The organism is Hylemonella sp. GW821-FHT12C09, assembly GCF_058807395.1.
The window spans coordinates 339005-429820 of sequence record NZ_JBXAQQ010000003.1; the positions used below are offsets into that span (position 1 = coordinate 339005).

A 90816-nucleotide genomic window follows, 5' to 3' on the forward strand; every position below is an offset into this window, starting at 1 on the left:
CAGCCCAAGCAGGAGTACAAGCGCGAGGCTTTCGAGTTGTTTGGCCAGTTGCTGGATTCCGTCAAGAATGAAGTGACGCGTGTGCTCATGACGGTGCGCGTGCAGTCCAGCGAGCAGATCGAGCAGGCGGCCGAGGCGATGGAGAGCAAGGCTGAACACATCGCCAACGTGACCTATACCGCGCCGTCTGAAACCGGCGAAGTGGTGACCACTGTCGACGCTGCAACCCAGGTGGCTGCCGTGGCGCGTGTGGGCCGCAACGAACCCTGTCCCTGCGGCAGCGGCAAGAAGTACAAGCATTGCCACGGCAAGCTGAGCTGACGCCTTCCTCGTATCACGCATCGTTCACGAGTCGCACCATGCCCGTCAACCTGTCTGCTCCCAATCCGGCTGAACTCTTTCCCATCGCAGGGGTGCGCATCGGCGTTACTGAAGCCGGTATACGCAAGGCCAATCGAAAAGACCTCACGGTTGTCATGCTCGATGAGGGCGCTTCGGTGGCCGGCGTCTTTACGCAAAACCGTTTCTGTGCCGCACCGGTGCAAGTCTGTCGCGAGCACCTTGCCGCGGGACGCGGTATCCGCGCGATGGTGATCAACACGGGGAATGCCAACGCGGGCACCGGGCTGGAAGGTCTGGCACGTGCGCGAAGCACCTGTGCGGCGCTGGCCAAACAGCTGAAGATTGCGCCCGAGCAGGTGTTGCCGTTCTCGACGGGCGTGATCATGGAGCCCTTGCCCCACGAGCGTATCGAGGCCGGCTTGCCGGCGGCACTGGCCGATGCGCGCCAGGACAACTGGATGCGCGCGGCCGAGGGGATCATGACCACTGACACCGTGCCCAAGGCCTTTGGTGCACAAGTCACTATCGCCGGCACCAAGGTCAGTATCACCGGCATCAGCAAGGGCGCCGGCATGATCCGCCCGAATATGGCCACCATGCTGGGGTATATGGCAACCGACGCCTGTGTCAGCCCCGCCGTGATGCAGCAGCTGGCGCGCGAGTTGGCCGATGGATCGTTCAACCGTGTCACGGTCGACGGTGACACGTCCACCAACGACTCCTTCGTTGTCATTGCCAGCAACAAGGCGGCCCATCCGGTGATCGAATCGCTGGACAGCCCGGAGGGCCGGCAGCTCAAGGCGGCCATGCTCGAGGTGGCACGCAAGCTGGCCCAGGCGATCGTGCGCGATGGCGAAGGCGCCACCAAATTCATGACCATCCGCGTGCAGGGTGGCAAGAATGCAGAGGAGTGTCGCCTGGTGGCCTATGCCATCGCCCACTCCCCCCTGGTGAAGACGGCCTTCTACGCCAGCGACCCGAACCTGGGCCGCATCCTGGCGGCAGTGGGTTATGCCGGCATCAACGACCTGGACCAGAGCCGCATTGATCTTTTCCTGGATGAGGTGCACGTGGCCGTGCAGGGTGGACGCAACCCGTCCTATCGCGAGGAGGACGGCCAGCGTGTGATGAAACAAAGCGAGATCACGGTGCGTGTGGTGCTGGGGCGTGGCCAAGCCGAGGATACGGTCTGGACCTGTGACTTCAGCCACGAGTACGTGAGCATCAACGCCGACTACCGTTCCTGATCTTCATGCAGTCCCAACTTGAACGCCTGCTGCTCCGTGCCGAGCATCTGATGGCACGCATCGAATCCATCCTGCCCCAGCCCCTGAGCCAGCCGGACTGGGAGGCATCGATTGCCTTTCGCTACCGCAAGCGCAGCTCGGGCCATGGCGTCATCGAGCCGGTGCGCCACGTGGGTGCGATGAAGCTGGAACATCTCAAGGAAATCGATCAGCAGAAAGAGAAGATCCAGCGCAACACAGAGCAGTTCGTGAGTGGCCTGCCGGCCAACAACGTGCTGTTGACCGGGGCGCGCGGAACGGGCAAGTCCTCGCTGATCCGGGCCTGCCTGCACACCTATGCCGGGCAGGGTTTGCGTCTGATCGAAGTCGATAAGTCCGACATGGTGGATTTGCCCGATATCGTGGAGGCCGTGTCGCAGCGTCCCGAAAAGTTCATCGTCTTCTGCGACGACTTGAGTTTCGAAGACGGCGAGCCAGGTTACAAGGCATTGAAGTCCATCCTCGATGGCTCGGTATCGGCCACGACGCCCAATGTGCTGATCTACGTGACCAGCAACCGCCGGCACCTGCTGCCCGAGTACATGAAGGACAACCTCAGTTACAGCCACACCGAGGACGGCGAGATCCATCCCGGTGAGGTGGTCGAGGAGAAGATCTCCTTGTCCGAGCGGTTCGGCCTGTGGGTCAGTTTCTACCCCTTCAGCCAGGACGAGTACCTGAACATCGTGACGCAATGGCTGTCGTCCTTCGGTGTCTCTCAATCCGCCATCGCAGCCGCGCAGCCCGAAGCGCTGGTCTGGGCACTGGAGCGTGGCTCCCGCAGTGGCCGCGTGGCCTATCAGTTCGCCAAGGACTACGCCGGCAAACACGGCAGCCAGGCATGAAGCCCACCCTGGTCGCCGATGGCCACCGTCCACGCGAGGGGGGGGGCGACCGGCCGGTGACCGAGGTCGCAGTGGGTGTGCTGGTCCAGCCGGATGGGAGTTTCCTGCTCACCTCCCGTCCGGATGGCAAGGTCTATGCCGGCTACTGGGAGTTCCCGGGCGGCAAGCTGGAGGCGGGTGAAAGCGTGGTCCAGGCCCTGACGCGCGAGTTGCATGAAGAGCTGGGGATTGAAGCACTGGCGATCCAGCCCTGGAAGAGCGAGCTGGTCGACTATCCGCATGCGCTGGTGCGCTTGAATTTCTGCAAGGTGACGTCCTGGCATGGCGAGCTGCAGATGCGCGAAGGACAGTCCTTTGCGTGGCAGCAGCTGCCGGTCCAGATGACCCCGGTGCTGCCTGGTGCCGTTCCGGTGCTGGAGTGGTTGGCCGAGGAGCGCGCTTACTCCGGCGCGACCCGCGCCTCGGTCTGAACTTCGGCGCGCAGGCTATTGCAGCTTGGGGTCGCCGAATTCCTGGTCATCCGGTGGTGCGTCGGCTGGCATGCGGAAGTCTTCACTGGCCCAGGCGCCGAAATCCCTCTTCTTGCAGCGTTCGCTGCAAAAGGGCCGGTAAGGGTTGCTGGGGGCGTAGACGCTGTCGCCGCCACAGGTCGGGCAGGTCACCCGTCTTGCCAGGTCTGCTGATATGTCAGTGGGACGTTGCATGGCGCGATGGTGTTACAGGAATCGAAGCCTCAGGAGCACAAGGTCAGGTCGAACGACGCGTCCTGGTTGCTGGCATGCAGACGGTCGTCGGCCTCAAGGCGCATCAGACGGATCGAGACGATCAGGCGGTTGCCACTGATTTCCGGAATCAGCCCCAAGGCCGGATCGATGGTCAGGCGCAGCAACTGGAATGTGCGTCCCTGGGGCAGGGGCTGCTGGTACTGCCCCCCCGGTGCCATGACTTTTTGTGGAACCCCAGAGTCCCGCAGCAGCGTCAGCAGCAGGCCGATGGCGTCGGCGATGGGGGTCAGGGTGGCGATCCAGCGTTGCAGGTCGGTACGGCGCTGGTCGCCTGTTTGGTGTTGCCAGGCGAAGTAAGCCGGCAGATCAAAAGCGCAGGTGCCACCCGGAATGCCGATGCGGCTGCGGATGCTCATGAGCCAGTCGTTCTCGGTCAGGTGGTGACCGGCCTTGCCCGAAAGATTGTTGAGCTGGCTGTAGCATTGCTCGACCTGTTGCAGGACTTCGTCGAGCACGGACTGGGCAATGCTCGGATTGCCACGGTAGCCGTTGAGGATCTGTTTCTGGCGGTCCAGGTCGCGCAGCACGTCGGCCTTGAGGTCGGCACGGGCGCCCACGTCCATGACTTCGAAGAGGCTGGCCAGGGCGTAGTGGTGGTCCAGTGCCTCGTCGCGCGCGACCAGCTCGAGCAGTCGGCGGAACAGGTTCTCCAGACGTAGATAGGTCCTGATGCGCTCGTTGAAGGGATATTCGTAGGTGATCACGCTGGTACTTCCGGACGGCGAATCATAGCCCGAAGCGACGTGCCAGGAGCCCGACCAGACGTGCCAGTTCAGGCAGGTCCAGGCCTTCGTTGCAGATCACGTGGTCGGCCGCCTGCAGGCGCAGGCGACGGCTCACCTGCTGTGCGAGGATGCGCTCGACCTCGTCGCGGCTGAGCCCGCTGCGCCGCATCACACGTTCGATCTGGGTCTCGGGTCGGCAGTCCAGCACGAGCACCTGGTCGAGCCGGGCACGCCAGTGGGCGGATTCGACCAGCAGGGGGATGTCGAAGACGATGCAGCAGTAGCCAGACGTGATGGCCGCCTCGGCCTGGCGCCGGGTTTCCAGGCCGACCAGCGGGTGCACGATCTGTTCCAGCCGTCGGCGTGCCGTGGGGTCGCTGAAGGCCAGGGCGCGCATGCTGTCCCGATCAAGGGCGCCTTCGGTGGTGATGAAGGTCGGACCGAAGGCCTGCCGGATGGCATCGATGGCAGGGCCACCTGCTGCCGTGGTCTGGCGTGAAATCGCATCGGCATCGATGATGGCGGCCCCGCGCTCGGCCAGCATGCCGGACACCGTGCTCTTGCCGCTGCCTATGCCGCCGGTGAGGCCGAGACGTGTCACGCCCCGCATCGTTCACAACCCGACAAAACGCAGGATGCTTTGCGGCCCGAAGATCATGGCGGTCAGCCCGGCGGCGGCCAGAAAGGGGCCGAAAGGCACATAGCCGCCTTCACGCAAACCCGTGCTGAATTTGAGGGCAATGCCAATGATGGCGCCGATCACCGAAGCCATCAGGATGATGGGCACCAGCGCGGTCCAGCCGAACCAGGCCCCCAGGGCGGCATAGAGCTTGAAATCGCCAAACCCCATGCCTTCCTTGCCGGTGACCAGCTTGAAACTCCAGTAGACCAGCCACAAGGCCAGATAGCCGGCGACGCCACCCCAGAGGGCGTCTGCCAGGGGCACGTTGTTCCACTTCAGTGCCGCCGCGATGAGGCCGGCCCAGAGCAGGGGCTGGGTGATGCTGTCGGGTAACAGCGTGGTGTCCCAGTCGATCAAGGCCAGGGCGACGATGGCCGCCGAGAAGCCACACCAGACCAGACCCATCGGGGTGGCACCCCAGTTCCAGACACAGTAGAAAAACAGGGCGCCGGTGGTCAATTCGACCAAGGGATAGCGCAGGCTGATCGGTGTGCCGCAGGCCGAGCATTTGCCACGCAGAAACAGATAGCTCAGCACGGGGATGTTTTCGTACCAGCGGATCTGGTGGCCGCACTTCTGGCAACGTGAACGCGGCAGCACCAGGTTGAAGGTTTCTGCCGGAGGCAAGTCCTTGCCGGCGAGTTCGGCGCACTCCTCAGCCCACTGCCGTTCCATGATTTTTGGCAGGCGGTAGATCACCACATTGAGGAAACTACCGATCATCAGCCCCAGCACGCCGGCCAGGCCGGCATCGAACACCTGCGAGACCAGCATCAGACCACCTGGCCCAGCTTGAAGATGGGGAGGTACATCGCGACCACGATGCCACCGACGATGGTGCCCAGGAACACGATGATGATGGGCTCCATCAGGCTGGAGAGGCCGGCGACCATGTCATCCACCTCGGCCTCATAGAAATCGGCCGCCTTGCCCAGCATGTGGTCGATCGAGCCGGACTCCTCGCCGATGGCACACATCTGCAGGACCATGCTCGGGAACAGGTGCGCATTGGCCATGGCCGCGGTCAGGCTGGTGCCGGTGGAGACTTCGTGCTGGATCTTGAGGGTGGCTTCTTCATACAGCCAGTTACCCGCGGCACCGCCCACGGAGTCCAGGGCTTCCACCAGCGGCACACCAGCGGCGAACATGGTGGAGAGCGTTCGGGTCCAGCGCGCGATGCACGATTTGTCGATCAAGGCACCGAAGACGGGGATCTTCAGCATCAGTCGATCCATGGCCTGCTGCATCTTGCGGTTGCGCTGCCAGGCCTGGAAAAAGAAGTAGAGGCCGCCGCCGATGCCGCCGAAAATCAGCCACCACCAGGCGACGAAGAATTCACTCATGGCGATGACCATCAGCGTCGGGGCTGGCAGGTCGGCGCCGAACGAAGAGAAGACCTGCTTGAAGGCCGGGACGACGAAGATCATGATCACGGCGACCACGACGAAGGCCACCACGACCACCGAGATCGGGTACATGAGGGCCGACTTGATCTTGGACTTGATGGCCTGGGTCTTTTCCATGTAGACCGCCAGGCGGTCCAGCAGCTGGTCCAGGATACCGGCCTGCTCGCCTGCTTCGACCAGGTTGCAATAGAGGTTGTCGAAGTAGATCGGGTACTTGCGGAAAGCGGTGCTCAACGAGGTGCCGGTCTCGACGTCGTTGCGGATGTCATTGAGCAGCCGTGTCACGCTCGGGTTGGCGTTGCCGCGACCCACGATGTCAAAGGCCTGCAGCAGGGGCACGCCGGCCTTCATCATGGTGGCCAGCTGGCGCGTGAACAAGGTCAGGTCCTTGGCAGTGATCTTCTTGCCGGATCTCATCCGGCGTTTCTTGACCTTGCCGGGCATGATGCCCTGGCGGCGCAGCGAGGCGAGCACCTGGTTTTCGCCGGCGGCGCGCATCTCCCCGCGCACCATCTTGCCGTTGCGATCCTTGCCTTCCCACTCGAAGACCACTTCCTTGGCGTTCTTGGATTGTGCTGTTGCCATGCTGTCCCCTGAAGCTCCCGCTGGTTATTCGTTGGTGACGGCCAGGACTTCTTCGAGCGAAGTCAGGCCCTGCTTGACCTTGTGCAGGCCGGACAGGCGCAGCGAGCGCACCCCCTCGGCCTGCGCCTGCTTGGCGATTTCCAGGGCGGAACCATCTCGCAGGATGATGCGCTGCAGCTCCTCGGTGATCGGCATGACCTGGTAGATGCCCACACGTCCCTTGTAGCCGTTGTTGCAGGCGGAACAGCCGACCGGGCGGTAGTTGATCCAGGAGCCGTCCAGCTCGTCCGGCTGGAAGCCGGCATCGAGCATCGTCTTCTTGGGGATTTCGGCCGGTGCCTTGCAGTTCGGGCACAGGCGGCGCGCCAGACGCTGCGCCGTGATCAGGATCACGCTGGAGGCAATGTTGAACGGGGCGATGCCCATGTTGCGCATGCGCGTGAGGGTGGTGGGCGCGTCATTGGTGTGCAGCGTGGACATCACCAGATGACCGGTCTGCGCCGCCTTGATGGCGATGTCGGCGGTCTCCAGGTCGCGGATTTCGCCGACCATGATGATGTCGGGATCCTGGCGCAGGAAAGACTTGAGCGCGGCAGCGAAGGTCAGGCCGGCCTTGTCGTTGACATTGACCTGGTTGACGCCCGGCAGGTTGATTTCGGACGGGTCTTCGGCCGTGGCAATGTTGACGCCGGGCTTGTTCAGCAAATTCAGGCAGGTGTACAGCGACACGGTCTTGCCCGAGCCGGTGGGGCCGGTGACCAGGATCATCCCGTAGGGACGGCTGATGGCCTTGAGCAGCCGCTCTTTTTCTTCCGGTTCGTAGCCCAACGCATCGATGCCCAGCTTGGCGCTGTTCGGGTCCAGGATACGGATCACGATCTTTTCACCGAACAGCGTGGGCAGCGTGCTGACCCGGAAATCGATGACGCGTTCGGGGCCAACCTTGAGCTTCATCTTGCCGTCTTGCGGCACCCGTTTCTCGGAGATGTCCATCTTCGAGATGACCTTGATGCGCGAGGCCAGCTTATCCTTGATGGCCACGGGCGGCGAGGCGATCTCGCGCAGTTCGCCGTCGATGCGAAAACGCACCCGGTAGTTGTGCTCGTAGGGCTCGAAATGCAGGTCCGATGCGCGCATGCCGATGGCATCGATCAGCATCTTGTGCAGGAACTTGACGACCGGCGCGTCGTCCACCTCGGACGTGGCGGACTCTGCGTTGTCGCTGACGGCCTCGGTCGTGAACTCGTCGAACTCGATATCACCGCCGACGATATTGTCGATGGCTTCCGAGGCCGAGGTGGCGTGGACTTCCACCAGCTTGAGCAGCTTGTCGTATTCCGCAATGACCCAGTCCACGCCCATCTGGCTGGCGAACTTGATCTTTTCTGCGGCGGCCTGATCGGAAGGGTCAGCCGTGGCGACCACCAGCCGGTTGGTGCGCTTGCCCAGGACCACCACGCGGTAGTCATGACAGATCTTGGGGTCCAGCAGCTCCTTGGGCAGGCGTTGCGAGTCGACGGCGTCCAGGTCGATCAGCGGGGCGGCGAATGCCGCCGACATGGTGTGGGCCAGATCCGCAGCAGAAACGGCTCCCGAGCCCGTGAGTTCGGCGATGAAACTGGTGCGGTTGCTGGACGCCTTGCGGAACAGTTCCTCGGCCGACTTCTGCTCCAGCTTGCCAGCCAGAATCAGGGCGCGCCCCAGTCCGGGCAGGGCAACGGGAGCATTTTCGCGGTGGATGGCGGTATCTACGGCGGCCATGGACTGTGGTTTTTTCGAAATTCCGGGGGTGAGGGAACCCACGGATCATCGCCGATTGCCCGGCTGATGTAAACGAAAGCACGGCGCCATTTTGCAAGCAGACGTAGCGGCGCAACATGGAAAAGATGCAGGGGGTAAGCCCTGACCGGCTTACCCGGGGGGATACCCGAGCCCGTAGGGGCTGGAGCAAGGTAAGTGATTGGTCGGAATGAGAGGATTCGACTTGTGCCCTCGAAAACCTCAAACCTGCCGGAACCCGCATGGATAAAGGGCTTTGCTCGATTTGACTAGCTTGCGGGGCTCCTCAATATGGGAAGCCCTGAGGCCCAAATTATGGGAAAGACAGGGGGCGGTGTCAATCGCTTTGACAGCCGAGTTGCTCTCGACAGCGAGAGTGTCAAGAGCGTGCGGCAAGGTGTAGGGGTATCGCCTGAGATGTGGTGACATGGCCTGATGATCCGGTCCCGTGCCGTGCCCTTGGCACTGCGTATCAACCTCAACCGGATCAAGCATGACCCTGACCTTTTCTCGGACCATCATCGAAGTCACTCGAACCCACGCATACGCCCGCCTAGGAGGCCGTGAGGGGCTCATTAAGCTCGGCTCAGGGCTACCCCTTGGGTTCATCTCAAAAGAGCGCCAAACGGGCTCCCTTGAGGTCTGGGGGTTGGGCCTCTACGCGGTCTTTAGCAAGGCTTGAGAGAGTGGCGCGGGGGGCCATCCCCGGTCTCCCCGCCAATGACCTCATTCCTTGGCTGGCGTCTCTTGCCCTGACAATTGGAGGGTCAGCGTTGCCTTCAAGCGGTCGGTGAAGTTGTAGATGTCATCTACGCTCTCAAGCGCCTCTTGCACTTCTTCCCGCTTGTCATTGAAAAGACCTAGCCGAAGCTTCTTCGGGTTGTTGAACCTGAGACGGCAAAGCGGCTTCCGGTTGTTGTCATCCAGCAAAATCGCGCAGTAGCTCTGAGCGTCCCGGATGAATATGCGGCGGGGGTTCACCATGCCCCGGAGGATGGCTCGGATTGTGTGAAACGCTTCAAGTTCTTCCAGTGAAGTGCTGACTTGCTCGTCAGCCGATGTATCGGCGGGGGTTTCGATGGGGACGGGTGCCGCTACCGGAGCGGGCTCGGGCGTCATGGCACCCTTCAGCCGGGCATTGATTCTTTCTCCGATCAATTGCTCGAACGCCCTTTTAGTGATGGGTGTGAACTGTTCTTTAAGTGCCGGGGTGAAGCGGCGACTCCCGATCAGATCGGCGGCAACCAGTCGAACGAAGTCCTCAGGCGGAGTGACCATCCATTCCGCAAGCCGGTTCTGGATCGCACGGGTGTACTTCAACTCGTTCGCGGTAGTGAGAATTGTCTCCAGATCGAACGCCGCCTTAGCGAACTTCTTCAACTCATCTACATCCCTGTCTTTGAAGTCAAGGATGTTGAACTCGAAGAACGGCTTTTCGTCCATCTTGTTTGGCTGTTCGAGGTCAGTAAAGAACTTGTAGACAAGTCCATTTGTCAAGACACCGAAGCGTGCGGCAGTCACATGGAAGTATCGAAACAGTTGCCCCGCATGATTGATGTTCAGCTCGGCCCCCGCCTTCTTGCACTCAAACAAGATGATGGGCTTGCCATCTTTCAGAATGGCGTAATCGACTTTTTCCCCCTTCTTCATACCGACATCCGCGACAAGCTCCGGCGTGACTTCCAGGGGGTCGAAGACGTTGTAGCCGAGAATTTGGATGAGGGGCATGATCATTGAGTTCTTCGTTGCCTCCTCGGTCTGGATCATGTCCTTGGTGGCCGTGATGCGCGATGCCAAGACGCGAAGCTGATCAATGAAATCCATGGTGTTCTCCCTGAGGGTTGTTTGATAGGTTTTCGGTAACAAGTGTAAACCGCACACCCGATAAAACAGTACGGGTATGGGCCAAACAAACAACTCAGCCAAGGAGGTTTTGTTGCAAAAATGTCTGAGCCCCCTCGATCCAGATTCACGGCGAGTTTCCCCCCTGCCCCGGTGCCTCCCCCACCCCCTCAGGAATCCTCCGGTGCATCCTCACGACACCCCGGCCACTCCGCCACAAGGCCGCATGAGGGGCACAGGCAGTAGACGCTAGGGGAAATGATGACCTGGGCCTGATGCCTGTCCTGTTCGGGGGCATCCCTGTAGGTGTCCCAATCAATCTCCACCAGCCCCACCACACAACAGCGGGGACAGTGGGCAGCGGCCAAGGCGGCGGCAGGGCTGAAGACCTCAACGAGCATCAGGTGTCTAGTCCGGCAAGTAGTTGCTGATGACCTGCAAGATGCCACCAAAAAGAATGAGCCCCAGCCCGAAGTGGGAGAGCTTCTTTTCACGGAGCAGACGTGCGCAGAGTTCGGGGGTACTAGTTGGAACGACAAGGACAATGTTGCCCTTCTTGAGTTCAGTGGGGTCGGCCATATTCAAGTCGCCAAGGTACTTCCACACCACGAACGAACCAAGCGACGCCAGGATCAGGCCAACCGTGTTTACTGATGTCTTCATTTCATCCCCCTACGCTTTTGGTACGACCACTCGGCTGATGCCAGCGGACGCCTCCCGGACATCCTACCTGAGCCAGAGCGGGCTCAGAAGTTGTACCTTTTGACCCCAGCCCAACACCCCCACAAATCTAGGGTCATAAGTTATTGACTTTCTTTTTGATCCAGGCTCATAATTAACCATCAACATTTGAGCCAAGGAGACATCCCGTGACCGACAAGCGCATCGCCTACTACCGCGTGTCCACCATCGACCAGTCCATCGAGGCCCAGAGGTCGGCCATGGGTGGGGGCTTCGCCATGGAGTTTGAGGACGAGGGCGTGAGTGGTGCCATCCCTGCGGCCAAGCGCCCCGGGTTCTCTGCGATGCTGCGAGGGCTCACCAAGGGGGCCACGGTGTACGTCTACGCGGTGGACCGGCTGGGGAGGGATGCAATCGACGTACAGGCCACCGTGCGGGACTTGCTGGCCCGTGGGGTCTCGGTTCACGTCCATGGCCTTGGGTTGATCGCTAAGGGTGTCGGGGAGTTGATCCTGGCGGTCCTGGCTCAGGTGGCCGACATGGAGCGCCAGAAGATCACCGAGAGGACGGCGGCAGGGCGGCAGGCGGCGCGGGAGTCACTGGCCCGTACCGGGCTCACCCACAAGGGTAAGGCCAGCCTGGGCAGACCCGTCAAGGCGTCGGCCAAGGATGTGGCGGCATGGCGGCTCTCCACCGGGTCCAGCCTCTCCGAGACGGCGGACCATTGGGAACTGTCCCTGGCGACGGTCAAAAGGTATTGCAGGGAAGCCGTGGAAGCCCTCCCGGCATGACTTCGATCCCTGTCTGCGACCACCTGTAAACGCGGCTTTCGATAAAACCTGCTCAATAGGGGAACACCCAACCCTGTGGATTTTTGTTGGCACATAGCGGCCAATTAGGGCCCACATTAGGGAGAGCCGCAACCCGGCGATAAAACCCCCTCAATAGGAAGGGCCCCCGGCCCCCCACCACCCCAACGGCCCCCGTTTGGTGTCCCTCAAGACGCCAGCGGGGGTTTCTCTTTTCCCAAGGTGAAACCCATGAACACCCCATCTCCCGCGTTGAACACCCTCCCGGGCGCTTCTCGCGTGTTCACCCTGAATTACCAGGGCTATCCCATCCGATCCATGAGGTGTCCGCAAGGCGTCGCTTGGTTTGTCCTGGCAGACGTGATCCGCCCCCTTCAGCTTCGCCACACCAGCACGATCCGTAAACGCATCAAAGACCCCAGCATGGTCTCCCTGATGCACGTTTGGGTTCCCAACAGGGTCAACCCAAAAGACAGCGGGTTTCGTGATGTGCAGGCGTTGAACGTCCCCGGCCTGGGTGCCATGCTTGGTGTCAGCCGAGTTGATGCCTCCCGTGCTCTGCTGGCGTGGCTGGTCATTGAGGTCGAGAGAATCCCCCGATCCTTCGTTCTTCCCGCCACAGCCCAGAAAGAAGGCCAAGCGGCCCCCGTCGCCAGCCCGTCGCTGCGTGCCCACAGCATCGATGTGAACCTCCCGGCAGGACGCCGGACACCCTTGGCCTCAACACGGTGAGCGCCATCGTCCAGCACTTGTTGACGCCCACACCTGCTCGTATCGATTGGGCCCCCGGGGAGTTGGAGGTCTTCATCCAGGCCCTTCCCCCGCCGTCTTTCCCTGTACCCAGACCACCGCTGTACGGCTGTATCGGGAAGAGGCTTCAAGAGCACATGCGGGCGACCTTGCCGGAAGATGATCTGCGCGAGTTTGCCCGCGAGGTTCTCGGAGCGCAGCGCATGAGCGCGACTTACCTTGACGCCTTGCGGCTCACCCTCGGCAATCAGGCCCACGCAGAGAGGTATCGCGTCCCACTTGAACTGAACATCAAAACGCCTCATGCCCCCAGCGTCACAGAACGCACCATGCGGACCATCATTGACCAGATGACGGGCGCAGGCATCACCCGGGGCGTACGCGTTGAACTTGGGGAAGGGAAGGCGCAAGTGGTTCAAGGATTCTTCCCATGCACCCCCCGGCCAGACCTCGAAGCCCTGCTACGGATGAATGAGGCCCCGCAGCCTGGAGGCCCTGAAACAGCCGCCCACATCCCTGCGTGCATCACGGAGGCGGATGTGCCGTTCTGATCGCTCCTTAACGTCACAGTATTAGAGAGGGCCAAAAGGTGCGCCTTGAGGATGGGCTAGTCCTGCTGTGTTTCGCCGGGTTCATCTTCAACAGGGGGAGCTATCAAGTACCACCCTTTGAACGTTGAGCCTGAAGGTGCCCTACTGAGTCCCCCTAAGTCCATCTTCGGGAAGGCCAGTAGGTGCCCTTCAGGTGCTTCCCATCACAGGGCATAGCCCTTGGTGTCTTCCTCATACTGATACCTCAGGATGTGAACCCCTCTGGGTGTCGATATCTGTATTTACGGCTCACGCAGGTGCACCGCAGGACTCCTTTAGGTAGAACCTCCGGGCCCCCTCAGCAACTACTAAAGGCTTCCCCGTGACCAACGCCCTGACCCTGAACGCCCCCACCACCGAGCCCCTGATGACCTCCAGGGAGATAGCGGATTTGACGGGGAAGCTCCACACCAATGTGATACGCGACATCCGCGCCATGTTGGAACAACTGGAAATCACTGAACTCAGTTTTGAGTCGAGCTACCGGGACAGCACCGGGCGCACCCTCCCGATGTTTTCCCTCCCCAAAGACCTGACGATGACCCTGGTTCTGGGCTACTCGGTCCCCCTGCGTCACAAGGTCGTGCGCCGCTGGCAGGAACTGGAGGCCAAAGCCAGCGCCTCCGCGTTCCAAGTCCCGACTACCAAAAGTGGTCTCCTCCGCGTGATCGACCACGCAGGCCAGCCCTGGTTCATCGCTAAGGACGTGTGCGATGTCCTGACGCTTCGCACCGACAACGCCCTGCGTGGGTTGGCGGACGACGAGAAGGCAAACACTGCACTAAAGGGTTTCGCCAGGGGCGCACCGCTGACAAGGCCCGGACCCCTTTACAGCCCTCGGGGCTTGGTCATGAGAACCCTCGCCTGTAGCGGTGGAGGTGCCCACCCTGAAGGCGGGAAGACCACAGGCAGGCTCACGGACGGGTGCCGGATGGCGGCAGTGACGTGTAGCAGGTCGGGCGGCTCCGGGTGGCTGTAGGTCTTGTCCGCATCTCCACCGGGTTGCATGTGCCCGGTGTAGGCGTTGATGTCGAACGGGTAGACCTTCGCCCGCTTGAGCATTGTCTCTATGGTGTGCCGGAAGGAGTGGAAGGTGTTTTCGCTGCCCCAGCCTATGCCCGTCTTGAGCCTTGAGAACCACGTAGAGAACGGTCCCCCGGCATTGTTCAAGGCCGACACAGGGGCCATCGGGAACAGCCGCTCATGCCCAGCACTGCGCATCGCCTCGGCGTACTCCGGGAGCCCCAAGCGGATCAACTCGGGGTGCATCGGGATGGCCCGCTTGGACGGGGTGTTCTTGACCCGCTGCCAATCCTGCTCAACCATGATCGAGATGCACCACAAGCCATCTTCCTTGCGGATGTCGCTGGTCAGCAGCTGCGCAAGTTCGGTGACTCGGGCACCGGTGTGGGCACCGAGGACGGGAATCCAGTAGGCCGCATCCCGCCCCGCCGCTTTCATCGGGGGCAGATCGTAAGACTGGAACAGCGGCAGGGAGAACAGGTCTTTCATCGGCTCAGGTTTGATCGGCTTGCGCACCGTGACCCGTTCGTTTGAACCCTCAATGCGGATGCTGGCCCAGGGGTTGGACATGATCCGCTGTTGCTCGGCCATCTCAAAGCGGATGAGGCGCGACACATAACCCAGACGATCAGCCGCCGTGCGGGGGGACTGCCCCTGTGCCAGCAACCAGTCACGGAACTGGAGCCCGTGCTGTCGGGTCAACTGCTGTAGGGGTGGGTTTCCACATACCTCCTCAAACTGCCCGACCACCCGCGTGGCTGTCTCAATGGTCTTCAAGCTCGGGCGTTTGCCCTTGTTGCTCCAGAGGGTCAGGACATCCCGAAGCATCAGCAACTCGGCAGGCTTCTCTGATGGGCTCATAGTGGTCCCTGCGGCATGACTGAGGGAGCGGGGTAGGGCAGGGGCTGGGGGCGTCTCTACGGCCTCACCTTGGTCCCTCTGCCTGCGCCCTGCGGTGGCCTTGGCAATGGTTGTTGCCCATTGGTACAGGGCACGACGTTGCTCCCGCTCATTATTGGGAAGGGTCAGTCCGTGGGCGTTCAGCCAGTCCTCGGCCCGGTCCTTGAGGCCCGCTAGGTTGCGTCCCGCCACGGCTTCACGCACAGCGTCATCAAGCGGCAGGCCGGTCCCGAAGTCCGAGCTATCAAGTTCCGCCCACGCCCAGCCGTCTATGCGCATCTCCTCATCGTTGTGCAAGAGGTCACGGGCAGCAATAGCGGCCACTGCCGAGACTTCCTCAAGGGTCGCTGTGCGGGATTGCCGGATGTGCTCCGGGGCGGGGGCTGGGGGGCTGGGCGCACGGCCAAGGCGGTGGCGCTCCTTCAGGAACTGTTCTTGCCAGTGGGCACCCAGCTGCGCCGCTCTGATCCCTGCTTGAGCCCTGTTCAGGTCTCCAAGGGCCTCACTGTGTTCCTTCTTCCCGAAGGTCTCCCGTAGGTCATCAGGAATGCGAATACGGAAATAGAAGCGTCCGTTTTTGGGCGCGAGGTACGGGGTCCGCCGTGGCATCTTTGACACATCCTGGGTCTCCCGCACGGGCGCTTGAGAGGCGTCTATGTGGGAGGATTGTGGGAAAGTCAAAGGGAGAAAGCCGTTTATCTGCGCGGCTCAGAGGGCGTTGCCTCTGAAAATGTGTGGTCGGAATGAGAGGATTCGAACCTCCGACCCCTTCGTCCCGAACGAAGTGCGCTACCAGGCTGCGCTACATTCCGATGTCCCGAGCTGCCGGGAGGGCGTCAAGACTGACGCGCCAGCAACTGAGACGCCAATTGTATCAAACTGGCGGCATGGGGTCCGGCGGGCAGACGCTGTGCTGCCGCAACGGCGCGCTCTGCCTCGCGGGCCGCGGCCTGACGCGACACGTCCAGCGCCCCGGTGCGCCGCACGATGGCGATCACCTGGTCCAGCTCATCCACGGAGCCGTGTTCGATGGCGTTGCGGATCAGCTTGCGTTCGGGGTCCGTGCCGCGCTGCATGGCGGCGATCAACGGCAAGGTTGCCTTGCCTTCGCGCAGATCGTCCCCCAGGCTCTTGCCCATCACCGTGGCATCGCCGGCATAGTCCAGCACATCGTCGATGACCTGGAAGGCCGTACCCAGGGCCTGGCCGTATTCGGCGCAGGCCTCTTCCAGCGGGGGCTCTGCACCCGCCAGGATGGCGCCGCAGCGGGCGCTGGCCTCGAACAGCTTGGCCGTCTTGGAGCGGATGACCTGCAGGTAGCCGGCTTCGTCCAGGTCGGCGTTGTGCATGTTCATGAGCTGTTGCACCTCGCCTTCGGCGATGACGTTGGTGGCGTCGGCCAGCACCTGCATGATGCGCATGCTTTGTGCGTCCACCATCATCTGGAAGGCGCGCGAATAGAGGAAGTCACCCACCAGCACGCTGGCCGGGTTGCCGAAGGTCTCGTTGGCCGTGGCGTTGCCGCGGCGCAGGGTGGAATCGTCCACCACGTCGTCGTGCAGCAGGGTGGCTGTGTGGATGAACTCGACCACGGCCGCCAGGTTGTGGCGCTGCTCACCACGGTAGCCCAGGGCGCCACAGGCCAGCAGCAGCAGGGCCGGGCGCAGGCGCTTGCCGCCGGCGCTGATGATGTAGCGAGCCACCTGGCCGACCAGCGGGACCCCGGAGTCCAGCTTCTCGGCAATGACACGGTCCACCTCCCGCATGTCGTCGGTTATCAGGGCAAGCGGGGAGGCGGGGTGGGGGGCGTTCACGGGGGGGTAAATCGGTGCGGGATGGCCCGATTATAGGAAGGTGGCCCCCCGCCCCAGGCGGCTCCCGGGAGGGGCATGTCAGTGAGTGCAAACCGTGCTACAATATTCGGCTCTGCGGAAATCCGTCTGCGGAGGCTCAATTCAAGAGGTCATTCATGTACGCGGTCATAAAAACCGGTGGCAAACAGTATCGTGTTGCTGCTGGCGAAAAAATTAAAGTAGAACAGATTGCTGCGGACGTAGGCCAGGAGATCGTCATCGACCAGGTTCTGGCAGTCGGCAACGGCGCTGAACTCAAGGTCGGTACACCCCTGGTGTCCGGCGCGACTGTCAAAGCCACGGTCGTGGCTCACGGCAAGCACGACAAGGTTCGCATCTTCAAGATGCGCCGTCGCAAGCACTATCAGAAACGTCAAGGGCACCGCCAGCAGTTCACCGAACTGCAAATCGGCGCCATCTCCGCATAAGGAGCACGAGTCATGGCACAGAAAAAAGGCGGCGGCTCTACGCGAAACGGGCGCGATTCGCAGCCCAAGATGCTCGGCGTGAAGGCCTTCGGTGGCCAGCAGGTCAGCGCCGGTTCCATCATCGTGCGCCAGCGTGGCACCAAGTTCCATCCCGGCACCAATGTCGGCATCGGCAAGGACCACACCCTGTTTGCACTGGTCGACGGCCAGGTGTCGTTCGCCGTCAAGGGCGAACTCAACAAGCACACGGTGAACATCACCGCTGCTTGAGGCCCTACCGGCTCCCGCACGAAACCCTGCGCCTCAAGCGCGGGGTTTTTGTTTTCAGCCCGCTGTGTTTAACTTCGCTGTTCGAAGCTAGCCTGCAACGCAAGCCGCCAGCGGCTTGTCATCCGGGGAAATCGCTCTTATGAAGTTCGTTGACGAAGCCTTTATCGACATCGCCGCCGGCGATGGGGGGAACGGCTGCGTCTCGTTCCGGCATGAGAAATACAAGGAGTTTGGCGGCCCCAACGGCGGCGACGGTGGCCGTGGCGGCCACGTCTTTGCCGTGGCCGACCCCAACCTCAACACCCTGGTCGATTTTCGATTCACCCGCCGCTTCGACGCCAAGCGCGGCCAGCACGGCATGGGTTCGGACATGTTCGGCGCCGCCGGCGAGGACATCACGCTCAAGATGCCCGTGGGCACCATCATCACCGACGCCGAGACCGGTGAGGTGCTGTATGAATTGCTGACACCGGGCGAGGTCATCACCATTGCCAAGGGCGGCGACGGCGGCTTCGGCAATATGCGCTTCAAGAGTGCCATCAACCGGGCCCCGCGCCAGAAGACGCCGGGCTGGCCGGGTGAGAAGAAGAACCTCAAGCTCGAGCTCAAGGTGCTGGCCGACGTCGGCCTGCTGGGCCTGCCCAATGCCGGCAAGTCCACCCTGATCACGGCCATCTCCAACGCCCGTCCGCGCATTGCCGACTACCCCTTCACGACCCTGCACCCGAATCTGGGCGTGGTGCGCGTCGGCCCCGAGCAGAGTTTCGTGGTGGCCGACCTGCCGGGCCTGATCGAGGGCGCTTCCGAAGGGGCGGGCCTGGGCCACCTCTTCCTGCGCCATCTGCAGCGCACCCGCCTGCTGCTGCATGTGGTGGACCTCGCTCCCTTCGACGACAACGCCGACCCCGTGGCCCAGGCCAAGGGCATCGTGGCCGAGCTCAAGAAGTACGACGCAGGGCTGTACGAGAAGCCGCGCTGGCTGGTGCTCAACAAGCTGGACATGATCCCGCTGGACGAGCGCGAGGCCCGCGTCAACGATTTCATCAAGCGCATGAAATACAAAGGCCCGGTCTTCCAGATCTCGGCGCTCACGCATGAAGGCTGCGACCACCTGGTCAAGGCGGTCTACAAGCAGGTCAAGATCCAGCAGGTGGCCGAGCAGCCCCCTGTGGCCGAGGTCGACCCGCGCTTCAAGGACCTGCCGGACGAAGCGTGATCGTCCGCGCCTGTCACGGCGCGGGCTGCGCGGCCCCGTGAGAGGGGGAGTCCGTCGTGGGGCGAACTAGAATCTCCTGATTGCCTCTATCGCTGCTGGCGCCCGTCGCGCAGCGGCTGCCATCACCTCAACATGAATCAGAAATCCGCGACAGCTGTCATGCGCGCCGCCCGGCGCATCGTGGTCAAGGTCGGCTCCAGCCTCGTCACCAACGAAGGGCGCGGGCTGGACGAAGCCGCCATTGAGGAGTGGAGCCGCCAGATTTCCGTCCTCATCCGTGAGGGGCGCGAGGTCATCATGGTGTCCAGCGGCGCCATCGCCGAAGGCATGAAACGTCTGGGCTGGACCATCCGTCCCAAGGAAATCCACGAATTGCAGGCCGCTGCCGCCGTGGGCCAGATGGGCCTGGCCCAGATGTACGAGACACGCCTGCGCGCGCACGGCCTGGGCAGCGCCCAGGTGCTGCTCACGCACGCCGACCTAGCCGACCGCGAGCGCTACCTCAATGCCCGCTCTACGCTGCTGACCCTGATCCAGCTGGGCGTGGTGCCGGTCATCAACGAAAACGACACCGTGGTCACGGACGAAATCAAGTTCGGCGACAACGACACCCTGGGCGCCCTGGTGGCCAACCTGGTCGAGGCCGATGCCCTCATCATCCTGACCGACCAGAAGGGCCTGTACACGGCCGACCCGCGCAAGGACCCGTCCGCGCAGTTTGTGCATGAGGCCCAGGCCGGCGACCCGGCCCTGGAGGCCATGGCGGGTGGGGCTGGCTCCAGCCTGGGCAAGGGCGGCATGATCACCAAGATCCTGGCGGCCAAACGTGCCGCCGGCTCCGGGGCATCGACCGTGATCGCCTGGGGGCGCGAGCCCGATGCGCTGGTGCGCCTGGTACAGGGCGAGTCCATCGGTACCCTGCTGGTGGCGCAGACCGCCAAGACCCAGGCACGCAAGCAGTGGATGGCCGACCATCTGCAACTGCGCGGTGCCGTCGTGGTGGACGCCGGCGCGGCGCGCAAGCTGGTGGAAGAGGGCAAGAGCCTGCTGCCCATCGGCATGACGGCCGTGGACGGCGAGTTTTCCCGCGGCGAGGTGATTGCCGTGCGTGACGAGCAGGGTGTCGAGATTGCGCGTGGCCTGGCCAACTACGCCAGTTCCGAGGCGCGCCTGCTGTGCCGCAAGCCCTCCGGCGAGTTCGAAAAGCTGCTGGGCTACACGGCCGAGCCCGAGATGGTGCACCGGGACAACCTGGTCCTGATGCGCTAAGGGCACACCGCCAGGGGCGCCTTACTGCCCCTGCGGTTCCGTGCGATCCTTGCTGGCTTGATCCGATTGCGGGTCGGGGTCAAAGCTGGCGCCAGGGGGCAGTTCCATGCCATGGCCGTCGGCCATCGAAACGTGGTGCAGATGATCGCCCTCGCGCGGGCGATGGCCCTGGCGCAGGAAACGGTTGCGCTGGTCGTTGCGGGGCAGGAAGCGCGCCAGTTCGGTCAATGCCATCTCGTAGACCCCGCGTTTGAACTCCACCACCATGTCCAGCGGCACCCAGTACTCGTTCCAGCGCCAGGCGTCGAACTCGGGGTGGTCGGTGGCACGCAGGTTCAGGTGCCAGTCCTGGCCCATCAGCTGCAGCAGGAACCAGATCTGCTTCTGGCCTTTGTAATGGCCGCGCGCTTCCCTTCGGATGTAGCGATCCGGCACCTCATAGCGCAACCAGTCGCGGGTCCGGGCCACGATGCGCACGTGCTCGGGCTGAAGCCCGACTTCTTCATGCAGCTCGCGGAACATGGCCTGTTCCGGGGTTTCGCCCCGGTCTATGCCACCCTGCGGAAACTGCCACGAGTGGGTGCGTATGCGTTTGCCCCAGAAAACCTGATTCTTCTGGTTGAGCAGGATGATGCCGACATTGGGCCGAAAGCCGTCCCGGTCAAGCATAATCAAACCCCAAATTTTGAACTGTTTCCATTATGCACGGCACTTGCCGCGCATCAAGGGGACCAGCCTGCATCTGTCAGAAAAAGCACGCCATGAAAGCCTCCCAATTTCTCATCTCCACCCTCAAGGAAGCACCGGCCGACGCCGAGGTGGTGAGCCACAAGCTCATGATGCGCGCCGGCATGATCAAGAAGCTGGGCGCCGGCATCTACAACTACATGCCCATGGGCCTGCGTGTGATCCGCAAGGTGGAGGCGATCGTGCGCGAGGAGATGAATCGCGCCGGCGCCGTGGAACTCACCATGCCCGTGGTGCAGCCCGCCGAGCTGTGGCAGGAGACGGGACGCTTTGCCAAGATGGGCCCCGAGCTGCTGCGCATCAAGGACCGGCACGACCGCGACTTCGTCATCCAGCCCACCAGCGAAGAGGTGGTGACCGACATCGCGCGCCAGGAGATCAAGAGCTACAAGCAGCTGCCCAAGAACCTGTACCAGATCCAGACCAAGTTCCGCGACGAGCGCCGGCCGCGTTTCGGCCTGATGCGCGGGCGCGAGTTCATCATGAAGGACGCCTACAGCTTCGACCGCGACCAGGTCGCGGCCAAGGCCAGCTACCAGGTCATGGCCCAGGCCTACCGCAAGATCTTCGACCGCTTCGGCCTCACCTACCGCGCCGTGGCGGCCGACAGCGGCGCCATCGGTGGTGACCTGAGCGAGGAGTTCCAGGTGATTGCCGCCACCGGCGAAGACGCCATCGTCTACTGCCCGGGCAGCGAGTACGCGGCCAATATCGAGAAGGCCGAGGCCCTGGCGCCGCAACAGCCGCGTCCGGCCGCCAGCCAGGCCATGCAGAAGGTGGCCACGCCGGGCAAGAGTACCTGCCCCGAAGTGGCCGAGCTGCTGGGCTTGCCGCTGGCGCGCACCGTCAAGTCCATCGTGCTGGCCACCGACGAGATCACCGACAAGGAAGAAATCGGCAAGACCACCGTCTGGCTGCTGCTGCTGCGCGGTGACCACGACATGAACGAAGTCAAGGTCGGCAAGCTGCCGGGCATGGAAGGCGGTTTCCGCTTTGCCACCGAGGCCGAGATTAAAGAGTGTTTCGGTAGCCGCCCTGGGTACTTGGGACCTGTGCCAACCGAAGGTGTCAAAAGGGAGATTCCTCAGGTGAAGGGGATCATCGCTCAGGCACAGCAAAGCCCTACATGGATGGTGACAGTTATTGCGGACCGCGAAGTGGCCGTGATGGCCGACTGGGTCTGCGGTGCCAACGAGGCTGGCTATCACTTCACCGGCGTCAACTGGGGCCGCAACCTGCCCGAACCCGACCTCGTGGCCGACATCCGCAACGTGGTGGCCGGTGACCTCTCGCCCGACGGCAAGGGCGTGCTGGCCATCGAACGCGGCATCGAGGTGGGCCATGTGTTCTACCTCGGCACCAAGTACAGCCGTGCCATGAACGCCACCTTCCTCGACGAGAACGGCAAGCCGCAGTTCATGGAGATGGGTTGCTACGGCATCGGCATCACGCGCCTGCCGGCCGCGGCCATCGAGCAGAACCACGACGAGAAGGGCATCATCTGGCCCGACAGCATCGCCCCCTTCACGGTGGTGATCTGCCCCATCAACCCGGACCGCAGCCCCGAGGTGAAAGCCGCTTCCGAGCAACTCTATGCCGAGTGCTTGGCCGCCGGTATCGACGTGCTCCTGGACGATCGCGGCGAACGCCCCGGCGCCATGTTCGCCGACTGGGAACTGATCGGCGTGCCCCACCGCGTCACCATCGGCGACCGCACGCTCAAGGAGGGCAAGGTCGAGTACCAGCACCGCCGCGACGCGGCTGCTACGCAGGTGCCGCTGGCGGACATGGCTGCTGTGCTGAAGTCCAGGCTCGGCGCCTGACGATGACGGGTCCGGCCATGCAGCGGCGCACGGGGCTGCAGGCGCTGCTGGCTATCACCGCGGGCCTGGTCCTGCCCTTGCCGGCGCGCGCTGGCGGCCAGATCGAAGAGCCGCTGGCCGATTCAGTGCGCACGGCCCTGGGCGCGGCCATCGCCAACAGGGCGCCGCCAGTGCCTGAGTTCAGCGACACCGAGGCGCGCCTGGCCTACCTGCGCTGGCTCGGCGCCATGAGCGAGCGCCTGCGCAAGAAGAAGGCGGAGTGGCCCGCGCGCCGTGATTTCCTGCAGACCGTCTGGTATGAAAGCAAGCGCGCCGGCCTGGACACGGCCCTGGTGCTCGGGCTCATCCAGGTCGAAAGCAACTTCCGCAAGTTCGCCGTCTCCAGCGTGGGCGCACGGGGTTACATGCAGGTCATGCCCTTCTGGTCACGCCTGATCGGCGACGGTGACGCGGGCAAGCTGTTCCACATGCAGACCAACCTGCGTTTCGGCTGCGTGATCCTGCGCCATTACCTGGACCGCGAGCGCGGCGATCTTTTCATGGCCCTGGGGCGTTACAACGGCTCGCGCGGCAAGTCCCCTTACCCGAACGCGGTGCTCGCCGCGCAGCGGGCCTGGCAGTACCGCGACGAGCCTACGGCCCCGGCGGCGCGCTGAGCGGCGCGCCCGCGGCCCCGTTGCGCGTGACCATCACCTGGTCGATGCGGTAGCTGTCCACGTCCAGCACCTCGAAGCTGTAGCCTTCCCACAGCACGCGGTCGGTGCGGCGTGGTACACGCCGCAGCATCACCATCAGGAAGCCGGCCAGGGTTTCGTAGTCGGCCGCGTGCGGCAGCGTTCCCAGGCCTAGTACCCGCTGCACGTCGGTCATGGGCGTGATGCCGTCGATCAGCCAGGAGCCTTCCTCGCGCTGCACGATCAGGTCTTCATCGGCCGGTGCCACCAGGTCGCCCATGACCGTGCTCATCACGTCGTTGAGTGTCACCACCCCGACCACCAGGCTGTACTCGTTGACGATGAGGGCGAAGTCCTCGTGCGCCTGGCGGAAGTGCGCCAGCACCTCGGTCAGCGTCAGCCGGTCGGGCACCACCACCGCCTTGTGCAGCAGGGCCGGGTCATCCAGACGGATGGGCTGGTTCTTCAGGATGCGCTGGAACAGGTCCTTGGCGTCCACGTAGCCGATCACCTGGTCGATGCCACCATCGCACACCGGGTAGGTGGAAAACGGTTCGGCGGTGATGCGGGCCCGCACGATGGCGTCGCTGTCCTTCCTGTCGAACCAAGCAATGCGGTCGCGCACCGTCATGGCGCTGCTGACCGTGCGCGTGTCCAGTTCGAAGACGTTGGCAATCACCCGCTGCTCGTCGCGCGCCAGTACACCGGCGAGCGCGCCGGCCTCCGTCAGCGCCAGGATGTCGTCGGATGTCACCCGGTCGTCGCGCTGGCTGGACAGCCCCAGCAGGCGGAACAGGGCGTCGGTGGTTCGGCTGTAGGCCCAGACCACGGGCTTGAAGGTGCGCATGCACAGACGCATGGGTCCGTTGAGCACCAGGGCCAGCCGTTCGGGTTCAGCCATGGCCAGGCGCTTGGGAAACAGGTCGGAGAAGACGATGAACAGCGAAGTCACCAGCGCAAAAGACAGCACGAAACCCGTGGTCTCGGCCGCCGCGGGCGGCAGCCAGGCCTGCAGCAGGCGGCCCAGCAGCGGGCTGAAAGCCCCTTCGCCCACAATGCCGCCCAGGATGGCCACCGCGTTCTGGCCGATCTGCACCACGGTGAAGTAATGCCCCGGCTGCTCCTGGATGTGCAGTACCCGCTCGGCGCGCACATTCCCCTCGTTGGCCAACTGGCGCAGGCGCAGGCGGCGCGATGCGGCCAGCGACATCTCGGCCATCGAGAAGAAGGCGCTGACGGCGATCAGCAGGGCAATGACGATGAGGCTTTGTGTGAGGCTCATGGTGGCGTGGATCGCGTCCCGGTGCAGGGCTGGAGGGTGAGTGTAGCGGTCGGCCCTCTTTGCGGGCCTGGTCCGGGCATGAAAAAACCACCGGCAGCGCAAGGCTGGCGGTGGTCAGGCCGGGCGGGGCTCAGGCCTGGGTGCCCAGCACCTTCTGCAGTTCGCCGCTTTCGTACATCTCCATCATGATGTCGGAGCCGCCGATGAACTCGCCCTTCACGTAGAGCTGGGGAATGGTGGGCCAGTTGCTGTATTCCTTGATGCCCTGGCGGATGCCGTCGTCTTCCAGCACGTTGACCGTCTTCACGGTCTTGGGGTCCACGCCACAGGCCTTGAGGATCTGGATGGCGCGGCCGGAAAAACCGCACTGGGGGAAGCTGGCGTTGCCTTTCATGAAAAGGAGCACGTCGCTCTGTTTGACGAGATCGTCGATGCGTTGCTGGGCGTCGCTCATATTTCGGTATCCTTGAAGTCGAATATCCCAATTATTTCATTTTTGGCCCCCGGCCGCAGAACCCCTACGCATCATGAAGATCACCAAAGACACCGCCGTCACCATCCGCTACCGCATCAGCGACGCCTCGGGCAAACTGCTGGAAGACGGCAAGGAGCCCAATTCCTACCTGCACGGCGGCTATGGCAACACCTTTCCCAAGGTGGAAGAGGCGCTGGAGGGCCGTGAAGCCGGTTACCAGGCCAGCCTGGAGCTGCAGCCGGCCGACGCCTTTGGCGAGCGCAACGAAGCCCTGGTGCAGGTCATTCCCAAGACCCAGTTCCCGCCCGGGGTCAAGGTTGGCGGCCAGCTCGAAGGCCGGGGCGAGGACGGGCACACCCATGTCTTCACGGTGGTCAAGATCAAGGGCCCCGAAGTGCACCTGGACGGCAACCACCCCCTGGCCGGCAAGGCCCTGCGCCTGAACGTCACGGTGGTGGAGGTGCGCGCCGCGAGCGCGGAAGAGATCGCCCATGGCCACGTGCATGGAGCACACGGCCACCACCACTAAAACTTGCCAATAAATCTACTGCGCGACCCGATCGCCGCGTTGGGCGGTGCTCGGAATCCTCACGTACCTTGAGTACGTTCCGGTTCCTGCGCTCCGTCCGTCTTGCGCTCGACCCGCTCGCTACGATTTCTTGGCAAGTTTCAAAGGCGCTCGTTTTGCCTCAGTAGCCGGTCTTGCGGCCCTGGATGACGGGCAGGGCGTCCTGGCTGATCAGGGCCCAGATCACGCGCACGATGGATTCCGAGGCGATCACGGTGTGCGCGTTCCTGGTCGCCACCAGCTTGTCGCGCAGCTCGCGGCGCACCTGGGGCAGGCCGGTCAGATCGAAGATCACGTCGACCCCGCTGCCCAGCGCCACGACCTCGTCCAGTGTCTTGAGTGCCACGCCGGCCTTGGCTGCCAGCTGGCGGCCCGGCGTGTCGGCCGCTTCGGCAGCGCAGACCAGCTCGATGCCCTGGCTGCGCTTTTGCAGCATCTGGCTCAGGAAGGCAGAGCCGATGCGGCCCAGTCCGATGATGGCGATGCGTTGCTGTTCCACGAGAAGTCCTTTCGCGTTGCGGCGACGGCTGGTGCCAGCGCCTGCGGGCCATGCTAGCCCAGGCGCCCACCCTGTCCCATAATGGTTATCACCAAGGACAACCGGGGAGCAGGCGCATGACGCAGGTGTATGTTGCAGACGATCCGCAGCTCGGCCGCGTGGAATACCGCGATCGCAAACGCGCCTGGTGGCTGCTGTCGGTGGTTTATCCCCTGCTGCCCTTCACCGGCATGGCGCTGCACGCCTACACCGGCGCGCAGATCGCCCTTGGGCTGCCCCTGCTCATCAGCTACGGCCTCATGCCGCTGCTGGACTATTTCCTGGGCGAGGACGAAAACAACCCGCCTGAGGCCGTGGTGCCCCAGCTGGAGCAGGACCGTTATTACCGATGGCTGACCTGGGCCACCGTGCCCCTGCACTTCGTGGCCCTGATCGGCTGCGCGGGGTGGGTGGGCACGCACGATCTTTCATGGTGGGCCGTGCTGATGCTGGCCTACATCGCCGGCACCGACTCGGGCCTGGGCATCAACACCGGCCACGAGCTGGGCCACAAGTACACGCGCACCGAGCAGTGGCTGGCGCGCCTGGTGCTGGCCGTGCCGGCCTACGGCCACTTCACCGTCGAACACGGCCGCGGCCACCACCGCTGGGTCTCCACGCCCGAGGACCACGCCAGCGCGCGCATGGGCGAGAACATCTACCGCTTCGCCCTGCGCGAACTGCCCGGCGGTATCCGCCGTGCCTGGTTGCTGGAAAAGGAACGCCTGCAGAAGGAGGGCCGCAGCGCCTGGAGCCTGCACAACACCATGCTGCAGTCCTATGCCATCACGGCCGTGCTGCAGCTCGGGCTCATTGCTGCCTGGGGCTGGATCATGTTGCCCTTCCTCGCCGTGCACAACGTGGTGGCCTGGTGGCAGCTGACCTCGGCCAACTATGTGGAGCATTACGGCCTGCTGCGCGGTCGCCTGCCCAGCGGGGCCTACGAAACCCCGCAACCGCACCATTCCTGGAACGCCAACCACCTGGTCACCAACCTGGCGCTGTTCCACCTGCAGCGCCATTCCGACCACCACGCCTATCCCTCACGGCGATACCAGTCCCTGCGTGATTTTCCGGATCTGCCGCAGTTGCCCAGCGGCTACTTCGGCATGTTCCCGCTGGCCTACATTCCGCCGCTGTGGTTCCGGGTGATGGACCCTCGCCTGCTGGCGCTGCCGCATGTGCGTGGGGATCTGGCCAAGGTGAACATCGATCCGGCGCGGCGTGAGGCCATCGTGGCGCGGTACAGCCGGTCACCGGATTAGGGCCTGTCTACACTCATGCCACTGCGGGCGTGGCGTTTCACGGCAGGCCGTGACATCGGCCTTGCACACCGTGTCTGTCACCGAATTTTCACACGCAGTGCTTAGAGTCTGCCTTGAGTTGCGGGGCACCTGGCGGACCCCGCGTTGGCACATCCATGAATCCGGACGTCTGTCGCCCGGGCGGTTCCCCCAGGGGGATATCGGCAGGTCCACTTATCCAGTCATATCCCGGCGATGGGGCAAGAGTGATACACAAAACGAAGCGCGAGTACATCCGGGTCCCCGGTTACCTGCTATTGCTGTCCTTGTGGCTCTCGCTGGCTGCCTGCACGCCACGCCAGCTCATCGTGCAGGGTATGGCCGACGAACTGGCAACCCAGGGCCAGGCGCAGGAGGAAGACCTGCAACTTGCACGCGACGCCGGCGCCTTCTATCTCAAGCTTTCTGAATCGATCCTGCGCGAGACGCCCGATCATCTGCGCCTGGCCGAGGCCGTGGCGGGTGGTTTCACCCAGTACAGCTACGCTTTTGTGGCCTTCGAGGCGGATCGCCTGGAAGCGCGGGACGTGAAGGCAGCGCAGAAGCTGCGCGAGCGCGCGGCCCGGCTGTATCTGCGGGCGCACCGCCATGCCATGGCCGCGCTGGAGCTGCAGTTGCCGGGTTTTGCGCAGGCCCTGGCTAGCGCCGATGCCGCGCGCTGGCCCCGGCTGCGCGCCGAACACGTGGGTCTGGCCTATTGGGCGGCAGCCTCCTGGGGTAGCTACATCGCCTTGTCCAAGGATGACCCCGACATCGTGGCCGACCTGCCGCTGGCCGTGCGCCTGGCCACGCTGGCCTGGCGGCTCAGCCCGGACCACGCCGACGGCGCCCTGGCCAGCCTGATGGGCAGTTTCGAAGCCGCGCGGCCGGGTGGTTCCATGCAGCTGGCCTTGACCTATTTCGACCAGGCGATTGCCGTCAGCGGCGGCCGCAACGCCGGCGCCTTGCTGGCCAAGGCCGAGGGCTGGGCCCTGCCGGCCCACGATCGCCCCGCCTTCGAGGCGCTGCTGCGCCAGGCCCTGGCGGCCAGCGCAGCGCGGCGCGATCTTCCCAATGGCGTGATACGTGAGCGTGCCCTGTGGCTGCTGGAAGCAACGGACGACCTTTTCTGACGACGGAATCCCTGATGAACATCCATATTTTCTGCACACGCAGGCTTGCAGGCGCGGTCCTGCTGGGTCTGGCCCTACTGGCCGCCCCCGCCGCCGGCGCGGCCGAGAAGTCCCTTCGCATCGGCACCCTGGTGCCCAAGAACTCGCTCTACCACCGTGAGCTGATGGCGGTGGGCGAAGCCTGGCGCGCGGCCCAGGGCGGTAGCGGCAAGTACCTGGTCTATCCCGATGGCAGCCAGGGCGGTGAGGCCGAGATGGCGCGGCGCATGCGCATCGGCCAGCTGCAGGGCGCGCTGCTCTCGGTGGTGGGCCTGCGGGAGATCGAGCCCACCATCAGCGCGCTGCAAAGTCTGCCGCTGCTCTTCCGCAGCTGGGAAGAGCTGGACTACGTGCGCGAGAAGATGCGACCGGCCATGGAGAAGAAATTCCTCGACAAGGGTTTTGTCGTGCTGGCCTGGGGCGACGCCGGCTGGGTGCGCTTCTTCTCCAGGGAGGCCGCGCTGCGCCCCGACGACTACCGCCGCATGAAGTTCTTCGCCTGGGGCGGCGAGGCGGAGCAGCAGGCCATCATGAAAAGCCTGGGCTACACGCCGGTGCCGCTGGAGACGGCCGACATCCTGCCGGCCATGCAGACGGGCATGATCAGCGTGGTGCCCTCCACGCCGTATTTCGCGCTGGCCAGCCAGATCTACAACAGCGCACCCAACATGCTGGACATCAACTGGGCGCCTATCGTCGGTGCCTTCGTGATCACCCGCAAAGCCTGGGACGACATGTCGCCCGAAGCTCAGGCGGCGCTGCGTGCGGCGAGCGACAAAGCCGGTGTGCAGATACGGGCCAAGGCGCGGCAGGAAGTCGATGAAGCGGTCGACGCCATGAAGAAACGCGGGCTGGTTGTCAACCGGCCCAGCCCGGAGCAGATGCGCGAGTGGCATGAACTGGCCGAGAAACTCTACCCGCGCATCCGCGGCACCATGGTCCCGGCCGAGACCTTCGACGAAGTCTTCGCCCATCTCAAGGCCTACCGCGCCGGTCGGGGCAAATGAGCGCGGCGGCAACACCCGCCGGTCGCCTGCACCCGCTCTGGCGTTTCGATGAATTGATCTCATCCGCGGCGCTGCTGCTGATGATGCTGATCCCCCTGGTCGAGATCGCCATGCGCCCGCTGATGGGGCGTGGGGTCGAGAACGCGCCGGTGCTGGTCCAGCATCTGGGCCTGTTGCTGGCCATGTTCGGCGCCGTGGCGGCCGAACGCCATGGCCATCTCACCACGCTGGGCAGCGGCCTGGCGCAACTCGGCGGCGAGCGTTTCCAGGCGAGCGTGCATGTTTTTGCCCAGGCCAGCGCCGCCCTGGTCTGTGGTCTGCTGGCGCTCGCCAGCTGGCGCCTGGTGGCCAGCGAGATGGAGGCCGCGCAGACCCTGGCCTACGGGCTCCCCACCTGGTGGGTGCAGGCCGCCATGCCGCTGGGGTTCCTGCTGCTCGGCATGAAACTCGGCGCGCGTTGTGCCACTACCGGCTGGTTCAAGCTCTGCGGGGCCGTGGTGATGCCGCTGGCCGGCCTGCTGCTGGGTGGCCTGTTTGAAGACCGCGCCCTGCCGGCCTGGCCGGCTGTGTTCTGGCTGCTGGCCGTGCTGCTGGCCGGTGCGCCCGTTTTTGCGGTGCTGGGCGGCCTGGCGCTGACCCTGTTCTGGCAGGACGGTCTGCCCCTGGCCTCGCTGGCGCTGTCCCACTACCAGATCACCGTCAACCCCTCACTGCCCGCTCTGCCGCTCTACACCCTGGCGGGCCTGGTGTTTGCGCGCACCGGCGCGGCGCGGCGCTTGGGGACGCTGTTCATTGCGCTCTTCGGCGGGGGCGTCACCGGCACGGTTTTGGCCGCAGCTGTGCTGTGCTCGCTGTTCACCGCCTTCACCGGGGGCAGTGGTGTGACCATCCTGGCGCTGGGTGGGTTATTGCTGCCCCTGCTGCGCAACGCCGGTTTCCCTGAGCAGCGTGGTATCAGCCTGGTCACCAGTGCCAGCGCGCTGGGGGTGCTGTTGGCGCCTTCGGTGCCGCTGATCATGTACGCCATCATTGCCCGGGTGCCGATCGGCACCATGTTCCTCGCAGGGGTGGTGCCGGCCCTTGTCATGGTGGTCTTTCTGCTGGTCTTCGGCGGGTATCTGCGGGCCGGCCGCCAGGCCACGGGGTCTGCAGCGGCCGCCGCCGTACGCCCGGACGCAGCCCAGGCCCTGGCCGCGGCCTGGGCTGCGAAGTGGGAGATCCTGGCGCCTGTGGTGGCCCTGGGCTCGCTGCTCAGCGGCCTGGCCACCCCGACCGAAAGCGCGGCCCTGACCGCCGCCTATGCCGTCCTGACCCAGGCCCTGGCGCACCGCGAGCTGGGCCCGCGTGTGCTGGGGCAGAGCTTGAGCGACTGCGCCCAGATCATCGGCGGTGTGATGCTGATCCTGGGCATGGCGCTGGGCCTGACCAACTTCCTGATCGACGCGGGCATCCCGGACGCGGCCATCGAGTGGGTGCAGGGCATCATTCCCAACAAGTTCGTCTTTCTGCTGGCGCTCAACGTCTTCCTCTTCGCTGCGGGTGCGCTGATGGAGATCTACGCCGCCATCGTGGTGCTGGTGCCCTTGCTGCTGCCGGTGGCCCTGAGCTATGGCATCGATCCCGTGCACTTCGGCATCATCTTCCTGGCCAATATCGAGATGGGCTTCCTCTGTCCGCCCGCCGGGCTGAACATCTACTTCGCCTCCGCCATGTTCGGCAAGTCGGTGCGTTATGTGGCGGTCTCGGTGCTGCCGGCCGTGCTGGCCATCTTCCTGGGCTCGCTGGCCATTTCTTGGCTGCCCATGCTTGCGACTGGTCTGCCACAGCTGGTCATGGGTCGGTAACGCGGCGAGTCTATCTGGGTGCTGCCAGAAACGTTGCCGCCGACAGGCTGCAAGTGTGAGGAATCGCCCCCGGCAAGGTATAGAGCCGGGGTGTTTGCGTGAAAGCGAACAAGCGATAGAGCTGGTATCTGGCGGCGTTCTTCTCAGACACCGCGACCTCGTTGCGTGTGACGAAGAACGGTGTGTCGACGCCATATTTCGTTGTTTTCACTTCGATCAAACGCTCTTCGCCTGTGGTCTCGAACGAGAGGATGTCATAGCCTTCGTGGTCGCCACGCACTTTCGCCGTGTGCTCGATCTTCGCTGCCAGTGGCTCTTTGCCGGCGTGAATCAAACGCGCACGCTCGAAATTGAGCGTGAATAGCTCGCCTGCATTTCCCAGGGAACGATTCCGCGCTTCGCGTTCGATGTAGTTGGTGGTCAAACGGATTGCTGGAGGCGATGGCTCTGAGACCTTGGGTGTTTCCGCGCGTGGCCTGGGGCGCTCGGTCAAGGCTGCGAGAATATCCTCAACTTCGGGCACAACCATGGGGCGGTCTGCATCCGTGGCCGCAAGCGAGAACAAGTCGGTCGATTTCTCAAGTCGTTCGGTCAGTACTTCGGCGAGAAGCGCCTGGTAATTGGAGCGACGCTTGTATCCGCTGATATAGGGGAAGCCCGCATCCAGCAAAGCCGCGCTGATATTTGCGTGCTTGAACTCGATAGAAGCATCTGAGCGACTCTTCAGCTTGGACCTCAGCGCTTTTCGATGCGCCGACTTGTTGTAAGGAGTACCGGCAAGTTCCGAGGCCAGCATCGAAAGGTAATCTTCGACGATGGCCTCAACTTCTGACCGACTCCATTCCGTACTGCTCATGGGAACGGATTACAGCACAGCGACTACGCCGCGCTCAGGCCTTCAGCAGCCCGCGCCTCTCGATGAACTTCACCACCTCGTCCACGCCTGCTAGCGTCTTGAGGTTGGTCATCACATAGGGTTTGAGGCCCTGCGCGTTGGTGCGCATGCGCTCGGTGTCGGCCTTCATCACATCGAGGTTGGCGCCCACATGAGGCGCGAGGTCGGTCTTGTTGATCACGAAGAGGTCGCTCTTGGTGATGCCGGGGCCGCCCTTGCGCGGGATCTTTTCGCCGGCGGCCACGTCGATCACGTAGATCGTGAGGTCGCTGAGTTCGGGGCTGAAGGTGGCGGCCAGGTTGTCGCCGCCGCTCTCGATGAAGACGACGTCGGCATTGGGGAAGTCCACCAGCATGCGGTCGATGGCTTCCAGGTTGATCGAGGCGTCCTCCCGGATGGCGGTGTGCGGGCAGCCGCCTGTTTCCACGCCCATGATGCGTTCGGCCGGCAGCGCGCCGCTCACGGTCAGCAGGCGCTGGTCTTCCTTGGTGTAGATGTCGTTGGTGATGGCGACCAGGTCGTATTGGTCGCGCATGGCCTTGCAGAGCATCTCCAGCAGCGTGGTCTTGCCCGAGCCGACCGGGCCGCCGATGCCCACGCGCAGGGGGGGCAGGGGTTTGCTGCGGTTCTTGATGTGGTGCAGGGAGGGTGCGTTCATGGTGTTCAGGAGCGGAAGAGGCGTGAGTATTGGGTCTCGTGCCGGCTGGAGAGGATGGCCAGCATGGGGCTGAAGGCCTGGCGGTCTTCGTCGTGTTGGGCCAGTGCGTGCTCGACGGCGGTGGGGATTTCGGTGGCCAGGCGCGCGAGGATGCGCTGGCCCGAGCTCTGGCCCAGGGGCACGGCTTTCAGCGCGGCCTGCATCAGGTTCTCGGCCCAGCCGAAGGCGTAACTGAGCAGCACGTCGCGTTCACCGGCGCCGCTGCCGGCTGCGGTGAGCGCGAACAGCACGGGGTAACTCGGCTCCAGCGCGGCGGCGAAGTCCAGGGTGCCAGGGCTGGCCAGCGGCAGGTTGCGCAGCCATTCACGCAGGGAGCGGCCCATCTGCTCGGTCTGCAATCTCAATTCGGCGGTCTCGCGGGTCTGCAGCAGCCAGGCGTTGAGCGCGCGCACACGCGCGTGGTCGTCCTTGCGCCAGGCGACCAGGGCCTGGGCGATCACGGGCAGGTCGGCGCGCGCCAGCGTCAGGTGCAGCTGCTGCACCAGCCATTCGGCGGCCGTGGTCTCGTCGCGCACGTGGCCGGCGTCGACCGCGGCTTCCAGCCCTTCCGAATAGGAGAAGCCGCCCACGGGCAGGGCCGGCGAGGCCAGCCAGATCAGCTGCAGCAGGCTGGAGGGCGCGAGGGGCTCAGTGAGCGTGTTTGTGCGCATGTCCATGGGCATCTCCATGGTCGTGGCCGCGGCTGGGCCCGTGTTCATGGCCAGGGTCTTGCGGGTGTGCATGACCGTGTGCGTGCTCGTGCGCAGGGTCATGACCATGCTCATGCGCGTGGCCATGATCGTGCCCGTGCCCGCCCGCGCTGTAGGCGCCGCCCTCGGGTTCGAAGGCCTCCTGCGCCTCGACCACGGTCAGGTGCATGGCGCGCAGCATGTCGGCCAGCACGTGGTCGGGTTCGATCTTCAGGTGGTCGGGCTTGAGTTCGATGGGCACGTGGCGGTTGCCCAGGTGGTAGGCCGCACGCGTGAGGTCGAAGGGCGAACCGTGCTCGGCGCAGGCCGTGATGCGCAGCACCGCCTGCGGCGCGGCGATCACGCGGACCAGCGAGCCGTCTTCGGCCACCAGCACGTCGCCGCCGCGCACCAGGGTGCCGCGCGGCAGGAAGACGCCGAGTTCACGGCCCAGGCTGTCGGTGGCGGCGAAGCGGCTTTTCTGGCGCACATCCCAGTCGAGTTCGACGGACGAGGCGCGGTTGAGCAGCACAGGGGCCAAGCCCTGGCCCTGGGGGAGCAGTTTGGAGACGGTAATCACGTGTGGCTTGCAGGATGGGTGGGATATCGTTAATATAACAATTGTTATAACGCATGGGAAGCGCCATGACCGCACTCAAACTGACCCAGATCGGCAACTCCGTGGGTGTCATCCTGCCCAAGGAGGTGCTGGCGCGCCTGAAGGTGGAAAAGGGCGACACGCTGTTTGTCACCGATGCGGCCAACGGGGTGACGCTCACGGCCTACAGCCCGGAATTCGAGACACAGATGGAAGCCGCGCGGCGCATCATGAAAAAACGCCGTGAGGTGCTGCGCGAGCTGGCCAAATGACGCGCAGCACTGGGCCGGCCTGGGTCTGGCTAGACCCAGTTGCTCTGGATGCGGTGCACGCAGAGCAACTGGCCGAACATGGCGGCATGTCCGGTGTCCGGGACCAGAATGGTCTGGCCTCGGCGCTGGCCAGGCCGCAGCAACTGGCGGCCTATGGTCAGCCTGACGTGGCCGATCTGGCGGCAGCCTATGGTTACGGGCTCGCACGTAACCACCCCTTCATCGACGGCAACAAACGCACGGCTTTTGTGGCGGTGGAACTGTTCCTGATGCTCAACGGGCATGAGCTGGAGGCCAGCGACGCCGATAGCGTGCTGACCATGTTGTCCGTGGCTCCCGGCGAAATGGCGGAGAGTGCCTTCGCGGACTGGATACGCTCGCACATCTGAAGCCTCTTTTTCCGCGCTACGGCTTCAGAACAGGAAGTAGCGCTGCGCCATGGGCAGGCTGGTGGCCGGCCCGCAGGTCAGCAGCTGGCCGTCGGCGCGCACCTGGTAGGTCTGGGCGTCCACTTCCATGGCCGGCACGTAGTGGTTGTGGATCATGTGGCGCTTGCTCACACCACGGATGTTCTTCACCGCCGCCAGCTGCTTGCCCAGGCCGTAGCGCTTGCCCACGTCGGCGGCCAGGGCCGCCTGCGAGACGAAGGTCAGCGAGGTCTGGCGTAGCGCGCCACCATAGGCGCCGAACATGGGCCGGTAGTGCACCGGCTGGGGCGTGGGGATGCTGGCATTGGGGTCGCCCATGGCGGCAAAGGCGATGAAACCCCCCTTGAGGATGAGCGCGGGCTTGACGCCGAAGAAGGCCGGTTTCCAGATCACCAGGTCGGCCCACTTGCCCGGGGCGATGCTGCCCACCTCGTGGCTGATGCCGTGGGCGATGGCCGGGTTGATGGTGTATTTGGCGATGTAGCGCTTGACGCGGAAGTTGTCGTTGCGCACGCCGTCCTCTTCCAGGCGGCCGCGCTGCGCCTTCATCTTGTGCGCGGTCTGCCAGGTGCGGATGATGACCTCGCCCACGCGGCCCATGGCCTGGCTGTCGCTGCTCATCATGCTGATGGCGCCCAGGTCGTGCAGGATGTCCTCGGCCGCGATGGTCTCCTTGCGGATGCGGCTTTCGGCGAAGGCCAGGTCTTCGGCAATGGCCGGGTCCAGGTGGTGGCAGACCATGAGCATGTCCACGTGCTCGTCCAGCGTGTTCACGGTGTAGGGCATGGTGGGGTTGGTCGAGCTGGGCAGGAAGTTGGCCTGGCCCACCACCTTGAGGATGTCGGGTGCGTGGCCGCCGCCCGCGCCTTCGGTGTGGAAGGCACAGATGCCGCGGCCGTTCACGGCCGCAATCGTGTTCTCGACGAAACCCGATTCATTGAGCGTGTCGGAGTGGATGGCCACCTGCGTGTCGGTGGCCTCGGCCACGTTGAGGCAGTTGTCGATGGCCGAGGGCGTGGTGCCCCAGTCCTCGTGCAGCTTCAGGCCGATCACGCCGGCGTCGATCTGTTCGTGCAGCGCGGCCGGCAGGCTGGCATTGCCTTTGCCCAGGAAACCCAGGTTCATGGGGAAGGCGTCGGCCGCCTGCAGCATGCGCTCGATGTTCCAGGGGCCGGGCGTGCAGGTGGTGGCCAGGGTGCCCGTGGCCGGACCTGTGCCGCCGCCCAGCATGGTGGTCACTCCGCTGCACAGCGCCTCTTCGATCTGCTGCGGCGCGATGAAGTGGATGTGGCTGTCGATGCCCCCGGCCGTGACGATATTGCCTTCGCAGCTGATGATCTCGGTGCCCGGGCCGATGATGACGTCCACGCCGGGCTGGGTGTCGGGGTTGCCGGCCTTGCCGATCACGGCAATGCGCCCGTCTTTCAGGCCGATGTCGGCCTTGACGATGCCCCAGTGGTCGATGATGAGCGCATTGGTCAGCACCGTGTCCATCGCTCCCTCGGCGCGGGTGCGTTGGCTTTGCGCCATGCCGTCGCGGATGGTCTTGCCGCCGCCGAACTTCACTTCCTCGCCGTAGCCGCCGGCTCGCAGGGTGTAGTCCTGCTCGACTTCGATGATGAGGTCGGTGTCGGCCAGGCGCACGCGATCGCCCGCCGTGGGGCCGAACATCTCGGCGTAGGCGCGTTTGGTGATCATGTTCATAACTGGACTCCCGCCGGGCCGCCCCAAGGGAGGCTACGGCCCCCTCGGGGGGCAGTGAATACACGAAGTGATGAACGTGGGGGCTTCATAGCTTCCCCTGGACAAGGCCGCGAAAGCCGTAGACCTTGCGGTCGCCCGCGTAGTCCACCAGCTCCACCGTGCGCTGCTGGCCGGGCTCGAAGCGCACGGCCGTGCCGCTGGCGATGTTCAGGCGCATGCCGCGTGCGGCCGTGCGGTCGAAATCCAGCGCGCCGTTGGTCTCGGCAAAGTGGTAGTGCGAGCCGACCTGGATGGGCCGGTCGGCGGTGTTTTTCACCACCAGGGTCAGCGTGCGCCGGTCCGGGTTGAGCGTGTGCGCGCCGTCGTCGATCAGCAGTTCACCGGGGATCATCATGACGAGGTCCTCAGGCCATGCGCAGCAGCAGGGCCGAACCCAGCAGGGCCACGCCACCGCCGGCCGCAGCGCCGAGCCAGCGCAGGCGTGTGAAAACGGTGTTGCCGAGCACGATGCCCAGGCCGTGCAGCGCGGCCGTGGCCATCACCATGCCGGCCAGTGCCAGCCATCGACCCGTACCCACCCAGTCGGCGGCCAGGTCGCTGCCATGTGCGGCGCCGTGGAAAAAGGCGAAGAGCCCGGCCAGCAGGACCGCCACCGCCACCGGCAGTCCGCGGCGTGTGGCCACCAGCAGGCCCAGCACCAGCAGCGAACTGGCAATCATGGGTTCGACCGCGGGGATGGCCAGGCCGGCAAATCCGAGCAGAGCGCCCACGGCCAGCATCAGCACAAAAGCGGCCGGGGCCAGCCACAGGGGGCGCACGGCCAGGGCACTCCACACGCCCAGCGCCAGCATGGCGGCCAGATGGTCGAGCCCGGTGAAGGGGTGCAACAGGCCGCTGGCCAGCGCGTCGTGGGCATGGGCGTCGCCCCCACCGGTGTGGGCCAGGGCCAGGCCGGGCAGCAGCAGGGCGGCGCAAGAGGCCAGCCGGAGCAGGAAGGGTGTCATGTGTGGGCTCTCCTTGATGCGGTTTGTGATGCGATGAGCGTCTCAGCGGCGCAGGTGCCAGATCACCATGCCGGCCAGCACAGCGAAGACGAGCAGGCCGAAGATGTCGCGCAAGTGCAGCGTCGGCAGGGCCGCGTTTTCACCAGCCAGCGTCGCGCTGGTCATGAGCAGGGCAGAAAGGCAGATGATGAGCTTGCGCATGACAGTGCGGCTTTCAGACGATGGGTTGGTGCACGGTGACGAGCTTGGTGCCGTCGGGAAAGGTGGCCTCGACCTGGATGTCGGGAATCATCTCGGCGATGCCTTCCATCACGTCGCCGCGCTTGAGCAGGGTGCGGCCTTCGCTCATGAGCTGGGCCACGGTCTTGCCGTCGCGCGCGCCTTCCATCACCGCGGCGCTGATGTAGGCCATGGCTTCAGGGTAGTTGAGCTTGAGCCCGCGCGCCATACGCCGTTCGGCCAACAGGGCGGCGGTGAAGATCAGCAGCTTGTCTTTTTCGCGGGGAGTTAGTTCCATAACGCTTCGCTTCAAATCAGACCGCGCGGCCGTTCAGGCCGGCCGAACGCGGGGAGTCAGTTCCATATCGCTTCGCTCAAATGTCAGCCCGCGCGGCCGCAAAGGCCGGTCGAACACGGGGTGTCAGTTCCATGGTCGTGCTGTCTTGTGTTTTTTACTGAGCATCACCATGCAATAGCCGTGCCGCTTCCTTGTTCCCGCCGTCTGCCCTGATCCGTGCATGCGGCCAGAGGGATGCCTGCTTGTGGTGCAACGCGAACCTAAACAGCACCAAGTCAGGGCGATTGAAGCGATCTAGGCGCATGTAAAGCGTGCATGCAAGGCAGCCAGCTGGCGCGGCAGTTGCGCCGCCGCTTCGGCGACGCGGAAATTGCCCGAACCGAAGATCCGGCGCGCATAGTCGGCTGCGCCCGCGTCCACCGCCAGGCCGCAGACCGGTACGCCCCGGCGCGCGGCCTCCTGAACGGCGGCCCGGGCGTCGTCGATCAGGTAACGCCGGTCGTGCACGTCCACGTCCGAGGGCTCACCGTCGGTGAGCACGAGCAGCGCACGCTGCGCCGCCGGCTCGGCGGCCAGCAGGGCGGTGGCGTGGCGCAGGGCCGCGCCCAGGCGGGTGGACCACGCGGCTTGCACGGCGCGCAGCCTCGCCTCGGCCTGCGCGTCCAGCGGCTGGCCGAAATCCAGCAGGCGGTGGTAACGCACCTGGGCACGGGTGTCGGAACAAAAGGCATGCAGGGCGATGCGCTGGCCGCTGTCCTGCGCATCGCGCGCCAGCAGCAGGGCCGCTTCCTGCTCTACCTCCAGCAGACTGGCGGCCTGTTCATGGACGCGCGTGCCAGTGGACTGGGAGCAGTCCAGCAGCACCAAGAGGCTCAGCGGCTGGATCTGCGGGCCCGGGCGCTGGAAGATGCGGCCCATGGGCGTACCTTGCACGCGGCGTTCGACAGCCGCCTCGATGGCGGCATCCAGGTCCAGGGTCTCGCCCTCCCACTGGCGGCGCAGGCGCCGGCCGTGCTGGACGCGGTGCCGTTGCGGCGCGGGCAGCGGTCCTTGCCTGCGTGCGGTGCTTGCCTGGGCCTTGAGCAGGGGGCGCAGCTCGTACAGGGTGCACCAGTCGGGCCGCAGCACCGCGCTGCGCGCGTCCCATTCGGGATAGTGAAAGACGGCGAGCACCGACTCGGCGGCTGGTGCCGCTGCGCCGCTTGCGGGCTGCTGTTCCTGCAGCGGCGCCTGCAGGGGCTGGGCCTGCCCGGCGCTGGCGACACCATGGTCCCAGAGGTAGCTGTTGTCGTCGCGGTAGGGCGCGGGCACAGCGTACAGGCGCGGGTCGAAGCGCACGCGCATCTGGCCCAGGTCGTTGGCCAGCACCGAGGCCAGGCGGCGAAAGGCGGTGTCGTCCTCCAGCCCGTGTTCGCGGCGCGCAGCGGCAAAGAGCGTGCGTGCCTTGTCCACCCAGTGGTTGCCGTCGGCGTAGTGCTCGTCGTGCAGTGCGAGTGCCAGGCGTGAGAACAGGGCGTTCACGCTCAGGCCCTCGGCTTCCAGCACCTGGCGCAGCGGCGCGTCGAACCAGGTTCGCACGCCGGGCAGCGTGTCTGCCAGCAGCAGCTCCACGCGTGCGTCCTCCACGGCGCCAACCACGGCCAAGCCCAGGGGCTTGAGCGTGGCCGAGGGCTGGGCCGGGCGCGAGTACAGCAGGTGGGCGGCGGCATGGGCTACGGCGGCGCGCTGATCTGTCCAGACGCCTGCAGGCAGCAGCAAGTGGGAGGGCGCCAGGATGGCGCGCGCCGACGGGGCATCGGGCGGTGTTGCAGGCAAAGTCTGCAGCTGCAGTGCACGGCCGCTGAACGCCTGTAGCAGGAGGGCGAGCGCCGGCAGCGGCGCTTCAGGCGAAGCTGGCATCGACCAGGTCGCGCAGGGCCGCGGTCATGTCGGGGTCGTCGGTCAGCGCGCGCATCATCGTCATCTCGCAGCTGTCGCGCGGGTCCACGCCGTCGCGGATCAGCGTGCCGGCGTAGATGAGCATGCGGGTGGACGCGCCTTCGTCCAGGCCGCGTTCGCGCAGCGCGCGGGTGCGCCGGGCAATGCCCACCAGGCGCGCGGCCAGCTCGGGCGCGATGCCGGCCTCGTGCGCGACGATCTCGGTCTCGGTGTCTTCCGGCGGGTAATCGAACGCCAGCGCCGCGAAACGCTGGCGCGTGGAGGGTTTCATGTCCTTGGCGCGGCTCTGGTAACCGGGGTTGTAGGACACCACGAGCTGGAAGTCCGGGTGGGCATGCACGAGCTCGCCCTTGCGGTCCAGCGGCAGCATGCGCCGCGCATCCGTCAGCGGGTGGATCACCACCGTGGTGTCCTGGCGCGCCTCCACCACCTCGTCCAGGTAACAGATGCCGCCATGGCGCACGGCCAGCGTCAGCGGGCCGTCGTGCCAGGTGGTGCCGCGCTCGTCCAGCAGCCAGCGCCCCACGAGATCGGAGGCGCTCATGTCCTCGTTGCAGGCCAGCGTGACGAGCGGGCGCCCGAGCTTCCAGGCCATGTACTCGACGAAGCGCGTCTTGCCGCAGCCTGTCGGCCCCTTGAGCATCAGGGGCAGGCGGTGCGCGTAGGCATGCTCGTAGAGCGCCACCTCGCGCGCCGCCGGCCGGTAATACGGCGGCGTGCGCACGCGGTAGTCGGCCAGCGGATCGGCGGCGTCCAGGTCGCGCTGCACGGTGGGCGGCCTCAGCGGTGCGTGGCCGGCGCGTGGGGGATGCCTTCGATCGGACACTCCGGCGTGCCCACGGTGGAGCGCGTGAAGGCTTCCACCTTTTTGCGCGTGCCCTCGGGGTCACGGATCCACTCGCCGTAGAACTCGTAGGGGCAGGCGGCCACGCCGGTATCGCCTTCTCCCGAGTTGATCTTGCCGGTGTAGCCGCGGTGCACCAGCTTGAACAGGTGGTTCTCGCTCTGCCCGTTCTTGCGGAAGTCGCGGATCAGGCTCTTGGACAGCGCCGCGTACTGCACACCGTATTCCTCCTCGCCACATTCGCCCAGGGTGCGGCCGTCGAAGCCGACGATGGCCGAATGGCCGAAATAGCTGTAGACACCGTCCCAGCCCGCTGCGTTGGCCACGGCGACATAGGTGTTGTTGGCCCAGGCCATGGCCTTCGCCATCATTACTTGCTGGTCCTTGGCCGGGTACATATACCCCTGGCAACGCACGATGAGCTCGGCGCCCTTCATGGCGCAGTCACGCCAGATCTCGGGGTAGTTGCCGTCGTCGCAGATGATGAGGCTGACCTTCAGGCCTTTGGGGCCATCACTCACATAGGTGCAGTTGCCCGGGTACCAGCCTTCGATCGGCACCCAGGGCATGATCTTGCGGTACTTCTGCACGATCTCACCCCGGTCGTTCATCAGGATCAGCGTGTTGTAGGGCGCCTTGTTCGGGTGCTCCTCATGTCGCTCGCCGGTGAGCGAGAACACGCCCCACACCTTGGCCTTGCGGCAGGCCTCGGCAAAGATGGCCGTCTCGTCGCCGGGAACGGTGGCGGCGGTCTCGTACATCTCCTTGGCGTCGTACATGATGCCGTGGGTGCTGTACTCAGGAAAGATCACCAGGTCCATGCCGGGCAGGCCCTGTTTCATGCCCGTCACCATGTCGGCGATCTTGCGGGCGTTGGCCAGCACTTCGGCTTTGGTGTGAAGGCGGGGCATCTTGTAGTTGACGACGGCTACGCCGACGGTGTCGTTGCTGCTGGATATATCGCCGTGGATCATTTGCTTACTCCTGATGACTTGGTGTGTTGCTTGAATAGTTGGTTGTGGAAGTTTTTCCTTCCACCCCCTATCCCCCCCCGCCCCCTTCCCACCCTCGCCAGGGCGGGAAGGGGGAGCCGATTTGGTGGTTGGCGGATGGATGCGCTTCTACGGGGGTGAGGGCGCCACCGTATGTAGGGCGCCAACATTTCAGGCCAGCGGTCGTAGAGACCGCGAAGGAATGTGCGCTCGCCCGGCTGGCAGCTGCGCGCCAGCGACCGAGCCATTGACTACGACCGTAGCTCCGGAATCTCAGTGAGAAAGTGCAGGTCGCGACGTTGGCGTCGTAGAAGCGTAGTCGGCGCGAAGAAACAAAATCCGGCTCCCCCTTCCCGCCCTGGCGAGGGTGCTGAGCAACGGCGTAGCCGTTGCGCACCCATAGGTGGGGAACAGCCCCGCACGCGCGACCGCGCGTGCTCAGGGGCGGGGGGGGATAGGGGGTGGTTACAAAAGCATCCATACAAATGACGCCAGCAGTAAGAGAGTCAGTGACTAATCATCCAAGGCCGCTTGCCAGCAAACGACTTGCTCCCATCCGCCGCCGTCACGGTAGACCCACGCTTGCCACTGGTAGAACAGCACCCACACCCCGCCGGATGCTTGAGCCGCCCATACGACCCATCCCGCGACGACCGCGGTGCATGAGAGGCACGTTCGTTGGTCTCGTAAGCCTTGCGCGTCTCGCCGCTCAGGCAGGCCAGGCGTGGCCCGGCCACGAACACACGGGTGCTGACGCTGCCGCAATCCGGACAGGCACAGGGTTCGTTGCGCTGCGCCAGGCTGCGCAGGGCCTCGAAGCCCCCGCAGTCCGGGCAGTCGTAGTCGTAGGTGGGCATGCGGGGCTCCTGCTTACTTCACGTCTTGCGAGATCGGCATCTGGATGCTGCCGTCGATCATCTTCACCGGGCCGGCGGCCGTGGGGTTGATGTCGAAGTCGAAGATCTCGGTCGGCAGCCACAGGGTTGCGCAGGCGTTGGGCACGTCCACCACGCCGCTGATGTGGCCCTGCACCGGGGCCGTGCCCAGGATGGAGTAAGCCTGCGCGCCGCTGTAGCCGAACTTCTTGAGGTACTCGATGGCGTTCAGGCAGGCCTGGCGGTAGGCCACGTTGACGTCCAGGTAGTGCTGTTTGCCGGCCTCGTCCACGGAGATGCCCTCGAAGATCAGGTAGTCCTTGTAGTTGGGCGTGATCGGGCTGGGCTTGAAGATCGGGTTCCTGATGCCGTACTTGGCCATGCCGCCCTTGATCAGGTTCACGCGCATGTGCACCCAGCCGGCCATTTCGATGGCGCCGCAGAAGGTGATCTCGCCGTCACCCTGGCTGAAGTGCAGGTCGCCCACGCTCAGACCGGCACCGTCCACGTAGACCGGGAAAAACACCTTGGAGCCGCGTGACAGGTCCTTGATGTCGCAGTTGCCGCCGTGCTCACGCGGGGGCACGGTGCGCGCGCCTTCGGCGGCCACCTTCTTGGCGGCTTCGCCCGAGAGCTTGCCCAGGTGGGCGGTGGCGGCGAAGGGCGGGTTGGCCAGGCCGGGCACGCGGGTGGGGTCGGTGTCGATCAGCTCCTGCTCGCGCGCATTCCAGGCGTCGAGCATCTTCTTGTCGGGCAGGCAGCCGATCAGGCCGGGGTGGATCAGGCCCGCGTATTCGACACCCGGCACGTGGCGGCTCTTGGTGAACATGCCGTTGAAGTCCCAGATCGACTTCTGCGCCAGCGGGAAGTGGTCGGTCAGGAAACCGCCACCGTTCTTCTTGCTGAAGAAGCCGTTGAAGCCCCAGGGGCTCTCGTCCTTGGCGCCGATGTCCAGCAGGTCCACCACGAGCAGGTCGCCGGGTTCGGCGCCCTTGACGCCCACCGGGCCGGTCAGGAAGTGGACGATGGACAGGTCGATGTCACGCACGTCGTCGGCGCTGTCGTTGTTCTTGATGAACCCGCCGGTCCAGTCGTAGGTTTCGAGGATGAAGTCCTCGCCGGGGTTGACCCAGGCCGCCATGGGAATGTCCGGGTGCCAGCGGTTGTGCACCTGGGGGTTGCTGTAGGCGGATTGCTTGAGGTCGACTTTGATGAGGGCTTCAGCCATGGTGCTTCTCCTAAAGGTCAGGGTGAAAAAAATGGGTGGGGAGGGGTCAAACGGAAAGGTAGGACTTGATGCGCTTCACGTCGGTCTGGTCGCGCGCGGTCTCGTGTACCAGGCGGCCGCCTTCGATGACGAACAGGCGGTCGGCCACGTCCATGGCAAACGACAACACCTGCTCGGAGACGATGATGGTGATCTCGCGCAGCTTGCGGATTTCGTTGAGCGCCTTGGCGATGTCCTTGATGATCGAAGGCTGGATGCCTTCGGTCGGCTCGTCCAGCAGCAGCACCTTGGGGTCGGTCACCAGCGCGCGGGCAATCGCCAGCTGCTGTTGCTGTCCGCCCGAGAGGTTGCCGCCCTTGCGCCGGCGCATGTCCCACAGCACGGGGAAGAGCGCGTAGATCTCTTCCGGGATCTGCTTCGTTCTGGAGTTTTCCAGGCCGGTCTGGATGTTCTCCTCGACGGTCAGCGTCGGGAAGATCATGCGGCCCTGCGGCACGTAGGCGATGCCCTTGGCCACGCGGCGGTAGCTTTGGTCCTTCGAGACGTCCTGCCCGTCGACCAGGATCTGCCCGGACTTGAGCGGCAGCACGCCCATGAGGCTTTTGAACAGCGTGGTCTTGCCCATGCCGTTGCGGCCCATGATGGCAACCGTCTCGTTCTTGTTGCTGTCGAAAGAGATGCCGTGCAGGGCCTCGCTCTGGCCGTAGGCCGTGTACATGTCAGTGACTTTGAGCATTTCTGTGACTCCTTAGTGGTCAGTGATCCGTGATACCAAGCACCGCCAGCTCCGCTTGAAGCGATGGGGTGCAAAACCCAGGCGCACCACGGAACCGGCTTTGCCGGGCCGTCGGTGCGGTCCCCCTCCCGCCGAAGGCGAGAGAGGGGGAAGGCGCGCAGCGACTCAGGGGGTGTGGCATGTCAATGCCCCAGATAGACGTCAATCACCTTGGGGTCGGCCTGCACCGTGGCCATCGAGCCCTCGGCCAGGATCTTTCCCTGGTGCATCACGGTGACCTTGTGCGCGATCTGCTTGACGAACTCCATGTCGTGCTCGATCACGATCACCGAGCGGTTCTTGCAGATGCGCTTGAGCAGGTCCGCGGTGAGCTCGCGCTCGCGTGCGCTCATGCCGGCGATGGGTTCGTCCAGCATCAGCAGTTCCGGGTCCTGCATCAGCAGCATGCCGATTTCCAGCCACTGCTTCTGCCCGTGCGAGAGCAGGCCGGCCTCTTTCTCCAGCGTGTCGGCCAGGCCGATCTCCTCGGCCACCACCTGCACGCGGGCCTTCACCTCGTCGGTGCACTTGAAGCCCAGCGCGCCGAAGACCGAGCGGCCCGTGGGGTAGGAGACTTCCAGGTTCTGGAAGACGCTGAGGTTCTCGTAGATGGACGGCGTCTGGAACTTGCGGCCGATGCCGCGGCGCACACGGATGTGCTCGTCCAGCTGCGTCAGCTCCTCGTTCTTGAACTTGATGCTGCCGGCGCTGGCCTTGGTCTTGCCGCAGATCAGGTCCAGCAAGGTGGTCTTGCCCGCGCCGTTGGGGCCGATGATCACGCGCAGCTCGTTCTTGTCGATGTACAGCGTCAGGCTGTCGATGGCCTTGAAACCGTCGAAGGAGACCGTGAGGTCTTCCACGGCCAGGGCGAAGTCGGTATTGCTCATGGTGTGCTCCGGTGGGGTAGGTCAGGCGCTCTGGCCGCTGACAGAGCCCGTCAGGGGAGGCTTGCGGCCCGGGTTGCCGGTCTGCGTGACCGGGGCATCGGAAGCCGCGTCGGCTTCCACCGCCTTGCGGATGGCCAGGCGCTCGGCCTGCTTGCGCTGCCACCAGGGCTTGACCTTGGTTTCCCAGACGCCGGCCAGGCCGTCGGGGAAGGCCATGGTCACGCCGATGAAGAGCGCGGCCATCAGGAAGAGCCAGAGGTCGGGCAGGCTTTCGGAGAAGTAGGTCTTGCCGAAGTTCACCAGCAGGGTGCCGTAGACCGCGCCCACCAGGCTCATGCGTCCGCCCACCGCGGCGTAGATCACCATCTCGATCGAGGGCACGATGCCCACGAAGGACGGCGACATGAAACCCACCTGCAGCGTGAACAGCGCGCCGCCGATGCCCGACAGTGCCGCCGCCAGGCAGAACACGAAGACCTTGAACATGGCCACGTCGTAGCCCGAGAAGCGCACGCGGTCTTCCTTGTCGCGCATGGCCAGCAGCAGGGTGCCCAGCTTGCTCTTCTGCACCCACAGGCACAGGGCGATGCTGCCCAGCAGCAGGAAGGTGCAGAGGTAGTAGAGGAGGTACTTGGCGCTGTCGGTGCGGGTGTCCCAGCCCAGCACGGTCTTGAGGTCGGTCATGCCGTTGACGCCGCCGGTGTAACCCTGCTGGCCGATGATGAGCACCGTGAGGATCAGCGCCACCGCCTGCGTGATGATGGCGAAGTACACGCCGCCCACGCGCCGCTTGAACATGGCGTAGCCGATGATGAAGGCCAGCAGCATGGGCACCGCCACTACCGCGAACAGCGCGAAGGACAGGTGCTCGAAGGGCTGCCACCAGAGGGGCAGGGCCGTGAGCTGGTTCCAGTCCATGAAGTCAGGGATGCCGGGGGTGGACTGGATCTTGGTGGTGATCGGGTCCGAGGCTTCGAGCTTGAGGAACATGGCCATGGCGTAGCCGCCCAGGCCGAAGAACACGCCCTGGCCCAGGCTGAGCACGCCGCCGTAACCCCAGAGCATGACCAGGCCCAGCGCCACGAAACCGTAGGTCAGGTACTTGCCCACCAGGTTGAGGCGGAAGATGTCGAAGATCAGCGGAAAGGCGACCAGCAGCACGACGGCGAGTGTTAGCACGCTGCCCAGCTTCTTGCTGCCTATCCATGCGGTGAATTTGTTCATGGTTGGACTCCGGAGTAATGAAGCGGGTTCAGCGGCGCACCTTGCTGGCGAACAGGCCTTGCGGGCGGATCATCAGGATCACGACGATGAGCGAGAGCGTCAGCACCTTGGCCATGGAGCCGGTGATGAAGAATTCGCTGATGGACTGCGTCTGCGCGATGCCGAAGGCCGAGGCCACCGTGCCCAGCAGGCTGGCCGCGCCGCCGAAGGTCACGACCAGGAAGGAATCGACGATGTAGAGCGAGCCGCTGGTCGGGCCCGTGGAGCCGATGGTGGTGAAGGCCGCGCCCGCCACACCGGCGATGCCGCAGCCGATGGCGAAGGTCAGCCGATCGGTCTTGCTGGTGTTGATGCCGATGGCATTGGCCATGGTGCGGTTGCTCACCGTGGCGCGCACCCGCAGGCCCCAGCGACTTTTGTACAGGGCCAGCAGCACGCCGCAGGTCACGAAGGTGGTCAGGCCCAGCACGAAGAGGCCGTTGATCGGGATGTCCAGGCCTTCATGCGGCGACCAGGAACCCATGAGCCAGTCGGGCAGCGTGGGGCTGACCTCCTTGGGACCGATGGCGGTGCGGAAGACCTGCTGGATCGCCAGGCTCAGGCCCCAGGTGGCCAGCAGCGTGTCCAGCGGACGCTTGTAGAGAAAACGGATCAGTCCCCATTCCACCAGCCAGCCGGCGACGAAGGCCAGGCAGAAGGCCACCGCGATGGCGACCAGGAAGTAATAGGGCATGAGGTTGGGGGCGAACTTCTCCACCAGCGTGGAGAAGAGAAAGACCGTGTAGGCCCCGATGGTCATGAACTCGCCATGCGCCATGTTGATCACGCCCATCTGGCCGAAGATGATGGCCAGGCCCAGGCCCATGAGCAGAAGGACCGAGAACAGGCTCAGTCCGGCGAAGCCCTGCATGAGGGCGATATCGCGTATTTCAGAAAATTCCATGGCGTCACCTACCTGTCTATCTGTCTGTGTGCATATCGCGGGTGGCGGCCCCGGACACCCGGGCAGCCGCCACCGAGGGCCTGTTCACACTAATTTCTCAAGTGCGAACGAGGTGAAAACGGCGCCAATCTAGGCGCGCGACGACGCCCAGGCTGGCCGCCTGGGCTAGGAGTGCAACAACGAGTGGCGTCGTTTTCACCTCGTTCCCTTCGGGTTACGGCCAAAAAGGCCATGCGGGGTGTTGCGCGGACTTGCCGGGGGGCTACCCCGGCGGCGTCCTCGCGCCTACCGCATGACCTTTTTGTTCCGTAACGCATCTTGAGAAATTAGTGTGAACAGGCCCTGCTCCCCGAGCGATCTAAGGGATTACTGGTAACCCTTCGGGAAGGGATCGGGTTCGATCAGCTTGGGCGACTCGGCCACCACCTTGAAGGTGCCATCCTTGTTGCCGATGGCGATGCGCGACTTGCTCCACAAGTGGTGGTTCTCGTGCAGCTTCACGTAGCCTTCGGGCGCGGTCTTGAGTTCGATGCCGGGCGAGGCGGCCACGACCTTGTCCACGTCGAAGCTGCCGGCCTTCTCGACGGCGGCCTTCCACAGCCAGGGGCCCAGGTAACCGGCCTGCGTCACGTCGCCGATCACGGCGTCCTTGCCGTACTTGGCCTTGAAGGCCGCGACGAACTTCTTGTTGTTCTCGTTGTCCAGCGACTGGAAATACTTCATCGAGCTGTAGAAACCCGTGAAGTTCTCGCCGCCCACGCCGGTCATCTCGTCCTCGGTCACCGACAGGGTCAGCAGGAACTGCTTGTCACCGGTGATGCCGGCAGCCTTGAGCTGCTTGTAGAAGGCCACGTTGGAGCCGCCCACCACGGCCGCGAAGATGCAGTCCGGCTTGGCGACCTTGATCTTGTTGATCAGGGAGTTGAAGTTGGTGTTGCCCAGCGGGTAGTACTCTTCACCCACCACCTTGCCCAGCTTGCCCACGGACTCGATGTGCTTGCGCGCGATCTTCATCGAGGTGCGCGGCCAGATGTAGTCCGAACCGACCAGGAAGAAGGTCTTGGCCTTCTTCTCCTTCGAGCCCCAGTCCAGGCCGTAGATGATCTGCTGCGTGGCTTCCTGGCCCGTGTAGATCACGTTCTTGCTCTGCTCCAGGCCTTCGTAGAAGGTGGGGTAGTAGAGCAGGCCGTTTTCCTTCTCGAACACCGGCAGCACGGCCTTGCGCGAGGCGCTGGTCCAGCAGCCGAAGACGGCGGCCACGTGGTCGTTGACCAGCAGCTTCTTGGACTTCTCGGCGAAGGTCGGCCAGTCGGAGGCGCCGTCTTCCTTGATCACCTTGATCTTGCGGCCCAGGATGCCGCCCATGGCATTGATCTGGTCAATCGCCAGCTGCTCGGCCTGGATCGAGCCGGTCTCGGAGATGGCCATGGTGCCGGAAGAGGAGTGCAGCTGGCCCACGATCACTTCGGTGTCGGTCACGGCCAGCTTGGTCGTGTTGACCTTGGCGGTCGGGAACTGCTGGGCCAGGGCCAGGCCGGGCACACCGGCCACGGACAGGGCGCCCATGGCCTGCAGAACCTGGCGGCGCTGCAGACCGGTGGCTAGCGGGTGGGAGGGGGCGGACGGTTTCTTCATGAGGCACTCCAGTTAGAGGAAGAGGGAACCAGGAAACACCTGCGGGAGGTGCGGGCAACACCTTGTCACCACGGCCTTGAGATTAGGGAGGGGCGTGCGTATGGCCCATACGTCAATCAACGTAGTGAAGCCGGCGAAGCGAGTGAGTACGGTTCTTGCGTGTGCACCTGCATGGGATCCGGACTCACCAGAAAGAGGCGCCGGGACCCGCACGCACCGATATGACGAACGCACCGCAAAAGATCTTCCGCATCCGCCGCGACTACAACTCCTGGGTGGCCAACGAGACCCTGGAGGACTACGCGCTGCGCTACACGCCCCACAGCGCGCGCAAGTGGAGCGAATGGCGCGTGGCCAACACTGCCTTCGGCGGCATGTCCTTCCTGGCGCTGGAGGCCATTGGCGGGGCCATCGCGCTCAACTACGGTTTCGACAACGCCTTGTGGGCCATCCTGGTCATGGGGCTCATCACCTTCCTGACCGGCCTGCCCATCGCCGTCTACGCCGCGCGCTACGGCCTGGACATGGACCTGCTCACGCGCGGCGCGGGTTTCGGCTACCTGGGCTCCACCGTCACCTCGCTGATCTACGCGAGCTTCACCTTCATCTTCTTTGCGCTGGAGGCGGCCATCATGGCGCTGGGCCTGCAGCTGGTGCTGGACTGGCCGCTGGTGTGGTGCTACGTGCTGTCCTCGCTGGTCATCATCCCGCTGGTGCTCTACGGCATCACCTTCATCTCGCGCCTGCAGACCTGGACGCAACCCGTCTGGGCGCTGCTGCTGCTGTGGCCCTTCTTCTGGTTCGCCGTGGCCCAGCCCGAGCTGTACCGTGAGTTCACCGGCCTCTCGGGCCTCACCTCGGGCAGCAGCGGTTTCGAGCCGCTGATGTTCGGTGCGGCGGCGGCGGTGGCCTTCTCGCTGGTGGTGCAGATCGGCGAGCAGGTGGACTACCTGCGCTTCATGCCCGCGCGCACCGCCGCCAACCGCTGGCGCTGGTGGGCCTGCGTGCTCAGCGCCGGGCCGGGCTGGATCGTGCTGGGCATGCTCAAGATGCTGGGCGGTGCCTTCCTGGCCTTCGTCGCGCTGCAGTACGGCGCGCTGCCCGGTCACGCGGCCGAGCCCACGCAGATGTACCTGGTGGGCTTCAACCTCTCGCTGGGCAACCCGGCGCTGGCGCTGTGGCTCACCGTGCTCTTCGTGGTGATCTCGCAGGTCAAGATCAACGTCACCAACGCCTACGCCGGCTCGCTGGCCTGGAGCAACTTCTTTGCGCGGCTCACGCGCAGCCACCCCGGGCGCGTGGTCTGGCTGGTCTTCAACGTCATCATCGCCATGCTGCTCATGACCCTGGGCGTCTTCGGCGCGCTGGAGAAGGTGCTGGGCCTGTACGGCAACGTGGCCATCGCCTGGGTCGGTGCGCTGGTGGCCGACCTGGTCATCAGCAAGCCGCTGGGCCTGAGCCCGAAGGGCGTGGAGTTCCGCCGCGCCTATCTGTACGACCTCAACCCCGTGGGCCTGGGCGCCATGCTGCTGGCCGTGGTGCTGGCCGGCGTGGCCTACACCGGCGCGCTGGGCGACTACGCGGCCGCCTTCTCGCCCTTCATCGCGCTTTTCACCGCCATGCTGGCCGCACCGCTGCTGGCCTGGGCCACCCGGGGGCGCTATTACCTGGCGCGCCACGACCCCTCGCCCTGGAAACCCGGCGAGGTGGTGCGCTGCAGCGTCTGCGAAAACCAGTTCGAGAGCGCCGACATGGCCAGCTGCCCGGCCTATGGCGCGCCCATCTGCTCGCTGTGCTGCTCGCTCGAATCGCGCTGCCACGACCGCTGCAAGACCCAGTCGCGCGCGGCCGACCAGGTGCGCGACGCCCTGGCCGCCTTCCTGCCCGCCGGGCTGAACAACCGCTTCAACTTCCGCGTGGCGCAGTACTTCACGGTCTTCCTGGGCCTGTCCGCGCTGCTGGCCTTTCTGCTGGGCGTGGTCTATATGCAGGAAAGCCTGCACGCCCCGGCCGAGGCCTTGCGCATGCCCTTCATCAAGGCCTTCTCGCTGCTGGCCGTGCTGGCCGCCGTGTGCGCCTGGTGGGTGGTGCTGGCCAACGAGAGTCGGCGCATGGCGCACGACGAATCCGAGCGCCAGACCCAGCTGCTGCAGAAGGAGATCGACGCGCACCAGCGCACCGACGAGGCCCTGCAGGGCGCCAAGGAAGTGGCCGAGTCCGCCAGCCAGGCCAAGACACGCTATGTGGCCGGCATGACGCACGAGCTGCGCACCCCGCTCAACAGCATCCTGGGTTACGCGCAGATCCTGCTGCGCGGCAACGAGTTGCAGGGCAGCGCGCGCGAGATGGTCACCACCGTCCAGCAAAGCGGCCAGCACATGCACGCGCTGATCGACGGCCTGCTGGACCTGGCCCGCATCGAGGCCGGCCGCCTGCGCCTTGACCCGGCGCCGCTGCCCTTCCCCGAGTTTTTGTCCGAACTCGCACGCATGGTGCAGCCGCAGGCCGAGGGCAAGGGCCTGAGCTTCCGACTGGAAACGCAGGGCCGCGTGCCGGCCTGGGTGCAGGCCGACGCCAAGCGCCTGCGCCAGATCCTCATCAACCTGCTGGCCAATGCCGTGCGCTTCACCGACCGCGGCGGCATCGTCTTCCGAGTGGACTGCCGGCACGAGGTGCTGCGCTTCGAAGTGGAAGACACCGGCATCGGCATCGCCCCGCAGGACCAGGAGCGCATCTTCCAACCCTTCGAGCGCGGCAGCGCGGGCCGGCGCACCAGCGAGTCGGGCACCGGCCTGGGCCTGACCATCACCCACCTGCTCACCGAGCTCATGGGTGGCGACCTGAGCCTACGCAGCGCCGTGGGGCAGGGCAGCACCTTCAGCGTGCGCCTCTATTTGCGTGAGATCGATCCGCCGGCCGTGCCCGCGGTGCGCCACCTGCGCCCCATCGTGGGTTACCTCGCGCCGCGCCGCACCCTGCTGGTGGTGGACGACCAGCCCATCCAGCGCCAGCTGCTGGCCAGCCTGCTGCTGCCCCTGGGTTTCATCGTGCGCGAAGCCGCCAGCGGCCGCGAGGCGCTGGAGATCCTGCAGCAGTACCGACCCGACGCGGTGTTGCTCGACATCAATATGGACGACCTCAACGGCTGGCAGACCGCGCAGCTCATACGCGCAAGCGGCCCTGCGCAGCTGCCCATCATCTTCGTCTCGGCCGACCCTTTCGAGAACCGCCCCGAGCTGCTGGCCGCCGTGGGCGCGCAAGGCTTCGTGAGCAAGCCCGTGATCGAGTCCGAGCTGCTGGACCTGCTGGCCCGCGTGCTGCAGCTGGAGTGGGTGCACGAAACCCAGCGCCTGGCCGCGTCCCCCACTGCGCCCGACGGCGCCACCGCGCTGCCGCTGCCCGCCGAGCTGCGCCAGAGCCTCATCGCCATGGCGCGGCTGGGCAACGCCAGCGGCCTGCGCAACCTGCTGCGCAACAGTGCCCAGGAGGCGCCCGCCATTGCCGACGTGCTGCAGGCCCTGGTGGTGCATGTGGACCGTTTTGACTTCACCGCCCTGATCGCCCGCCTGAAAGAGACCGAAGATGAATCCGCCTGAACCCCCGCCCGCGTCCACCGTCTCCAGCGTGGTGCTGGTGGTGGACGACGCGCCCGAGACCCTGCGCATGCTCTGCGACGCGCTCGCCATCGAGGGCTACACCGTGCTGGTGGCGCGCGACGCCATCGAGGCGCTGGAGCGCTTCGAGATGGCCGTGCCCGACGCCGTGCTGCTCGACGCCATCATGCCCGGCGATGACGGCTTCACCCTCTGCCGTCGCCTCAAGGGCGTGCCCTCCTGGGCCCACGTGCCCGTGATCTTCATGACCGGCCTGGCCGAGACCGAGCAGATCGTCGAGGGCTTCGCCAGCGGCGGGGTGGACTACGTCGTCAAGCCGCTCAAGATCCCCGAGGTGCTGGCCCGCCTGGCCACGCACCTGCGCAACGCCCATGTGAGCCGGCTGGCGCGCGAGGCCGTGGACGTGGCCGGCCTGGGCGTGGTGCTGCTGGACACGCAGGGCCGCATGGCCTGGCGCTCGCCGCAGGCCATGCGCTGGCTGCAGCAGGCCCTGGGCCCCGAGCAGGACGAAGCGGCGCTGCGGCAGTGGCTGCAGCGCGTGGTCAGCGAGGGCGAGACCCTGGCCGCGCTGCCCGACGGCAGCCAGCTGCAGGCGCGCTACCTGGGGCAGGGCGGCCCCGGGGAAGTCATGGTGCTGCTGCGCCAGACCGCGCCCGTGCAGGACGCCGCGCACAAGCGCCTCTCGGGCGCTTCGCTCACCCCGCGCGAGACCGAGGTTCTCTCCTGGCTGGCCAAGGGCAAGACCAACCGCGACATCGGCGACATCCTGGGCATGAGCCCGCGCACGGTGAACAAGCACCTGGAGCACATCTTCGAGAAGCTGGGGGTGGAGACGCGCACCGCGGCGGCGGCGATTGCGAGCAGTTTGTTGCAGGAAGGTTAGCGTTATGCGGATTGAGGATAGGCTAAATATGTCAAATATATTTGACATATTTAGCGGATCGTTCTAGAGTTCTGCCATGTCCACCCTGGCAGAACTCAGCACCGTCGTCCGCACCCGTCGCGCCGACATGGGCCTCACGCAGGCCGCGCTGGCGCGCCTGAGCGGCCTGTCGCGCGCCACGGTCAACCAGCTGGAAGCCGCCAGCCTGCAGGACCTGAGCCTGTTGCGCGTGAGCCGTCTGCTGGGGGTGCTGGGCCTGTCTGTCACGGTGGCGCCGCAGCCAGCAGCAGGCAAGACCCCGGCGCTGGAACTCGCGGCGCGCAGCGCCAGCGTGAGCTACCGCCAGCCGCTCAAGGCCGTTGCTCTGCGCGCAGCCCTGCTGCAGGGGCAGGTGCCGGCCGCCTTCCAGCCGCACGTGGCCACCCTGCTGGACGAGGCCACGCCCGCCCTGCTGGCCGCCGTGGTGGAGCAGTTGCATGCGCAGGACGGCGTGCCGCGTGCAGAAGTCTGGGCCCGGATGCGTGAGCTGGCGCGTGGTTTCAAGAGCGCGCGAGGTTTGTGGTCGTGAGCAGTCCGGATCTGAACCGCCCCGGTGTCTGGCGTGAGCTGTGGCCCCAGGCGCTCGGCTTGATGACGCACCTGGAGGGCATGGTGAACCAGCCGCTGTGGACCTTCGGCGGCGGCACCGTGCTCATGCTGCGCCATGGGCATCGCCTCAGCAAGGACATCGACCTGTTTGTACCGGACCCCCAGTATCTGGGTTATGTGAACCCACGCCTCAGCGATGTGGCCGAGGCGGTGAGCGCCGACTACGAAGAGAACGCCGAGTTCATCAAGCTCTATCTGCCGCAGGGCGAGATCGACATCGTGGCGGGTATGGCGTTGACCGCCCATCCCTACGAGGTGGTGAGACATGCCGGGCGGGAGATCAAGGTCGAGCGCAGCGCGGAGATCATCGCCAAGAAGATGTGGTTTCGGGGTGATCAGGCCAAGGCCCGGGATCTGTTCGACCTCTGCGCCGTCGCCTCTCTGGAGCCGGCAGCGATCACCGAGGCCAGCCCCTTCTTCGCCCGGTATGGGGCGACCTTTCTGCGCCGCCTGCAGGAGCGGGCGGAGCTGGCCCGGGCAGAATTCGAGGCGATCGACGCACTGGACTTTCGACGGACGTTTGATGAGTGCTTGCAACAGGCGCAGGCGCTATTGACCCCCCTGCTCAAGGGCGGGCGCTGAATTCACGCTCCCGGTCCGGGTGGAGGCAAGACCAACCGCGACATCGGCGACATCCTCGGCATGAGCCCGCGCACGGTGAACAAGCACCTGGAGAACATCTTCGAAAAGCTGGGGTGGAGACGCGCACCGCGGCGGCGGCGATTGCGAGCAGTTTGTTGCAGGAGGGCTAGGGCCGTGGGCCGCCCCGTGATGCCCCCGGTGCCCGGGTTAAGCCGGTCCGGATAACACGGCAGATTTCGCAGGATTCGGCGTCAAGTCCTTGATCCTGCAGCGTTATGTGCAGGCAGCGCGGGCGGTGTTATCCGGCAGCCTGTCTTGTTCATCAGACAGCTTTGCGGGGTTTTGCGGTTTTGTTCATGGGCCGGCTTGCATGGCATTTGAGCGAAAGGCTGATATAAATCAGGCACTTAGAACACGTCACGGGAGGCACCATGAACTTTGTTATGCCGACAGAATTGCGGCCTATATCAAGTTATGAGTCACGAAAGCTATGAGCCAAGAAGAAATAAAAGCAGAGATAGCTCGAAAAGCTCTTGATCTATGTAATCAGCGGATTCGAGACAAGGTACCCGTAGCGCTCCCTCAAATACTGGACTCAACAAGAATTCAGCTCGAATGGCTGGTTGCCTACTTCGAGGGCAAGAACAGTGAGCGTCAGAAGCTCTTCAAGTTAACGTTCGGCCACTACGCCGCTAGAGAAATGGATGAGAGTGATAAAGAATTCGTCAGCGCGTTGGGCATGGCGAATTATGTCGCCCAAAGAACTGCCGAGGGTCTGAAGCTAGACATGAAGGTTTTGCATGGTGACTCATAACATCTCAGTCAACCCGGACGCGCTAAAGCGCGCCTGTTACCTCCAACGTTCAACGCCTAAACGGAGGCAAACATGACACGCGTCCGCGTTGAAGGCTTCACCCTCTCGCTCGATGGCTACGGCGCAGGTCCGGATCAGGACCTCGACCACCCGCTCGGCGTGGGTGGGACGGAGCTGCACCAGTGGTTGTTCCCGACACGCACGCTCCAGCGGGCCTTGTTCGGCAAGGACGGTACGACTGGCGTCGACGATGATTTCGCCGCGCGTGGCTTTCAGAACGTCGGGGCCTGGATTCTCGGAAGAAACATGTTCGGGCCCATACGCGGTCCCTGGCCCGACAACAACTGGAAGGGCTGGTGGGGCGACAGCCCGCCCTATCACGTTCCCACCTTCATCCTGACGCATCACGCGCGCGAGCCCATCGAGATGGAAGGCGGCACGACCTTCCACTTCGTCACGGGCGGCATCCACGAGGCGCTGGACCGGGCGCGCGAGGCCGCCAATGGCAAGGATGTGCGCATAGGCGGCGGGGCCCACACCATCCGGCAGTATCTGCGTGCGGGCCTCATCAACGAGCTGCACATCGCCATCTCGCCGGTCCTGCTCGGGCGGGGAGAGCGACTGTTCGAAGGGCTGGACATGCGCGCTCAGGGATACGAATGCGTGCAGTTCGTCGCGTCGCAGCAAGCCACCCATGTGGTCCTGCGGCGCCAGGGGAACGCAGGCGCCTGACCAAGGCTTGCAGCGGCTGAGGGCGCTGTTGCCGAATCGGAACGTCGGCCGCCTAGGCGAAGCACCGTAGCGTCGGTGTGGAAAAGCGGGGATTTCTGTCTCGAAGGAGTAGTGACATGCTTACACCAGCAAAGAACAGGATTTGCCTTTGGTACAACGGCGGTGCCGAAGAAGCGGCGCGGTTCTACGCCCGTACATTCCCCGACACCTTCGTCGGCGCCGTGTACCGCGCGCCGGGAGACTTTCCGTCGGGGAAGCAAGGCGATGTGCTGACCGTGGAGTTCACGGTCATGGGGATTCCCTGTCTCGGGCTCAACGGCGGGCCTGCCTTCACGCAGAGCGAGGCGTTTTCTTTCCAGGTGGCCACCACGGATCAGGCCGAAACGGATCGCTACTGGAACGCGATCGTCGGCCATGGCGGCCAGGAAAGCGCTTGCGGCTGGTGCAAGGACAAATGGGGGGTGTCGTGGCAGATCACGCCGGTGGTTCTGACCCGTGCCATCGCCGACCCCGACCCGGCTGCCGCCAAACGCGCCTTCGATGCGATGATGGAAATGACAAAAATCGACGTCAGTGCCATCGAGGCGGCGCTACGCGGCTGAGAGCCGGCCAGACAGTCGCTGCAGGCTGGCGTCCGTGAGGCCCCGCGCCCTCGGCTTTGACGCCAGGCCGTTGCCGCCCCACCCCGGGGCATGGCACGGAATCTGCACTCTCCCGGGGCATGGACACCCCGGCCCGCCCTATTGCTGACCCTGCTGCGCCGCTGCAGGCCGGTGTGCCGGTGCAGTCCATCGTCAAGGTCCGGCGCGACTACAACAGCTGGGTGGGGCGCGAGACCATGGAAGACTACGCGCTGCGCTACACGCCGCAGCGCTTTCGCAAGTGGAGCGAATGGCGGGTGGCCAACACGGCGTTTGGCGCGGCCTCCTTCCTCATATTGGAGGCCGTGGGCGCCACGCTGCTGGTGCAGTACGGCTGGGCCAATGCCTTCTGGGCCATCCTGGCCACGGGGCTCATCATCTTCCTGGCGGGCTGGCCCATCAGCGTCTACGCGGCCCGTTACGGCGTGGACATGGACCTGCTGACGCGCGGCGCGGGCTTCGGCTACATCGGCTCCACCATCACCTCGCTGATCTACGCGAGCTTCACCTTCATCTTCTTCGCGCTGGAGGCGGCCGTCATGGCCTATGCGTTGGAGCTGGCGCTGGGCATCCCGCCGAGCTGGGGTTACCTGATCTGCGCGCTGGTGGTCATCCCCCTGGTCACCCACGGGGTCTCGGCCATCAGCCGGCTGCAGGTCTGGACGCAGCCGCTGTGGCTGCTCATGCTGGTCGTGCCCTTTGCCTTTGTGCTGGCGCTGGACCCTGCTGCGTTTTCGGGCATCGTGCACTACAAGGGGGAGAAGGGGCAGAGTTCGGACTTTGTCCTGCCCCTCTTTGGTGCCGCCCTCACGGTGGGCATCGCCCTCATCACGCAGATGGGCGAGCAGGCCGACTACCTGCGTTTCATGCCGGCCCAGACCGCGGCCAACCGCAAGCGCTGGTGGTTCGGCGTCATGGCCGGCGGGCCGGGCTGGGTGCTGCTGGGCGTGGTCAAGATGCTGGGCGGCGCCTTGCTGGCCTACCTGGCCATCACGCATGCCGTGCCCATCGAACGCGCGGTGGACCCGAACCAGATGTACCTGGCCGCCTACGAATACGTGTTCCCGAACTACGGCTGGGCGGTGGCGGCCACGGCGCTCTTCGTGGTGATCTCGCAGCTCAAGATCAACGTCACCAACGCCTACGCCGGCTCGCTGGCCTGGAGCAACTTCTTCTCGCGCCTCACGCACAGCCACCCGGGGCGCGTGGTCTGGGTGGTGTTCAACACGCTGATCGCCTTCATGCTCATGGAGATGAACGTCTTCCAGGCCCTGGGCGACGTGCTGGGCCTGTACAGCAACATTGCCATCGCCTGGATGATGGCCGTGGTGGCCGACCTGGTGATCAACAAACCCCTGGGCCTGTCACCCAAGGGCATCGAGTTCAAGCGCGCCCATCTGTATGACATCAACCCCGTGGGTGTGGGCGCCATGGTGCTGGCCTCCGTCCTTTCGGTCACGGCGCACCTGGGTCTCTTCGGTCCGCTGGCCCAGGCCTTCTCGGCGCTGATCGCCTTGGGCACGGCCTTCATCGCCGCGCCGCTGATCGCCTGGGCCACACGCGGGCGTTATTACATCGCGCGACAGAGTGAGCTGGTGGCCGAGCCCAAGGCGAACGAAGGCCCTTACGCACGTTACGGCGTGCGCCGCTGCGTGATCTGCGAGGGCGAGTACGAAGGGCCGGACATGGCGCATTGCCCGGCCTACCAGGGGCCCATCTGCTCCCTGTGCTGCACGCTGGATGCGCGTTGCGGCGATCTGTGCAAGCCGCACGCCAGCCTCTCGGCCCAGTGGTCGGGCGTGCTGCAGCGCCTGCTGCCCAAGGGCCTGCGGCCTTACCTGGACACGGGCCTCGCGCATTTCCTGCTGCTCATGCTCATCATCGTGCCGCTGCTGGCCGGTGTCTTCGGCCTGTTTTACCAGCAGGAGCTGCAGGCCCTGGCCCAGGTCTACACCGACAGCGAGTTGCCCGTCTTTGTGCAGGCCGCGCTGCGCGGTGGTTTCCTGAAAACCTATATGGCCCTGCTGCTCATCGCGGGCATGGTGGCCTGGTGGGTGGTGCTGGCGCACAAGAGCCGCCAGGTGGCGCAGGAAGAATCCAACCGCCAGACGGCCCTGCTCATGCGCGAGATCGAGCTGCACCAGCAGACCGACGCCGCCCTGCAGGACGCACGCCGCACGGCCGAGCAGGCCCAGCACCAGGCCGAGCAGGCCAACCAGGCCAAGAGTCGTTACATCAGCGCCATCAGCCATGAGCTGCGCACCCCGCTCAACAGCATCCTGGGTTACGCGCAGCTGATGGGCGAAGACCCGCAGGTGCCAGCCCACCGCAAGCATGCGGTGCAGGTGATCCGCCGTGGCGGCGAGCATTTGTTGACGCTGATCGAAGGCACGCTGGATCTGGCGCGCATCGAATCGGGCAAGCTCACGCTGGAGCTCAAGCCCATGGACTTCGCCGCCTGCGTGCACGAGCTGGCCGCCATGTTCGAGCTGCAGGCCGCGGCCAAGGGCCTGGCCTTCAACTACACGCCGCTCTCGGTGCTGCCCGAGCGCGTGCGCGCCGACGAGAAGCGCGTGCGCCAGATCCTCATCAACCTGCTGGGCAATGCCATCAAGTTCACGGCCCAGGGCGAGGTGACCTTCGGCGTGCGTTACGCGCGCGAGATGGCGCACATCGACATCCGCGACACCGGCCCCGGCATGACGTTGCAGGAAACCGAACGCCTGTTCGAGCCCTTCACACGCGCCGCGTCCTCGCAGGGCACTCCCGGCGCCGGCCTGGGCCTGACCATTGCCAAGATGCTCACCGACCTCATGGGCGGCGAGCTCACCGTGCAGAGCACGCAGGGCCTGGGCTCGGTCTTCCACGTCAAGCTCTTCCTGCCCGAGGTGCATGCCGCGCTGTCCTCCGCCAAGCCTGTGGCTGCCAGGCCGCCGCGCCGCGGTTATGCCGGCGCGCGCCGCCACGTGCTGGTGGTGGACAACGAGGAACCCGACCGCGAGATGCTCACCCAGCTGCTCGTGCCCCTGGGTTTCGTGCTGCGCACCGCCGCCAGCGGGCACGACGCGCTGGACCTGCTGGCCGCGGGTTACCGCCCCGACGTGGTTTTCATGGACCTGGCCATGCCCGGCATCGACGGCTGGGAAACCATACGTCGCCTGCGCCGTCTGAACGGCGGGGCCAAACTGCCCGTGGCCGTGGTCTCGGCCAACGCGTTCGACCAGGGCCTGGAGAACGACGTGGGCATCGCAGTGGCCGACTTCATCACCAAACCCATACGCCACAGCGAGCTGCTCGACTGGCTCGAGCGCCGCCTTCAACTGCAGTGGACCGTGCGGCCCGAGCCGGTGGCCGCGCCCACGCCACCGTCCACACCCTTGCTGGCGCCGGGCAACGAGCGCCAGGCCGAATTGCGCGAACTGGTGGTGCTGGGCTACTACCGCGGCATCGTGCGCCTGCTCGACGAGATCGAGGCGCAGAACCCGGCACACCACAGCTGGGTGGAGCAGGTGCGGGTGCTCACACGCGAGTACCGCTTTGAAGCCATCCTGCCTTTGCTGGAAAGCGCCACGGAGACCCCATGAACGCCCTGAACGAGACGCTGGACCAGGCCCTGAACCGCGCGCACAGCGACGTGGTGCTCATCGTCGACGACGTGCCCGACAACCTCTCGCTGCTGCACGACGCACTGGACGAATCGGGTTGCACCGTGCTGGTGGCGCTGGACGGCGCCTCCGCGCTGCAGCGCGCCGCGCAGGCCCGCCCCGACATCGTGCTGCTCGACGCCATGATGCCCGGCATGGACGGTTTCGAGGTGGCTCGGCGTCTGAAGGCCAATGCTGCCACCGCCCACATCCCCATCATCTTCATGACGGGCCTGACCGAGACCGAGCACCTGGTGGCCGCGCTGGAGGCCGGCGGCACCGACTACGTGACCAAACCCATCCGGCCCAAGGAAGTGCTGGCCCGCATGCAGGTGCACCTGCAGGGCGCGCGCGAGCGGCGCCAGGCGCGCAACGCGCTCGACGCCTTCGGTTACGCCAGCATCACCGTGCGCCTGGGTGACGGCCGCCTCATGTGGCAGACCCCGCTGGCGCGTGAGCTGCTGCAGCGCTATTACGGCGCCAGCGGCCCGAACGTGCCCGAGCCCGTGCTGGCCTGGCTGCACCGCGGCGTAGCCCACCTGACCGAGGTGCAGGCCCGCGGCGACACCCTGGCCGAACCGCCGCGCCTGTCGCTGGAGCACGGCCCCAAGCGCCTGACGTTTCGCCTGCACCAGCGCAACGACGATACGGGCGCGCCAGAAACCGGCGGCGACTGGCTGCTCATCATGCAGGAGGCCTCGGACGAAAGCGTGATCGAAGCCATCTCCCTGAGCTTCCGCCTCACGGCCAAGGAGGCCGAGGTGCTCTACTGGGTCATCAAGGGCAAGATCAACCGCGACATCGGCGACATCCTGGGCAGCAGCCCCATGACGGTGAAGAAACACCTGGAGCGTGTCTACGCCAAGCTGGGGGTAGAGACACGCACGGCGGCGGCGGCGCTGGCGCTGGGGCGGATACGGCAACTGCATCCGCAGTTCGAAGGTTGAGGACTGTGGCGGGGTGACCCTTTTGGGGGATATGGAGTCGTCGGATTTGAATTTAAGATGGACGTGCGCATCTGACTCTTGGTGACAAAAATGGAGAGCGTCCAGTGAAGCATTTTGAGATAGTTTTTTTAAATCAGCTGCGATGGTTTTTCTAATCGCAATGGCCGTAGAAACGTATGCTCAAGTGCGTCTCTTACCAACGGAAGTTGGCGGTTCAGAATGTGTCTCTGCGCACATCAAGGCTCCTAAATCTCTACGTCACGAACGACTTGATCGAGACTACTGCGTCGAACACAACCAAGGGCGCCCTGAAAAAATTCAGGCTTGCTTGAAAAATACCAGTGAGGAAAAGTCAGTGCGATTTTTTACGGATCGTTGCGATGTTCGCGCTGGATACGCTTTCATTTCCATCAATGGTCAGGAATACGCAATTCGTAAGAAGCGATTTTTCGGGACAACTAACGTCTTCTTTGCAGGTGAATATGAAGGTGATGGCCTTCAAGTATCTGTTAAAGGTGGTCGACTTATCCGTAAAGGTGTCGACCCTAACGCTGGGTTTGTGGAGTACGAGGCATTCGTGATAGTGAGGCAGGGACAAGTCGTCGAGACCATCCGGGGCATCTACTGGAATGGAAATTAGTGAGCGAATTCATGTTTGCAGACTGCTGCCATTAGGCCTATCCAATCGCAATGGTGAAGCCGGATAAGTAAGGTTCAACTGACACGTCATGATCATTTCTAGCTAACCCTGCGGTTTGAGCCGGGCCGTGCCGGATACAGTGTCTTTTAGCCGAGGCACAATGTTTCCGTATGCACCACCTACCACCCCTGATCGCCCCGCAAGAGTTCACCGACGCGGCCGCCGCCCTGGCCCATGTGCGCCGCATCTATGACAGCAGCATCGCCCACCTGCGCGCGGGCATGCAGCGTTTCGTGGCGGGGGACGACAGTGCCGGCCCGGTGCGCGCCTTCTACCCTCTGGTGCGCATCCGGACCGAGACCGTGCTGCGCCAGGCGGCCGGTGCGCAGGAGCGGCTGAGCTACGGTTTCGTGGCGGGGCCGGGCGTGTTCGAAACCACGCTCACGCGGCCCGACCTGTTCCACAACTATTACCTGGAGCAGTTCCGCCTGCTGCTGCTCAACCACGGCGTGACGCTGGAGGTGACCACCAGCAAGCAGCCCATCCCCGTGCATTTCTCCTTTGCCGAGAACGAGCACATCGAAGGCAACCTGGCCACCGAGCGCCGCCAGATGATGCGCGACTGGTTCGACCTGCCCGACCTGGGCGCCATGGACGACGGCATTGCCAACGGCACCTACGAGCCCCAGCCCGGCCGGCCCTTCCCGCTGTCGCTGTTCACCGCGCAACGCATGGACTATTCCCTGCACCGGCTGCGCCACTACACCGGCACGGTGCCCGAGCACTTCCAGAACTTCGTACTCTTCACCAACTACCAGTTCTACATCGACGAGTTCATCCGCCTGGGCCACGAGCTCATGCAGGACGCCGGGAGCGACTACGCCGCTTTCATCGAGCCCGGTAACGTGGTGACCCGCCGCGTGGGCGAGGCCGCGCAGGCCGGGGATGCGCTGGGCAAGGCGCCGCCCAGGCTGCCGCAGATGCCGGCCTACCACCTGGTGCGCCCGGATGGCAACGGCATCACCATGGTCAACATCGGCGTGGGCCCGGCCAACGCCAAGAACATCACCGACCACATCGCCGTGCTGCGCCCGCACGCCTGGCTCATGCTGGGCCACTGCGCCGGCCTGCGCAACGGCCAGCAGCTGGGCGACTACGTGCTGGCCCACGCCTATGTGCGCGAAGACCACGTGCTGGACGAAGAGCTGCCGCTGTGGGTGCCCATCCCCGCGCTGGCCGAGGTGCAGGTGGCGCTGGAGCAGGCGGTGGCCGAGGTCACCGGCTTGCACGGCGCCGAGCTCAAGCAGATCATGCGCACCGGCACCGTGGCCACCACCGACAACCGCAACTGGGAGCTGCTGCCCGACAACCAGCCGCAGCGCCGCTTCAGCCAGAGCCGCGCCGTGGCGCTGGACATGGAGTCCGCCACCATCGCCGCCAACGGCTTCCGCTTCCGCGTGCCTTATGGCACCCTGCTGTGCGTGAGCGACAAGCCCCTGCACGGCGAGATCAAGCTGCCCGGCATGGCCAACCATTTCTACCGCGAGCGCGTGGACCAGCACCTGCGCATCGGCATCCGCGCGCTGGAGCTGCTCAGACTGGCCGGCATGAACCAGCTGCACAGCCGCAAGCTGCGGAGTTTTGCGGAAGTGGCGTTTCAGTGAATCGCGAGCTGAGGTACGGGCGACTGAAGAGCGCTTGGATTTTCACGCGTTCAGTCGTGCTGGCTGCGGTGGTGCCTGTGCTTATTTTTGTTCTACTAATTCTGCTGGTTGCCGGTCGCAATGCAATCGGCCATTCCAGGACGCTTTTTTTCTCCGGGGTGATCGTATCGGCTGGCCACCTCTTGTTCTTGGGGCTGCCTGCTGTCTTCGTACTGCAACGACTCGGTCGACTCAACTTCCGTTCATTGCTTGCGACAGGTTTTACCGTTGGGGCTTTGCCTACGGCATGTGTTTTTCTGATCATGTGGGCAACAGCGCCAGAAGTGTCTACCCCGTGTCAGGCAAACCCGGAGTGTTTATCCGACACGGATAGTCAGATGGGCTGGCATGTTTGGGTCACGAGCCTGTGCGCGGGAGGTCTGGGTCTTGCCGGAGCCCTGAGCTTCTATGCATCATCGTGGAAGACGTGGTTGTTCCAGAAACCGGCTCAACTCGAACATCGCACAGACGGGAGTTGAACCATGGCAACGTCCCCTTTCGTCGACGCCCGCATCCAGTCCATCGGCGGCTGGCGCGCCGAAACCCTGGCGCACATGCGCCGCCTGATCCACGAGGCTGATCCGCAGATCACCGAGGACTGCAAGTGGTCCAAACCCACCAACCCCATGGGCGTGCCCGTGTGGTCACACGGTGGCATGGTCTGCACGGGCGAGTCCTACAAGCAGACGGTCAAGCTGACCTTCATGCGTGGTGCGGCCCTGGCCGATCCGCAGCGGCTCTTCAACGCCAGCCTCGAAGGCAACGCACGCCGCGCCATCGATATCCGGGAAGGCGAGCTTCCCGAGGCCGAGCCCTTCAAGGCCTTGGTCCGGGCTGCGGTGGCGGAGAACCTGCGCGCGGGCACAAAGAAGTCTTAGAGCCGAGTTGGATCCGGGTTTGCCTGGATGAAGCTGCCGCCATGACAGACCATCTGTCGAAGATCGACGTGACTCTTTTGGGGGATAGGCGGGCGCCATGATGGTCGCTAGGATGTGGCGACCCGCATTACCTTGGTCTCATATGTACGCGTGCCCGTCCTGCCAGGCAATGAGCATCAGCTTCTTCCGCAAGTGGTTGTCCTCCCCCACGCTTCCCGCCTGTTGTTCGTCGTGTGGACGCTACTCCTATGCGCACCGTTCCTCTGGCGGTGTCGGCTTGGTCGTTGCCGCATTCGGAATCACGGCCAGTGGTTTTGCGGCCTCGGCGGCGCAGGCACTTTGGCCTCTGCTGTGCGGCATCGTTGCGGCGATGGTCTTCTACATTTGGCACTGGCACCGGGCCCGGCTGGAGACGCTGTCGCCTGAGCTGGTATCGCAGGCGCGAAAGACAGAGGCCATGGGCGCCCTTGCCTTGCTGATCGCTTTCTTCCTGAATTGACAAGGCTTTCCGCATGCGCGCGTGAGCGCCTTCCTCTGCCTTCCTGATCGCATCAGTCTGTCTTGTTCTTGTTTCCATACAAGACGAACGGCAAAACCATCTGCGTTCATTGGCATACATGTTGCATGTCTACATGTATACAAGATCGAATGCAACAAGATGGTGCAGCCCACAACCCCAGTTTCCGGTGCCCAAGACCAGGCTCAGTCCACGGCGTCGCCGCAAGCCTGGATCTCCCGTTATGAGACGGCGCTGCCGGGTGGAAGCGGGCCGCTGAGCGGTTTGCGTTTTGCGGTCAAGGACAACATCGACGCGGCCGGCCTGCCCACCACGGCGGCCTGCCAGGCCTTTGCGTTCCAGCCCGCCGCGCATGCGGCCGTGGTGCAGCGCTTGCTCAGCGCTGGTGCATCGCTGCTGGGCAAGACCAACCTGGACCAGTTCGCCTGCGGCCTGAACGGCACGCGTTCGCCCTGGGGGCCGGTGCCCAATGCGTTCAACGCTGCCTATGTGTCCGGCGGCTCCAGTTCCGGCTCGGCCTATGTGGTGGCCACGGGGCAGGCCGATTTCTCGCTGGGCACGGACACGGCCGGTTCGGGCCGGGTGCCCGCGGGCCTGAACAACATCGTCGGCCTCAAGCCGTCCAGGGGGCTCATCAGCACACGCGGTGTGCTGCCCGCGGCGCAGAGTGTGGACTGTGTCTCCATCTTCGCGCGCAGCGTGGGCCTGGCGGCGCAGGTGCTGGCGGCCGCGCGCGGCTACGACCCGCTGGACCCGTACGCGCGCGAACTCGACATGGTGTCGCAGCCTTTCCCGGCGGCCTTCCGTTTTGGTGTGCCGGACCAGCTGGAGTTCTACGGCGATGCGCTGGCCGAGGCGGCGTACAAGGAAGCGTTGGCGCAGTTGCGCGCGCTGGGCGGCGTGGAAGTACGCATCGACTTCTCGCCGTTCGCACAGGCCGCCACCTTGCTCTATGAAAGTGCGCTGGTGGCCGAGCGTTACGCGGCCATTCGTACGTTCTTCGATGCGCACGAGGGCGAGGTCATCGAGCCGGTGCGCAGCATCATCGGCAAGGGCAAGGCTTACAGCGCCGCTGATCTGTACGAAGCACAGACGCAATTGCGTGCCCTGGGCCAGCGCGCGGCCGAGGTCTGGAAGGGCATGGACCTGATGTGCGTGCCCACCGCACCCACGCACTACACCATCGCGCAGATGCAGGCCGACCCCGTGGTGCTCAACCGCAAGCTCGGTGCCTATACCAACTTCGTCAACCTGCTGGACTACGCCGCGCTGTCGGTGCCCAGCTGCATCCGCAAGGACGGGTTGCCCTTCGGCATCACGCTGATCGGCCCCTGCGCCAGCGACTGGCAACTGGCCGAGCTGGGCCAGCGTTTCCACCAGGCCACCGGTCTCACGCTGGGCGCCATCGGCGAGCGGCTGCCGGCACCCGTCGCCATTCCCGGCATCCGCCCGCGCGCCACGGTGAAAGTGGCCGTGGTGGGCGCCCACCTCTCGGGCATGCCGCTCAACAGCCAGCTCACCGAGCGCGGTGCGCGCCTGCTCGCGGCCACCGAGACCGCGCCCGACTACCGCTTTTATGCCCTGGCCGGCACCGTCCCGCCCAAACCCGGCCTGCTGCGGGTGGCGCCGGGGCAGGGCGCGCGCATCCAGCTCGAACTCTGGGAGATGCCCGTCGAGCACTACGGTTCCTTCGTCGCCCTGGTGCCCGCGCCGCTGGGCATCGGCACGCTGGCGCTGGCCGACGGCAGCAGCGTGCAGGGTTTCCTGTGCGAGGCGCAGGCCCTGCAGGGCGCGCTGGACATCACGCTTTTCGGCGGCTGGCGCGCCTACCTGGCTTCGCTCCAGGTGGCGCAGGCCCCCCATACCCATCCCTTCCCTTAACCCCTAGCAGGAGCGCTCCATGAAAGACCAGTCCCTCACTTCCCTGTCCGCCACCACCACGCGCCGCAAGCTCATGCAGGCGGGCGGCGCCGGCCTGGCGCTGGCCGCGCTGGGTGCACCGGCCCTGGTGCGCGCGCAGAGCGGCCCCAAGATCCGCATCGGCTACTGGCCCATCGCCGCGGGCCTGCCGTTCTACGCGGCCATCGAGAAGGGTTACTTCAAGGAAGCCGGCCTCGACGTGGAGGCCCTGCGTTTCGCCGGTGCCCAGCAGGTGATGGAGGCCGTGCTGTCCGACCGCGCCGACGGCACCGCCAACGGCACGGGCTCGGCCAACATCGCCATCGGTGAACTGGCGGCGCCGGGCACCTTCAAGATCTTCTGCTCCAACCCCAGCAATGTGAAGAACGTGCTGGACGAGATCATCGTGCCGGCCGCCAGCCCGGCCAAGACCCTGGCCGACCTCAAGGGCAAGCGCATCGGCTCCGGCCCCGGCATCCAGAACGTGACCCTGGCCAAGACCGTGCTCGAGCGCGGCGGCGCCACCGGCGCCACGGTGGTGGAGCTGCCCATCGGCCAGCACGTGGCCGCCCTCGCCGCGGGCCAGCTCGACGGCTGCTACACCCTGGAGCCCACGGGCACCATCGGGCGCATGAACGGCACCACGCGCGTGCTCGAAGCCGGCGTGATCTCCAGGTACGTGCTGGGCGATGCCATGGCGCCCTGGTTCGGCGGCTCCGCCTCGCTGTCCTCGGCCTTCATCAAGAAGCACCCCGAAGAGGCGAAGAAGTTCATCGCCGCCTACGGCAAGGGCGTGGCCTATGTGCGCGCCCAGAACGTCGAGGCACGCCAGTACCTCAAGGGCTACACCGCCATCGAAGGCGCGCTGACGGCCGAGGTGCCGCTGGCGGCCTACACCATGTACAACGAATTCAAGCCGGCCGACGTGGCCTACTTCCAGAAGTTCTTCGACCTGTTCGCCGAGAAGGGTATCTTCTCCTCGCGCCTCATGGTCGACTCCATGCTCTACAAGGGCTGAACACTATGGCGGACTCTTCCTCTGTCAACGCGCCCGTTGCGGCTGCGCCCTGGTCCGCACCGGCGGTGCCGGTGGCGGCTGCACCGCGCAAGGTCAACTGGGGCCGGGCGCTGCCCTTCATCGGGCCGGTCCTGCTCTTCATCGTCTGGGACTTCACGGTGCGCTTCGGCGCGATCAAGGCCATCCTGCTGCCGCCCCCGGCCGAGACCGTGACCACGCTGATCAACGGCCTGGCCGGTGGCCCGCTGCTCAAGGATTTCGTCGTCACGTTGTGGCGCACAACCCAGGCCTTTCTGATCGCGGCCGTGGTGGGGGTGCCCCTGGGCGTGGTGCTGGGCAGCGCCGAGCGTGCCTACCGCAGCGTGGAGTTCCTGATCGACTTCTTCCGCTCCACGCCGTCCTCGGCGCTGATTCCCCTGTTCCTGATGATCTTCGGCGTGTCCGACATCAACAAGGTGGCCATCGCAGCCTTCGGCGCGCTGCTCATCGTGGTCTTCAACAGCGCCTACGGCGTCATCAATGCACGCAAGCAGCGCGTGATGGCGGCCAAGGTCATGGGGGCTTCGCGCTGGCAGATCTTCAAGGACGTGCTGGTGTGGGAAAGCCTGCAGCCCAGCTTCGTGGGCCTGCGCTCGGCCGTGTCCATGGCGCTGGTGATCGTGATCGTGGCCGAGATGTTCATCGGCTCGGACAGCGGCCTGGGCAACCGCATCATCAATTCGCAACAGGTCATGAATGTGCGCGACATGTACGCGTCCATCCTGGCTGCGGGTGTGCTGGGTTACGCGCTGAATATTCTGTTTCTTGTAGCCGAGCGTCGAATTGTTCACTGGAGTGGAAGATGAGCGCAGCGCAGAACCGCTTCAAGCAAGCGAAGGCCCCCTCGGGGGGCAGTGAGGACATGCAATGCCGAGCGTGGGGGCAAACATCATGAACGCAGTCCTGAACGCCCCCGTGGTGGCCGATGTACCGGTGCCGCCCTTCAAGCCCGGCCCGGCCGGCACGCACATCACCATCCGTGGCCTGACCAAGTATTTCGCGGGCTGGCCGCTGTACGAGAACTTCGACCTCGACATTCCCAAGGGCAAGATCGTCTCGGTCTTCGGGCCCAATGGCTGCGGCAAGTCCACGCTGATCAACATGATCGCCGGGCTGGTGCCCATCGACAGCGGCGAGATCCTGTTCGACGGCAAGTCGCTCAAGGACACCAAGATCGGCTACGTCTTCCAGAACTACCGCGAGGCCATGTTCCCCTGGATGCGCACCATCGACAACATCGCCTACCCGCTCAAGCTCGAAGGCAGGAGCAAGGCCGAGGTGGACCGCCGCATGGCCGAGCTGGTGGCCAGCTTCGACGTCAAGTTCGACCTGAACCGCTACCCCTATGAACTCTCGGGCGGCCAGCAGCAGACGGCGTCCATCATGCGCGCGCTCGCGCCCAAGCCCGAGGTGCTGTTCCTGGACGAGCCCTTCTCGGCGCTGGACTTCGAGATGACCCTGTTCATCCGCGAGAAGCTGCAGGAAGTGTTCATGCAGACCGGCACCACCATGTTGCTGGTCTCGCACGATCTGGAAGAGGCGGTGTACCTGGCCGACCAGGTGCTGCTGCTGACCAAGCGGCCCACCAAGGTGGCCGAGATCCTGCCCTACAACGATGCGCGGCCGCGCACGGTGGAAACGCTCTCCGAGGCCAGCTTCATCCGCACCAAGAAGTTGAGCCTGGAAATCTTCCAGCGTGAAGTGAGGCGCTGATGTCCACCACCCGCTCAGTCGTCGGGCCTGAGGTAAGCCTCGACCATGGCGCGGGTGAGTTTGAGGTGCGCGCGCTGCCAGGCCGGCTTCTGCAGGTCCTTGTTGAAGATGCGGGTGAGTGTCCAGGCATGGGCCCGGCCGTAGTAGGACAGGCTGACCATGGCCACGTAGAGGTGCAGGGCGTCCACGCCCGTTCGCACCTCGCCCGTGGCCGCGCCGCGCGCCAGCAGCTTGCGGATCAGGTTCAGCACCGGTGTGGCCATCTCCGGGATCCGCTCCGAGCGCGCCAGGTGCCGGGCCTCGTTGAGGTTCTCGAAAGCCAGCAGCTTGCGCAACTGCGGGTGGGCGGCGAAGTGGCCGGCCACGAAATCGAAGATGCGCAAGAGCCCTTCCATGGGGGGCAGGGCCGTGGTGTCGAGCTGCAGTTCGTCGTGCCGCAGATCGGCCAGCACCGTCTCCAGCACCACGACGTAGAGATCGTCCTTGCCGCCGAAGTAGTGGTAGAGCATGCGGATGTTGGTGCCGGCGCTCTGCGCAATGCGCTCGGTGCGCGCGCCGCTGTAGCCGTGCGCCGCAAACTCGTCCACCGCGGCCTGCAGCAGGCGCGCACGTGCGGCCACCGGGTCCCGCCTGGCGGGTGTTTCCTTGCGGGCCGTGGCCCGGCCAGGTGAACGCGATGTCACAGCCATCACTCCTTTGTGGGCGAGAGCGCCAGGGCCAGGTCCAGCAGGCGTTCGTCCTGCCCGGGGCCGGCGATGAAGGAGATGCCCACGGGCAGGCCATGCACCTGCAGCAGCGGCAGCACGGTCTGCGGCAGGCCCGCGTGGCTGGCCAGGGCGCCCAGGGCCAGGGCCCGTTCATAAAAGTCACCGCGCTGCTCACCGCTGGCGTTCAGCGGCAGGGCTACACCGGGCGCGGCGGGCAGCAGCCAGGCTTCGTCGGGCCCCAGGTTCGCCAGGAGTTCGCGCCGCATGTTTTCACGCCAACGGCGCCAAGGCGCTTCCAAAGCGGGGTCCAGCGCCAGCGCGCCCGCGAAGCGCGGCGCAATCGCGGGGCCGAAAGTCGGCCGTTGTTCGCGGATCCAGGGGCCCAGGGCCGCACGGATTTCGAGCCCCTGCAAGACCGAGTAGGCCTCTTGCACTTCGCGCCAGGGCCGCACAAAGGCCTGGCGCTTTTCAGTGATGCCGTTCGCCTGTGCCCAGGCCCGCAGGGCCTGCGCCACCGCGGGCTCGGCCAGGGCCAGCGCGTCGTCGGCGATGCACAGGCGCAGGGGGCGGGCATGGTCATCGCGTCGCAAGCCGAGCAGCACCCGGCCGGCGGCGCGCAGCAGGGTCGCATCGCGCGCGAACCAGCCCACGGTGTCGTAGCTCTCGGCGAAGGGCAGCACGCCCGCCAGGGAGATGCGGCCATGGGTCGGCCGCATGGCATGCACACCGCAGAAGGAAGCGGGCACCCGCACCGAGCCGCCGGTGTCGGTACCCAGGGCGAGATCGGCCTCACCTGCGGCCACGGCCACGGCGGAACCGCTGGAGGAACCGCCAGGCAGGCGGTCGGACGCGGCGGGGTTGCGCGGTGTGCCGTGGAAGGCGTTCTCGCCTTCCAGGCTGAAAGCGAGTTCGTCGGTGACGGTCTTGCCGACGACACGCGCGCCCGCCGCACACAAGGCCGCCACACAGGGCGCGTCTTGCGTCGGTACCGCATGGCTGGCCGCCCAGTCCGGGTTGCCGCAGGTGCTGGGCGCGCCACCCACGTCGATCAGGTCCTTGACGGCGACATCTTGCCCGTCCAGCACCCCCGCGCCGGTGGGCTCGCGCAGCGCGCGCGGCCCGGGCACGAAGGCGCCCGAGGGGGATGACGATGTGCTCATCACCTGGGCAGCGCCTGCAGCACCTGCGTGGAGTCGGTCACGAAGCCGAAGCACTTCTTCACGTTCCAGACCGTGGCCTCGGCGCAGAAGGCGGGCGAGCTGGTGGCGCAGCAGTCTTCCAGCATGACGCAGCCATAACCGAGAAAGTTCGCATCGGTCAGCGTGTGCAGCACGCACTGGTCGGTGTTGCAGCCCGCGAACAGGATGCTCTTGATGCCCAGGTTCTTGAGCATGCTGTCCAGCGGCGTGTCCCAGAAGCCGCTGATGCGGTGCTTGTCCACGCAGTAGTCACCCTCGACGGGTTTGAGTTCGTCGATCACCGCCGCGGCCCAGGAATCCTTCTCCAGCACGTTGCCGCCGCCACCGGGCAGCGGGTAACCCAGGCCCACGCCGGCGCCGCCGTTGTCGTAGAGGTGGATCTGGTTGGGCGGCATATTGGCCAGGTCGGGCCGGTTGCCCCAGTTGACCCAGATCACCGGCACACCGGCCGTGCGCAGCGCGGGCAGCAGTTTTTGCAGCGGTTCGATGGGCGTGCGGTCGGCCGTGTAGTCCAGGCCCAGGGAGTCGACCCAACCACCTTTGGCGCAGAAGTCGTTCTGCAGATCGATGATGACGATGGCCGTGCGCCGCAGGTCCAGCACCACGTTCTGCGGCTGCGCCGCGATGCGCGCGGGCACCGGTGCGGGCGGCGCGATCGACATGTCCACTTCATGCGCGTTGGCAACCCAGTAGTACTGGTGTCCGAGTCCGAGCGCCCCTGGGGGCCGGGCGTCGGGCAGGTAAGGGTGACGTTTCATGAGGACTCCTGTGGTGTGCGTTCCAAGGGCATGCGCTGCTGCATGCTGGTGCGCACGCACCGTTTGCGCGCGCGCAGGCGGCAAAAAACGGCTGTGGCACTGGCATCTTTATTGCAGGACATGGTCGTAAGTAATCAGTTATTTACTTCCCTCCACCACTAAGCGAAAGGCATGCCATGAAGGTTTCATTTCCCTCCCGCCGTATGTTCACCCTGGCCGCCCTTGCCGCGGCTGCGTTCACGCTGGCCGGGCCCGCGCCCGCCGCTGACCCGGTGACGGTCGGCATCCTGATCCCCGGTTCCAAGTCCGACAAGGGCTGGATGGAGTCCGGCTACGACGGCCTGGTGGCCGCGCAGAAGGAGTACGGCGACAAGGTCAAGGTGCAGATGATCGAGAACATCAACTACGCCGACATGGAACAGGCCCTGACCAACCTGGCCGGCAAGAACAAGCTGGTGATCGGCGTGGGCGGCCAGACGCAGGCGGCCGTGCTGAAAGTCTCCAAGCGCTTCCCCAACACCAAGTTCTCCATCGTCGGCGGCAACAAGGGTGAGGACCTGGCCAATGTGGCGGGTTACGACGTGAAGCAGGCCGAGATCGCCTTCGTCGCCGGCGCTGCCGCCGCCATGTTGTCCAAGAACGGCGCGGTGAGTTATGTGGGCGGCATGGAGATCCCGTCTATCGTCAACGCCGGCAAGGAGTTCGGCAACGGCGCCAAGTACATCAACCCCAAGATCAAGTACTTCGAGAACTACACGGGTGACTTCGACAACGTGGCCAAGTCCAAGGAAGCCACGCTGGCTGCCATCGCCCAGGGCGCCGACGTCCACTATCACATCCTGAACCTCGGCCTGCGCGGTATGGAGCAGGCGGCCAAGGAGAAGGGCACCAAGATCGTCGGCAGCTACACCGACCGCTGCGGCAGCGACCCGCTGTACCCGGCCTACAGCATCACGGGCGTGGGTTACCAGGTGCAGTACGCCATCGGTGAGGCCGTCAAGGGCACGTGGAAGGCCGGCTACAAACCCTTCGGCCTGGCCATGGGTCCCAAGGCCTCCGACATGGTGGTCTGCGGCGCCACGCCGGAGATGAAGTCCAAGCTTGAGGCGATCAAGAAAGACATCCAGAGCGGCAAGATCAAGGTGCTGGAAGGCTGAGCACCGTGCGCACCGAGGCTGTCACCGGCGAGGCTGCAGGCGCGACGTCGCAAGACGTCGCGCCCCTGCTGCGCATCGACGGCCTGGCCAAGCGCTTCGGCTCGCTGCAGGCGCTGGCTGATGTGTCGCTGGCGCTGATGCCGGGTGAGGTGCATTGCCTGCTGGGCGAGAACGGCGCGGGCAAGTCCACGCTGTGCAACCTCGTCTTCGGCGTGCACAGCCCCGATGCCGGGCAGATGGTGCTGGACGGTGCGCCCTACACGCCGCGCTCGCCGGCCGACGCGCTGAACCACGGCATTGCCATGGTCCACCAGCACTTCAGCCTGGTGCCGGACCTGACGGTGGTCGACAACATGCTGCTGGGCCAGTCGCGCGGCGTGCTGGACCGTAAGGCCTGCGCCGCCAGGCTGGAGACCCTGCGCGAGCGCTACGGCCTCGCGCTGGACCCCTATGCCCGCATCCAGGATCTGTCCGTGGGCGAGCGCCAGCGCGTGGAGATCGTCAAGTGCCTGGTGCGCGAGCCCCGCCTGCTGGTGCTCGACGAACCCACCGCCGTGCTGCTGCCCGCCGAGATCGAGGCCCTGCTCGCCGTGTGTGAGCGCGTGGCCGCCCAGGGTTGTGGTGTGGTGCTGGTCACGCACAAGCTGGCCGAGATCCGCCTGGTGGCCCGCCGTGCCACCGTGCTGCGCGGGGGCAGGGTGGTGGCGCGTTCCGATGCGCCGGCCCAGGAGATTGACCTGCTGGTGCGCGCCATGATCCAGCGCGACCTGCAGGCGTCCGCGAGCCCCCTGACGCCTGAGCGCGCCGTGAAGCAGGTGGTCCACGAGACCCTGCCGCCGCGCGAGATGGCGCTGCTGGCCGATGGCCTGACCGTGCGCGACGCCGACGGCGTGTTGCGCCTGGACAATTTCACGCTGATGGTGGCGCCGGGTGAGATCGTCGCCGTCGCGGGGGTGGAGGGCAATGGCCAGAGTGAACTCGGCGCCGTGCTCTCGGGCATGCTCAAGCCCAGCGAAGGGCGTTTCCATATCTTCGGCGAGGAGATGACGGGCCAGAGCCCCAAGACGCTGACGGCCGCCGGCTGCGGCGTGGTGCCCGAAGACCGCCACGCCCTGGCCTGCGTCACGGGCATGAACGTGGCCGAGAACATGATGCTGGACCGGCTGGGCCGCTTTCGCAAATACGGGCTGCTGGACCGCGAGGCCTTGAACCGCGCGGCGCGCGAGCTGATGCAGCGTTTCGACGTGCGCGCCGCCGGCCCCGAGGTGGCCTTCGGCGGCCTGTCCGGGGGCAACCAGCAGAAGGCCGTGCTGGCGCGCGAGCTCACGCTCGACCCCCTGCGTTTCCTGCTGGCCGCCCAGCCCACCCGCGGCCTGGACGTGGGTGCGGTGGAAGCCGTCTACGGCCACATCCGTGCGGTGGCGTCGCGTGGTGTCGGTGTGCTGCTGATTTCGTCGGAACTGGAAGAGTTGCTGGCCGTGGCCGACCGCATCGTCGTGCTCTACCGCGGCCGCCTCATGGGCAGCTGCAAGGCCGACCCGGCCGAGCGCCCGCGCATCGGCGCCTGGATGGCCGGGCAGGAAACACCGTCGACCGAAGCAGAGGAGGCCCCGGCATGAGCAGCGCACTTGTTCTGTGGCGCAGCCTGCGGCCCGGCCCCGCGCTGGGCATGTCGGTGGCCGCCGTGGCCCTGGCCCTGCTGATCGGCACGCTGATGGTGGCGCTCATGGGGGTGCCCGTGGGCGAGGCCGTGGGCGCTTTCGCCGACGGGGCCTGGGGCTCGCCCTATGCTCTGGCGGCCTCGATCAACCGCGCACTCGTTTTCATGCTGGTCGGCCTGGGTTTTGTGCTGGCCGAACGCGCCAACCTCACCAATGTGGGCGGTGAAGGGCAGATCGCCGTGGGCGGCATCGCCGCCACCGCCTTCGCGCTCTGGCCGCCGGTGGCCGGCCTGCCTTTCGGCCTGGCCTTCATCGTGCCCATGCTCGGCGCCTGTGTGGCGGGCGCCTTGTGGGGCGGCATCGCCGGCGTGCTCAAGGTCAAGGCCGGCACCAACGAGGTGATCGCCACGCTGCTGCTGTCCTTCATCGCGGTGTGGATGGTCTACGGCAGTGTGCAGAGCGAACAGCTGCTGCGCCGGCCCATGACGACCTCGGCCACGCTGCCCGAGTCGCTGGAGATTCCGCTGGCCACCCAGTTGCCGCTGCTGCTGGGTGATGCCTCGGTACCGCTGCACGCGGGCCTGCCCATCGGCCTGGTGTTCGCGGTGGTCGTGGCGGTGGTGCTGGGTTTCACGGTGCTGGGCCTGCGCCTGCGCGCCACGGGTTTGAACGCGAGGGCCGCACGCCGTGCCGGCATGGCCGTGGACCGGCTCACGGTGGGTGTGCTCTGTGCCGCCGGCGCGCTGGGCGGCCTGGCGGGGGCCTGCATGCTGCAGGGTGAGCAGTACACGCTGAAGGCCGGCTTCTCCTCGGGTTACGGTTTCGACGGCCTGGTCGTGGGCCTGCTGGCACGCGGCTCGGTACCCGGTGTGATCGCGGGTTCGCTGCTCTTCGGTTTCCTGCGCTCGGGCGGCATCAATATGGAAATGGTGGCGCAGGTGCCCACCGCGCTGGTGGTGGTGATCCAGGGCCTGATCATCGTGATCCTGGCCGGCGCGGCGCTCGCCATCCAGCGCATGGAGGCCCGCCGATGATCGAACCCGAACTCGCCGCCGTTTTCGTCGGCTCCAGCATCCGCCTGGCCGCGCCCCTGCTGCTGGCTGCCACGGGCGAGCTCGTGAGCGAACGCGCGGGTGTGCTCAATATGAGCGTCGAGGGCATGATGCTCACCGGCGCTTTCGCGGGCGCCGTGGGCTCATGGGCCACGGGCTCGCCCGTCATCGGCCTGGCCCTGGGCGTGTTGTGTGTGTTGCCCGTAGCCTGGCTGCAGGCTTTCCTGAGCATCACGCTGCGCGCCAACCAGATCGTCACCGGCATCGGCATCAACATCCTGGTGCTGGGCGCCACCACCCTGGGTTACCGCGCGCTCTTCGGCAGCCGCTCGCGCGCCGAGATCCCGGGCCTGGACAAGTGGGCCCCGCCGGGCCTGGCTGACATCCCGATACTGGGCGAGCATGTGTTCCACCAGACCTGGCTGCTCTACGCGGCCGTGCTGCTGGTGATCGCCGTGACCTGGGTCATGCGCTCGACTTCGCTGGGCCTGGCGCTGCACGCCGCGGGCACGGCGCCGCAGGCGGCGGCGAACTCGGGGCTCAAGGTCACACGCATCCGCTACGGCGCGGTGCTCTTCACGGGTTTCATGTCGGCGCTGGCCGGTTGTTTCCTTTCCATCGGCGACATCCACACCTTCACCGAAGGCATGACCAGCGGCGCGGGTTACCTGGCCATTGCCGCGGTGATCTTCGGCAACTGGAAGCTGGGCCGCACCCTGCTGGCCTGCGGCCTCTTTGGCGCAGCCACGGCCCTGCAGTTCCAGCTGCCGGCCATGGGCGTGCAGGTGCCCAGCGCGCTGCTCATCATGCTGCCCTATGTGCTGGCGCTGCTGGCCGTGGGCGGCCTGGTGGGTCGTCAGGTTGCCCCCGCCGCGCTGACGCGGCCCTACACCGGACACTGAAATGGACGAAGAAGAAGTACTCGCCTACGTCCGCGCCACGGCGCGCGCGCTCGAACTGCCGCTGGACGACGCCCGCGCCCGCGCCGTGGCCCTGCACCTGGGCCGCACCGCCGTGCTGGCCCAGGCGCTGGAAGCCTATGTGCTCTCGCCCGAGGTCGAGCCGGCCGAGGTCTACCGGCCTGCGCCTTTCCCGTCGCAGGAGAACGCATGAACAGCGCCGCATTGCTGCACGCCATCGCGGCGGGTGAGATCTCGGCTGCGCAAGCCTGCGAAGACGCGATCGCGCGGATCGCAGCCACCGACGACAAGGTCAACGCCTTCACCGACCGCACGGTGGCCCGCGCCCGTACCGAAGCCGCGGCCGTGGATCGGCGCCGTGCCGCTGGCGAGGTCTTGCCGCCACTGGCCGGCCTGCCCTACGCGGTGAAGAATCTCTACGACATCCAGGGCCTGACCACGCTGGCGGGCTCCAAGGTCAACCGCGGCCTGCCGCCCGCGCACGACGACGCGGTGCTGGTGCAGCGCCTGCAGGGTGCCGGTGCCGTGCTGCTGGGCGGGCTCAATATGGACGAGTACGCCTACGGCTTCACCACCGAGAACACGCACTACGGCCCCACACGCAATCCCCATGACCTGGCCCGCACCGCGGGTGGCTCCTCGGGCGGCTCGGGCGCCGCGGTGGCCGCCGGGCAGGTGCCGCTGGCCCTGTGCTCGGACACCAATGGGTCCATCCGTGTGCCGGCGTCCTTGTGCGGGGTCTGGGGGCTCAAGCCCACCTTCGGCCGCCTCACACGGCGCGGCACGTACCCCTTTGTGCACAGCATCGACCACCTCGGGCCCGTCGCCGACTGCGTGGAGACCCTGGCCCTGGCCTACGACGCCATGCAGGGGCCCGACCCGCTGGACCCCGCTTGCCATGCGCTGCGTGTGCAGCCGGCGGCGCCCACGCTGCTCGCGGGCGTCCAAGGCTTGCGTATCGGTGTGCTCGGTGGCTACTTCCATGAACACGCCGGTGAGCCGGCCCGCGCGGTCGTGGCCCAGGCCGCGCAGCTGCTGGGCGCGCGTGCGCAGGTGGAGTGGCCGGACGCGGCGCTGGGCCGCGCGGCGGCCTTCATCGTCACGGCCAGCGAAGGCGGCAGCCTGCACCTCGACGATTTGCGCCAGCGTGCGGAAGATTTCGAGCCGGTGTCGGTGGACCGTTTCATCGCCGGCGCGCTGCAGCCCGCGCACTGGTATGTGCGCGCGCAGCGTTTCCGCCGCGCCTACCGTGATCGCGTCAACGCCCTGTTCGCGGACTGGGATGTGCTGCTGTGCGCGGCCACGCCGGTCAGCGCGACGCTGCTCGGCCAGGACTTCATCGAGGTGAACGGGCAACGCCACCCCACCCGGCCCTCCATGGGCCTGCTCACGCAGCCCATTTCCTTCGCCGGCTGCCCGGTGGTGGTGGCGCCGATGTGGCCCGAGGGCACCCGGGGCCTGCCCCTGGGCGTGCAGCTGATTGCCGCGCCCTGGAAAGAAGACCTCGTGCTGCGCGCTGCCGCTGTCTTGCAGGCTGCTGGTGTGGCCGGACCCAAGGAGCCTCTGCTGTGAAGAAGATCAACGCCCAGCCCTTCGAGTTCAGCTTCGACCCCGCGCACACCGCCCTGGTCATCATCGACATGCAGCGCGACTTCATCGAACCCGGTGGTTTCGGCGAGACCCTGGGCAACGACGTGTCCCTGCTGGCGGCCATCGTGCCGGCCTGCCAGTCCGTGTTGTTGGCGTGGCGCGCCGCGGGCGGCCTGGTGGTGCACACCCGCGAGGCGCACCGGCCCGACCTGTCCGACTGCCCGCCGGCCAAACTCCAGCGCGGCAAGCCCAGCCTGCGCATCGGCGATGTCGGCCCCATGGGCCGCATCCTGGTGGCCGGCGAGCCGGGCAACCAGATCATCCCCGCGCTGGCGCCCGTGGCGGGCGAGATCGTGATCGACAAACCGGGCAAGGGCGCCTTCTACGCCACGGGCCTGCACGAGACCCTGCAGGCGCGTGGCATCACGCACCTGATCTTCATGGGCGTGACCACCGAGGTCTGCGTGCAGACCTCCATGCGCGAGGCCAATGACCGCGGCTACGACGGCCTGCTGCTGGGAGACTGCACCGAGAGTTATTTCCCGCACTTCAAGGCCGCCGCCGTGGAGATGATCCACGCGCAGGGCGCCATCGTGGGCTGGACGGCCGGCAGCGCCCAGTTTCTCGCTGCCCTGTAGAGTCAGGTCATGGTCACCACCAGCCGCCGCTCCCCCCGCCAGGCGGATGCGCCCGTCTTCCATTCGCGCGCCGAGATGGTCTACGAGCAGCTCAAGCGCGACGTGGCCGACTTCAAGCTCGTACCGGGCGACCGCTTCACCGAGAACGAACTCAGCGAGCGCCTGGGCGTCTCGCGCACGCCCGTGCGCCAGGCGCTGTTTCGCCTGCAGCAGGAAGGGTATGTCGAGGTGCTGTTCCGCAACGGCTGGCGCGTGCTGCCCTTCGACTTCGAACGCTTCGAGCAGCTCTACGACCTGCGCATGGTGCTGGAGACCACGGCCGTGCAGCGCCTGTGCACCGACGAGACCAAGATCGACCGCGCCCTGCTGGAGCAGATCACCGCGATCTGGCTGGTGCCCGTGGCCGAGCGCAGCACCGACATCCGCCAGGTCGCGCAGTGGGACGAGGACTTCCATTGCAGCCTGGTGGCTGCCGCCGGCAATGCCGAGATGACGCGCGTGCACCGCGACGTGACCGAACGCATCCGCATCATCCGCCGGCTCGATTTCACCAAACAGGCCCGCATCGACGCGACCTACGAGGAACACGCCAAGATCCTGCGCGCCATCCAGCGCAAGCGCAGCGACCCGGCGGTGATGCTGCTGCGCGCCCACATCCAGACCAGCCAGGCCGAGGTGCGCAAGATCACCCTGCACCAGGTGCATCTGGCGCGCGCCGCCTGAGAGGCCGGGTCCGGACCCGGTCCGTCCCCTGTCATCTGGCAGGCGGTCTGTCGGGCTGAAATCTCAGGACAGCACGGCCGGCTCGTCCGGCAATTCGTTCGGGTGTCCGCCGCGTTGGGGGTAGTGCTTCTTCAGGGCCTGCGCCACCGCTGCCACACCCAGCAGCGCGCCCGCGCGGTAATCGGCCTGCCCGAAGGCGGCCTCGATCTGCCGGCAGATGGCCTTCCAGGTGTCCGGGCCCTCGTGCGCGTGGATGCCGCGGTCGGCGACGATCTCCACCGCATGGTCCGCCAGCAGCACATAGATCAGCACACCGTTGTTGTGCTCGGTGTCCCAGACCCGCAGCTCGGAAAACACCTCGATGGCGCGTTCGCGCGGGCTCATGCCGCGCATCAGTTCCCAGGGTTCCAGCGCCGCCTCCACCGCAAAGCGGATCTCGCCGCCGTGCCCGCTTTCCGCGACACGGATCGCCTCGGCGATGGCCGCCATCGTTGCGCGCGGGAAGGCGCGCCGCACGCTCCAGGGCGAACTCAGCAGGTGTCGGGTCCAGCGTTGCAGCTTCATGCTTACCACCGCCCCGAGGAGCCGCCCCCGCCGAAACCGCCACCGCCGCCGCCCCTGAAACCACCGCCGCCGAAGCCGCCCCCAAAGCCGCCGCCGTGGTGGCCGCCGTTGCCCATGCCGCCGCGCAGGAAGGAGCCCCCACCCAGCAGGGTGACGACGAAGCCGATCACGGCGCCGACCAGGGCGATGAGGAGGACGCCGGACAGGAACCAGATGATCAGCCCCAGAATGCCCGCCGTCACCGCGGCACCCGGCAGGCGCCCCAGCAGCGCGCGCAAGACGCCGCCCGCCACCACGGCGATCATCAGCAGCACCGGGGCCATGCCGCCGAGGTTGAAGGACGCATCGCCCGCGCGCCCGGCGGGTGCCGGCAGCGCCTCACCGTCGATCAGCTTGATCATCTGCTCGACGCTGGCGTCGATGCCACCGTAGAAGTCGCCCTGCTTGAAGCGGGGCACGATGAGCTCGTTGATGATGCGCTGGGTGATGGCGTCGCTCAGCACGCCCTCCAGGCCGTAGCCCACCTCGATGCGCACCGTGCGGTCGTTTTTGGCCACGAGCAGGAGCACGCCGTCGTCTACCTTTTTTCGCCCGAGCTTCCACTGCTCGACGACGCGGATGGCATAGGGCTCGATGGCCTCGGGCTGGGTCGTGGGTACGATCAGCACCGCCAGCTGGCTGCCCTTGCGCTCGTCGAAGGCCCGCAGCCGGCGCTCCAGGCCGGCCCGCTGCTCGGGCGTCAGCGTCGCGGTGAGGTCGGTCACCAGGGCCTGCAGCGGGGGCACGGCAACCAGCTCATCGGTCGCGTGCGCCGTCCCCCAGGGGACGGCCATCAGCCACAGCAGGCCAAGCAGCGCCCCGGCCCAACGCCGTAGCCGCAGGCCGGGCGCGGCAGGGTTCAACGTGCGGCCTCGGGCTGCTTGGCCGGGCCACCAAAATCCACCTTCGGCGGCGTGGCCAGTTCTTTTTCGTCGGCGACCGTGAAGCTGGGCTTGACCGAATAGCCGAAGACCATGGCCGTCAGGTTGGTGGGGAAGCTGCGCACCGCCACGTTGTACTCCTGCACGGCCTTGATGTAGCGGTTACGGGCCACCGTGATGCGGTTCTCGGTGCCCTCCAGCTGGGCCCGCAGTTCCTGGAAGCCCTGGTTGGCCTTGAGCTGCGGGTAGTTTTCGCTGACCACCAGCAGGCGGCTCAGCGCGCCGGAGAGGGAGTTCTGTGCGGCCTGGAACTTCTGGAAGGCCTCGGGGTTGTTGACCAGCTCCGGCGTGGCCTGGATGCTGGTGGCCCGGGCGCGGGCTTCTACCACCTTGGTCAGGGTTTCCTGCTCGAAGTTGGCCTCGCCCTTGACGGTGTTGACGATATTGGGGATCAGGTCGGCCCGCCGCTGGTACTGGTTCAGCACCTCGGCCCAGCTGGCCTTGATCTGCTCGTCGGTGGTCTGGAAGGTGTTGTAGCCGCAGCCCGAGAGGCTGAACACGGCCAGGGTCAAGAGCAAGCCTAGCAATTTGCGCATGTCGATTTCTCCGGTGAATCCATCCATGCTAGGACCTTGCCGCGGAGGTGTCCAGTCCAACCTCGCCGATCGGGGGCTCCGGCGGCTAACGCACGATCGCCACGTAGGCGCGCAGCACGAGTGACGTCAGCTTCAGCGGCGCGTTCTTCAGCCAGTTCGGCACCCAGGCCGGCGCGTTCATGGCAAGGCGGGTGGCCCAGCGGATCACGGGGCGCAGCCAGCCGGGGGTGGGGATGACGCGTTGTGGGGGCTTCATGGGGTGTCTGTCGGGTTCGATGTGCCGTCAGGCAGCCAGAGGGGCGGCCGAGCCGCCCAGGGCTGCCCGCTTGCGGTCCACGTGGTAGGCGGTCAGCACCTGGCTGGCCACCAGGTCCAGCGCGGGCCGGGTGTTGCCCTGCTTGTCGGTCCAGACCTTCGGCGTCAGCGCGCCGGACAGCGCCAGCGCATCGCCCTCGTCCAGCGCCAGCAGGGCCGCGCAGGCTTCGGCCGCAAAGGCAATCACATTGACGATCAGGGCTTCGCCTTCGCCGGGCGTGGCTTTCACCTTGGCGAGCACGAAGGAGGTGTCGTTCTTGCCCTGGCGTTGTTCCGCCAGGCCGACGAGGGTGCCGGTGATGAGGCCTTCGATCATGGGGTTTCCGGGAGTGGTGGGGGGATTGTCACTGATCGAACAGCCCTCAAGACATCGTGAAGATGTCTCGAAATTTGCACATTTGGAAAAGAGTTGCATTCCTGCCCCGTGCGCGTTCGACGTAACATGAAGACCATCTCGTTCCATAAGGACCCCCATGCCCAATCTGGCAACGCTGCTGAAATCGGAAATCTCGCGCATCGCGCGCAAAGAGGTTCGCGCAGAGACCCAGGCTTTCAAGAAGGCCTCGGCCCAGTACCGTTCTGACATCGCGGCACTCAAGAGGCGAATCGCCGGCTTGGAGTCAACGCTCAAGAAGCTGGACAAAACCAGCCCACGCAAGCGGAAGACCGCCGAGGAGCCGGCGCAGTTGCCCTTGCGCTTCCGCGTTGATGGTTTTGCCACCCTGCGCAAGAAGCTCGGTCTTTCGGCGGCGGAGATGGCCAGGCTGCTGGGCGTTTCTGCCCAGTCCGTCTACCACTGGGAAAGCGGCAAATCCAAACCGCGGGCAGGCCAGCTGGCCGCCATTGCGCAAGTACGCAAGCTGGGCAAACGTGAAGCTGCCGCGCGCCTGGCGCAGCAGAAGTGAGCTTGCGCCCCCTTCCTGAGCAAGTTCTTTCTGATCAGGTAAGGGCGCTTGAGGGGGCGTTGTCGGCCAGAAGCGGACATTCAACAGGCCTCCACTAGGGTTATCCTTTGGGTTCCATGTTCGATGTCTAATCTAATACCGATGGACCTTGATTCGATAGTCTCAGCTGTTAAAGGCCTAGAGCCACCTCAGTCCGACGTACTGCTGTTCAAGTTCAGAGACATTGACTCAATACTGGACCAGGTTCTTCTGGACCAGAGGATCTACTTCAGCCCGCCAGACAAGCTGAATGATCCATTTGACTGTCAGCATGACCTGCTGGGATCTATTCGACGTGCTATCGCTCGTAAGGACGCACAGCGTCCGGACCTTCTTGAAGCATTGTTGGTTCAAAAAGAAATGCTTCTAGAGATTGAGCGAGCGGCTGCGGCTTCCGGTGTATGCGCATTCTCAACGAGTCTGACAAATCCGTTGCTCTGGTCGCACTACGCGGCTGGCGGGCAGGGATGCTGTGTCATCTTTCGGTTTCCACAGCAGTTCTTTTGCACGATTCCAGATATTCTTGGACTAGAGGATGTCGCTTACGACAACTCTGGACTAAGCCGCTGGCTATGGATGGATGCCCACCGCTACATTTCTGACGAGTCGACGAATCCCTACGATTTCAAGCGCTTCTTCGTGAAGCTGAATGCTAGATTGCTGGCGACCAAGGGCAAGAGCTGGAGCTACGAAGCGGAAACACGCATCATTCGCAGCACGTCAGGTCCATTAACGATTGATCCCAAGTTCGTTGCCGGTGTGTGCTTCGGAATGAAAACGTCGGAGAGAAACATTCAGGTCGTGATTCGGAGAGCGCATCAGGGCGGCCTGAGCTGCAGCTATTTCCAGATAGTCAAAGACGAAACTGATTTCGGACTTGCCGTAAGAAAGTTGGATGGCGTAGGACACCAAGACTCCGATCTGGAGCAGCGTATTCCTATTGCCGGCATATTGCCACAACGCTTCGCATTCCATGAACTCATAAAGCGGGATATGGCTCGGGAGTATCTGATCCAATAAGCTTGGTGGGTTCGCAATTTCTGACTGACAGTCCGCTTTGGGTCGTAAAGAGTCGTTGACCACGGCCCGCTGACCGACCCGCCCAGCCCGATTGACCCCATACGCCGTCCGGCGTATTCCCGCTTCCCCCTTCCATCCCTAGAGTGACTTCATCGCCGTCCCCGGGCCGTTTCCCGGCCGGGCGCAGCGAGACGGTTTTGTTCAACCACCCGGAGTCACCCACATGCAACGTCGATTTACCCTCAAGGCGCTGGCAGCTGCCACCGCCGTCTCCACCCTGGGCCTGGCCTCCATGGCCGCCCATGCTGCCGACACCATCAAGGTGGGCGTGCTGCACAGCCTGTCGGGCACCATGGCCATTTCCGAGACGGTTCTGAAAGACACCGTGCTCATGGCCATCGAAGAGATCAACGCCAAGGGCGGCGTGCTGGGCAAGAAGCTCGAGCCCGTGGTGGTGGACCCGGCCTCCAACTGGCCGCTGTTTGCCGAGAAGACCAAACAGCTGCTGGGCCAGGACAAGGTCTCGGTGATCTTCGGCTGCTGGACCTCCGTCTCGCGCAAGTCGGTGCTGCCGGTCGTGGAAGAGATGAACGGCCTGCTGTTCTACCCCGTGCAGTACGAGGGTGAAGAGCTGTCCAAGAACGTGTTCTACACGGGTGCCGCGCCCAACCAGCAGGCCATCCCCGCGGTGGACTACCTGATGAGCAAGGACGGCGGCGCCGCCAAGCGCTGGGTGCTGCTGGGCACCGACTATGTGTACCCCCGCACCACCAACAAGATCCTGCGCGCCTACCTCAAGAGCAAGGGCGTGAAGGACAGCGACATCGACGAGAAGTACACCCCCTTCGGTCACAGCGACTACCAGACCATCGTGGCCGATATCAAGAAGTTCTCGGCTGGCGGCAAGACGGCGGTGGTCTCCACCATCAACGGCGATTCCAACGTGCCTTTCTACAAGGAACTGGGCAACGCTGGCCTGAAGGCCAAGGACGTGCCGGTGGTGGCCTTCTCCGTGGGTGAGGAAGAGTTGCGCGGTGTGGACACCAAGCCTCTGGTGGGCCACCTGGCCGCCTGGAACTACTTCATGTCCATCAAGAACAAGGACAACGACGCTTTCGTGAAGAAGTGGGCCGCCTACGCCAAGGCCAAGAACATCGCCGGCCACAAGGACAAGCCGCTGACCAACGACCCGATGGAAGCCACCTACATCGGTATCTATATGTGGAAGCAGGCCGTCGAGAAGGCCAAGAGCACCGATGTGGACAAGGTCATCGCCGCCATGGCCGGCCAGACCTTCAAGGCGCCCTCGGGCATCGTGAGCAAGATGGACGAGAAGAACCACCACCTGCACAAGAGCGTGTTCATCGGCGAGATCAAGGCCGACGGCCAGTTCAACGTGGTGTGGAAGACCCCGGGCCCGGTCAAGGCCAAGCCCTGGTCTCCCTACATCGAAGGGAACGACAAGAAGCCTGACGAGCCGGTGAAGAAGTAAGGGCTGTTCACCCCCTCTCCCTTTGGGAGAGGGCAGGGGTGAGGGCCGGCGTGGCGAGAGCCCTCACCCTGCCCCTCTCCCAGGGGGAGAGGGAATATTTCCGGCCGAGTACCTTGTATGCCGATTCGACACCTATTCTTCCTCGTCACACTTTTCTTTCTGGCCGCACACGCCCAGGCCCTGACGCCCGCAGAGGCGCAGGCCATCGTCATCGGCGAGACCGATGGTCGTATCACGGCCCTGCAGCAGGCCGTGCTGAAGCCCGACGAGCGCAAGGCTGCGCTGCTGCAGGCCCTGGCCGATGACGCCGTCAAGGTGGCGGGCGGTAAGGTCTACATCGTGCGTGACGACAAGGCGACCGACCCGGCCACGGGCGAGGCGCTGGCCCTGCCCGAGGATGCCGAGGACGTGATCAACAACAACCGCATGCGCGGCGAGATCGATACCGCGCTGGCGGTGCTCAAGCTGTTCAGCCCGGACGCCAAGCAGCGCGGGGACGCCGCGCGCGCCATGCTCAAGGAACCCGATGCCGGGCGCCTGCCGCTGCTGGACAAGGCCCTGGCCGGTGAGACCGACGAACGCGTCAAGGCGGTGCTGGCGCTGGCGCGCGCCGCCGTGCTGCTGGCCAGCGAGGACAAGAGCCAGCGGCTTGTGGCCGCCGGTGCCCTGGCCCAGAGCCGCACACCGGACACCAAGCTGTTGCTCAACCAGCGCCTGTCGGTGGAGAGCGATGCCGAGGTCAAGGCACAACTGCAGTCCGCCATCCGCCAGATCGACGACAGCCTGCGCTGGGGCGAGCGCCTGGGCGCCATGTTCACGGGCCTGAGCCTGGGCAGCATCCTGCTGCTGGCCGCGCTGGGCCTGGCCATCACCTACGGGCTGATGGGTGTCATCAATATGGCGCACGGCGAGCTCATGATGATCGGCGCCTACGCCACCTGGCTGGTGCAGGGCCTGTTCCAGAAATACCTGCCGGGCGCGTTTGACTGGTACCTGGTGGCCGCGGTGCCCGTGGCCTTTCTGGCCTCGGCGCTGGTGGGCGCGGCGCTGGAGCGCGGTGTGATCCGTTTCCTCTACGGCCGCCCGCTGGAAACGCTGCTGGCCACCTGGGGCATCAGCCTGGTGCTGATGCAGGGCGTGCGTTCGCTCTTCGGCGCGCAGAACGTGGCCGTGGAGAACCCGGCCTGGATGAGCGGGGGCTGGCAGCTGCTGTCCAACCTCACGCTGCCTTACAACCGCCTGGTCATCATCGCCTTCGCCTTGGCCGTGCTGGCCGGCATGGCCCTGCTGATCGGCCGCACGCGCCTGGGCCTGTTCGTGCGCGGGGTCACGCAGAACCGGCCCATTGCGTCGTGCATGGGCGTGAACACGGCGCGTATCGACACCTATGCCTTCTCCCTGGGCTCGGGCATCGCCGGCCTGGCCGGTTGCGCGCTGAGCCAGGTGGGCAATGTGGGCCCGGACCTGGGCCAGAACTACATCGTCGATTCCTTCATGGTGGTGGTGCTGGGCGGCGTGGGCCAATTGGCCGGCACCGTTTACGCCGCGCTGGGCCTGGGCGTGCTCAACAAGTTCCTCGAAGGCTGGACGGGGGCCGTGCTGGCCAAGATCACCGTGCTGGTCTTCATCATCATCTTCATCCAGAAACGTCCGCAGGGCATCTTTGCCATGAAGGGCCGTGAAATATGAGTACCCCCAGGCTTCGCTCCCTTCGTTCGCTGCGCCACCCCCCTTGCAGGGGGCGCTCCCAGCAGCCCGGCAAAGCCGGTTCTGCGGGAGCCTGCGGCTTGGCATGTGCGTGCCAGCTTGCGTGCGGAAAGTAGAACAATATGTCGACGAACATCTCTCTACCGTCACGCGCGCCGCTGCTCACCCGCACAGGCTGGAGCGCCTTTCTCATTGCGCTGCTGCTGATCTGCGCGCTGGCGCCCTTGCTCAACCTGGTCGTGCCGGCGGGCAGCGTCTTCCACCTGAGCGACTACGCCGTGGCCCTGCTGGGCCGCATCATGTGTTACGCCATCTGCGCCCTGGCCATGGACCTGATCTGGGGTTACACCGGCATCCTCTCGCTGGGCCACGGCCTGTTCTTTGCGCTCGGTGGTTATGTCATGGGCATGTACTTGATGCGCCAGATCGGCCGCGACGGCAACTACAAAAGCGATCTGCCCGACTTCATGGTCTTCCTGGACTGGAAGGAGCTGCCCTGGCACTGGGCGCTGAGCGACAGCTTCATCGCCACGCTGCTCCTCATCGTGCTGGTGCCGGGCCTGGTGGCCTTTGTGTTCGGCTACTTCGCCTTCCGCTCGCGCATCAAGGGTGTGTACTTCTCCATCATCACCCAGGCCATGACCTTCGCGGCCATGCTGCTCTTCTTCCGCAACGAGACGGGTTTCGGCGGCAACAACGGCTTCACCGACTTCAAGCGCATTCTCGGTTTGCCGATTGCCACGCAGAACATGCGCATGTTTCTCTTCGTGCTCACCGGCCTCACGCTGCTGGCCTTTTTCCTGCTGGCGCGCTGGCTGGTGCGCGCCAAGTTCGGCCGGGTGCTGCAGGCCATCCGCGATGCCGAGAGCCGGGTGATGTTCTCGGGCTACAACCCGCTGGGCTACAAGCTCGCGATCTGGACGCTGTCGGCCGTGATGTGCGGCATTGCCGGTGCGCTCTACGTGCCGCAGGTGGGCATCATCAACCCGGGCGAGATGAGCCCGGCCAATTCCATCGAGATCGCCATCTGGGCGGCCGTGGGCGGGCGCGGCACGCTCATCGGCCCCATCGTCGGCGCCTTTGTGGTCAGCGGCGCCAAGAGCTGGCTCACCGTGGCGGCGCCCGAGTTCTGGCTGTATTTCCTGGGCGGCCTGTTCATCGTGGTCACGCTGTTCCTGCCCGATGGGGTGGTGGGGCTGGTGAAGAAACTCAAGGGCATGCGGGAGAAGAAGTCATGAGCGACGCCGGGCCGTCCCAAGGCGCGAGGGCCCCCTCGGGGGGCAGCGCAACACACGCAGTGGTAAGCGTGGGGGCACTGATATGACACCCGACCTGCTCGAACAGGGGGCGCAGCGTTATCAACAGCGCCTGGCCGCACTCGACGCCGCCCGCCTGCAAACCGCCGCCGGCGGCCAGGCCGCGAGCTACGGCCGCGTGCAGGTGGCGGGCGAGGTGGACGTCACACACGGCCGCATCCTCTACCTGGAGGATGTGAGCGTGAGCTTCGACGGCTTCAAGGCCATCAACAAGCTCAGCCTGGACATCGCGCCGGGTGAGCTGCGCTGCATCATCGGCCCCAACGGCGCGGGCAAGACCACGATGATGGACATCATCACCGGCAAGACCCGGCCCGACGAGGGCACGGTGTTCTTCGGCTCCACCATCGACCTGCTGCGCCACAGCGAGGCCGAGATCGCCCAGCTGGGCATCGGCCGCAAGTTCCAAAAGCCCACGGTGTTCGAGCACCTGAGCGTCTTCGAGAACCTGGAACTCGCGCTCAAGACCGACAAGGGCGTGAAGTCCTCCATGTTCTTCCGCCTGGACTCCGGCCAGTCCGACCGCCTGGCCGAGGTGCTGCACACCATCCATCTGGCCGGCAGCGTGACGCGCCAGGCTGGTTTCCTGAGCCACGGCCAGAAGCAGTGGCTGGAGATCGGCATGTTGCTCATGCAGGACCCGAAGTTGCTGCTGCTCGACGAGCCCGTGGCCGGCATGACCGACGAGGAGACGGCGCGCACGGCGGAACTGTTCCTGTCGCTCAAGGGCAAGCATTCGCTGATGGTGGTCGAGCACGACATGAGTTTCATCAAGGCGATCTCGGAGATCGTGACCGTTTTGTGTGACGGGTCTGTTCTTGCTCAGGGGACGCTGGAGGAGGTTCAGGCGGATGAGCGGGTGATTGAGGTTTATCTGGGGAGATGACGGTGTTGTCTCTTCCCTTTTCATCTGTTCCTGGTCTGCGTGGCAAGCCGGGTCTCGCCCCGGCGGGCGACTCACTTTCTCTTGCTTCGCCAAGAGAAAGTAAGCAAAGAGAAGG

At 65.3% G+C, this 90816-nt stretch carries 92 protein-coding genes, 1 tRNA gene and 2 pseudogenes (1 of these 95 running past the window's edge); 53 read left to right on the forward strand and 42 right to left on the reverse strand.

The window, feature by feature from the left end:
- The 4 genes in view from secA to AC1RRP_RS07485 are tightly spaced (at most 38 nt apart) and all read left to right on the forward strand, a layout consistent with a single transcriptional unit that may run on beyond the window.
- Positions 1-321, forward strand: partial view of a preprotein translocase subunit SecA gene (gene secA / locus AC1RRP_RS07470; protein ID WP_493034713.1) — the 3' portion only. Its footprint begins 2424 nt before the window's first position; only the last 321 of its 2745 coding nucleotides appear in the window; its start codon lies beyond the left edge, outside the window; it ends in the stop codon at positions 319-321.
- 38 nt (positions 322-359) lie between these two features.
- Positions 360-1589 (forward strand): bifunctional glutamate N-acetyltransferase/amino-acid acetyltransferase ArgJ, encoded by a 1230-nt coding sequence (gene argJ, locus AC1RRP_RS07475; RefSeq protein ID WP_493034715.1) that lies wholly within the window; start codon positions 360-362, stop codon positions 1587-1589.
- A gap of 5 nt (positions 1590-1594) precedes the next feature.
- Positions 1595-2473: an ATP-binding protein gene (locus AC1RRP_RS07480; protein WP_493034717.1), complete on the forward strand. Its 879-nt coding sequence runs from the start codon at positions 1595-1597 to the stop codon at positions 2471-2473.
- Positions 2470-2943 carry an NUDIX domain-containing protein gene (locus tag AC1RRP_RS07485; protein WP_493034719.1) on the forward strand — a complete coding sequence of 158 codons (474 nt, stop codon included), beginning with the start codon at positions 2470-2472 and terminating at the stop codon, positions 2941-2943. Before AC1RRP_RS07480 ends, AC1RRP_RS07485 begins: the two co-directional genes overlap by 4 nt.
- A gap of 15 nt (positions 2944-2958) precedes the next feature.
- On the opposite strand, the gene AC1RRP_RS07490 is transcribed toward AC1RRP_RS07485, so the two are convergent.
- From AC1RRP_RS07490 to AC1RRP_RS07525, 8 genes are all read right to left on the reverse strand, one after another.
- On the reverse strand, positions 2959-3177 hold the full coding sequence (locus AC1RRP_RS07490) for a DNA gyrase inhibitor YacG (RefSeq protein ID WP_493034721.1): 219 nt from the start codon (positions 3175-3177) through the stop codon (positions 2959-2961).
- Positions 3178-3206: 29 nt separating this feature from the next.
- Positions 3207-3962 carry a cell division protein ZapD gene (gene zapD / locus AC1RRP_RS07495; RefSeq protein ID WP_493034723.1) on the reverse strand — a complete coding sequence of 252 codons (756 nt, stop codon included), beginning with the start codon at positions 3960-3962 and terminating at the stop codon, positions 3207-3209.
- 22 nt (positions 3963-3984) lie between these two features.
- Positions 3985-4593, reverse strand: a complete 609-nt coding sequence (gene coaE, locus AC1RRP_RS07500; protein WP_493034725.1) for a dephospho-CoA kinase — start codon at positions 4591-4593, stop codon at positions 3985-3987.
- A gap of 3 nt (positions 4594-4596) precedes the next feature.
- The gene (locus tag AC1RRP_RS07505; protein ID WP_493034727.1) at positions 4597-5439 is read right to left on the reverse strand and encodes a prepilin peptidase; all 843 of its coding nucleotides are present in this window, start codon (positions 5437-5439) and stop codon (positions 4597-4599) included.
- Complete coding sequence (locus AC1RRP_RS07510; protein WP_493034729.1) at positions 5439-6656, reverse strand: type II secretion system F family protein; 1218 nt, start codon at positions 6654-6656, stop codon at positions 5439-5441. Before AC1RRP_RS07510 ends, AC1RRP_RS07505 begins: the two co-directional genes overlap by 1 nt.
- Before the next feature lie 24 nt (positions 6657-6680).
- Positions 6681-8417 (reverse strand): type IV-A pilus assembly ATPase PilB, encoded by a 1737-nt coding sequence (gene pilB / locus AC1RRP_RS07515; protein WP_493034731.1) that lies wholly within the window; start codon positions 8415-8417, stop codon positions 6681-6683.
- Between the two features lie 744 nt (positions 8418-9161).
- Positions 9162-10259 (reverse strand): type I restriction endonuclease, encoded by a 1098-nt coding sequence (locus AC1RRP_RS07520; RefSeq protein ID WP_493034733.1) that lies wholly within the window; start codon positions 10257-10259, stop codon positions 9162-9164.
- A gap of 426 nt (positions 10260-10685) precedes the next feature.
- Positions 10686-10940, reverse strand: coding sequence for a hypothetical protein (locus AC1RRP_RS07525; protein ID WP_493034735.1), 255 nt, complete (start codon positions 10938-10940; stop codon positions 10686-10688).
- Positions 10941-11146: 206 nt separating this feature from the next.
- On the opposite strand from AC1RRP_RS07525, the gene AC1RRP_RS07530 reads away from it, so the two are divergent.
- From AC1RRP_RS07530 to AC1RRP_RS07545, 4 genes and pseudogenes are all read left to right on the forward strand, one after another.
- Entirely contained in the window at positions 11147-11749 is a 603-nt protein-coding gene (locus AC1RRP_RS07530; protein ID WP_493034737.1) for a recombinase family protein, read from the forward strand.
- Positions 11750-11998: 249 nt separating this feature from the next.
- On the forward strand, positions 11999-12499 hold the full coding sequence (locus tag AC1RRP_RS07535; RefSeq protein WP_493034739.1) for a hypothetical protein: 501 nt from the start codon (positions 11999-12001) through the stop codon (positions 12497-12499).
- A gap of 155 nt (positions 12500-12654) precedes the next feature.
- Positions 12655-13068 carry a hypothetical protein gene (locus tag AC1RRP_RS07540; protein WP_493034741.1) on the forward strand — a complete coding sequence of 138 codons (414 nt, stop codon included), beginning with the start codon at positions 12655-12657 and terminating at the stop codon, positions 13066-13068.
- 406 nt (positions 13069-13474) lie between these two features.
- Positions 13475-13702: pseudogene (locus AC1RRP_RS07545) on the forward strand (Rha family transcriptional regulator); the annotation flags it as partial.
- A 233-nt stretch (positions 13703-13935) separates the two neighbouring features.
- On the opposite strand, the gene AC1RRP_RS07550 reads toward AC1RRP_RS07545, so the two are convergent.
- From AC1RRP_RS07550 to AC1RRP_RS07560, 3 genes are all read right to left on the reverse strand, one after another.
- Positions 13936-15639, reverse strand: a complete 1704-nt coding sequence (locus tag AC1RRP_RS07550; RefSeq protein ID WP_493034743.1) for a DUF6538 domain-containing protein — start codon at positions 15637-15639, stop codon at positions 13936-13938.
- A 126-nt stretch (positions 15640-15765) separates the two neighbouring features.
- Positions 15766-15842, reverse strand: a tRNA-Pro gene (locus AC1RRP_RS07555).
- 24 nt (positions 15843-15866) lie between these two features.
- Positions 15867-16796, reverse strand: a complete 930-nt coding sequence (locus AC1RRP_RS07560) for a polyprenyl synthetase family protein (protein ID WP_493034912.1) — start codon at positions 16794-16796, stop codon at positions 15867-15869.
- A 203-nt stretch (positions 16797-16999) separates the two neighbouring features.
- Between AC1RRP_RS07560 and rplU the strand changes: the two genes are divergently transcribed.
- The 4 genes from rplU (at position 17000) to proB (ending at position 20066) form a co-directional block, all read left to right on the forward strand.
- On the forward strand, positions 17000-17311 hold the full coding sequence (gene rplU / locus AC1RRP_RS07565) for a 50S ribosomal protein L21 (RefSeq protein WP_082605348.1): 312 nt from the start codon (positions 17000-17002) through the stop codon (positions 17309-17311).
- 12 nt (positions 17312-17323) lie between these two features.
- Positions 17324-17581, forward strand: a complete 258-nt coding sequence (gene rpmA, locus AC1RRP_RS07570; RefSeq protein ID WP_493034745.1) for a 50S ribosomal protein L27 — start codon at positions 17324-17326, stop codon at positions 17579-17581.
- 139 nt (positions 17582-17720) lie between these two features.
- Positions 17721-18797 carry an Obg family GTPase CgtA gene (gene cgtA / locus AC1RRP_RS07575; RefSeq protein ID WP_493034747.1) on the forward strand — a complete coding sequence of 359 codons (1077 nt, stop codon included), beginning with the start codon at positions 17721-17723 and terminating at the stop codon, positions 18795-18797.
- Between the two features lie 132 nt (positions 18798-18929).
- Positions 18930-20066 carry a glutamate 5-kinase gene (gene proB, locus AC1RRP_RS07580; protein WP_493034749.1) on the forward strand — a complete coding sequence of 379 codons (1137 nt, stop codon included), beginning with the start codon at positions 18930-18932 and terminating at the stop codon, positions 20064-20066.
- 21 nt (positions 20067-20087) lie between these two features.
- Here proB and AC1RRP_RS07585 read toward each other — a convergent pair whose 3' ends face one another.
- Positions 20088-20735 carry an RNA pyrophosphohydrolase gene (locus AC1RRP_RS07585; RefSeq protein WP_493034914.1) on the reverse strand — a complete coding sequence of 216 codons (648 nt, stop codon included), beginning with the start codon at positions 20733-20735 and terminating at the stop codon, positions 20088-20090.
- A gap of 92 nt (positions 20736-20827) precedes the next feature.
- Here AC1RRP_RS07585 and AC1RRP_RS07590 point away from each other — a divergent pair, with 92 nt between their 5' ends.
- Together AC1RRP_RS07590 and AC1RRP_RS07595 are read left to right on the forward strand one after the other, a co-directional pair.
- Positions 20828-22636: a proline--tRNA ligase gene (locus AC1RRP_RS07590; RefSeq protein WP_493034751.1), complete on the forward strand. Its 1809-nt coding sequence runs from the start codon at positions 20828-20830 to the stop codon at positions 22634-22636.
- Between the two features lie 17 nt (positions 22637-22653).
- A complete protein-coding gene (locus tag AC1RRP_RS07595) occupies positions 22654-23292 on the forward strand; it encodes a lytic transglycosylase domain-containing protein (RefSeq protein WP_493034753.1) in 639 nt (212 codons plus the stop codon).
- Here the strand turns inward: AC1RRP_RS07595 and paeA are convergent.
- Entirely contained in the window at positions 23270-24592 is a 1323-nt protein-coding gene (gene paeA / locus AC1RRP_RS07600) for a polyamine export protein PaeA (protein WP_493034755.1), read from the reverse strand. The genes AC1RRP_RS07595 and paeA overlap by 23 nt on opposite strands.
- 130 nt (positions 24593-24722) lie before the next feature.
- On the reverse strand, positions 24723-25046 hold the full coding sequence (grxD, locus tag AC1RRP_RS07605; RefSeq protein ID WP_493034757.1) for a Grx4 family monothiol glutaredoxin: 324 nt from the start codon (positions 25044-25046) through the stop codon (positions 24723-24725).
- Between the two features lie 73 nt (positions 25047-25119).
- Here grxD and AC1RRP_RS07610 point away from each other — a divergent pair, with 73 nt between their 5' ends.
- Positions 25120-25596 (forward strand): FKBP-type peptidyl-prolyl cis-trans isomerase, encoded by a 477-nt coding sequence (locus tag AC1RRP_RS07610; RefSeq protein ID WP_493034759.1) that lies wholly within the window; start codon positions 25120-25122, stop codon positions 25594-25596.
- 160 nt (positions 25597-25756) lie between these two features.
- Here the strand turns inward: AC1RRP_RS07610 and AC1RRP_RS07615 are convergent, their stop codons facing one another.
- Positions 25757-26134, reverse strand: a complete 378-nt coding sequence (locus AC1RRP_RS07615; RefSeq protein WP_493034761.1) for a homoserine dehydrogenase — start codon at positions 26132-26134, stop codon at positions 25757-25759.
- Between the two features lie 116 nt (positions 26135-26250).
- Here AC1RRP_RS07615 and AC1RRP_RS07620 point away from each other — a divergent pair, with 116 nt between their 5' ends.
- The 4 genes from AC1RRP_RS07620 (at position 26251) to AC1RRP_RS07635 (ending at position 31479) form a co-directional block, all read left to right on the forward strand.
- Positions 26251-27438, forward strand: coding sequence for an alkane 1-monooxygenase (locus AC1RRP_RS07620; RefSeq protein ID WP_493034762.1), 1188 nt, complete (start codon positions 26251-26253; stop codon positions 27436-27438).
- Between the two features lie 245 nt (positions 27439-27683).
- A complete protein-coding gene (locus tag AC1RRP_RS07625; RefSeq protein ID WP_493034764.1) occupies positions 27684-28589 on the forward strand; it encodes a TRAP transporter TatT component family protein in 906 nt (301 codons plus the stop codon).
- Between the two features lie 14 nt (positions 28590-28603).
- Positions 28604-29635, forward strand: coding sequence for a TRAP transporter substrate-binding protein (locus tag AC1RRP_RS07630; RefSeq protein ID WP_493034766.1), 1032 nt, complete (start codon positions 28604-28606; stop codon positions 29633-29635).
- Positions 29632-31479 (forward strand): TRAP transporter large permease, encoded by a 1848-nt coding sequence (locus tag AC1RRP_RS07635; protein WP_493034768.1) that lies wholly within the window; start codon positions 29632-29634, stop codon positions 31477-31479. Before AC1RRP_RS07630 ends, AC1RRP_RS07635 begins: the two co-directional genes overlap by 4 nt.
- 10 nt (positions 31480-31489) lie before the next feature.
- Here the strand turns inward: AC1RRP_RS07635 and AC1RRP_RS07640 are convergent, their stop codons facing one another.
- From AC1RRP_RS07640 to ureE, 4 genes are read right to left on the reverse strand one after another with little or no spacing between them, the layout of a single operon-like run.
- On the reverse strand, positions 31490-32335 hold the full coding sequence (locus AC1RRP_RS07640; RefSeq protein ID WP_493034770.1) for a protein NO VEIN domain-containing protein: 846 nt from the start codon (positions 32333-32335) through the stop codon (positions 31490-31492).
- A 34-nt stretch (positions 32336-32369) separates the two neighbouring features.
- Positions 32370-33032, reverse strand: a complete 663-nt coding sequence (gene ureG / locus AC1RRP_RS07645; protein WP_493034772.1) for an urease accessory protein UreG — start codon at positions 33030-33032, stop codon at positions 32370-32372.
- 5 nt (positions 33033-33037) lie between these two features.
- Positions 33038-33760: an urease accessory protein UreF gene (locus AC1RRP_RS07650; protein ID WP_493034915.1), complete on the reverse strand. Its 723-nt coding sequence runs from the start codon at positions 33758-33760 to the stop codon at positions 33038-33040.
- The gene (gene ureE, locus AC1RRP_RS07655; RefSeq protein WP_493034774.1) at positions 33720-34340 is read right to left on the reverse strand and encodes an urease accessory protein UreE; all 621 of its coding nucleotides are present in this window, start codon (positions 34338-34340) and stop codon (positions 33720-33722) included. Before ureE ends, AC1RRP_RS07650 begins: the two co-directional genes overlap by 41 nt.
- 65 nt (positions 34341-34405) lie before the next feature.
- On the opposite strand from ureE, the gene AC1RRP_RS07660 reads away from it, so the two are divergent.
- Positions 34406-34630 (forward strand): AbrB/MazE/SpoVT family DNA-binding domain-containing protein, encoded by a 225-nt coding sequence (locus AC1RRP_RS07660; protein ID WP_493034776.1) that lies wholly within the window; start codon positions 34406-34408, stop codon positions 34628-34630.
- Positions 34627-35019: a type II toxin-antitoxin system death-on-curing family toxin gene (locus AC1RRP_RS07665; protein ID WP_493034778.1), complete on the forward strand. Its 393-nt coding sequence runs from the start codon at positions 34627-34629 to the stop codon at positions 35017-35019. The genes AC1RRP_RS07660 and AC1RRP_RS07665 overlap by 4 nt, the downstream gene beginning before the upstream one ends.
- A 24-nt stretch (positions 35020-35043) precedes the next feature.
- Here AC1RRP_RS07665 and ureC read toward each other — a convergent pair whose 3' ends face one another.
- The 15 genes from ureC to urtA (AC1RRP_RS07740) form a co-directional block, all read right to left on the reverse strand.
- Positions 35044-36762, reverse strand: a complete 1719-nt coding sequence (ureC, locus tag AC1RRP_RS07670) for an urease subunit alpha (RefSeq protein WP_493034780.1) — start codon at positions 36760-36762, stop codon at positions 35044-35046.
- Between the two features lie 85 nt (positions 36763-36847).
- Positions 36848-37153, reverse strand: coding sequence for an urease subunit beta (locus tag AC1RRP_RS07675; RefSeq protein WP_493034917.1), 306 nt, complete (start codon positions 37151-37153; stop codon positions 36848-36850).
- 13 nt (positions 37154-37166) lie between these two features.
- The gene (locus AC1RRP_RS07680) at positions 37167-37766 is read right to left on the reverse strand and encodes a HupE/UreJ family protein (protein ID WP_493034782.1); all 600 of its coding nucleotides are present in this window, start codon (positions 37764-37766) and stop codon (positions 37167-37169) included.
- 42 nt (positions 37767-37808) lie between these two features.
- Positions 37809-37967, reverse strand: a complete 159-nt coding sequence (locus AC1RRP_RS07685; RefSeq protein WP_493034784.1) for a hypothetical protein — start codon at positions 37965-37967, stop codon at positions 37809-37811.
- 13 nt (positions 37968-37980) lie between these two features.
- Complete coding sequence (locus tag AC1RRP_RS07690; protein WP_493034786.1) at positions 37981-38283, reverse strand: urease subunit gamma; 303 nt, start codon at positions 38281-38283, stop codon at positions 37981-37983.
- Between the two features lie 294 nt (positions 38284-38577).
- Positions 38578-40182 carry a nitric oxide reductase activation protein NorD gene (locus AC1RRP_RS07695; protein ID WP_493034787.1) on the reverse strand — a complete coding sequence of 535 codons (1605 nt, stop codon included), beginning with the start codon at positions 40180-40182 and terminating at the stop codon, positions 38578-38580.
- Positions 40166-40990, reverse strand: coding sequence for a CbbQ/NirQ/NorQ/GpvN family protein (locus AC1RRP_RS07700; RefSeq protein WP_493034789.1), 825 nt, complete (start codon positions 40988-40990; stop codon positions 40166-40168). The genes AC1RRP_RS07695 and AC1RRP_RS07700 overlap by 17 nt, the downstream gene beginning before the upstream one ends.
- An 11-nt stretch (positions 40991-41001) precedes the next feature.
- On the reverse strand, positions 41002-42039 hold the full coding sequence (locus AC1RRP_RS07705) for an aliphatic amidase (RefSeq protein ID WP_493034791.1): 1038 nt from the start codon (positions 42037-42039) through the stop codon (positions 41002-41004).
- A gap of 524 nt (positions 42040-42563) precedes the next feature.
- Positions 42564-42914, reverse strand: a complete 351-nt coding sequence (locus tag AC1RRP_RS07710) for an FmdB family zinc ribbon protein (RefSeq protein WP_493034793.1) — start codon at positions 42912-42914, stop codon at positions 42564-42566.
- Positions 42915-42927: 13 nt separating this feature from the next.
- A complete protein-coding gene (gene fmdA, locus AC1RRP_RS07715) occupies positions 42928-44160 on the reverse strand; it encodes a formamidase (protein ID WP_493034795.1) in 1233 nt (410 codons plus the stop codon).
- Between the two features lie 46 nt (positions 44161-44206).
- Positions 44207-44896, reverse strand: a complete 690-nt coding sequence (gene urtE / locus AC1RRP_RS07720; RefSeq protein WP_493034797.1) for an urea ABC transporter ATP-binding subunit UrtE — start codon at positions 44894-44896, stop codon at positions 44207-44209.
- Between the two features lie 182 nt (positions 44897-45078).
- The gene (gene urtD, locus AC1RRP_RS07725; RefSeq protein WP_493034799.1) at positions 45079-45822 is read right to left on the reverse strand and encodes an urea ABC transporter ATP-binding protein UrtD; all 744 of its coding nucleotides are present in this window, start codon (positions 45820-45822) and stop codon (positions 45079-45081) included.
- A gap of 21 nt (positions 45823-45843) precedes the next feature.
- Positions 45844-47046 (reverse strand): urea ABC transporter permease subunit UrtC, encoded by a 1203-nt coding sequence (gene urtC / locus AC1RRP_RS07730; RefSeq protein WP_493034801.1) that lies wholly within the window; start codon positions 47044-47046, stop codon positions 45844-45846.
- Between the two features lie 28 nt (positions 47047-47074).
- Positions 47075-47989, reverse strand: coding sequence for an urea ABC transporter permease subunit UrtB (urtB, locus tag AC1RRP_RS07735; RefSeq protein ID WP_493034803.1), 915 nt, complete (start codon positions 47987-47989; stop codon positions 47075-47077).
- Between the two features lie 366 nt (positions 47990-48355).
- Positions 48356-49624: an urea ABC transporter substrate-binding protein gene (urtA, locus tag AC1RRP_RS07740; protein ID WP_493034804.1), complete on the reverse strand. Its 1269-nt coding sequence runs from the start codon at positions 49622-49624 to the stop codon at positions 48356-48358.
- Between the two features lie 221 nt (positions 49625-49845).
- Here urtA (AC1RRP_RS07740) and AC1RRP_RS07745 point away from each other — a divergent pair, with 221 nt between their 5' ends.
- The 18 genes and pseudogenes from AC1RRP_RS07745 (at position 49846) to AC1RRP_RS07830 (ending at position 70536) form a co-directional block, all read left to right on the forward strand.
- Entirely contained in the window at positions 49846-53220 is a 3375-nt protein-coding gene (locus tag AC1RRP_RS07745) for a hybrid sensor histidine kinase/response regulator (RefSeq protein ID WP_493034806.1), read from the forward strand.
- Positions 53207-54121: a response regulator gene (locus tag AC1RRP_RS07750; RefSeq protein WP_493034808.1), complete on the forward strand. Its 915-nt coding sequence runs from the start codon at positions 53207-53209 to the stop codon at positions 54119-54121. Before AC1RRP_RS07745 ends, AC1RRP_RS07750 begins: the two co-directional genes overlap by 14 nt.
- Before the next feature lie 76 nt (positions 54122-54197).
- Positions 54198-54689, forward strand: a complete 492-nt coding sequence (locus tag AC1RRP_RS07755) for a helix-turn-helix transcriptional regulator (protein WP_493034810.1) — start codon at positions 54198-54200, stop codon at positions 54687-54689.
- On the forward strand, positions 54686-55351 hold the full coding sequence (locus AC1RRP_RS07760) for a nucleotidyl transferase AbiEii/AbiGii toxin family protein (RefSeq protein ID WP_493034812.1): 666 nt from the start codon (positions 54686-54688) through the stop codon (positions 55349-55351). The genes AC1RRP_RS07755 and AC1RRP_RS07760 overlap by 4 nt, the downstream gene beginning before the upstream one ends.
- Before the next feature lie 24 nt (positions 55352-55375).
- Positions 55376-55521, forward strand: a pseudogene (locus tag AC1RRP_RS07765) (helix-turn-helix transcriptional regulator); the annotation flags it as partial.
- A 320-nt stretch (positions 55522-55841) separates the two neighbouring features.
- Positions 55842-56165, forward strand: coding sequence for an immunity protein Tsi6 family protein (locus AC1RRP_RS07770; RefSeq protein WP_493034814.1), 324 nt, complete (start codon positions 55842-55844; stop codon positions 56163-56165).
- Positions 56166-56237: 72 nt separating this feature from the next.
- Positions 56238-56897, forward strand: a complete 660-nt coding sequence (locus tag AC1RRP_RS07775) for a dihydrofolate reductase family protein (protein WP_493034816.1) — start codon at positions 56238-56240, stop codon at positions 56895-56897.
- A gap of 116 nt (positions 56898-57013) precedes the next feature.
- Positions 57014-57499 carry a VOC family protein gene (locus AC1RRP_RS07780; RefSeq protein WP_493034818.1) on the forward strand — a complete coding sequence of 162 codons (486 nt, stop codon included), beginning with the start codon at positions 57014-57016 and terminating at the stop codon, positions 57497-57499.
- A 119-nt stretch (positions 57500-57618) separates the two neighbouring features.
- Complete coding sequence (locus tag AC1RRP_RS07785) at positions 57619-61122, forward strand: hybrid sensor histidine kinase/response regulator (RefSeq protein ID WP_493034820.1); 3504 nt, start codon at positions 57619-57621, stop codon at positions 61120-61122.
- Positions 61119-62129, forward strand: coding sequence for a response regulator (locus AC1RRP_RS07790; RefSeq protein ID WP_493034822.1), 1011 nt, complete (start codon positions 61119-61121; stop codon positions 62127-62129). The genes AC1RRP_RS07785 and AC1RRP_RS07790 overlap by 4 nt, the downstream gene beginning before the upstream one ends.
- Positions 62130-62271: 142 nt before the next feature.
- Positions 62272-62769, forward strand: coding sequence for a hypothetical protein (locus AC1RRP_RS07795; RefSeq protein WP_493034823.1), 498 nt, complete (start codon positions 62272-62274; stop codon positions 62767-62769).
- Positions 62770-62939: 170 nt separating this feature from the next.
- Entirely contained in the window at positions 62940-64433 is a 1494-nt protein-coding gene (locus AC1RRP_RS07800; RefSeq protein ID WP_493034825.1) for an AMP nucleosidase, read from the forward strand.
- A gap of 521 nt (positions 64434-64954) precedes the next feature.
- Complete coding sequence (locus AC1RRP_RS07805) at positions 64955-65350, forward strand: DUF1801 domain-containing protein (RefSeq protein ID WP_493034827.1); 396 nt, start codon at positions 64955-64957, stop codon at positions 65348-65350.
- A 169-nt stretch (positions 65351-65519) separates the two neighbouring features.
- Positions 65520-65849 (forward strand): hypothetical protein, encoded by a 330-nt coding sequence (locus AC1RRP_RS07810; protein ID WP_493034829.1) that lies wholly within the window; start codon positions 65520-65522, stop codon positions 65847-65849.
- A gap of 159 nt (positions 65850-66008) precedes the next feature.
- The gene (atzF, locus tag AC1RRP_RS07815) at positions 66009-67748 is read left to right on the forward strand and encodes an allophanate hydrolase (RefSeq protein ID WP_493034831.1); all 1740 of its coding nucleotides are present in this window, start codon (positions 66009-66011) and stop codon (positions 67746-67748) included.
- A 19-nt stretch (positions 67749-67767) separates the two neighbouring features.
- Complete coding sequence (locus tag AC1RRP_RS07820) at positions 67768-68784, forward strand: ABC transporter substrate-binding protein (protein ID WP_493034833.1); 1017 nt, start codon at positions 67768-67770, stop codon at positions 68782-68784.
- Between the two features lie 5 nt (positions 68785-68789).
- Positions 68790-69629 (forward strand): ABC transporter permease, encoded by an 840-nt coding sequence (locus AC1RRP_RS07825; RefSeq protein ID WP_493034835.1) that lies wholly within the window; start codon positions 68790-68792, stop codon positions 69627-69629.
- A gap of 85 nt (positions 69630-69714) precedes the next feature.
- Entirely contained in the window at positions 69715-70536 is an 822-nt protein-coding gene (locus AC1RRP_RS07830) for an ABC transporter ATP-binding protein (protein WP_493034837.1), read from the forward strand.
- Positions 70537-70550: 14 nt separating this feature from the next.
- On the opposite strand, the gene AC1RRP_RS07835 is transcribed toward AC1RRP_RS07830, so the two are convergent.
- From AC1RRP_RS07835 to AC1RRP_RS07845, 3 genes are read right to left on the reverse strand one after another with little or no spacing between them, the layout of a single operon-like run.
- Positions 70551-71219, reverse strand: a complete 669-nt coding sequence (locus AC1RRP_RS07835) for a TetR/AcrR family transcriptional regulator (RefSeq protein WP_493034839.1) — start codon at positions 71217-71219, stop codon at positions 70551-70553.
- A 5-nt stretch (positions 71220-71224) separates the two neighbouring features.
- Complete coding sequence (locus tag AC1RRP_RS07840; RefSeq protein ID WP_493034841.1) at positions 71225-72403, reverse strand: amidase; 1179 nt, start codon at positions 72401-72403, stop codon at positions 71225-71227.
- Positions 72403-73200, reverse strand: a complete 798-nt coding sequence (locus AC1RRP_RS07845; protein WP_493034843.1) for a cysteine hydrolase family protein — start codon at positions 73198-73200, stop codon at positions 72403-72405. The genes AC1RRP_RS07840 and AC1RRP_RS07845 overlap by 1 nt, the downstream gene beginning before the upstream one ends.
- A 176-nt stretch (positions 73201-73376) precedes the next feature.
- Here AC1RRP_RS07845 and AC1RRP_RS07850 point away from each other — a divergent pair, with 176 nt between their 5' ends.
- The 8 genes from AC1RRP_RS07850 to AC1RRP_RS07885 are packed head-to-tail and all read left to right on the forward strand — an operon-like array spanning position 73377 to position 80941.
- Positions 73377-74357, forward strand: a complete 981-nt coding sequence (locus tag AC1RRP_RS07850; protein WP_493034845.1) for a BMP family protein — start codon at positions 73377-73379, stop codon at positions 74355-74357.
- A gap of 5 nt (positions 74358-74362) precedes the next feature.
- Entirely contained in the window at positions 74363-75976 is a 1614-nt protein-coding gene (locus tag AC1RRP_RS07855; RefSeq protein WP_493034846.1) for an ABC transporter ATP-binding protein, read from the forward strand.
- Positions 75973-77052: an ABC transporter permease gene (locus AC1RRP_RS07860; protein WP_493034848.1), complete on the forward strand. Its 1080-nt coding sequence runs from the start codon at positions 75973-75975 to the stop codon at positions 77050-77052. The genes AC1RRP_RS07855 and AC1RRP_RS07860 overlap by 4 nt, the downstream gene beginning before the upstream one ends.
- On the forward strand, positions 77049-77972 hold the full coding sequence (locus AC1RRP_RS07865; RefSeq protein WP_493034849.1) for an ABC transporter permease: 924 nt from the start codon (positions 77049-77051) through the stop codon (positions 77970-77972). The genes AC1RRP_RS07860 and AC1RRP_RS07865 overlap by 4 nt, the downstream gene beginning before the upstream one ends.
- 1 nt (position 77973) lies before the next feature.
- Positions 77974-78183 (forward strand): DUF4089 domain-containing protein, encoded by a 210-nt coding sequence (locus AC1RRP_RS07870; protein WP_493034852.1) that lies wholly within the window; start codon positions 77974-77976, stop codon positions 78181-78183.
- Entirely contained in the window at positions 78180-79562 is a 1383-nt protein-coding gene (locus AC1RRP_RS07875; RefSeq protein ID WP_493034853.1) for an AtzE family amidohydrolase, read from the forward strand. Before AC1RRP_RS07870 ends, AC1RRP_RS07875 begins: the two co-directional genes overlap by 4 nt.
- Positions 79559-80218 (forward strand): cysteine hydrolase family protein, encoded by a 660-nt coding sequence (locus tag AC1RRP_RS07880; protein WP_493034854.1) that lies wholly within the window; start codon positions 79559-79561, stop codon positions 80216-80218. The genes AC1RRP_RS07875 and AC1RRP_RS07880 overlap by 4 nt, the downstream gene beginning before the upstream one ends.
- A gap of 9 nt (positions 80219-80227) precedes the next feature.
- On the forward strand, positions 80228-80941 hold the full coding sequence (locus AC1RRP_RS07885; RefSeq protein ID WP_493034856.1) for a GntR family transcriptional regulator: 714 nt from the start codon (positions 80228-80230) through the stop codon (positions 80939-80941).
- A 63-nt stretch (positions 80942-81004) separates the two neighbouring features.
- Here AC1RRP_RS07885 and AC1RRP_RS07890 read toward each other — a convergent pair whose 3' ends face one another.
- The 5 genes from AC1RRP_RS07890 to AC1RRP_RS07910 all read right to left on the reverse strand — a co-directional run bounded on the left by AC1RRP_RS07890 (position 81005) and on the right by AC1RRP_RS07910 (position 83652).
- Positions 81005-81505 carry a TPM domain-containing protein gene (locus AC1RRP_RS07890; protein ID WP_493034857.1) on the reverse strand — a complete coding sequence of 167 codons (501 nt, stop codon included), beginning with the start codon at positions 81503-81505 and terminating at the stop codon, positions 81005-81007.
- 2 nt (positions 81506-81507) lie between these two features.
- Positions 81508-82338, reverse strand: a complete 831-nt coding sequence (locus tag AC1RRP_RS07895) for a TPM domain-containing protein (RefSeq protein WP_493034859.1) — start codon at positions 82336-82338, stop codon at positions 81508-81510.
- 65 nt (positions 82339-82403) lie between these two features.
- Positions 82404-83021, reverse strand: coding sequence for a LemA family protein (locus AC1RRP_RS07900; RefSeq protein WP_493034861.1), 618 nt, complete (start codon positions 83019-83021; stop codon positions 82404-82406).
- Positions 83022-83106: 85 nt separating this feature from the next.
- Complete coding sequence (locus tag AC1RRP_RS07905; protein ID WP_493034863.1) at positions 83107-83277, reverse strand: hypothetical protein; 171 nt, start codon at positions 83275-83277, stop codon at positions 83107-83109.
- Positions 83278-83304: 27 nt separating this feature from the next.
- Positions 83305-83652 carry a single-stranded DNA-binding protein gene (locus tag AC1RRP_RS07910; protein WP_493034865.1) on the reverse strand — a complete coding sequence of 116 codons (348 nt, stop codon included), beginning with the start codon at positions 83650-83652 and terminating at the stop codon, positions 83305-83307.
- 157 nt (positions 83653-83809) lie between these two features.
- Here AC1RRP_RS07910 and AC1RRP_RS07915 point away from each other — a divergent pair, with 157 nt between their 5' ends.
- The 6 genes from AC1RRP_RS07915 (at position 83810) to urtD (AC1RRP_RS07940) (ending at position 90701) form a co-directional block, all read left to right on the forward strand.
- Positions 83810-84241, forward strand: a complete 432-nt coding sequence (locus AC1RRP_RS07915) for a helix-turn-helix domain-containing protein (protein ID WP_493034868.1) — start codon at positions 83810-83812, stop codon at positions 84239-84241.
- Between the two features lie 141 nt (positions 84242-84382).
- Entirely contained in the window at positions 84383-85300 is a 918-nt protein-coding gene (locus AC1RRP_RS07920; RefSeq protein WP_493034870.1) for a DUF2971 domain-containing protein, read from the forward strand.
- Between the two features lie 223 nt (positions 85301-85523).
- Positions 85524-86792, forward strand: coding sequence for an urea ABC transporter substrate-binding protein (urtA, locus tag AC1RRP_RS07925; protein WP_493034872.1), 1269 nt, complete (start codon positions 85524-85526; stop codon positions 86790-86792).
- Between the two features lie 117 nt (positions 86793-86909).
- A complete protein-coding gene (gene urtB, locus AC1RRP_RS07930; protein ID WP_493034874.1) occupies positions 86910-88481 on the forward strand; it encodes an urea ABC transporter permease subunit UrtB in 1572 nt (523 codons plus the stop codon).
- A 140-nt stretch (positions 88482-88621) separates the two neighbouring features.
- Positions 88622-89737 (forward strand): urea ABC transporter permease subunit UrtC, encoded by a 1116-nt coding sequence (urtC, locus tag AC1RRP_RS07935; protein WP_493034876.1) that lies wholly within the window; start codon positions 88622-88624, stop codon positions 89735-89737.
- A gap of 82 nt (positions 89738-89819) precedes the next feature.
- Positions 89820-90701 (forward strand): urea ABC transporter ATP-binding protein UrtD, encoded by an 882-nt coding sequence (gene urtD, locus AC1RRP_RS07940; RefSeq protein ID WP_493034878.1) that lies wholly within the window; start codon positions 89820-89822, stop codon positions 90699-90701.
- Positions 90702-90816: the final 115 nt, after the last annotated feature.

Bases quoted from the DNA above. Each gene is read 5' to 3' on its own strand.
- AC1RRP_RS07710 (WP_493034793.1), bottom strand. From the start codon at position 42,914: ATGCCCACCTACGACTACGACTGCCCGGACTGCGGGGGCTTCGAGGCC.
- AC1RRP_RS07650 (WP_493034915.1), bottom strand. From the start codon at position 33,760: ATGGAGATGCCCATGGACATGCGCACAAACACGCTCACTGAGCCCCTC.
- fmdA (WP_493034795.1), bottom strand. From the start codon at position 44,160: ATGGCTGAAGCCCTCATCAAAGTCGACCTCAAGCAATCCGCCTACAGC.
- AC1RRP_RS07810 (WP_493034829.1), top strand. From the start codon at position 65,520: ATGAGCATCAGCTTCTTCCGCAAGTGGTTGTCCTCCCCCACGCTTCCC.
- AC1RRP_RS07780 (WP_493034818.1), top strand. From the start codon at position 57,014: ATGCTTACACCAGCAAAGAACAGGATTTGCCTTTGGTACAACGGCGGT.
- AC1RRP_RS07695 (WP_493034787.1), bottom strand. From the start codon at position 40,182: ATGCCAGCTTCGCCTGAAGCGCCGCTGCCGGCGCTCGCCCTCCTGCTA.
- AC1RRP_RS07840 (WP_493034841.1), bottom strand. From the start codon at position 72,403: ATGAGCACATCGTCATCCCCCTCGGGCGCCTTCGTGCCCGGGCCGCGC.
- urtD (WP_493034799.1), bottom strand. From the start codon at position 45,822: ATGAGCAATACCGACTTCGCCCTGGCCGTGGAAGACCTCACGGTCTCC.
- AC1RRP_RS07480 (WP_493034717.1), top strand. From the start codon at position 1,595: ATGCAGTCCCAACTTGAACGCCTGCTGCTCCGTGCCGAGCATCTGATG.
- urtB (WP_493034803.1), bottom strand. From the start codon at position 47,989: ATGGAATTTTCTGAAATACGCGATATCGCCCTCATGCAGGGCTTCGCC.
- AC1RRP_RS07590 (WP_493034751.1), top strand. From the start codon at position 20,828: ATGAAAGCCTCCCAATTTCTCATCTCCACCCTCAAGGAAGCACCGGCC.
- AC1RRP_RS07490 (WP_493034721.1), bottom strand. From the start codon at position 3,177: ATGCAACGTCCCACTGACATATCAGCAGACCTGGCAAGACGGGTGACC.
- AC1RRP_RS07610 (WP_493034759.1), top strand. From the start codon at position 25,120: ATGAAGATCACCAAAGACACCGCCGTCACCATCCGCTACCGCATCAGC.
- AC1RRP_RS07790 (WP_493034822.1), top strand. From the start codon at position 61,119: ATGAACGCCCTGAACGAGACGCTGGACCAGGCCCTGAACCGCGCGCAC.
- ureG (WP_493034772.1), bottom strand. From the start codon at position 33,032: ATGAACGCACCCTCCCTGCACCACATCAAGAACCGCAGCAAACCCCTG.
- AC1RRP_RS07525 (WP_493034735.1), bottom strand. From the start codon at position 10,940: ATGAAGACATCAGTAAACACGGTTGGCCTGATCCTGGCGTCGCTTGGT.
- AC1RRP_RS07635 (WP_493034768.1), top strand. From the start codon at position 29,632: ATGAGCGCGGCGGCAACACCCGCCGGTCGCCTGCACCCGCTCTGGCGT.
- AC1RRP_RS07905 (WP_493034863.1), bottom strand. From the start codon at position 83,277: ATGAAGCCCCCACAACGCGTCATCCCCACCCCCGGCTGGCTGCGCCCC.
- AC1RRP_RS07770 (WP_493034814.1), top strand. From the start codon at position 55,842: ATGAGCCAAGAAGAAATAAAAGCAGAGATAGCTCGAAAAGCTCTTGAT.
- paeA (WP_493034755.1), bottom strand. From the start codon at position 24,592: ATGAGCCTCACACAAAGCCTCATCGTCATTGCCCTGCTGATCGCCGTC.
- AC1RRP_RS07750 (WP_493034808.1), top strand. From the start codon at position 53,207: ATGAATCCGCCTGAACCCCCGCCCGCGTCCACCGTCTCCAGCGTGGTG.
- AC1RRP_RS07505 (WP_493034727.1), bottom strand. From the start codon at position 5,439: ATGCTGGTCTCGCAGGTGTTCGATGCCGGCCTGGCCGGCGTGCTGGGG.
- rplU (WP_082605348.1), top strand. From the start codon at position 17,000: ATGTACGCGGTCATAAAAACCGGTGGCAAACAGTATCGTGTTGCTGCT.
- AC1RRP_RS07885 (WP_493034856.1), top strand. From the start codon at position 80,228: ATGGTCACCACCAGCCGCCGCTCCCCCCGCCAGGCGGATGCGCCCGTC.
- AC1RRP_RS07520 (WP_493034733.1), bottom strand. From the start codon at position 10,259: ATGGATTTCATTGATCAGCTTCGCGTCTTGGCATCGCGCATCACGGCC.
- AC1RRP_RS07875 (WP_493034853.1), top strand. From the start codon at position 78,180: ATGAACAGCGCCGCATTGCTGCACGCCATCGCGGCGGGTGAGATCTCG.
- AC1RRP_RS07830 (WP_493034837.1), top strand. From the start codon at position 69,715: ATGAACGCAGTCCTGAACGCCCCCGTGGTGGCCGATGTACCGGTGCCG.
- AC1RRP_RS07850 (WP_493034845.1), top strand. From the start codon at position 73,377: ATGAAGGTTTCATTTCCCTCCCGCCGTATGTTCACCCTGGCCGCCCTT.
- AC1RRP_RS07785 (WP_493034820.1), top strand. From the start codon at position 57,619: ATGGACACCCCGGCCCGCCCTATTGCTGACCCTGCTGCGCCGCTGCAG.
- AC1RRP_RS07890 (WP_493034857.1), bottom strand. From the start codon at position 81,505: ATGAAGCTGCAACGCTGGACCCGACACCTGCTGAGTTCGCCCTGGAGC.
- ureC (WP_493034780.1), bottom strand. From the start codon at position 36,762: ATGAACATGATCACCAAACGCGCCTACGCCGAGATGTTCGGCCCCACG.
- urtC (WP_493034876.1), top strand. From the start codon at position 88,622: ATGTCGACGAACATCTCTCTACCGTCACGCGCGCCGCTGCTCACCCGC.
- urtB (WP_493034874.1), top strand. From the start codon at position 86,910: ATGCCGATTCGACACCTATTCTTCCTCGTCACACTTTTCTTTCTGGCC.
- AC1RRP_RS07805 (WP_493034827.1), top strand. From the start codon at position 64,955: ATGGCAACGTCCCCTTTCGTCGACGCCCGCATCCAGTCCATCGGCGGC.
- AC1RRP_RS07920 (WP_493034870.1), top strand. From the start codon at position 84,383: ATGGACCTTGATTCGATAGTCTCAGCTGTTAAAGGCCTAGAGCCACCT.
- AC1RRP_RS07550 (WP_493034743.1), bottom strand. From the start codon at position 15,639: ATGCCACGGCGGACCCCGTACCTCGCGCCCAAAAACGGACGCTTCTAT.
- AC1RRP_RS07860 (WP_493034848.1), top strand. From the start codon at position 75,973: ATGAGCAGCGCACTTGTTCTGTGGCGCAGCCTGCGGCCCGGCCCCGCG.
- AC1RRP_RS07585 (WP_493034914.1), bottom strand. From the start codon at position 20,735: ATGCTTGACCGGGACGGCTTTCGGCCCAATGTCGGCATCATCCTGCTC.
- urtE (WP_493034797.1), bottom strand. From the start codon at position 44,896: ATGCTCAAAGTCACTGACATGTACACGGCCTACGGCCAGAGCGAGGCC.
- AC1RRP_RS07620 (WP_493034762.1), top strand. From the start codon at position 26,251: ATGACGCAGGTGTATGTTGCAGACGATCCGCAGCTCGGCCGCGTGGAA.
- AC1RRP_RS07640 (WP_493034770.1), bottom strand. From the start codon at position 32,335: ATGAGCAGTACGGAATGGAGTCGGTCAGAAGTTGAGGCCATCGTCGAA.
- AC1RRP_RS07685 (WP_493034784.1), bottom strand. From the start codon at position 37,967: ATGCGCAAGCTCATCATCTGCCTTTCTGCCCTGCTCATGACCAGCGCG.
- coaE (WP_493034725.1), bottom strand. From the start codon at position 4,593: ATGCGGGGCGTGACACGTCTCGGCCTCACCGGCGGCATAGGCAGCGGC.
- AC1RRP_RS07800 (WP_493034825.1), top strand. From the start codon at position 62,940: ATGCACCACCTACCACCCCTGATCGCCCCGCAAGAGTTCACCGACGCG.
- AC1RRP_RS07665 (WP_493034778.1), top strand. From the start codon at position 34,627: ATGACGCGCAGCACTGGGCCGGCCTGGGTCTGGCTAGACCCAGTTGCT.
- AC1RRP_RS07825 (WP_493034835.1), top strand. From the start codon at position 68,790: ATGGCGGACTCTTCCTCTGTCAACGCGCCCGTTGCGGCTGCGCCCTGG.
- AC1RRP_RS07675 (WP_493034917.1), bottom strand. From the start codon at position 37,153: ATGATCCCCGGTGAACTGCTGATCGACGACGGCGCGCACACGCTCAAC.
- AC1RRP_RS07595 (WP_493034753.1), top strand. From the start codon at position 22,654: ATGCAGCGGCGCACGGGGCTGCAGGCGCTGCTGGCTATCACCGCGGGC.
- AC1RRP_RS07845 (WP_493034843.1), bottom strand. From the start codon at position 73,200: ATGAAACGTCACCCTTACCTGCCCGACGCCCGGCCCCCAGGGGCGCTC.
- AC1RRP_RS07535 (WP_493034739.1), top strand. From the start codon at position 11,999: ATGAACACCCCATCTCCCGCGTTGAACACCCTCCCGGGCGCTTCTCGC.
- AC1RRP_RS07865 (WP_493034849.1), top strand. From the start codon at position 77,049: ATGATCGAACCCGAACTCGCCGCCGTTTTCGTCGGCTCCAGCATCCGC.
- cgtA (WP_493034747.1), top strand. From the start codon at position 17,721: ATGAAGTTCGTTGACGAAGCCTTTATCGACATCGCCGCCGGCGATGGG.
- proB (WP_493034749.1), top strand. From the start codon at position 18,930: ATGAATCAGAAATCCGCGACAGCTGTCATGCGCGCCGCCCGGCGCATC.
- AC1RRP_RS07540 (WP_493034741.1), top strand. From the start codon at position 12,655: ATGCGGGCGACCTTGCCGGAAGATGATCTGCGCGAGTTTGCCCGCGAG.
- AC1RRP_RS07485 (WP_493034719.1), top strand. From the start codon at position 2,470: ATGAAGCCCACCCTGGTCGCCGATGGCCACCGTCCACGCGAGGGGGGG.
- AC1RRP_RS07755 (WP_493034810.1), top strand. From the start codon at position 54,198: ATGTCCACCCTGGCAGAACTCAGCACCGTCGTCCGCACCCGTCGCGCC.
- AC1RRP_RS07660 (WP_493034776.1), top strand. From the start codon at position 34,406: ATGACCGCACTCAAACTGACCCAGATCGGCAACTCCGTGGGTGTCATC.
- urtD (WP_493034878.1), top strand. From the start codon at position 89,820: ATGACACCCGACCTGCTCGAACAGGGGGCGCAGCGTTATCAACAGCGC.
- AC1RRP_RS07630 (WP_493034766.1), top strand. From the start codon at position 28,604: ATGAACATCCATATTTTCTGCACACGCAGGCTTGCAGGCGCGGTCCTG.
- argJ (WP_493034715.1), top strand. From the start codon at position 360: ATGCCCGTCAACCTGTCTGCTCCCAATCCGGCTGAACTCTTTCCCATC.
- AC1RRP_RS07900 (WP_493034861.1), bottom strand. From the start codon at position 83,021: ATGCGCAAATTGCTAGGCTTGCTCTTGACCCTGGCCGTGTTCAGCCTC.
- urtA (WP_493034804.1), bottom strand. From the start codon at position 49,624: ATGAAGAAACCGTCCGCCCCCTCCCACCCGCTAGCCACCGGTCTGCAG.
- rpmA (WP_493034745.1), top strand. From the start codon at position 17,324: ATGGCACAGAAAAAAGGCGGCGGCTCTACGCGAAACGGGCGCGATTCG.
- urtC (WP_493034801.1), bottom strand. From the start codon at position 47,046: ATGAACAAATTCACCGCATGGATAGGCAGCAAGAAGCTGGGCAGCGTG.
- AC1RRP_RS07820 (WP_493034833.1), top strand. From the start codon at position 67,768: ATGAAAGACCAGTCCCTCACTTCCCTGTCCGCCACCACCACGCGCCGC.
- pilB (WP_493034731.1), bottom strand. From the start codon at position 8,417: ATGGCCGCCGTAGATACCGCCATCCACCGCGAAAATGCTCCCGTTGCC.
- AC1RRP_RS07895 (WP_493034859.1), bottom strand. From the start codon at position 82,338: ATGGCCGTCCCCTGGGGGACGGCGCACGCGACCGATGAGCTGGTTGCC.
- atzF (WP_493034831.1), top strand. From the start codon at position 66,009: ATGGTGCAGCCCACAACCCCAGTTTCCGGTGCCCAAGACCAGGCTCAG.
- urtA (WP_493034872.1), top strand. From the start codon at position 85,524: ATGCAACGTCGATTTACCCTCAAGGCGCTGGCAGCTGCCACCGCCGTC.
- AC1RRP_RS07560 (WP_493034912.1), bottom strand. From the start codon at position 16,796: ATGCGGGAGGTGGACCGTGTCATTGCCGAGAAGCTGGACTCCGGGGTC.
- AC1RRP_RS07910 (WP_493034865.1), bottom strand. From the start codon at position 83,652: ATGATCGAAGGCCTCATCACCGGCACCCTCGTCGGCCTGGCGGAACAA.
- AC1RRP_RS07775 (WP_493034816.1), top strand. From the start codon at position 56,238: ATGACACGCGTCCGCGTTGAAGGCTTCACCCTCTCGCTCGATGGCTAC.
- AC1RRP_RS07795 (WP_493034823.1), top strand. From the start codon at position 62,272: ATGGTTTTTCTAATCGCAATGGCCGTAGAAACGTATGCTCAAGTGCGT.
- AC1RRP_RS07510 (WP_493034729.1), bottom strand. From the start codon at position 6,656: ATGGCAACAGCACAATCCAAGAACGCCAAGGAAGTGGTCTTCGAGTGG.
- AC1RRP_RS07745 (WP_493034806.1), top strand. From the start codon at position 49,846: ATGACGAACGCACCGCAAAAGATCTTCCGCATCCGCCGCGACTACAAC.
- AC1RRP_RS07680 (WP_493034782.1), bottom strand. From the start codon at position 37,766: ATGACACCCTTCCTGCTCCGGCTGGCCTCTTGCGCCGCCCTGCTGCTG.
- AC1RRP_RS07870 (WP_493034852.1), top strand. From the start codon at position 77,974: ATGGACGAAGAAGAAGTACTCGCCTACGTCCGCGCCACGGCGCGCGCG.
- grxD (WP_493034757.1), bottom strand. From the start codon at position 25,046: ATGAGCGACGCCCAGCAACGCATCGACGATCTCGTCAAACAGAGCGAC.
- AC1RRP_RS07690 (WP_493034786.1), bottom strand. From the start codon at position 38,283: ATGGAACTAACTCCCCGCGAAAAAGACAAGCTGCTGATCTTCACCGCC.
- AC1RRP_RS07705 (WP_493034791.1), bottom strand. From the start codon at position 42,039: ATGATCCACGGCGATATATCCAGCAGCAACGACACCGTCGGCGTAGCC.
- AC1RRP_RS07915 (WP_493034868.1), top strand. From the start codon at position 83,810: ATGCCCAATCTGGCAACGCTGCTGAAATCGGAAATCTCGCGCATCGCG.